The 108,996-nt window shown below is 60.0% G+C and carries 106 protein-coding genes and 1 tRNA gene; 47 read left to right on the top strand and 60 right to left on the bottom strand.

Translation table 11 applies throughout. The annotated features are described in order from the left end of the window. The 8 genes from hisD to AEAC466_RS40865 form a co-directional block, all read right to left on the bottom strand. Nucleotides 1-1,234 (bottom strand): histidinol dehydrogenase (gene hisD / locus AEAC466_RS40900; protein ID WP_023459765.1); only part of this gene is annotated, 1,234 nt, incomplete at its 3' end. A gap of 29 nt (nt 1,235-1,263) precedes the next feature. Then, on the bottom strand, nt 1,264-2,145 hold the full coding sequence (gene hisG / locus AEAC466_RS40895; RefSeq protein ID WP_023459764.1) for an ATP phosphoribosyltransferase: 882 nt from the start codon (nt 2,143-2,145) through the stop codon (nt 1,264-1,266). Continuing rightward, on the bottom strand, nt 2,142-2,447 hold the full coding sequence (locus AEAC466_RS40890; protein WP_023459763.1) for a YerC/YecD family TrpR-related protein: 306 nt from the start codon (nt 2,445-2,447) through the stop codon (nt 2,142-2,144). Before AEAC466_RS40890 ends, hisG begins: the two co-directional genes overlap by 4 nt. Before the next feature lie 79 nt (nt 2,448-2,526). Beyond that, complete coding sequence (locus tag AEAC466_RS40885) at nt 2,527-3,099, bottom strand: YcxB family protein (RefSeq protein ID WP_023459762.1); 573 nt, start codon at nt 3,097-3,099, stop codon at nt 2,527-2,529. 57 nt (nt 3,100-3,156) lie between these two features. Beyond that, entirely contained in the window at nt 3,157-4,395 is a 1,239-nt protein-coding gene (locus AEAC466_RS40880; protein ID WP_023459761.1) for an Hsp70 family protein, read from the bottom strand. A gap of 113 nt (nt 4,396-4,508) precedes the next feature. After that, entirely contained in the window at nt 4,509-5,210 is a 702-nt protein-coding gene (locus AEAC466_RS40875) for a TPM domain-containing protein (RefSeq protein WP_023459760.1), read from the bottom strand. A gap of 2 nt (nt 5,211-5,212) precedes the next feature. Further along, nucleotides 5,213-6,019 carry a TPM domain-containing protein gene (locus tag AEAC466_RS40870; RefSeq protein WP_023459759.1) on the bottom strand — a complete coding sequence of 269 codons (807 nt, stop codon included), beginning with the start codon at nt 6,017-6,019 and terminating at the stop codon, nt 5,213-5,215. A 27-nt stretch (nt 6,020-6,046) separates the two neighbouring features. Continuing rightward, complete coding sequence (locus AEAC466_RS40865) at nt 6,047-6,685, bottom strand: LemA family protein (protein WP_023459758.1); 639 nt, start codon at nt 6,683-6,685, stop codon at nt 6,047-6,049. Nucleotides 6,686-6,904: 219 nt separating this feature from the next. Between AEAC466_RS40865 and AEAC466_RS0122815 the strand changes: the two genes are divergently transcribed. Next, the gene (locus tag AEAC466_RS0122815) at nt 6,905-9,334 is read left to right on the top strand and encodes an SEL1-like repeat protein (protein WP_023459757.1); all 2,430 of its coding nucleotides are present in this window, start codon (nt 6,905-6,907) and stop codon (nt 9,332-9,334) included. A 16-nt stretch (nt 9,335-9,350) separates the two neighbouring features. On the opposite strand, the gene AEAC466_RS40860 is transcribed toward AEAC466_RS0122815, so the two are convergent. Next, a complete protein-coding gene (locus AEAC466_RS40860; RefSeq protein WP_031239437.1) occupies nt 9,351-9,812 on the bottom strand; it encodes a MarR family winged helix-turn-helix transcriptional regulator in 462 nt (153 codons plus the stop codon). A gap of 40 nt (nt 9,813-9,852) precedes the next feature. Here AEAC466_RS40860 and AEAC466_RS40855 point away from each other — a divergent pair, with 40 nt between their 5' ends. Continuing rightward, nucleotides 9,853-10,893 carry a hypothetical protein gene (locus AEAC466_RS40855; protein WP_023459755.1) on the top strand — a complete coding sequence of 347 codons (1,041 nt, stop codon included), beginning with the start codon at nt 9,853-9,855 and terminating at the stop codon, nt 10,891-10,893. Then, nucleotides 10,890-11,393, top strand: a complete 504-nt coding sequence (locus AEAC466_RS40850) for a CPBP family glutamic-type intramembrane protease (protein ID WP_023459754.1) — start codon at nt 10,890-10,892, stop codon at nt 11,391-11,393. The genes AEAC466_RS40855 and AEAC466_RS40850 overlap by 4 nt, the downstream gene beginning before the upstream one ends. On the opposite strand, the gene AEAC466_RS40845 is transcribed toward AEAC466_RS40850, so the two are convergent. From AEAC466_RS40845 to AEAC466_RS40835, 3 genes are all read right to left on the bottom strand, one after another. After that, nucleotides 11,394-11,903 (bottom strand): GNAT family N-acetyltransferase, encoded by a 510-nt coding sequence (locus AEAC466_RS40845; RefSeq protein ID WP_023459753.1) that lies wholly within the window; start codon nt 11,901-11,903, stop codon nt 11,394-11,396. A 275-nt stretch (nt 11,904-12,178) separates the two neighbouring features. Then, nucleotides 12,179-12,694, bottom strand: a complete 516-nt coding sequence (locus tag AEAC466_RS40840; RefSeq protein ID WP_023459752.1) for a GNAT family N-acetyltransferase — start codon at nt 12,692-12,694, stop codon at nt 12,179-12,181. A 117-nt stretch (nt 12,695-12,811) separates the two neighbouring features. Then, nucleotides 12,812-14,680, bottom strand: coding sequence for an alkaline phosphatase family protein (locus tag AEAC466_RS40835; RefSeq protein WP_023459751.1), 1,869 nt, complete (start codon nt 14,678-14,680; stop codon nt 12,812-12,814). Between the two features lie 220 nt (nt 14,681-14,900). Here AEAC466_RS40835 and AEAC466_RS43965 point away from each other — a divergent pair, with 220 nt between their 5' ends. Further along, nucleotides 14,901-15,797: a tetratricopeptide repeat protein gene (locus tag AEAC466_RS43965; protein ID WP_023459750.1), complete on the top strand. Its 897-nt coding sequence runs from the start codon at nt 14,901-14,903 to the stop codon at nt 15,795-15,797. A 57-nt stretch (nt 15,798-15,854) separates the two neighbouring features. Here the strand turns inward: AEAC466_RS43965 and ald are convergent, their stop codons facing one another. After that, nucleotides 15,855-16,952 carry an alanine dehydrogenase gene (gene ald / locus AEAC466_RS40830; RefSeq protein ID WP_023459749.1) on the bottom strand — a complete coding sequence of 366 codons (1,098 nt, stop codon included), beginning with the start codon at nt 16,950-16,952 and terminating at the stop codon, nt 15,855-15,857. A gap of 126 nt (nt 16,953-17,078) precedes the next feature. On the opposite strand from ald, the gene AEAC466_RS40825 reads away from it, so the two are divergent. Both AEAC466_RS40825 and AEAC466_RS40820 read left to right on the top strand, forming a co-directional pair. Next, nucleotides 17,079-17,543, top strand: a complete 465-nt coding sequence (locus AEAC466_RS40825) for an Lrp/AsnC family transcriptional regulator (RefSeq protein WP_023459748.1) — start codon at nt 17,079-17,081, stop codon at nt 17,541-17,543. A 120-nt stretch (nt 17,544-17,663) separates the two neighbouring features. Then, entirely contained in the window at nt 17,664-19,583 is a 1,920-nt protein-coding gene (locus AEAC466_RS40820; RefSeq protein ID WP_023459747.1) for a sialate O-acetylesterase, read from the top strand. 143 nt (nt 19,584-19,726) lie between these two features. Here AEAC466_RS40820 and AEAC466_RS40815 read toward each other — a convergent pair whose 3' ends face one another. Further along, entirely contained in the window at nt 19,727-19,921 is a 195-nt protein-coding gene (locus tag AEAC466_RS40815) for a DUF465 domain-containing protein (RefSeq protein WP_023459746.1), read from the bottom strand. 155 nt (nt 19,922-20,076) lie between these two features. Between AEAC466_RS40815 and AEAC466_RS40810 the strand changes: the two genes are divergently transcribed. The 3 genes from AEAC466_RS40810 (at nt 20,077) to AEAC466_RS44935 (ending at nt 21,648) form a co-directional block, all read left to right on the top strand. Next, entirely contained in the window at nt 20,077-20,667 is a 591-nt protein-coding gene (locus AEAC466_RS40810; protein ID WP_023459745.1) for a UbiX family flavin prenyltransferase, read from the top strand. Further along, nucleotides 20,664-21,149 carry a TIGR02444 family protein gene (locus AEAC466_RS0122805; RefSeq protein ID WP_023459744.1) on the top strand — a complete coding sequence of 162 codons (486 nt, stop codon included), beginning with the start codon at nt 20,664-20,666 and terminating at the stop codon, nt 21,147-21,149. Before AEAC466_RS40810 ends, AEAC466_RS0122805 begins: the two co-directional genes overlap by 4 nt. A 100-nt stretch (nt 21,150-21,249) precedes the next feature. Beyond that, the gene (locus tag AEAC466_RS44935) at nt 21,250-21,648 is read left to right on the top strand and encodes a YdcH family protein (RefSeq protein WP_023459743.1); all 399 of its coding nucleotides are present in this window, start codon (nt 21,250-21,252) and stop codon (nt 21,646-21,648) included. A gap of 99 nt (nt 21,649-21,747) precedes the next feature. Here AEAC466_RS44935 and nagA read toward each other — a convergent pair whose 3' ends face one another. The 8 genes from nagA to AEAC466_RS40770 all read right to left on the bottom strand — a co-directional run bounded on the left by nagA (nt 21,748) and on the right by AEAC466_RS40770 (nt 30,965). Beyond that, on the bottom strand, nt 21,748-22,893 hold the full coding sequence (gene nagA, locus AEAC466_RS40805; protein ID WP_023459742.1) for an N-acetylglucosamine-6-phosphate deacetylase: 1,146 nt from the start codon (nt 22,891-22,893) through the stop codon (nt 21,748-21,750). Further along, complete coding sequence (locus AEAC466_RS40800) at nt 22,890-23,948, bottom strand: SIS domain-containing protein (protein ID WP_023459741.1); 1,059 nt, start codon at nt 23,946-23,948, stop codon at nt 22,890-22,892. The genes nagA and AEAC466_RS40800 overlap by 4 nt, the downstream gene beginning before the upstream one ends. Nucleotides 23,949-23,978: 30 nt before the next feature. Further along, the gene (locus AEAC466_RS40795) at nt 23,979-24,719 is read right to left on the bottom strand and encodes a GntR family transcriptional regulator (RefSeq protein WP_031239429.1); all 741 of its coding nucleotides are present in this window, start codon (nt 24,717-24,719) and stop codon (nt 23,979-23,981) included. 53 nt (nt 24,720-24,772) lie between these two features. Beyond that, the gene (locus tag AEAC466_RS40790) at nt 24,773-25,534 is read right to left on the bottom strand and encodes a copper homeostasis protein CutC (RefSeq protein ID WP_023459739.1); all 762 of its coding nucleotides are present in this window, start codon (nt 25,532-25,534) and stop codon (nt 24,773-24,775) included. Further along, complete coding sequence (locus AEAC466_RS40785; protein WP_035430383.1) at nt 25,531-26,442, bottom strand: BadF/BadG/BcrA/BcrD ATPase family protein; 912 nt, start codon at nt 26,440-26,442, stop codon at nt 25,531-25,533. The genes AEAC466_RS40790 and AEAC466_RS40785 overlap by 4 nt, the downstream gene beginning before the upstream one ends. A gap of 54 nt (nt 26,443-26,496) precedes the next feature. Beyond that, on the bottom strand, nt 26,497-27,783 hold the full coding sequence (locus AEAC466_RS40780; RefSeq protein WP_023459737.1) for a sugar MFS transporter: 1,287 nt from the start codon (nt 27,781-27,783) through the stop codon (nt 26,497-26,499). A 381-nt stretch (nt 27,784-28,164) separates the two neighbouring features. Further along, nucleotides 28,165-29,871 (bottom strand): tetratricopeptide repeat-containing sulfotransferase family protein, encoded by a 1,707-nt coding sequence (locus AEAC466_RS40775; RefSeq protein WP_031239424.1) that lies wholly within the window; start codon nt 29,869-29,871, stop codon nt 28,165-28,167. 62 nt (nt 29,872-29,933) lie between these two features. Beyond that, nucleotides 29,934-30,965, bottom strand: coding sequence for a cupin-like domain-containing protein (locus AEAC466_RS40770; RefSeq protein ID WP_023459735.1), 1,032 nt, complete (start codon nt 30,963-30,965; stop codon nt 29,934-29,936). A gap of 177 nt (nt 30,966-31,142) precedes the next feature. On the opposite strand from AEAC466_RS40770, the gene AEAC466_RS40765 reads away from it, so the two are divergent. Next, a complete protein-coding gene (locus AEAC466_RS40765; RefSeq protein ID WP_023459734.1) occupies nt 31,143-31,955 on the top strand; it encodes a LytR/AlgR family response regulator transcription factor in 813 nt (270 codons plus the stop codon). On the opposite strand, the gene AEAC466_RS40760 is transcribed toward AEAC466_RS40765, so the two are convergent. From AEAC466_RS40760 to AEAC466_RS40745, 4 genes are all read right to left on the bottom strand, one after another. Further along, on the bottom strand, nt 31,943-34,273 hold the full coding sequence (locus AEAC466_RS40760; RefSeq protein WP_023459733.1) for a GH92 family glycosyl hydrolase: 2,331 nt from the start codon (nt 34,271-34,273) through the stop codon (nt 31,943-31,945). The genes AEAC466_RS40765 and AEAC466_RS40760 overlap by 13 nt on opposite strands. Before the next feature lie 29 nt (nt 34,274-34,302). Beyond that, nucleotides 34,303-35,727: a glycoside hydrolase family 125 protein gene (locus AEAC466_RS40755; RefSeq protein WP_023459732.1), complete on the bottom strand. Its 1,425-nt coding sequence runs from the start codon at nt 35,725-35,727 to the stop codon at nt 34,303-34,305. 106 nt (nt 35,728-35,833) lie between these two features. Next, entirely contained in the window at nt 35,834-38,953 is a 3,120-nt protein-coding gene (gene putA / locus AEAC466_RS40750; RefSeq protein WP_023459731.1) for a bifunctional proline dehydrogenase/L-glutamate gamma-semialdehyde dehydrogenase PutA, read from the bottom strand. 99 nt (nt 38,954-39,052) lie between these two features. Then, nucleotides 39,053-40,225: a TIGR03862 family flavoprotein gene (locus AEAC466_RS40745; RefSeq protein ID WP_031239416.1), complete on the bottom strand. Its 1,173-nt coding sequence runs from the start codon at nt 40,223-40,225 to the stop codon at nt 39,053-39,055. Between the two features lie 201 nt (nt 40,226-40,426). Between AEAC466_RS40745 and AEAC466_RS40740 the strand changes: the two genes are divergently transcribed. From AEAC466_RS40740 to AEAC466_RS40725, 4 genes are all read left to right on the top strand, one after another. Beyond that, the gene (locus AEAC466_RS40740; RefSeq protein WP_023459729.1) at nt 40,427-40,555 is read left to right on the top strand and encodes an entericidin A/B family lipoprotein; all 129 of its coding nucleotides are present in this window, start codon (nt 40,427-40,429) and stop codon (nt 40,553-40,555) included. A gap of 166 nt (nt 40,556-40,721) precedes the next feature. Next, complete coding sequence (locus AEAC466_RS40735) at nt 40,722-40,847, top strand: entericidin A/B family lipoprotein (protein ID WP_023459728.1); 126 nt, start codon at nt 40,722-40,724, stop codon at nt 40,845-40,847. Nucleotides 40,848-40,855: 8 nt separating this feature from the next. Then, complete coding sequence (locus AEAC466_RS40730) at nt 40,856-41,467, top strand: DUF1287 domain-containing protein (protein WP_023459727.1); 612 nt, start codon at nt 40,856-40,858, stop codon at nt 41,465-41,467. Beyond that, complete coding sequence (locus AEAC466_RS40725) at nt 41,457-42,110, top strand: hypothetical protein (RefSeq protein ID WP_023459726.1); 654 nt, start codon at nt 41,457-41,459, stop codon at nt 42,108-42,110. The genes AEAC466_RS40730 and AEAC466_RS40725 overlap by 11 nt, the downstream gene beginning before the upstream one ends. Here the strand turns inward: AEAC466_RS40725 and AEAC466_RS40720 are convergent. The 3 genes from AEAC466_RS40720 to AEAC466_RS40710 form a co-directional block, all read right to left on the bottom strand. Further along, nucleotides 42,072-43,100 (bottom strand): adenosine deaminase, encoded by a 1,029-nt coding sequence (locus AEAC466_RS40720; protein ID WP_023459725.1) that lies wholly within the window; start codon nt 43,098-43,100, stop codon nt 42,072-42,074. The two genes, AEAC466_RS40725 and AEAC466_RS40720, sit on opposite strands and share 39 nt — an antisense overlap. 160 nt (nt 43,101-43,260) lie before the next feature. After that, complete coding sequence (locus AEAC466_RS40715; RefSeq protein ID WP_023459724.1) at nt 43,261-44,844, bottom strand: MFS transporter; 1,584 nt, start codon at nt 44,842-44,844, stop codon at nt 43,261-43,263. Between the two features lie 114 nt (nt 44,845-44,958). Beyond that, nucleotides 44,959-45,840, bottom strand: coding sequence for a LysR family transcriptional regulator (locus tag AEAC466_RS40710; protein ID WP_023459723.1), 882 nt, complete (start codon nt 45,838-45,840; stop codon nt 44,959-44,961). 107 nt (nt 45,841-45,947) lie between these two features. Here AEAC466_RS40710 and AEAC466_RS40705 point away from each other — a divergent pair, with 107 nt between their 5' ends. Together AEAC466_RS40705 and AEAC466_RS40700 are read left to right on the top strand one after the other, a co-directional pair. Next, nucleotides 45,948-46,877: an NAD-dependent epimerase/dehydratase family protein gene (locus tag AEAC466_RS40705; RefSeq protein WP_023459722.1), complete on the top strand. Its 930-nt coding sequence runs from the start codon at nt 45,948-45,950 to the stop codon at nt 46,875-46,877. Nucleotides 46,878-46,929: 52 nt separating this feature from the next. Further along, nucleotides 46,930-47,688: a metallophosphoesterase family protein gene (locus AEAC466_RS40700; protein WP_023459721.1), complete on the top strand. Its 759-nt coding sequence runs from the start codon at nt 46,930-46,932 to the stop codon at nt 47,686-47,688. A 74-nt stretch (nt 47,689-47,762) separates the two neighbouring features. Here AEAC466_RS40700 and AEAC466_RS40695 read toward each other — a convergent pair whose 3' ends face one another. Then, nucleotides 47,763-48,482, bottom strand: a complete 720-nt coding sequence (locus AEAC466_RS40695) for an SDR family oxidoreductase (RefSeq protein ID WP_023459720.1) — start codon at nt 48,480-48,482, stop codon at nt 47,763-47,765. 157 nt (nt 48,483-48,639) lie between these two features. Between AEAC466_RS40695 and AEAC466_RS40690 the strand changes: the two genes are divergently transcribed. Continuing rightward, complete coding sequence (locus AEAC466_RS40690) at nt 48,640-49,224, top strand: TetR/AcrR family transcriptional regulator (RefSeq protein ID WP_023459719.1); 585 nt, start codon at nt 48,640-48,642, stop codon at nt 49,222-49,224. Between the two features lie 201 nt (nt 49,225-49,425). Further along, entirely contained in the window at nt 49,426-51,216 is a 1,791-nt protein-coding gene (locus AEAC466_RS40685) for a chloride channel protein (RefSeq protein WP_023459718.1), read from the top strand. A gap of 2 nt (nt 51,217-51,218) precedes the next feature. On the opposite strand, the gene AEAC466_RS40680 is transcribed toward AEAC466_RS40685, so the two are convergent. From AEAC466_RS40680 to AEAC466_RS40665, 5 genes are all read right to left on the bottom strand, one after another. Then, the gene (locus AEAC466_RS40680; protein WP_023459717.1) at nt 51,219-51,818 is read right to left on the bottom strand and encodes an SOS response-associated peptidase; all 600 of its coding nucleotides are present in this window, start codon (nt 51,816-51,818) and stop codon (nt 51,219-51,221) included. A 28-nt stretch (nt 51,819-51,846) separates the two neighbouring features. Next, nucleotides 51,847-52,584: a LuxR family transcriptional regulator gene (locus tag AEAC466_RS40675; protein ID WP_023459716.1), complete on the bottom strand. Its 738-nt coding sequence runs from the start codon at nt 52,582-52,584 to the stop codon at nt 51,847-51,849. A gap of 203 nt (nt 52,585-52,787) precedes the next feature. Further along, on the bottom strand, nt 52,788-53,039 hold the full coding sequence (locus AEAC466_RS44645) for a hypothetical protein (RefSeq protein WP_155913817.1): 252 nt from the start codon (nt 53,037-53,039) through the stop codon (nt 52,788-52,790). A 132-nt stretch (nt 53,040-53,171) separates the two neighbouring features. Next, entirely contained in the window at nt 53,172-53,951 is a 780-nt protein-coding gene (locus tag AEAC466_RS43960) for a LuxR family transcriptional regulator (RefSeq protein WP_023459714.1), read from the bottom strand. A gap of 46 nt (nt 53,952-53,997) precedes the next feature. Continuing rightward, a complete protein-coding gene (locus AEAC466_RS40665) occupies nt 53,998-55,344 on the bottom strand; it encodes a glycoside hydrolase family 27 protein (RefSeq protein ID WP_023459713.1) in 1,347 nt (448 codons plus the stop codon). A 230-nt stretch (nt 55,345-55,574) separates the two neighbouring features. On the opposite strand from AEAC466_RS40665, the gene AEAC466_RS40660 reads away from it, so the two are divergent. The 3 genes from AEAC466_RS40660 to AEAC466_RS40650 all read left to right on the top strand — a co-directional run bounded on the left by AEAC466_RS40660 (nt 55,575) and on the right by AEAC466_RS40650 (nt 58,059). Further along, nucleotides 55,575-56,108, top strand: a complete 534-nt coding sequence (locus AEAC466_RS40660) for a hypothetical protein (RefSeq protein WP_162148974.1) — start codon at nt 55,575-55,577, stop codon at nt 56,106-56,108. Between the two features lie 242 nt (nt 56,109-56,350). Then, nucleotides 56,351-57,475: a heavy metal-binding domain-containing protein gene (locus AEAC466_RS40655; protein WP_023459711.1), complete on the top strand. Its 1,125-nt coding sequence runs from the start codon at nt 56,351-56,353 to the stop codon at nt 57,473-57,475. A gap of 29 nt (nt 57,476-57,504) precedes the next feature. Continuing rightward, complete coding sequence (locus tag AEAC466_RS40650) at nt 57,505-58,059, top strand: uracil-DNA glycosylase family protein (RefSeq protein WP_235074343.1); 555 nt, start codon at nt 57,505-57,507, stop codon at nt 58,057-58,059. Here the strand turns inward: AEAC466_RS40650 and AEAC466_RS40645 are convergent. Beyond that, nucleotides 58,045-59,166 (bottom strand): NAD(P)H-dependent flavin oxidoreductase, encoded by a 1,122-nt coding sequence (locus AEAC466_RS40645; RefSeq protein ID WP_052025189.1) that lies wholly within the window; start codon nt 59,164-59,166, stop codon nt 58,045-58,047. The two genes, AEAC466_RS40650 and AEAC466_RS40645, sit on opposite strands and share 15 nt — an antisense overlap. A gap of 602 nt (nt 59,167-59,768) precedes the next feature. Here AEAC466_RS40645 and AEAC466_RS40640 point away from each other — a divergent pair. The 4 genes from AEAC466_RS40640 (at nt 59,769) to AEAC466_RS40625 (ending at nt 66,422) form a co-directional block, all read left to right on the top strand. Then, nucleotides 59,769-62,939: a TonB-dependent receptor gene (locus AEAC466_RS40640; protein ID WP_023459708.1), complete on the top strand. Its 3,171-nt coding sequence runs from the start codon at nt 59,769-59,771 to the stop codon at nt 62,937-62,939. A 197-nt stretch (nt 62,940-63,136) separates the two neighbouring features. Then, nucleotides 63,137-64,627: a tryptophan halogenase family protein gene (locus AEAC466_RS40635; RefSeq protein WP_023459707.1), complete on the top strand. Its 1,491-nt coding sequence runs from the start codon at nt 63,137-63,139 to the stop codon at nt 64,625-64,627. 3 nt (nt 64,628-64,630) lie between these two features. Further along, nucleotides 64,631-65,386 (top strand): SapC family protein, encoded by a 756-nt coding sequence (locus AEAC466_RS40630; RefSeq protein WP_235074342.1) that lies wholly within the window; start codon nt 64,631-64,633, stop codon nt 65,384-65,386. A 4-nt stretch (nt 65,387-65,390) separates the two neighbouring features. Beyond that, on the top strand, nt 65,391-66,422 hold the full coding sequence (locus AEAC466_RS40625) for a cupin-like domain-containing protein (RefSeq protein ID WP_023459705.1): 1,032 nt from the start codon (nt 65,391-65,393) through the stop codon (nt 66,420-66,422). A 50-nt stretch (nt 66,423-66,472) separates the two neighbouring features. Here the strand turns inward: AEAC466_RS40625 and AEAC466_RS40620 are convergent, their stop codons facing one another. Beyond that, the gene (locus AEAC466_RS40620; RefSeq protein ID WP_081714723.1) at nt 66,473-66,985 is read right to left on the bottom strand and encodes an MFS transporter; all 513 of its coding nucleotides are present in this window, start codon (nt 66,983-66,985) and stop codon (nt 66,473-66,475) included. Nucleotides 66,986-67,164: 179 nt separating this feature from the next. Between AEAC466_RS40620 and AEAC466_RS40615 the strand changes: the two genes are divergently transcribed. The 3 genes from AEAC466_RS40615 to AEAC466_RS40605 are packed head-to-tail and all read left to right on the top strand — an operon-like array spanning nt 67,165 to nt 68,504. Beyond that, nucleotides 67,165-67,479, top strand: coding sequence for an ArsR/SmtB family transcription factor (locus AEAC466_RS40615; RefSeq protein ID WP_023459703.1), 315 nt, complete (start codon nt 67,165-67,167; stop codon nt 67,477-67,479). Then, the gene (locus AEAC466_RS40610) at nt 67,476-67,835 is read left to right on the top strand and encodes an SRPBCC family protein (RefSeq protein WP_023459702.1); all 360 of its coding nucleotides are present in this window, start codon (nt 67,476-67,478) and stop codon (nt 67,833-67,835) included. Before AEAC466_RS40615 ends, AEAC466_RS40610 begins: the two co-directional genes overlap by 4 nt. Nucleotides 67,836-67,880: 45 nt before the next feature. Next, nucleotides 67,881-68,504 (top strand): ATP-dependent Clp protease proteolytic subunit, encoded by a 624-nt coding sequence (locus AEAC466_RS40605; protein WP_023459701.1) that lies wholly within the window; start codon nt 67,881-67,883, stop codon nt 68,502-68,504. A gap of 16 nt (nt 68,505-68,520) precedes the next feature. Here the strand turns inward: AEAC466_RS40605 and AEAC466_RS0122790 are convergent, their stop codons facing one another. Both AEAC466_RS0122790 and AEAC466_RS40600 read right to left on the bottom strand, forming a co-directional pair. Beyond that, a complete protein-coding gene (locus AEAC466_RS0122790; protein ID WP_031239404.1) occupies nt 68,521-68,787 on the bottom strand; it encodes a hypothetical protein in 267 nt (88 codons plus the stop codon). A gap of 163 nt (nt 68,788-68,950) precedes the next feature. Continuing rightward, on the bottom strand, nt 68,951-69,367 hold the full coding sequence (locus AEAC466_RS40600; protein WP_023459699.1) for a winged helix-turn-helix transcriptional regulator: 417 nt from the start codon (nt 69,365-69,367) through the stop codon (nt 68,951-68,953). A 79-nt stretch (nt 69,368-69,446) separates the two neighbouring features. Here AEAC466_RS40600 and AEAC466_RS40595 point away from each other — a divergent pair, with 79 nt between their 5' ends. Then, the gene (locus AEAC466_RS40595; protein ID WP_023459698.1) at nt 69,447-69,773 is read left to right on the top strand and encodes a nuclear transport factor 2 family protein; all 327 of its coding nucleotides are present in this window, start codon (nt 69,447-69,449) and stop codon (nt 69,771-69,773) included. A gap of 208 nt (nt 69,774-69,981) precedes the next feature. Here the strand turns inward: AEAC466_RS40595 and AEAC466_RS40590 are convergent, their stop codons facing one another. From AEAC466_RS40590 to AEAC466_RS40580, 3 genes are all read right to left on the bottom strand, one after another. Further along, nucleotides 69,982-70,491 (bottom strand): SRPBCC family protein, encoded by a 510-nt coding sequence (locus tag AEAC466_RS40590; protein WP_023459697.1) that lies wholly within the window; start codon nt 70,489-70,491, stop codon nt 69,982-69,984. Further along, entirely contained in the window at nt 70,488-70,832 is a 345-nt protein-coding gene (locus AEAC466_RS40585) for an ArsR/SmtB family transcription factor (protein WP_023459696.1), read from the bottom strand. The genes AEAC466_RS40590 and AEAC466_RS40585 overlap by 4 nt, the downstream gene beginning before the upstream one ends. A gap of 278 nt (nt 70,833-71,110) precedes the next feature. Further along, a tRNA-Ser gene (locus AEAC466_RS40580) sits at nt 71,111-71,200 on the bottom strand. Nucleotides 71,201-71,359: 159 nt separating this feature from the next. Between AEAC466_RS40580 and msrA the strand changes: the two genes are divergently transcribed. Both msrA and AEAC466_RS40570 read left to right on the top strand, forming a co-directional pair. Next, nucleotides 71,360-72,028 carry a peptide-methionine (S)-S-oxide reductase MsrA gene (msrA, locus tag AEAC466_RS40575; RefSeq protein WP_023459695.1) on the top strand — a complete coding sequence of 223 codons (669 nt, stop codon included), beginning with the start codon at nt 71,360-71,362 and terminating at the stop codon, nt 72,026-72,028. Nucleotides 72,029-72,151: 123 nt separating this feature from the next. Continuing rightward, nucleotides 72,152-72,547: a hypothetical protein gene (locus AEAC466_RS40570; protein ID WP_023459694.1), complete on the top strand. Its 396-nt coding sequence runs from the start codon at nt 72,152-72,154 to the stop codon at nt 72,545-72,547. Here AEAC466_RS40570 and AEAC466_RS40565 read toward each other — a convergent pair. Genes AEAC466_RS40565 through AEAC466_RS40555 form a run of 3 tightly spaced genes read right to left on the bottom strand, consistent with a single transcriptional unit; the run spans nt 72,504 to nt 74,886 of the window. Continuing rightward, nucleotides 72,504-73,322, bottom strand: a complete 819-nt coding sequence (locus tag AEAC466_RS40565) for an NAD(P)H-hydrate dehydratase (protein WP_023459693.1) — start codon at nt 73,320-73,322, stop codon at nt 72,504-72,506. The two genes, AEAC466_RS40570 and AEAC466_RS40565, sit on opposite strands and share 44 nt — an antisense overlap. Then, nucleotides 73,319-73,804, bottom strand: coding sequence for a hypothetical protein (locus tag AEAC466_RS40560; protein ID WP_023459692.1), 486 nt, complete (start codon nt 73,802-73,804; stop codon nt 73,319-73,321). Before AEAC466_RS40560 ends, AEAC466_RS40565 begins: the two co-directional genes overlap by 4 nt. A gap of 5 nt (nt 73,805-73,809) precedes the next feature. Continuing rightward, complete coding sequence (locus AEAC466_RS40555; protein ID WP_023459691.1) at nt 73,810-74,886, bottom strand: transporter substrate-binding domain-containing protein; 1,077 nt, start codon at nt 74,884-74,886, stop codon at nt 73,810-73,812. Between the two features lie 257 nt (nt 74,887-75,143). Between AEAC466_RS40555 and AEAC466_RS40550 the strand changes: the two genes are divergently transcribed. Then, on the top strand, nt 75,144-75,842 hold the full coding sequence (locus AEAC466_RS40550; RefSeq protein ID WP_035430367.1) for a fumarylacetoacetate hydrolase family protein: 699 nt from the start codon (nt 75,144-75,146) through the stop codon (nt 75,840-75,842). A gap of 123 nt (nt 75,843-75,965) precedes the next feature. Next, entirely contained in the window at nt 75,966-76,742 is a 777-nt protein-coding gene (locus AEAC466_RS40545) for a glycine zipper 2TM domain-containing protein (protein WP_023459689.1), read from the top strand. A 42-nt stretch (nt 76,743-76,784) separates the two neighbouring features. Here AEAC466_RS40545 and AEAC466_RS40540 read toward each other — a convergent pair whose 3' ends face one another. Continuing rightward, the gene (locus AEAC466_RS40540; RefSeq protein ID WP_155913813.1) at nt 76,785-76,937 is read right to left on the bottom strand and encodes a hypothetical protein; all 153 of its coding nucleotides are present in this window, start codon (nt 76,935-76,937) and stop codon (nt 76,785-76,787) included. A gap of 160 nt (nt 76,938-77,097) precedes the next feature. Between AEAC466_RS40540 and AEAC466_RS40535 the strand changes: the two genes are divergently transcribed. Beyond that, nucleotides 77,098-79,554 carry a hybrid sensor histidine kinase/response regulator gene (locus tag AEAC466_RS40535; RefSeq protein WP_023459687.1) on the top strand — a complete coding sequence of 819 codons (2,457 nt, stop codon included), beginning with the start codon at nt 77,098-77,100 and terminating at the stop codon, nt 79,552-79,554. A 20-nt stretch (nt 79,555-79,574) separates the two neighbouring features. Here AEAC466_RS40535 and AEAC466_RS40530 read toward each other — a convergent pair whose 3' ends face one another. Beyond that, nucleotides 79,575-81,137: a tetratricopeptide repeat protein gene (locus tag AEAC466_RS40530; protein ID WP_023459686.1), complete on the bottom strand. Its 1,563-nt coding sequence runs from the start codon at nt 81,135-81,137 to the stop codon at nt 79,575-79,577. A gap of 138 nt (nt 81,138-81,275) precedes the next feature. On the opposite strand from AEAC466_RS40530, the gene AEAC466_RS40525 reads away from it, so the two are divergent. After that, nucleotides 81,276-83,186 (top strand): S9 family peptidase, encoded by a 1,911-nt coding sequence (locus tag AEAC466_RS40525; RefSeq protein ID WP_031239393.1) that lies wholly within the window; start codon nt 81,276-81,278, stop codon nt 83,184-83,186. Here AEAC466_RS40525 and AEAC466_RS40520 read toward each other — a convergent pair whose 3' ends face one another. Continuing rightward, nucleotides 83,187-83,534, bottom strand: coding sequence for a hypothetical protein (locus tag AEAC466_RS40520; RefSeq protein WP_023459684.1), 348 nt, complete (start codon nt 83,532-83,534; stop codon nt 83,187-83,189). A 151-nt stretch (nt 83,535-83,685) separates the two neighbouring features. Between AEAC466_RS40520 and AEAC466_RS40515 the strand changes: the two genes are divergently transcribed. Then, on the top strand, nt 83,686-84,354 hold the full coding sequence (locus AEAC466_RS40515; protein WP_235074341.1) for a peptidylprolyl isomerase: 669 nt from the start codon (nt 83,686-83,688) through the stop codon (nt 84,352-84,354). 69 nt (nt 84,355-84,423) lie between these two features. Here the strand turns inward: AEAC466_RS40515 and AEAC466_RS40510 are convergent, their stop codons facing one another. Then, nucleotides 84,424-84,675 (bottom strand): hypothetical protein, encoded by a 252-nt coding sequence (locus AEAC466_RS40510; RefSeq protein ID WP_023459682.1) that lies wholly within the window; start codon nt 84,673-84,675, stop codon nt 84,424-84,426. 74 nt (nt 84,676-84,749) lie between these two features. Continuing rightward, a complete protein-coding gene (locus AEAC466_RS40505; RefSeq protein ID WP_023459681.1) occupies nt 84,750-84,953 on the bottom strand; it encodes a cold-shock protein in 204 nt (67 codons plus the stop codon). 609 nt (nt 84,954-85,562) lie between these two features. Between AEAC466_RS40505 and typA the strand changes: the two genes are divergently transcribed. The 3 genes from typA to AEAC466_RS40490 all read left to right on the top strand — a co-directional run bounded on the left by typA (nt 85,563) and on the right by AEAC466_RS40490 (nt 88,411). After that, nucleotides 85,563-87,398 carry a translational GTPase TypA gene (typA, locus tag AEAC466_RS40500; protein WP_023459680.1) on the top strand — a complete coding sequence of 612 codons (1,836 nt, stop codon included), beginning with the start codon at nt 85,563-85,565 and terminating at the stop codon, nt 87,396-87,398. Between the two features lie 144 nt (nt 87,399-87,542). Then, complete coding sequence (locus AEAC466_RS40495; RefSeq protein WP_023459679.1) at nt 87,543-87,941, top strand: hypothetical protein; 399 nt, start codon at nt 87,543-87,545, stop codon at nt 87,939-87,941. 32 nt (nt 87,942-87,973) lie between these two features. Then, on the top strand, nt 87,974-88,411 hold the full coding sequence (locus AEAC466_RS40490) for a hypothetical protein (protein ID WP_023459678.1): 438 nt from the start codon (nt 87,974-87,976) through the stop codon (nt 88,409-88,411). Here AEAC466_RS40490 and AEAC466_RS40485 read toward each other — a convergent pair. Next, entirely contained in the window at nt 88,398-88,961 is a 564-nt protein-coding gene (locus tag AEAC466_RS40485) for a hydrolase (RefSeq protein ID WP_023459677.1), read from the bottom strand. The genes AEAC466_RS40490 and AEAC466_RS40485 overlap by 14 nt on opposite strands. Nucleotides 88,962-88,971: 10 nt before the next feature. Beyond that, nucleotides 88,972-89,535: a superoxide dismutase[Cu-Zn] gene (sodC, locus tag AEAC466_RS40480; protein ID WP_023459676.1), complete on the bottom strand. Its 564-nt coding sequence runs from the start codon at nt 89,533-89,535 to the stop codon at nt 88,972-88,974. A gap of 202 nt (nt 89,536-89,737) precedes the next feature. On the opposite strand from sodC, the gene AEAC466_RS40475 reads away from it, so the two are divergent. The 6 genes from AEAC466_RS40475 (at nt 89,738) to AEAC466_RS40450 (ending at nt 99,234) form a co-directional block, all read left to right on the top strand. Beyond that, nucleotides 89,738-90,328: a class I SAM-dependent methyltransferase gene (locus AEAC466_RS40475; RefSeq protein ID WP_023459675.1), complete on the top strand. Its 591-nt coding sequence runs from the start codon at nt 89,738-89,740 to the stop codon at nt 90,326-90,328. 90 nt (nt 90,329-90,418) lie between these two features. Continuing rightward, the gene (locus AEAC466_RS40470) at nt 90,419-92,398 is read left to right on the top strand and encodes a DUF885 domain-containing protein (RefSeq protein ID WP_023459674.1); all 1,980 of its coding nucleotides are present in this window, start codon (nt 90,419-90,421) and stop codon (nt 92,396-92,398) included. 55 nt (nt 92,399-92,453) lie between these two features. Continuing rightward, nucleotides 92,454-94,265, top strand: coding sequence for a DUF885 domain-containing protein (locus tag AEAC466_RS40465; protein WP_031239392.1), 1,812 nt, complete (start codon nt 92,454-92,456; stop codon nt 94,263-94,265). A gap of 208 nt (nt 94,266-94,473) precedes the next feature. Then, nucleotides 94,474-95,559: a recombinase RecA gene (gene recA, locus AEAC466_RS40460; RefSeq protein ID WP_023459672.1), complete on the top strand. Its 1,086-nt coding sequence runs from the start codon at nt 94,474-94,476 to the stop codon at nt 95,557-95,559. Between the two features lie 193 nt (nt 95,560-95,752). Continuing rightward, nucleotides 95,753-98,389, top strand: coding sequence for an alanine--tRNA ligase (gene alaS, locus AEAC466_RS40455; RefSeq protein WP_031239391.1), 2,637 nt, complete (start codon nt 95,753-95,755; stop codon nt 98,387-98,389). A 59-nt stretch (nt 98,390-98,448) separates the two neighbouring features. Then, a complete protein-coding gene (locus AEAC466_RS40450; protein WP_023459670.1) occupies nt 98,449-99,234 on the top strand; it encodes a glucose 1-dehydrogenase in 786 nt (261 codons plus the stop codon). Between the two features lie 2 nt (nt 99,235-99,236). On the opposite strand, the gene AEAC466_RS40445 is transcribed toward AEAC466_RS40450, so the two are convergent. From AEAC466_RS40445 to AEAC466_RS40410, 8 genes are all read right to left on the bottom strand, one after another. Continuing rightward, a complete protein-coding gene (locus tag AEAC466_RS40445; protein ID WP_023459669.1) occupies nt 99,237-100,160 on the bottom strand; it encodes an AEC family transporter in 924 nt (307 codons plus the stop codon). A 130-nt stretch (nt 100,161-100,290) separates the two neighbouring features. After that, nucleotides 100,291-100,908, bottom strand: coding sequence for a DUF2939 domain-containing protein (locus AEAC466_RS40440; protein WP_162148973.1), 618 nt, complete (start codon nt 100,906-100,908; stop codon nt 100,291-100,293). A 123-nt stretch (nt 100,909-101,031) separates the two neighbouring features. After that, a complete protein-coding gene (locus AEAC466_RS40435) occupies nt 101,032-102,126 on the bottom strand; it encodes an SGNH/GDSL hydrolase family protein (protein WP_023459667.1) in 1,095 nt (364 codons plus the stop codon). 58 nt (nt 102,127-102,184) lie between these two features. After that, a complete protein-coding gene (locus AEAC466_RS40430) occupies nt 102,185-103,252 on the bottom strand; it encodes a zinc-binding metallopeptidase family protein (RefSeq protein WP_023459666.1) in 1,068 nt (355 codons plus the stop codon). Between the two features lie 101 nt (nt 103,253-103,353). Beyond that, a complete protein-coding gene (locus AEAC466_RS40425) occupies nt 103,354-104,472 on the bottom strand; it encodes an SGNH/GDSL hydrolase family protein (RefSeq protein WP_031239389.1) in 1,119 nt (372 codons plus the stop codon). Between the two features lie 68 nt (nt 104,473-104,540). After that, a complete protein-coding gene (locus AEAC466_RS40420; protein ID WP_023459664.1) occupies nt 104,541-105,755 on the bottom strand; it encodes an NADP-dependent isocitrate dehydrogenase in 1,215 nt (404 codons plus the stop codon). 141 nt (nt 105,756-105,896) lie between these two features. Next, the gene (locus AEAC466_RS40415; RefSeq protein ID WP_023459663.1) at nt 105,897-106,223 is read right to left on the bottom strand and encodes an ArsR/SmtB family transcription factor; all 327 of its coding nucleotides are present in this window, start codon (nt 106,221-106,223) and stop codon (nt 105,897-105,899) included. Then, nucleotides 106,220-106,684, bottom strand: a complete 465-nt coding sequence (locus AEAC466_RS40410) for an SRPBCC domain-containing protein (RefSeq protein ID WP_023459662.1) — start codon at nt 106,682-106,684, stop codon at nt 106,220-106,222. Before AEAC466_RS40410 ends, AEAC466_RS40415 begins: the two co-directional genes overlap by 4 nt. Before the next feature lie 128 nt (nt 106,685-106,812). Between AEAC466_RS40410 and AEAC466_RS40405 the strand changes: the two genes are divergently transcribed. Continuing rightward, on the top strand, nt 106,813-107,592 hold the full coding sequence (locus AEAC466_RS40405) for an RNA methyltransferase (RefSeq protein ID WP_023459661.1): 780 nt from the start codon (nt 106,813-106,815) through the stop codon (nt 107,590-107,592). Between the two features lie 74 nt (nt 107,593-107,666). Beyond that, complete coding sequence (locus tag AEAC466_RS40400; RefSeq protein WP_023459660.1) at nt 107,667-108,620, top strand: CPBP family intramembrane glutamic endopeptidase; 954 nt, start codon at nt 107,667-107,669, stop codon at nt 108,618-108,620. The last annotated feature ends 376 nt before the right edge of the window (nt 108,621-108,996 follow it).

The following is a 108,996-nucleotide window of genomic DNA, read 5'->3' as shown; positions in this document are numbered from 1 at the left end:
GGGCGGCGGCCGGGGCGATGGCGGCGGCGCCTTCGCGGGTGGCGCGCTGGACGACGAAGCTGGTGAGGAAGGAACGGACGGTGATGCCGTCCCAGGCGCGGGCGGCGCCGTCGGTCGGCAGGACGTGGCTGGGGCCCGCCGCATAGTCGCCGAAGGTTTCGGCGGCGTAGGTCCCGGCGAATATGGTGCCGGCGGCGGTCAACAAGGGGATGACGGCATCGACGTCGGCGACCTGGATGGCCAGGTGTTCCGGACCGTAGAGGTTCGACACCTCGGCGGCATCTTCCAGCGACGGGACAATGAACAGGCGCGCCTCTTCCAGGGATGCCTTGGCGATGGTGGCACGCGGCAGGCGTTCGACCTGGGCGGCCACCTCGGTGGCAATTTTCTGGGCAATGGCGGCGGACAGAGCAAGCAGGATCACCTGAGCGTCCTTGTCATGCTCGGCCTGGCTGAGCAGGTCGGCGGCGACCAGCTTGGCATTGGCGGTGTCGTCGGCGATGACCAGCAGTTCGGACGGTCCGGCGGGCATGTCGATGGCGGGACCGCCCGACAGTTCGGTGGCGTAGCGCTTGGCCTCGGCGACATAGGCGTTGCCGGGACCGTATAGCTTGTCGGCTGCCGGATAATCGCCCAGCACTCCGAAAGTCAGGGCGGCAATGGCGTGTGCCCCGCCGACGCGCCAGATCGAGCCGAGCCCTGAGGCGCCACCGGCAGCGAGCATCATCGGGTGAAGTGACCCGTCCTTGGCCGGGGGGGTGACGCAGATGCGGTTGGGCACACCGGCAACCAAGGCCGGCACAGCGGTCATGATAAGGGTCGAAAACAGGGGGGCCGTGCCGCCGGGCACATACAGGCCCGCCGTGGTGATCGGACGGTAAACCCGTTGGAGGCTGAGGCCGGGCTTGGGCGCGATCTGCGGTCCGGCCTGGGGCAGTTCGGCCTGTTGAAAGGCGCGGACATTTTCAACTGCCAGTTCCATAGCGGCCAGGTCTTCGGCGCTCAATTGCGCCCGTGCCGCGTCTACGGTTTTGGTGTCGAGCGTGATTTCGACCGGCGCGTGACCATCGAGCTTGACGGCCCAGTCGGAGACGGCGTCAAAGCCGCGCGCTGCCACATCATCGAAGATCGCCTTGACGGTATCGATCACGCGGGCGTCGCGCCGGTTTTCCGGCCGGGCCAGGGCGCGCTTGCGGTCCGCCGCGCTCAACTCTTTCCAGACAAAGGTTTTCATGTACGCACAGTTGCCCGTCAGGGCGTCCTTTATTTCATCATTTTTTCGATAGGCAGGACTAGGATCGCCGAAGCGCCCGCCGCCTTAAGCTTGTCCAGCGTGTCCCAGAAGACGTTTTCCTGACAGACCGCATGGACCGCCACCACATCTTCGCGTCCAGCCAGTTGCATGATGGTCGGCGCATCGGCGCCGGGGATCATCTGGATGATGTCGTCGAGGTGTACGCGCGGCGCATTCAGCATGACATATTTGGCGCCGGTCGATGCCGTTACTCCGTCGAAACGGCGCAGCAGCATGTCATAGGTGTGGGCCAGTTCGGCCGGCGGGGCGTGGGGCGCCTTGATCAGCACGGCTTCGGATTTCAGCACCAGATCGGTCGCCTTCATGCCGTTGGCTTCGAGCGTGGCACCTGTCGACACCAGGTCGCAGATGGCCTGGGCGATCTTCATGCGAGGGGCCACTTCGACTGCGCCGCGCATTTCAACGATTTCCGCCTGTACGCCATTGTCTTTCAGCCATTTGCCGAGGATGTTGGGGTAGGAGGTGGCGATCCGCTTGCCGTTCAGCCAGGACGGGCCGTCATAGGTCGCTTCGTTGGGCACGGCGATCTTCAGTGTGCATGAGCCGAAGCCTAAGCGCATCACGATCATCTCTTCCAGATCGCGATCCGGGAAATGTTCAGCCAGAACATTGTAGCCGACAATGCCCAACTCGGCCACGCCGTCGGCGACGAAGGTCGGGATGTCGTCGTCGCGCACACGCAACAGGTCGATCGGCTGGTTCTCGATCCGGTACAGCAATTCGTTGGCGCCCTTCATGACGCGCAGGCCCGCGCCGCCGATCAGTTCGAGCGAGCGGTCGGCCAGGCGGCCGGATTTTTGAACGGCGATACGGAGGCGGGGGTCGGTCATGTCTTGTCTTTCAATCTGTCCAGCACCAGCCGGTAGCCTTGATGCGGCATTTCCCGCAGGAAACGCGCGACGCGGGTGACGGTGGTGGTCGAAGCGCCGGTGCGTTCGGAAATGTCGCGGTAGGACAATTGGCCATCGTCGAGCAACCGCGCGACCTTGAACCGTTCGGCAAAGGCGCGCAGTTCCGACGGCGTGCACAGGTCGTCGAGAAAGGCCTTGACCTCCTCGATCGTTTCCAGCCCAAGCAGGGCCTGTGCCAGGACGTCGGAATCCTGCTTGCTGATTTTGCCGTCGATTGCCATCTGTTCTACCGTGGTAGTGTGTTATCGTGCTGATACATTAACACATGTGGCGATGCAAGGCGGATTTTCAAGTTTTTCGTCAGAAGACGCTTTTGGCGTCCATCCAGCGCGCCTTGGCGTAGGCCACGAAGGCCTGGCTGGCCTCGGGCGTGTCGAAGGCCTGTTTGGGCACAATCAGGGCGCTGTTCGGCCGAGTAAAGATCAGCAGCGTCTTGCGGGTTTCAACCAGGTCGAACACCTCTTTCCAGGTCAGGCCGCTTTCGGTTTCGCCGACCTGTTTGATGACGCGGGTGTCCGTCAAGCGCAGACGCTGCGCACGCTTCGGCCAGGGGCCGATCAGATAGTTGACGACCTGCCACGCCCAGACAACAATGGGCCCGACGAGGAAGACCATGATGGCGGCAAACAGGGCGCCGATAATGAGGCTTACGATAAACAGGATAATGTACAGAAAAGCGGAGACGACGTTGACAGACTGAAGGCCGGGTATATTGGCCCCGATGCCCAGCGCCAGCAGTAGGGTGACGATCCCGGTATAGATCAGGAAACGCCGGCGGGCAGTCTTGCCGAATCCGTTCTTTCTGAGCCAGGCGACGAAAAAGGCCGACTGGGCGCCAAACCCGATGCGATAGTCGTTCGTGCGTAAATCCATATCGTTTATGTGCGGCAGCGCCGAGCAACCGTCAATCGTCTTGGCCGCTGCTATGCTCTATGTCGAGCTATATCGTTCGCGCGCCGCCAGCCCCAGGCCGCTGGCCACCGAAGAGAAGCGGTCGCCATAGGTCATGCGCGCCTTCGGAAACGCGGCCTGCATGGCGGCTTCGAAGCCGGGCAGGGCGGTCGAACCGCCGGTCATGAATAGGGTCTGCACCGCGTCTGCCTCAAGACCGGCGCGTGTCGTCACCGTTTCCAGCGCCACGGCGACCACCTTTGACACGTCCTTTTCAACGCTGGCCGTCAAGGTGTCGCGGCTAATCTCAAGCCGCCAGTCAGGATCGATGGCGGTGAAGTCGGCAATAGTGGTTGCAGCATCGGACAAGGCGATCTTGGCCTTTTCGATGCGGTTGGCGATGTCGTGACCGGCCTGCTTTTCGATGACTTCCAGAAGGCGGCCCGTCTTTTCGCGCTCACCCGACAGATAATGAATCTGGCGCAGGGAGGTCATGGATTTTTGGGTATAGAGAAAATTGATCAGGTGCCAGGTCGCCAACTGGAAATAGGGCTGTGTCGGAAATTCCAGGCCGGTCTTGTACCTGCCGCGGAAACCCAGGTCGCGCATGGCGGTATCGAGGCTCAGGCGGGTATCGAAATCGGTGCCGCCGATATGCACGCCGGCATTGGCAAGGATTTCGCGTGTGCCCGGCCCGAGGCGCAGAACGGAAAAGTCCGAAGTGCCGCCGCCGATATCGACGACCAGAACGATATCTTCCCTTTTCAGGCCTTCGGCATAGTCGCGCGCCGCGGCCAGGGGTTCGAACTCAAACGATATGGTCTCGAACCCTTGCGCCTGCGCAATGCCGCGTAACTCGGCTTCGGCGCGGGCATCGGCATCCGGGTCGCCATCGACGAAGTGCACCGGGCGGCCCAGCACGACCTCGGTGATCGGGCTGCCGGCAAAGGCTTCGGCCCGGCGCTTCAGTTCGGCGATGTACAGGCCGATAATGGCGCGGAAGTCCTTGCGCCCCGATCCGATCTGCGTCGTTTCCTTGATCAGTGACGACCCGAGGATTGATTTCAACGCACGCATCAACCGGCCGTCATAGCCGTCGAGATATTGCGCGATGGCTTCGCGGCCAATGGTCACGGTTTCGGTTTCGAAGTTGAAGAAGACTGCCGACGGCAGGGTCACGGCTTCGCCTTCGATGGGGACCAGACGCAAATGCGCGCCATCGCCGACGCATACGGCGGAGTTGGACGTACCGAAATCGATACCGCAATAGAGAGACATAAGACTGCTTTCCGGGGAGGGGCGGCGTCTTTAACCGCCTTTGGCCGGTAACACCAGTGTTAAAACGCGTAAAATGAAGCCAAAAGAACCTGTCCGGTCGATAGCATCGCAGCCTAAATCTCGATCAGTACGTCCGGCAGTTCGTTGGGATTGTTTTCATCCGGCGGAAAATGAGCGGACAGGGCGGCGCCGCATTTTTCCACGGCGGCTTCGAAGGCCGTGGTCAGATCGCCCGAATGGATATGTTTCAGCAGCACGTCGATGGTTTCGTTCCAGACGGACGGATCGACCTTGCTGTATATACCCTGGTCGGCGATGACCTCGACGAAATGTTCCTCAAGCGCGCAGAAGATCATTACACCGGTCTGGCCGGTGGTGAGGTGAAGGCCGCGCGCATAGAATTGCTCCTTGGCCTTTTCGTGAGCGCGCCGGTGCTTGGTCGCCTTGGGCGTGAGCAGCAGCTTTAGCGGCGAAAACCGGATGATCGCATAGACAATCAGGAAGATGGCGACCTGGATCAGGCTATATATGGCCAGGGCCTGGACATGATTATAGTCCGACAGGACCGCATGTGAGGCTTCCCAGCCGGCGAGGGCGGAGGGCAGGTGCGCGGAAATCGTGTCTTCGATATCGATGCCGAACAGGGCCAGAATGAATGGGGTCACCAGCGCGATACCGAAACCCCAGGCCAGGGGCGTTTCGGCATAGTCGAGCGACTTTGCCTTGACCACGCAGGTGATTTCGCCGGAGGTGGTTTCTTCGGCACGCGCGATGGCCGCATTGATGCGTGAATGATCGATTTTCAGAGTGCCCATGCCTACCATCCTCCTGACGAACCGCCGCCGCCGAAACTGCCGCCGCCGCCACTGAAACCGCCTCCGCCGCCTCCGCCGGACCAACCGCCGCCACCGCCCCAGTCACCGCCGCCTCGACCGCCACCTCCCAGGAGGCTGCCGAGCAGGAACCAGGGCAGCCAGCCGCGCGAGAACATGACGATCAGGATAATGATGAAGATAATGACGGGCAGGGGAAAGCCCTTGCCCTCTTTCTTGACCTCGCTCTGAGCCGCCTGCGCCTTCTGGATGGCGACGCCGCGATCCTGCGACAGCTGGGCGATGATCTGGTCCGTGCCGGCGACGATACCGGCTTCGTAATTCCCCGCCTTGAATTGCGGCAGGATGGCGCGTTGGATGATGATTGACGACAGGGCATCGGTCATGACCGGCTCCAGGCCGTAGCCCACCTCAATCCGGACCTTGCGTTCATTCGGCGCGACAATCAGCAGAATGCCGTTGTCCTTATAGGTCTGGCCATTGCTGGCCTGAACCTTACCCGATTGGCCGATGGCCCAGTGACGCCCCAGCTGGTAACCGTAGTCAGAGATCTCATAGCCTTGCAGGTCGGGCACGGTGACGATGACGACCTGATCGGTGGTGGCGTCCTCCAGGCCTTTCAGCTTGGCCGTCAGATCTGCCTTGGTCGCTTCCGACAACAGATTGGCATCGTCGACGACGCGGCGATTGTTCAGGTCAGGAAAGGTCGGATCGGCGAAGGCCGAACTGACCCACAGGCTGGCCATAAGCACAGCCAGAGCCACCCAGAAGGGTTTGAAAAAACGGTTCATTCTGGATGGCCTTTGCCGGTGTCTGGCTTAGTTCGATGCCGGCGCAGGGGCGGCGGCGGCAGGCTTGGGCGTGTCGAAGCTGATGTCCGGCGCCTTGTCGCTGCCCGGAGCGGCGGTGAACAGTTCCATCGGCTTGCTGTCGCCATACATGGTCTTCGCCCAGATCACGCTCGGGAAGGTGCGCAGGCTGAGGTTATAGTCGGTGGCCGCATTGTTGTAATCGCGGCGCGCAATGACGATGCGGTTGTTCAGCCCTTCGATCTGGCTTTGCAGGGTCAGGAAGTTTTCATTGGCCTTCAAGTTGGGATAGGCTTCCTGAATGACCATCAGACGACCCAGGGCCGAGGACATGCCGTCCTGAGCCTGTTGGAACTGCTTGAACTTGGCCGGATCATTGATCGTCGAGGCGTCGACATTGACCGAGGTCGCCTTGGCACGGGCTTCGACGACAGCGGTCAGGGTGCTGTTTTCGTGCGACGCGGCGCCCTTGACGACGCTGACCAGTTGCCCGGTAAGATCGGTGCGGCTCTGATAGGCGTTCTGAACCTGGGCCCAGGCATTCTTGGCCTGTTCCTGCTTAGTCGGAATGTTGTTGACCCCGCAGGCGGCCAGGCTCAGCGCGGCGCCGAGGACGGCGATAAAACCGATAACGCGGGTGAATTTCATGTTGGGGAGCTCCCTTTGATGCCCATGCCATGCGGGGAGGCAGCCGAACGCGCCCCCTACGCTCTACACATGTAAGTGTTCATAGACCATTTTAAAGAGGGACAAAAGGGGTCTGTCTGGGGACAAATAGGCGTAAAAGCGTAAGGACAAGCGTCGCGGTGTCGGTTATGCTCACTCAGGGTCGGTAACGAGGGGCGTATGAGGGTTCAAGTTTTAAGCATGACGTGTGCGATCGCCCTGATCGCTGCTTCCGCATATGCCACACCATCCATGCATAAGGCGCCGACCTATGCCGAAATGCAGGCCTACCGCGCCCGCCCGTTAAAAGAGCTTCAGGCCCTGGCCGATGGCGGTGATAACGTCGCGGCCGATGCCCTTGGGCTGGCCTATCGCGACGGGATTGGCGTCGAAATCGATCTGGACCGGGCCCGGGCCATATTCGAAAAAGGCGTGGCAGCCGGCGATCCGGAGGCAATGACGGACCTGGCCGGCCTCTACTATGCCGGTCTGGGTGTACCAGTTGACTACGCGAAATTTATCGCCCTGAATCAGCAGGCCGCCGATCTGGGCTATAGCGATGGTTACCTGAATCTCGGCGACGCCTATCGTGACGGCAAGGCGGTGCCGCGCGATTACGCCAAGGCTATGGCCATGTACAAAAAGGCCCATAGCTTAAACGGTAGCCCCTATGCCTTGAGCGGCCTGGCGCGGCTCTATATGGACGGCTCCGGCGTCACGGCCGATGCTGCGCATGCCACGACCTTGTATCAGCAGGCGGCCGATGCCGGGTTCGCCCCCGCGCACACGGACATGGCGATCGTTTACGAATACGGCCTGACAGGCCAGAAGGACATGAAGCGGGCGCGGGCCGAATACGAAACGGCCGCTGCTATGGGTGAGCCCTATGCCATGTACTGGTTGGGCAAGGCCGCCATGGACGGGCGCGACGTTGCCGTCGATCAGGCAAAGGGCATCGACTGGGTGCGCAAGGCCGCAGACCGTGGCTTTGCGGAAGCGCGCAACGCATTGGGCGACGCCTATTTCAGTGGCTACGGCGTCAAGGAAGACCAGGCCGAAGCCTTTCTGTGGTATCACCGCGCCGCCTTACAAGGCTTTGCCGAGGCGCAGCGTAATCTCGGCCTGATGTATGCCGGCGGTCTGGGCGTCAAGCAGGATGCGGCGCAGGCCTTGGTATGGTTGAAACGCGGTGCGGAGCAGGGCGACGCTATCGCCCAGAACCGTGTTGGCCTGATCTATCATAACGGCTCGGGCGTTGCGGCCGATCTGCCAGAGGCGATGAAGTGGTATAGCCTGGCTGCCGATCAGGGTAACGGTGACGCGCAGTACAATCTGGCCCTGATATATGAAGAAGGGGGCAAGGGCGTCACGTCCGACCTGGCAAAGGCCTATACCCTGTATCGCAAGGCCGCCGACGGCGGTGATGTCGCCGCTCAGGTACGGGTCGGCAATATGCTGATGGACGGTGACGGCGTTAAGGCCGACGGCAAGCAGGCTCAGACCTATCTGCTCAATGCGGCGAAGCAAGGCAATGCCACGGCTGAAAACAGCTTGGGCTACATGTACCAGACGGGCCAGGGTGTCGCGGCCGATGGCGCCAAGGCGGTTGATTGGTACGAAAAAGCCGCTGCGCACGGCAACGCCACGGCCATGTACAATCTGGGTTACATCTATTTCTACGGCGCGCCGGTCGCACGCGACTACACCAAGGCAAAGACCTGGTTTGAAAAGGCCGCCGCCGCCGGTCAAGACGACGCCAACTATTATCTCGGCCTGATCTATTATGAGGGCGATGGCGTTGAGGTGAATTACGCCAAGGCTTTCCCATTATTCATGAAGGGCGCCGAACGGGGTGATTCGTGGTCGCAACACTATGTCGGTCAGTCCTACCTCAATGGTGATGGTGTTACCAAGGATGACAAGGCCGGCTTCGAGTGGGAGCAAAAGTCGGCGCAGCAGGGCAATAGTTGGGCGCAGAACCAACTGGGCTATATGTACCGTCATGGCCAGGGCGTGGAAAAGGACGACGCGAAGGGGGTGGACTGGTACCGCAAGGCCGCCGATCAGGGCCTGACTGACGCGCAGGAAAATATCGCCTATCTGTATCTCAACGGCGAAGGCGTGGAAAAAAACGAGGCCGAAGGCTTCAAATGGTACAGGCGGGCCGCCGATGCCGGCGCCGAAAGCGCCTTGACGCAGGTGGCCATCCTGTATCTGTCCGGGCGCGGCACAAAGCAGGACATCCCCGCCGGTCTGGACATACTTAAGCGCCAATCGGAAAAGAGTGCCGACGGGTTGGCGACACTTGGCCTTGTCTATCTCAATGGCGTTGGGGTGGATATCGACTTTGCCCAGGCGCTGCCCCTGTTGAGCCGCGCGGCTGCAGAAGGCGATGCCTACGGCCAGTACAAGCTGGGCACCATGTACGAATATGCCATGGGCGTGCGCCAGGATCGGGTCACGGCGCTGAAATGGTATCTGCTGGCGGCGGCGCAGAAGGACGAGGATGCGGCAGCGGCGGTGAAGGCGATCAAAAAGGACATGTCTCTGTTTGATGTCAGCAAGGCGCAAGGCCTGGCTAAGACATTCGCCGTCACACCGCATCAGAACAAGCTGGCGGCCGCGTCCTAGGTTTTAGTGAAGTCTGTTAGGTCCATGGCGCCTTAAGTTTGGCGGTTTCACCTTTCAGAACCGATATGGTGTCGCCCAGATAGCGTCCAATGACCTCAAGCTCGGCCGGCGTATATCCCTCTGCCATTTTCGTCATGGCAAGACTTAGCGATCCGTAGATCGGCCCAAGCTGGGCATCGATCTGTTCCGTCTGGCGGATATGGACCAGAAGGCTGCGGCGATCGTCCGGATTGGGTGTTCGTGCGGCGTATCCTGCCTTTTCCAGACGATCGACAATACCGGTGATCGCGCCAGTCGTCAGCCCCGTTGCGTGCGCCAACTGGCCGGGCGTTGCCACCGTCATGCCCCGCAATACCCCCAGGCAGCGGCTTTCGGCGGCGCTCATGCCCAAGGTGCGCGCCACGGTTTCATGAAACGTGATGACGGCGGTTGCCAATTCACGGCCCAAGGCCGACGCGCTTGAATGTATCTTAGGCATAAGATAATTATATATAAGATATTTCAGAAGGAAAGTCCTCATGTCACAAATAGACGATAAAAAATCGTGGGTTTATAAGGCCTTGCCCGCGATAACCCTGATGCTCATGGCACCCTTGATCGCAGAAGTGCTGCCTGGCGCGACGCGTGTAAGCTCGCTGTTCGTCTTTCCCATCGAGGTACTGATCTGGGGCAGTGGCACGGTTTTGATACGCTTCTTCGTGCGAAAATATCGGCTCGGTTGGCTGAACCTGGTTCTGCTGGCGACGGCGCTGTCGCTAGCCGAAGAATTGCTTATCCAGCAAACCTCCTTCGCCCCGCTGGCCATTCAGATGAACCACGCCGACTATGGCCGCCTGTTCGGCGTGAATACGGTCTATCTGGTCTGGGCTGTGATATATGAGGTCATCTTCGTCGTTTGCGCGCCGATTGCTCTGTGCGAAATGCTGTTCCCGTCACGCAAGGCGCAGGCATGGCTCAATGCCTGGGGTGTCGGTATCCTGATGGTCCTGTTCATCCCTGCCTCTTATGCCGCCTGGTTCGGCTGGAATGTGGCCTTCCGCGTCAATATCCAGCATCTGGCGCCCTATAGCCTGCCGCTGAGTTATGGCGTCATATCCGTCGCCCTCATTGTCGGACTGATCCTGACGGCTCTTGGCCCGACGCGCCGCCTGATCGCCACGCCGGCCAAGCCGTTGACGCCACCTCATCCCATTGCCTTGGCGATCATGAGCGTCCTGACCATAGGGGGCGTTTTTGCCCTGGAAATCCTGGCGTTCGGCGTCGGACCTGAGGTTCCGGTGGCCTTACCGTTGACCGGCGGTATCGCCCTGATCCTGGCCTTGTCCGTCTTCGTGCCGCGCTGGATGGCGTCGCCCCACTGGAGCCTGTGGCACAGCATCGCCATGATATACGGTGCCGTACTGAGCAATTTTATCTTCCTGTTCGCATCGTTCATCGGCGCCTCTGCCCTTGATCTGTACGGTAAGGTCGCTCTGGATAGTATCGGAACCGTGCTGATGCTGTGGCTGGCCGCATTCGCTCTGGCGCCGAACCGAAAAGCGCGCCAGAGTGAGGCATGATCCATCGTATCTTACGTTCGCTCACGACCTGGCCGGACCGGCGCGGATGGCTGAAATGTCTGGCCGTTTCGCTGGTGACGGCCCTGTCCGTCGCCGGGTTGGGAGTGGCGGGCGCCCTCATTCACTGGCAACCGCATGTGGACGGCTGGGGGCTTCGGTTGATCAGTGTGCTGTGCATCCCAGCGTTCAGCGAAGAGCTGGTTTTCCGAGGCGCTCTGGTGCCTGATGACAAGGACATACAGCAGCCGGTCATATGGATCGGAGCGGCGGTGGTCACGTTCATGCTCTGGCATGTCGTCGAGGCAACACTCCTGCTGCCCAATGCCAGGCTATTCCTGCAACCGGTTTTTCTGGTCTGCGCCGGCCTGCTCGGTCTGGGCTGTGCGATCATGCGCTATCGCACGGGCTCGCTATGGCCATCCGTTTTCCTGCACGCCGCGCTGGTGTGGATCTGGCAGACCTGGCTCGGCGGTCCCGATATCGCTCAGCTTATGCGCTGATCAGGCAGCCGCCATTTGAGGCTGGTGCAGGCTTTTCTGCATGACATAATCGGTCAGACCGCCGAAATCCGACGGAATTTCCCGGGCGATCTTGAAGCCGCTGCGCAGACAGAAATTGACAGCGCTTTCGTGTGTCTTGTGCACACAAATGACAAGGTCGTCGGCAGGCGCGAAATAGTCCTGGGCCGCCAAAACCAGCGCCTTGCCCAAGCCAAAACCACGGAAATCAGGCAGGACGGCCAACTTTGTCACCCATATGCGCGTGCCTTCAAGGTGGGCGCAGCAGAAACCGACATCGACACGACCGACACGCATGACGAAATAGACATGGCCGCGGTCCATGATGTCGTCTTCAAGCCGATCGCGGTTGAACATCTGACTCGCCAGTATTTCGAGCTGATCGGGAGCTATGCTGCTGCGGTAGACCTTGGGCCAGATCTGCATAGCCAACTCGTGCACAATATCCAGCTCAGAGGCGGCGATGGGACGGGTTTGGGGCGTGAGTGTCATGGCGGTACTCCATGGTTTCTGTGTGCGATGCGTCCTCAGATCGGTTTAATAGGCTCCGGAATTTTTGCGGAATTAGGGCGGATATGTAACCGTCCGGTCGAATTGCGACATTCACACCTTAACACAGAATATCTGCGCGGGTAAGTTGATAAATATACGATAACAGGCTTGTTACAGTGCTATTTTTCTCGCGCCGCGAGTATAGTTGATAACAGGTAAATATAAGGCAGTCCAAATATAGGCACTGGAGGTGTTGGTTGTTAAGGCTTTGTTAACTATTGTAGTCCGCGCTGCATGACATAGTCTGTGAAGATGTAGGGACCCATTTGCACCGGGACCTCGGCTTCGACTTTGAAACCGGAGCGCAGGTAGTAACTGATCGCCGGCGCATTATCCTTGTTGACATAGAGCGCCAGTTCTATCGCGGGCGCAGTTATCGCGTCCTCGACGGCGAAATGCTCAAGCGCTGTTTCCATCAGGGCCTTGCCGAGGCCCAGGCCACGAAATTCGTCGCGGACATAGAGCTTCTTAAGCCACAAACGTCCGCCTTCGCGGTAAGCCGAGGCGTAACCGACATCGGTTCGGTCGACGCGCACGATCCAGAAGGTGTGGCCGTCCTGAACCATTTCGCGTTCCAGGTTATCGGTTGCATACAGGACCGCCAGCATGGCGTCGACGCGGTCGGGGCCGATGATGTTACGGTAACATTTCGGCCAGATGACCAGCGCCAGTTCGCGAACGATTTCCAGTTCATCGACGTCGATCCGACGTATCCGGATAGTCCGGGCCATGTTCCGCTTCCTGCTTATAGTTCGTGTCTTTATCAGAGCACAGACTATGTTGCAGGTTTTGGAATTCGCCAAGAAAAAACTAACGGCGGAATTGAGGAGATGCTGGACGGACGATACCTACTTCTGCGTTTTCAGGCCCACCACGCGGCCCGGGTTCCCAGCCGCATCCAGATAAACTTCATCGCCGACGCTCTGGCTTTCCAGTACCGTAACAAAGCCATTGGCTGCGGGTTTTGAGCGTGTAACGTGCGCGACGGCTTCCGGCGCGCTTGACACAGGGGCGGTGCGCAACGCTTCACCTATCACGCGCCCGGTCAGTTTGCCTTTTGACGGCAGGTCAAAGCCTAGAATATGCGCCAAGGTAGGCGTGATGTCGGCATTGGACACCGGTGTGGTGTTGGCGAAGCCGGCCTTGAAATCGGGGCCGATGGCGGCCATGAAATTGCGGGTATTGGCGCGGGTGAAGCCGCCGTGGTTGCCTTGTCCCTGCTGCAAATTGCTGTCGGTGACCATGACCGAGCAGACTTCCGGGTTGCCCCAGCGCTTGACGCACGACGGCAGGGCATAATCGGCAAAGCTGACATATATGGCCGGTCGCGGTGTGCGGGCTTCGCCCTTGAGGCCGACGGCGCTCATCGGCAGGGTCCCCGGAATCTCGCCCAGTGCATCATCGACAAACAGGGCCGTGACATAATCCTGCTGCGTCAGGGCAGCGATGATCTTCGGCGCCAGATCCTTGGCCTTTGCCGGGTCAAGATAAAGCAGCTCCGAACCGCCCGAACCGAGCGCCAGGATGTCCGGGTTGGCCGGATCGGCGCCGATGGCGGCGGAATTGTGCGGATGTTCGCCCTTGGCGACAGTGATAGGCGTATTGTAGTTGTCGAACAGGGGCAGGTTGAGCGCATGCGCCAGATCGATAGCCAGGAACCCTTCGGGCAGGAAGCCCTTCACCGTGTCGTCGGGATAGGATTGGTGCGCCGCATATGAGGTTTTCGACTGCTTGCTGATGGTCGAAAATCCGTGGTCGGCGGTCACGAAGATGTCGGTGTTGTCGTAGACGCCGAGGGCCTTAAGCGTATCGATCAAGGCCTGGAGATTGTCAGAGGCATTGCGCACGGCCGCCAGTGAGGTCGGGCCGTTGATGCCGGGCGACAGGACGTTCAGGCTGTCACCCGTATTGTGTTGGGTGCCATCCGGATCGCGAGACCAGTAGACGAGAGCGAAGGGTTTTCCGGCCGCAGTAAAGCGCGGCAACAGCACCTTGGTCGTGACATTGACGAACCATTTCTGCTGATAGATGTTGGCGACCTGGACACCCGGCATGTTGTAGGCACCCGCTGACTGGTTCAGGCCGCGATCCGGCGCCATGGTTTCGACGCCGGCCGCCTTCATGGCATCGACGATGCTGGCATCCAGCGGCACGGCACGGCCCCTTTCGTAGTGTGTACCGGTGCTGTCATCGATGAAGATCGTGCTTTGCCCGTCGCTGGCGGCGATATCCTGAATGAGGACGGGGCCTTCCTTGCCGACGGCGGCTGTCTGGTATCCATGGGCGCGCGCCAATTGCAGCAGGGACATCTCGTTGAAATAGTTGCCGTCGTATAGCGAATTGGTTTCTTTCAGGATCAGGTCGCTTTCCATGAAATGGACCTTGCCAGGTTCGGCCTTGAGCGGAGGTAGGACCAGGGCATTGGACCATTCGCCGGTATCGCCGACCCCATGCCCGGTGGCGATGACCGACGCATTAACGGTGGTGACCGTGGGATAGACCGAATGGGAGTTTTGAAAATCGACCCCTTGCGTCTTCAGGGTAGCCAGCGTCGGCGCTGTTTCGGGATTGACGATGCCGTAGCGCAGGCCGTCGGCAACGAAAATGACAATGTTGCGGGGCGGTTTCGCCTCCTGCGCCTGGGCCGGTACAGAGGCCATGTACCCTAAGGCGGCCGCGCACATCAGTCGGGCAATATGATGAGAGGAACGGGACATGGCAGACTCCTGAACGCTTTGCCTGAATGCTTGATAGGCTTCGCTATGAGCCCGGAATACGACAGTTTGATGCAAAACCCGGCTGGACAGGCTTAAGGCAGCAAAAAAAATACGGCAAGGTGAAAGTGGCCCTATCCAGATTAGCCGGTTTGTCGAAACAGGATCATGGCCAGCGGAAAAAAAGATGCTAGAAAGAAAGCATCGATCCCGTGGAGCGTACATGAAGCGCATAGTTTTGAGCATTTTCGCGGCCGGCCTCGCGATGACCGGCGCCGCACACGCAGCCGATACGGTCGATCAGGCCATCGACATCTGCCGGGGCAAGGTCAATGACACGGCCACCAAGCCGGATGACAGCAACCCGAACACCATGTTTTGTCGTGGGTTCGTCGCGACCATTCGCGACCACGACAGCGCAAAGGCGCACACCTGGTTCCTGAAATCGGCTGAGGCCGGATATGCTGTCGGGCAATATTTCGTCGCCACCCAGTTCGAGCATGGCGATGGCGTCGATCAGGACATTCAGCAGGCGCTGGCCTGGCACCTGAAAGCCGCCGAGCAAGGCCTGGCGGAATCGCAGCATCAGTATGCGCACATCTACTTCTTCGGACGGTCGGCTCAAGGGGTTGCGCCGGACCCGGACAAGGCCTTGCCCTGGTTCCGCAAGGCGGCCGATCAGGGATATGCCGAGTCTCAGGCCTATCTTGGCCTGGCCTACGAACTGGGGACCGGCGTACCGCAAAGCTACACCCAGGCGCAGATCTGGTACCGGTTGGCGGCGGCTCAGGACAATGGCTTCGCCCTGGCGTCGCTGGGGGACATGTACCAGACGGGCCGTGGCGGCGAAAAGGATGAGGTCAAGGGTTTCGAGATGATCGAGAAGGCGGCGCGCATGAACATGCCGACCGCGCAGCTGGCCGTGGCCCATGATTATCGCGACGGCATAGGCGTCAAAAAGGACGCCGTTACGGCGTTCGTCTGGTTTGCCCTCTATAGCTATAACAAGGATGGCGAGCGTCCGGCGGACATGGACGCGTTGGAAAAGACGCTCACACCGGCGCAGGTTGCAGAAGCGACCACCCGCGCCCAGAGCCTGTGGACGGAAGTCAACAAGTGACATAGCCGCCGAAGCGGGGGAAACGCCGGCGGCTATGATGGCGGCCTGATCCGTGAATCAAGCCGCGAACGGCAGGTCGAGCGCGTCGGCCACCGCCTTGTAGGTAATCTGGCCATTGGCGATGTTCAGCCCGGCCTTGAGGTGCGGATCGGCGGCAAGGGCTGCGGATACGCCCATCTGCGCCATCTTGACCACGAAGGGCAGGGTGGCATTGTTGAGCGCCAGGGTGGAGGTCCGCGCCACCGCGCCCGGCATATTGGCCACGCAGTAGTGAACGATACCGTCAACAATATAGATCGGGTCCTGATGCGTCGTGGCGTGCGATGTTTCGAAGCATCCGCCCTGATCGATGGCAATGTCGACAAGCACGGCGCCGGGCTTCATGGTCTTCAGTTGCGCCTTCGACACCAGCTTGGGCGCCGCTGCGCCGGGGATCAGAACGGCACCGATAACCAGGTCGGCTTCCTTGATAGCGTCAGCCAGGGCAGCCTTCGACGAATAGGCCGTCTTTACCCGGCCGTGGAACAGATGGTCGATTTCGATCAGCTTATGCGGGTTTATGTCGAACAAGGTGACATCGGCCGACAGCCCAATTGCCATCTGGGCCGCATTGACGCCCGATACGCCGCCGCCGATGATGACGACCTTGGCGGGGGCAACGCCGGGGACGCCCCCCAGGAGAACGCCGCGGCCTCCGAAGGCCTTGTGCAGGTAGGTCGCACCGACATGGACCGAAATGCGGCCGGCGACTTCCGACATCGGACGAAGCAATGGCAGACCGCCTTGCGGTTCAGTGACCGTTTCATAGGCGATACAGGTGGCGCCAGACGCCATAAGGGCTTCCGCTTGCGGCTTGTCGGCGGCGAGATGCAGATAGGTGAACAGGGTCTGGGTCGGTTTCAGGCGCGCGCACTCCGCCAGTTGCGGCTCCTTCACCTTGACGATCAGATCGGCGATGTCGAAGGTTTCTTCGGCTGTCGCCAGAATAGTCGCGCCGGCGGCGGCATAGTCCGCATCGGAAAAACCGATGGCCGCACCTGCCTGGGCTTCGACGAAAACCTCATGTCCGAGGTGAGTCAGTTCCGCCACCGAATGGGGCACGAGGCCGACACGGTATTCGTGATTCTTGATTTCCTTGGGTACGCTGATCTTCATGGCCGGGCTCCGCTGTTTTTGATGTTATTAGTTTCGTTTGTTCCTTGATTATGATCCCATTACGCGCGTAAAGTTTGGAAATTTTGTAAGTTGATTTGGCAAGGTGTTGGAGATATTCTCAAAACCATGGCCAATCTCGATAAATTTTCCGACCTTGATTCTTTTGACCGCGAACTGATCAAGGTGCTTCGCAATGATGCCCGCGCCACCTCCGCCGATCTAGGCGAGGCGGTGGGTTTGTCCCCATCGGCGGCGCACCGCCGGGTCAAGATTCTGGAACAGAAGGGCGTGATCACCGGCTATCGCGCCGTCATCGCCGAAAATGTCCAGGGCAAGCAGGGTACGGTGTTCGTTCATGTTACCCTGACCGACCAGCGCCGCGAAACGTTTGAAAAGTTCGAAAAGGCCGCGCTGGCCTGCGCCGCCATCGAAGAATGCCACCTGATGTCGGGCGAAGCGGATTATCTGCTGAAAATCGTTCTGCGCGAAAGCCTGTCCTATGAAGACGTGCACCGCGACGTTCTGTCGATCATGCCCGGCGTCTCCAAACTGGCCTCGTCCTTTTCGATCCGTACGGTGAAAATGGGCTGACGCCTGCCTGTTGTCCGGCTTGCCTGTTCGTTCTCTGAAACGGCGAGGCGCGGTCTTGCGCAGGCAGGGTGCCGAAACGGTGGGAAGGTGCTAATCTTGCCAAAAAACAGGGAAGATTTCATGCGTCATATCCATTACCTGCCTATCCTCAGTCTTGTGTTCACCGCCGCTGCTGCTTCGGCGATGCCGGTGAAGCTGGACGACCTGTTCCAGGATCACATGGTCCTGCCGCGGCATCAGGCCCTCATTACCGGAACAGCCGGGCCAGGCGAAGCGATTACGGCGACCTTCAACACAGCGGTTGCAACGGCCCAGGCCGATGCCCATGGCCGGTTTCGCCTGACCCTGCCCGACGTCGCCGCCGGCCAGACCGGAACGCTCAGCGTCACCAGTCCGTCAGGTCGCCAGGATGTGAGCGACGCCATTACCGGGGATGTCTTCCTGTGTTCCGGCCAATCGAACATGCAGGTGCCGGTGACCCGCAGCCTGAATTACGACAATGTCATTGCCAATTCCGCCAACGACACGATCCGTAACGTCAATATCGCCGCTCGGACCGGCCTGGCGCCCGGTGATTATTTCCAGGCCCCCGTGAGTTGGAAGAAGGCTGGCCCAGCAACGACCGCCGATTTTTCTGCTACCTGCTATTACTTCGTCGCCGCGTTGCAGGAACGCGTGCATGTGCCCATTGGCATGGTGCATTCATCGCTCGGCGGATCGAATATTACCGCGTGGTTGGACGACGCCTCTTTGGCCCGATTTCCCAAGTACAGCGAAGACTTAGCCCTTCTCAAGATCGCCGCGAACGACCCGCATGCCGCCGGGGCGGCAATGGGCAAGCGCTTCGAAACCTGGTGGGCGTCCACCGGCGACAAGACAACGCCCTGGCTGGCGACGGATTTCGCCAAGTGGCCCAAGGTTCCCGACCTCACCTTGAACTGGGAACGGTGGAATGTCCCGGATCTGGCTGCCTATGATGGCGACGTCTGGTTCGCCACCCACGTGTCCCTCACGGCGGCGCAAGCGAAACAGGCGGCGGAACTGAACCTCGGGCACGTCGATGACATCGACTACACCTGGGTCAATGGTAAACCACAGGGCTACAGCGCCGGAAACGATCATCCTCATGGCTATGTCTTGCCGGCGGGCACGTTAAAAGCCGGCGATAATGTCATTGCCGTCAATGTCATCGATCTATGGAGTATGGGCGGTCTGTATGGCGATACGCCGCCCACCCTGAAAATCGCCGGTGAAACCGTGCCTTTGACGGATTGGCGTTACCATCTGGTCAGTGCGGCGCAAAAATATCCGCCTCGCGCCCCATGGGATGCCACGGGTGGGCTCAGCATCTTGCACAATGCCATGATCGCACCGATGGGGCCCTTTAGCTTTGCCGGCGCCATTTGGTATCAGGGCGAAACCAATGTCGGTGATCCGGACTACCAAGCACTGTTGACGGCGCTTATGGGCCAATGGCGGGGCCAGTTCGGCCCGGCCTTGCCAATAGCGGTGGTGCAACTGGCCAATTATGGCCTGCGTCCCTCTCAGCCCGTGGAGTCCAACTGGGCGCGTCTTCGTGAGGCGCAGCGTCTGGCGGTGCTTGCCGATCCTCATGCCACCCTGGCGACGGCGATCGATATCGGCGAATGGAGCGATATTCACCCGGCGAACAAGAACGAACTGGGCAAACGTCTGGCCCGCGCCATGGCGGTCAAGGCCTACGGCATGACTGGCCTGTCGGAATCGGGACCGCAGATCGCAGCCATCACCCGTGATGGTGATGCCCTGGTCCTGCGCTTCACGGGTCTGGAAGGCAGCTTCGTGGCCTATAGTTCGCGCCACCCCATAGGCTTTGAACTTTGCGGCGCGGACGGATGTCAGTTTGCCGAGGCGGACATCAAGGGCCGCGAGATCGTCCTGCATGACGCGGCCATGGCCACAAAGGTGCGTTTCTGCTGGGCAGATGCCCCGACATGCAACCTGTATGATGGCGAAAACGGCCTGCCGGCCTTGCCGTTCGAAATGTCCGTCAGACCATAAAGGGGCAGGCGGACAATAAAAAAGCCTCCGGGACCGCCTATTCCCGGAGGCTTTTCTGTGTGCGCCGCTCGAACCTGGCGCAGTCAGAAATTCTTCTGATTTAAGTCCCCCTAAGGCGGCGGGGGTATTTTAGACCGCCATCCTCACTGGATGGTTTCCAGTTCCTGTCGCTGGACCGTCTTGATGCGCTCAATTTCTTCCTTGAGCTTAAGTTTCTTTCGCTTCAGTTCCTTTAGGTATAGAGAGTCGACGGAGGGGCTACGCTCCTCCCGGGCGATGATGGATTTGAGGGATTGATGACGTTGGTCGAGTTCACGAACTCTCGCTTCAATGGTCATAAGGCAATGTCCTTCAGTATCTCTCTGTGCGGACCCCATTGTCCGTACCCAGACAGGGAACACCCGTGCGAGGCGAATGTAGAATCACAATCCGTTACATCTGATCACGGAAGTGAGAGAATTATAGTTTCACGCGCATTAAGCAGTTTTACCGCATGACAATTGATAAAAATAAAGCCAATCAACGCCTTATTGTCGCCATAAGCGGGGCGTCCGGAGCAATATATGGTATTGCCGCCCTGCGGGCACTGCGCAGCGCCGGCATTGAAACCCACCTGGTCGTGTCGAAAGCGGCGGCCCTGTCGTTGGGCGCGGAACTGGATATAACGCTTGCCGATGTGCACGCCTTGGCTGACGTCGTCTATAAGCCGGCCGATATCGGTGCCGCGATTGCGTCAGGGTCCTTTCGCACCCTGGGGATGCTGATTGCGCCCTGTTCGGTGAAGTCGATGAGTGAGATCGCCACCGGGGTCACGTCCTCCCTGATCAGCCGCGCCGCCGACGTCTGCCTGAAGGAACGTCGGCGCGTGGTTCTCATGGTGCGTGAAAGCCCGCTGCATCTGGGGCATTTGCGCACCATGGCGGCGCTGACGGAAATGGGCGCCATCATCGCGCCGCCCATGCCGGCCTTCTATACCCGGCCTGAGACGCTGGAGGAGATGGTCGAACAAACCGTGGCGCGGACACTGGCGCTCTTTGATGTCGATGTCCCGATGAAACGCTGGGGCGAGGATGTCGGCCTGTGACTGGGCTGTGGTCATGGGCGGTGGGCGTTTATGGTCGTGTCCCGGTGGCCGCCCTGTGTCTCGATCTCCAGGACGCGGACGGCCAGAATGTTCCTCTTCTGCTGTGGGCGGCCTGGCTAGGGCACGAAGGTATTGTCGCCGCTCCGGTTGCCGCGGACGCCGTGCTCATCACGAGGCAATGGTCGGATTCGGTGATCGTTCCGCTGCGACTCATGCGCCGCCGCCTGAAATCGGTCGTTTCAGAAGCGGATGAGGCGGTTCGATTGCCTCTGCGCGAGAAAATCAAGTCAGCGGAGCTGGAGGCCGAACGCGCCCTGATGCACCTGCTCGAACCGCTTTCCCTGACGGCTGGCGACGCAAAAACCGATACCAATCATACGATTAGCGACCTAATATCGGATAATTTGCTGGCGATCGCCGCCGCATGGTCGCAAAAAATGCCCTATCAAAAACTGCGCCTGCTCAGTCAGGCCCTTTCTTAGGGGCAAAAAATGAGGTATGATGCCTTAACACGGTGGGCCTTTGTGCCCGCCTTTTGTCCTTTAGCGTCAAACCTTTAGCCAGAGAGGATCGGGCATCTCCATGCACGACGACAGCAACATCCGGACACTACGCGGAAACGATAATCTGCATCTGGTCAAGGATGGCGAAGTGGCGAAGGGCGAAACCGAACGCCGTATCGGCCAGCGTATCGAAGGCGAACCGCATTTGGAACTGGTGCCCGACGAAGTGGTGGCCCAGCCGGATGACCTGGAACCGCGTGTCCGTGAGCTGCCGATCGACGGCAAGGTTGTCATCCTGCGCAATGAATGCGCGCTGCTCAAGCAGGAGCACAAGGATCTGGACGAGGCGATCAGCGCCTTGCAGCACACACGTCTGCCCGATCAGATTTTGCTGGCCCGCCTGAAGCGCAAGAAGCTTTACCTTCGCGACCAGATCGCCAAGATCGAAGACAAGATCAGGCCCGATATCATCGCCTAAAACCCGATATCATCGCCCAAAAAACGTCAGATGAAAAAAAAGCTCCGGGCATAGGTCCGGAGCTTTTTTTATATAAGGCAGTTGCTCGACAAAGGTGTGTCAGGCCGCAACCGTTTCGCTTTGGCTGGCGCCTATGAAGGTGCCTTTGATCTGCAGGTCCGCGTCGAGCCAGACGATGTCCGCGCGCTGGCCAATCGCCAACGTCCCGCGTGAGGCACCGAGCCCGAGGAAATGCGCCGGAGCGGTGGCGGCCATGATGGCGGCCTCCGGCAGGGTGCGGCCGATATGGCGGACCGTATTGCGCACTGCGGTGGTCATGTCGAGATCCGACCCGGCCAGCGTGCCGTCGGGACCAACGCAAACGCCGTCGCGCACGACGATCGTCTGGCCGTTCAGCACGAAGGTCTTGGTTGCCGATCCAACAGTCGGCATGGCGTCGGTGACCAGCATGAAACGGTCGATCGGACGCGCCCGCAGAGCGATCCGCATGGCGGCCCAGTCGACATGGTGGCCATCGGCGATCAGGCCGCAATAGCTGGTTTGATCTTCCAGGGCCGCGCCGACCACGCCGGGTGCGCGATGGGTGAGGGGGGACATGGCATTGAACAGGTGGGTGAAGCCTGTCATGCCCGCCTTCAAGGCATTGACCGTGGTCTCATAGGTGGCATTGGTATGGCCGGCGGCGATGATGACGCCGGCCTCTACCAATTCGGCTATGTCTTCCGGTGTGCAATTTTCAGGCGCCAGGGTGACCAGCGTCTTGCCGGCCTTCAGGCTTTTGAGCAGGGCCTTGCTGTCGGCGTCCAGCGTACGGAACATGTCCGGATTGTGGATGCCCTTGCGCTGCTTGGAAATGAAGGGCCCTTCGATATGGATGCCCAGTACGCCGGGCACGCCGGCTCGGACAGCGGCCTCGGTGGCGCGCATGGCGGCGTCGATGACCGACAGTTCGTCACTGATTAAGGTCGGCAGGAAACCGGTGGTGCCATAGGCGCGATGGGCAGCACCGATAGCGGCGATACCGTCGATGCTGGTGTCGTCGTTGAACAGAACGCCGCCGCCGCCATTGACCTGGGTGTCGATAAAGCCAGGCAACAGATAGCCGCCGTCGACATCTATATGCTGGCCACTGCCATTGCCATCACCGATGTGGGTAATGGTTTCGCCCTCGCAACTCAGATTGCCGCGAACGATGCCGCCCGGCGTGACGATCTGGGCGTTCAGGAAGGTAACAGAGGACGTCATACGGTTTTCGTGACCTTGTTCAGGTGGGGCGGACTGTCGGGATCAAGGCCGCGCGCCACGGACAGGCCATTGGCGAGACGGTAGAAGCTCTGGATCATCAGAATGGGTTCCAGCGCGGCATGGCTGGCCAGGGCGGGCAGGGCGATGGTGCCCGCGACGGCTTCGACATTGGCCAGCATGACCGAGGCGCCGCGCCCGGCAAATTCCTGTGCAACCTCGCGCACGCCGTCACCCGCAGCATCGGATGTCGCGAACGCCAGGACGGGGAAGCCGTCATTGACGATGGCCATCGGGCCGTGCTTGACCTCGGCCGACGAGAAGGCCTCGGCGTGCAGCGCGCAGGTTTCCTTGAGCTTCAGGGCCGCTTCCTGGGCGACGGCGAAGCCGTAGCCGCGACCGATAACGAACAGGTTATTGGCGTCCGACAGGGTCTTCACCGCAGACGTCCAGTCGAGCGCAAAGGCAGCCTTCAACTGCGCAGGCAGGGTCTTGAGCGCATCGAGAAGGGCTTCGTCTCCGGCCCAGCCCGCGGCAATGGCCGCCAGTCCGGCCAGTGAGGCGATGTAGGATTTGGTGGCGGCGACGGATTTTTCCGGACCGGCATACAGGGGCAGCAGGACATCGGCCATGGCCGCCAACGGAGAGGTCTCGTCATTGACCAGGGCGACGATGTAGGCCCCCGCCTTGCGGTGCGCCTCGACCGTGGCCAGAAGGTCAGGCGAGCGGCCCGACTGCGAAATGGCAATGCACAGCGAGTCCGCTGCGACGACGGGCGCGGCATAGATGGACGACACCGACATTGCGGCGGTTGAGGTCGGCACGCCGGTCAGGGTCTCGATCAGATATTTGCCGAAGGTGGCGGCGTGGTCGGAGGAGCCGCGCGCCACGGTGGTGACAGAGCGCGGCGGGTTGGCCTGAAGATGCGCCGACAGTCGCGCAAGGGCCGCGGCATTGGTGGTGAGAAAGCGTTCAACCGCGGCGCCGCCTTCGGCGGCTTCCGAGAACATGAGCGTTGTCTCGGCATCAATCAACGGTTTGGTGGCAAGCGAGGACATAAGACTTCCTTAGGGGAGGGGAGGTGGGGATCAGCTGATATCATTCAATTCGGCGACGACATCATAGGCATCTCCGCGATAATAGGACTGGGTGAATTCTGCGGCACGGCCATCCTGAAGAAAGCCGCGCCGTTCGATGAACAGGCCAGGATCGCCGGCCTTCACGCCCAGGCGTTCGGCCTGTTCAGGCAGGAAGGAGATGGCGCGCAGACGTTGCAAGGCGCGCACCGGGCGATGGCCGGTCTTTTCCAGCGCTTCATAGAGCGATGTGGTGACCGCCTCCGGTGAGGTCAGGCAGTATCCGGGGATAGTCGAATATTCGAGGGCCATTGTCGTGTTGTCGGCGAAACGGATCCGATGGAAACGATAGACCAGTGCGCCGGGTGACAGGCCGAGCGATAGGGATTCTTCCGGGGTAACGGCCCCGGCGGATTTCGAGACCCATTCCGAATGGGGCTTACGCCCGCGCGATATCATGTCTTCGGAAAAGGAACTGAGTTTGGAAAAACTCTTTTCGACGCGCGAGGCGACGAAGGTGCCTGCGCCGCGCCGGCGCATCACCAGCCCCTCGGATACCAGACCGTCAATCGCCTTGCGTACCGTGATGCGGGATACGTCGAAATCCTCGGCGAGATCGCGTTCGGGCGGTATGGCGTCGTTCTGGTGCAGATGGCGGTTCTGGATCGCTTCTCGCAGGACACGTTGTAGCTGGAGATACAGCGGCGCTGGATCATCCTTGCTCAGACGGCCGATGGTATCGGCAAACGACATATGGGCGGCTTTTGTAGGCGATTTGAGTTGGTCTGTCATTTCGGACTGGGCATTCATGCAGTGCCTCCCGACAGGAGGGATTTCAGGTGCGCCACGGCTTGGGCCGACGTGCCGCTCTGGCTGGCGTTAACATAGCCAAGGGCGGCGGCGCGATCCTGACGTAAGGGCAAAGGCTGGCTGCACGAGGCATGGACCGCAGGCACGCCAGACGCCAGAATGGCGCTGACATTTTCGGCGGTTATGCCCTTGCCGGCCAGGATTTCAATGCGGCCGTTCGCCTGTTTGACCAGTTGGCTCAAACCGGGCGCGCCGTCGGCGGCTGTGTTACCCCCACCAGATGTCAATATAGTGTCAATGCCGAGCGCGATGGCGAGTTCCAGTGCTTCGACAGCATCCGGCGCCAGATCGAAACTGCGATGCAGGCAGATCGACAAGTCGTGCGCTTTGGCATGACTAACCAGATCTTGTAGTAGCTCTGTGTCGAGGCGTCCGTCCGCCAGGTTGGCCCCCATAACCACGCCTTCCAACCCGCATCCGGCCACGGCGGAGATGTCGAGACGCATCAGATGACGTTCATCGATTGTGTAGGTGAAGTCCCCGGCGCGCGGTCGGATCATGACGCGTACCGGCACGTCCAGTTCGGCAGCCAGCGTCATCAGGCCTAGTGAAGGTGTTAACCCGCCCTCCGACAGTGCCGCGCATAATTCAATGCGATCGGCGCCGTTTTCAGAGGCCACACGCAGGTCGGCCGCGGTGTCAACTACGACTTCCAGCAGGACTGACCGCGTCAGGGTGCGGGACGTGTCGGCCATCATGCAACGACCTGTTCCGGGGTCAAGCCGTTGTTGATGCCATGCGCCATCAGCAATGCCCCCTCCATGGCGTCGTGTTCGGCTTCGGCCAGCAGGCTGCGCGCTTGCGGATTGATCCAGGGGGCCAAGATAGGGGCCATGCCGCCGACCAGGCAAACCCGGTCTGCGCCAACCGCGTGAAGGCGATTGATATAGCGCGCCAGATCGTCGGCCGATTTTTGCACGATGGACACAGCAACCGGATCGCCCTTGTCGGCAAAGGACATGACCATGGGGGCCAGGGTTCCGTAGTCGCGTGGCTTGGCGGTTGTGACCCAATGGACGATATCCGTCGGGTGGCCGCCGAAATGGGTGAGGATGGCGCGCCCGAAATCGCTTTGCGGCGCCAGTCCGTCATGCCCTTCCAGAGCGATACGAAGCGCCATACGTCCGAGATCGGCCGCCGAACCGTTGTCGCACACTTCAAAGCCCCATCCACCGATCTGGCGGCCCCGGCCCTGAACCCAGGCATAGGCGGCGCTGCCGGTGCCGGAAATCAGTATGCCGCCGTCACGCCCGGAAAAGGCGCCGAGACAGGCCGTATGGGCGTCGGATGACGCGTCGCAACGGCCGAACTGCGGCCCGGCCTTTATTGTATTCTCTGCGTCTTCGGCCGACGAAATGCCCGCCAGACCGAGTCCGATGCTGATGCGGTCCCAAACGCCGGCAGAGTGACCTGCCTGGACCAGTGTCTGGTCAAGCGCGCCAAGTATATTGGCCCACGCCAGGTTGAGACCCAGCCGGATATTGGCGGGTCCGCTTTCCGCTTCACCGAGCAGGACGCCTTCGGCATTGCGCAGGCGCACGCGGCATTTGGTACCGCCGCCATCGACACCGGCAAACAGCGACAGACGGGCATTTGATTGAGTCATAACAGGCAACATAACACAGTTCGCTGGAGCGGGATCGGGTGACGGCGCGTCTTTTCAGACGTCCGATGGCACGGGGCCGGTGACGGTTTTCTTACCTGCTGCCGTGGCGAACAGGCTGAAGAAGAGGATGTAGGCGTAACAGACGACCATGAGGCCCATGAAAACGAGTTGGAACGGATAGACTTCCTTAAGGTGCGCAAACAACTGAGGAATGACCGCACCGCCAGCAATGCCCATGACGAGCAGAGCGCCGCCGAATTCGGTCAGCTTGCCCAGGCCGCGTATGCCGAGCGGGAAGATGGCCGGCCACATCATCGCATTGGCGAAGCCGAGCAAGGCGACAAAGGCGACGGACACATATCCTTTGGTCAGGAAGGCCGCCAGCGTCAGGACGATGCCGAGTATGGCGGACAGGTTGAGGTATTTTTCCTGGCTGATGAAGCGAGGGATCGAGATCAGGCCGACGACATAGCCAACCAGCATGGCGACCAGGGTGCCCGACGTGAAGTATTTGGTCATTTCCAGCGGCAGACCAAAGCCATTGGCATAGGTCGTGATGGCGTCGCCAGCCATGACTTCGGCGCCGACATAGAAAAAGATGGCGAGGAAGCCGAAAAACATCTGGATGTAGGCGAACCGCGACCCCTTGCCAGAGTCGGGGTTGGAATCGTCGCCCAGGGCGGGCAGGGGCGAAAACCAGGTAAAGACGGCGAGTATAGCCATCAGGCCGGCCATCAACATGTAGGGGGTATGAATGCGGGCGGCAAAGGCGTTAAGGATGGCTTCCCTGGCGGCGGGATCTGTTGCCGCTTTGACGTCGGCTTCGAACTGACCCAGGCCATGCAGGATGAAGGTCCCTACTAGGATGGGCGCCAGAAAGCCAGCGAACTTGTTAAATATACCCATGACGGCGATGCGCTGTGCGCCCGATTCGATGGGGCCGAGAACAGAAATATAAGGGTTTGAGGCGGTCTGCAGCAGCGAGACGCCCGCACCAATGATGAAGAGGCTGGTCAGGGCGCCGGGAAAGATTCGCATGGTGGCGAACTGGCCGAACCCGGCCGCACCCAATCCCATAATAAACAGGCCCAGCGCCATGCCCCGTTTCAGGCCAGTGGCGCGCAGGATGAAGGCTGCCGGCAGGGCCAGAAAAAAGTAGGAGAGATAAAAGACCGAAGGCACCAGGAAGGCTTCGACGTCAGTCAGATTGAACGCCAGTTTGACAAAGGTAATCAGGGGGCCGTTCAGCCAGGTAACGAAACCAAAGATAAAGAAAAGCATACAGAAGAGGAGCACGGCCCCCCATGGCGTTTTCGACTTTGATGCGACGGCATCGGGCATAGCGTGTTTCCCCTATAATACCAATTTATGTAAGTGGTATGGCTTAACTAAATCCAAAAAGCAATCGATCTTAATGAAAGTCGGCAAAAAATTGCCAAAGGGGCCGTAACTGCACAAAATCGTATCATGACGCACTGGTGGATGGCCGATCAACGCGATATATTTGCAACCTCTCGGCCTGAGGTTGAGCCCAATTTTATATGTTTCGTGTCGTTCTCGTGCCTTTGCGAGCATTAAAACCACTGGAGTGCGGCATGTGGTGCGCTAATACTACGCCGTGGTATTTAAATGGTACTCTTTTGACTCTGTAACGTCTGGCCAGCGGCACCAAAGCATAGGTCGGGCCTCTCGGATAACCGTCTCAGCGTGGACACCCGGCAGTCAGGACACCGTATAGCCCAGTGCCTCGATGACGGGCCCGACCTGGGGCAGGAACGGCTTGAAAAAGCGTTCATAGGGCTTCCAGCGATTAATCGACCGGCTGTTGAGCGGTTTTGATATCCGGGTATAGGACGGAGTCGGCGTGTGGTGCGGGTACGTATGGAAACGCAGGGTTGCCTCATGAAAGCCTAATCCCGCCCGCCCGAGGACGCGCAGGGTGTACCCCTTCTGATCCGTGACGAATTCCTCGTATTTCAAGGTCAGGTCGGGGTGGCCCACAACGGCGTCATAGTGCGTGTTGAGATCGTGCGTCGCCACCATGTGCTCGATGATGGTCTCGATCTTGTAGCCGGCATTATAGCCATGGGTCAGGTTGTGCGACAGCATGGACAGGGCGACATCGAGCGGGTGACGAACCATGCGAATGATCTTCGCTTCAGGGAAGGCCAGGCGGATAAGCGGCCTATACACCTCGTTCAGCGGCATCTTGTCAGTGAAAAATAACGTGTCGCTTGTCAGGCCGTAGGATTCTGCCCGCCTAAGATAGTCGTCGCGCAGGGCGCTGGCGACGTGACGGTAATCAAAGGCCTGGGCTTGCGCCAGGCGCTGGGGAAAGGGCGTACCGCCGGGCAGCAGATCGTCGATCAGTGCGCGCCATTCATGCACGAACGGCAATTCGCCCCCCGCGCTGACGTCCGGATGGGCGTCGAGCATCTGTTCGATCAGGGTCGTACCGGAACGCGGAAACCCCAGGATAAAAATCGGTTGCGCCACATCTTCGCGGCGTCGCGCCTGTGGCAGACGCTGCATCGTCTCGGCGGTGAAAAAGCGCTTCATGGCTGCAAATTCCGCCGCCACATGCGGCGCATCGTAGCGGACGCCCATGTCATCCGCCAACCGCGCCTTGGCGGTGACGAAGCCATGCATGGCCTCTTCGTGGCGGCCCAGTTTATCGAGCAGGCGCGCGCGATCGAGCATGGCCGGGCCGGCCAGTGTGCCCCGGGATTCGATGAGCTCGAGCGCCTGTTTCGGCTGGTCGGCGTGGCTGAGATAAAGCGCGCGCAGCAGCGTGAAATCCTCGCCGGTCCGGCGGCCGAGGGCTTCTGCGCGCTCCAGCCATATGAAGGCGTCGGCCATGTCGCGCTTGGCCTCGAAGGCGCGCGAAATATGCGCCATGATTTGCGCCGACTCCGGTTGCAGCCGGTGCGCTTCCAGCAGAACGGGCAGGGCCTCCTCGATGCGGCCCTGGCTATACAGGATCAGGCCGAGATTGACGAAAATCTGCGGATGCGGACCGGCAAGGTCCAGGGCGCGGCGGTTGTGAAATTCGGCCGCCGGCAGATCGTCTTTCTCGCCCAGAATGACTGCCAGTTGCAGATGTGCCTGCGGATCGTCCGGCAGGTTGATGATGGCGTCGCGGGCGGCGGCTTCGGCGGCGGCGCGGTGCCCCTGATTGTGCAGCAGGAGCGTCAGGTCGTTGAGAGCCCAGGGCGAGGCAGGGTCGTATTGTATGGCCTGCCGCATCGTGGCCTCGGCACCGCGCTCATCGCCGCGCGCCGCCTGTATCACCGATTTCAGTTCCAGGGCATGCCCGTCGTCGGGGGCTTCGTTCAGCCGCATGCTGCATATGGAAAACGCACCTGAGACATCGCCGGCCTGAAACGCCTGTCGGCCTTTGAGCACAAGGGGATGCGGGGATGCGGTCAAGAGATCACTTCCAAACTTTTACTAGCGTGGAAGATGTGGCCGATTCTTGTCTTTCAACAAGCTTACCGTTTATCGGTAAGGGTTTGCATCACATAGGCCCGCAATTGCCTCTCAATTTCGGGTGTCATCGCGCCGAACAGGCCGCGGGCATGGGGCGGAATATGAGCCACGGACGGGTCGGGTTCGAAGAGATAGTGATCGAACAAGGTCCGCCAACGCAGGCGCTCTTCGTGCGGCAGATCGCGCAGCGTCATAAGCCCGTGCATCAGGGTTGTGAGCGGTGTTGTGCGTGCCAGGTAGGCGGGCCCCTCCCGCCACCAGAAGTTGATCATGGCGCCGAAGCTGTCCAGCGATTCAACATGGTGGAAATAGAGACTGGGGACGTATAGCACATCGCCCGGCGCGAGATCGGCAACCTCGGCGTGACGCATGGCGTCGCGGAACTTGGGAAACTGCGCGAAATCGGGCGCGTGGAAATCGACGAGGCTGGTCGGCTGTCCGGCCAGGGTGAGGTCGAGCGGTGTGATGTAGAGGTTCTCGATCTGGTCGGTAGGGAAAAGGGTAAACCGCCGCCGGCCGGCCACAACGCAGGCGAGGTTTTGCGGCAGGTCCCAATGGGCGGCGGTGCGTGTCCGATTGCCTATCCATAGCGAAACCATGCGCGGCCTGTCTTCCGGCATGAGGTCGAGCGTGTTTTCCGCGGCCACGTCCGGCATGATCTGCTGGACCGGCACCCCGCCGGCATAATGGCATGGCGCGGTGTCGTCCTCACGGTCGCGCAGCAGCAGATCGGCGATGGTGGCGAACGGCAACTGCCGTTGTTGGTGGTTGAAACCACGCAGGTCGTCGCTGAAGCTGTAGCGGCCGTCTATTTCCGGCCTGGCCGATAGCAGCATGACCTTGCGATCATTGGCGCGGGCTTTGAAATAGTCGCAGATGGCGTCAGGGCCTTTGGCGGCTTCCGCGACCGCCGGCCAATGACGGGCGGCACCTTTCAGGATGGCCGGACGCTGGACGGGGAGGATCGCGGTTTCGAACCGGTGGCGATCGACATTTTCAAAAACCGCCACCTTCGGCGCGTCATCCAGCCACATAAAATCCGTACTCCCTGTGGCTGTCTGGGTATCATTCGGTCCTTTTGGGGTCAAGGCGCGGCACCTTTTCGCATTCGCCGACGGCTCCACAATTGAACTGGAGGGAAACCTGACTTGCGGCTAATCTTAAGCTCAAGTGCGCCGCTTCTGACGGCGGCGCCGAAGGGGCGAATAGGGATGACCGGCAATCAATCGGGGGCAGATGGCGACCAAATAGGGACGAGGCGATTCATTCCCTGGTCTCTCTATGGCATCATCGCCCTGTTTCTGCTCATCGTCATACTGGTCAATATTTCGTCTCACATGATTGAGGACCCCAAAACGGCTTTGTGGGAGCCAGCCCTGTGGGAGATGTCCAGCTATGCCGCCATCATGCTGCTGACCCCGGCGCTCTATTTCAGCTATCACCGCTTCCATTGGCGACGTCTCGGCCTGCCGCGCTTCGTGCTGATCCAGGCGGGGGCCTGCCTTTTGTTTTCGCTCCTGCATATTGCCGCCATGGTCGCCATCCGGGAGTGCGGATACAGCCTGGTCCACCGGACCTATAACTTTGCGCAGGGGCATCTGGCGCTGGAGCTGATCTATGAAGGCCGCAAGGATGCGCTGACCTTTCTGGTGGTCATGGGCTTCTGCTGGGTCAATGAGCGGTTGACGCAACCTATGCCAGCCCTTTTGCCGGACCGCATTGAAATTCGCACCGACGGTCGAACCGTCTACGTGTCACCTGCTGAAATCGTCTATGCCGAGGCGGCGGGTAACTATGTCGAACTGCATCTGGCCTCAGCCCCGCCTCTATTGGTGCGCGATACGTTGGCGGCCTATGACAAGCGGTTGTCGCCCTACGGCTTTGCGCGTATCCACCGTTCGCGGTTGCTCAATCGCCGCCATATGCGCCAGGTGTCCAGCACGGGGTCGGGCGATCTGCGCATCACCTTGAACGACGGCCGTGAACTGGCTGGCAGCCGCCGGTTCCGCGATCAACTGTACTGAAACGACGGCGGCCGGTCGGTGGGGGCGTGGCCAAAGGCGAGATTGGGTGTATCCGACATGACAAAGCGCAGGACGCCGCCCTGCATCAGATCGGCATGGCCGATCCATGACCGCGTCTGCGGCACGCCGCGCCACGAAACGCTGTCGATATAGGGTTTGTCGTCACCGGCGCCATCCGCCAGGACAGTCAGTGACCGGCCGTTGCCCAGCGCGATATCCGCCTTCGGGAAGAGGGGGGAGCCGAATACATAGACGCCGCTGACCGGGTCGACCGGATAGAAACCCAGCGCCGACAGGATGTACCACGCGCTCATCTGGCCGCAGTCCTCATTTCCCGCCATGCCGTCCGGCCCGTCGCGATACTGGCTCCTCAGGATATCATGAATGCGGGCCTGGGTTTTATGGTGCGCCCCGGCATAGGCGTATAGATAGGCGATGTGGTGGCTGGGTTCATTACCATGCACATATTGGCCGATCATGCCGGTCATGTCGGGCGGCGCATCGGGGGGCAGGTCCGAAGAGGCGTTAAACAGGGCGTCCAGCTTCGCTTCGAACGCCGCGTCACCGCCGAACAGCTCTATATGGCCATAGAGGTCGTGCTGATTGAGGAAGGTGGCCTGCCACGCATTGCTTTCCGTATAGTCCCACCACCGTTTTGAATTATACCCCATGCTGCGCGGATCAAACGGCGTGGCCCATTGGCCATTGGTCAGGCGCGGGCGGCAGAATTGCGTCGCCTTGTCGAATACCTGACGGTAGGTGCGGGACCGTTCGCGCAGCAGGGCTGAGTCCATGTAGGCGCCGGCGGCCTGAGCCATATGGGCCATAGCCCAGTCGTCATAGGCGTATTCCAGCGTCTTCGACACCGACTCGCCTTCCAGGTCGCACGGGATGTAGCCCAGTGTGCGATAGGCATTGAGGCCGGGTGTGTTGCGGTCGAAGGCGAGCTTGCGATAGAGCGTCCAGGCGCGCTTGGCCACCGCCGATGTCCGATCGCCGAACAGGCCCTTATGCAGAGCCTCGGCGATCACCACCGCGGAATGCCAGCCGATCATGCAAAAGGTCTCTACGCCCTGCAATGGCCAGATGACCGGGCCCGCCGGGCTTTGCTCGCCCTGTTCGATCAGGTTTTCGGCGAACGCCATGGCGTGCTGGGGCGCGATAAGGGTCATGAGCGGATGCAGGGCGCGGTACGTGTCCCACAACGAATAGGTGCTGTAGTTGAAGCGGTCCGGTGGCAACTGGTGCACCTGCTTGTCCATGCCGCGATAGCGCCCGTCGGAATCGCTGAACAAGGTTGGGGCGAGGTGCGTGTGGTAGAGCGCGGTATAAAAAATCCGGCGCTTTTGCATGTCGTCTGTTTCGAGGCTTATGCAGCCGATGGCGCCGTCCCAGGCCGCGCGCGCCTCCGTCACCGTTTCATCGAAGCGGAAGCCCAGGCCATCCGAATCCAGATTGGCCAAGGCGCCGTCTATATCGACGGCCGACAGGGCGGCCTTGACCAACAATGGTCCGCTCAGGTCCTTGCCGAAATGCAGCGCGACCTTCAGCGATGTCCCGTCATAGGCGGTGGCGCCGGCTATTTCCGTTTCGTCCTTGTAGAAGGTCATCGAATCCGCGGGCTGCGACAGGCGCAGGGCAAAATGGATGACGCGCCCCTGCGCCCACTGGCGTACGACGCGCGACCCCACCAGCGTGTGTGCGTCGAGCAGCTTGATCGACGAGGAGATTAGCCGCGTGGCGCTGCCGTCGTAATTGCGAAAGCCGTGTGCCCAGTCGATCAGCAGGTGCGCGTCTCCGGCCGGAAAGGTGTAGCGGTGCAGGCCTGCCCGCGCTGAGGCTGTCAATTCCGCCTTTATGCCGGTTTCGGGAAGCACGATGCTGTAATAGCCGGGCATCGCCGTTTCCGCGTCATGACTCATGCGTGTACGATAGCTGCCCTGCGGATCGGCCAGCGTGCCAGGCTTGATGCGCACCTCGCCCAGCACCGGTACGACCAGCAGGTCCAGCATATCGCTGGCGCCGGTTCCGGACAGGTGGGAGTGCGAAAACCCCAGCAGGGTCTTGTCGTCGTAATAATAGCCCGAGCAGGCATCCCAGCGCGCATTATCTGTGTCGGGCGACAATTGGATCATGCCTAAGGGCACACTGGCACCGGGATAGACGTGACCGTGGCCGCCCGTGCCGATCATCGGATCGACAAACCGGATATTGCCTCCCGCCAGCGCAGTCGCGCCCTGGGCCGATGCCAGGCGAGGCAAACCCGCCGCCAGGCCAGACGCGGCGCCCGAAGCCAGTAATGAACGACGCGACAGCATAGGCTTCCCCCCAACACGCATACAGCACGCTACACGACGAGTTTAGGCTTGCGCCGCACGATGTCCAGCACCAGTTCGCCGAAAAGCGTATTGGCCCAGGCGAACCAGGGCCGCGTAAACTTGGCGGGATCGTCCTTGTCGAAGCTTTCGTGAATAAAGCCGGTGCCGGCGGTCGTCGTCTGGAGGGTTTTCAGGCTCTGGGCGATTTCAACCTCGTCATCGCTGGTCAGGGCCCGCATAATGATCGACATCGGCCAGATCATGTTCATGCCGATATGCGGCCCACCAATGCCTTCGCCTGCCGCGCCGACGAAGAAGTATGGATTGGCGTCGCTCCACACCGCCGCGCGGGTGGCTTGATACAGAGTGTCCTCTGTCTCGCACGCGCCCAGATAGGGCAGGCCGAGCAAGCCGGGCGTATTGGCGTCATCCATGAAGAGGGTGTTGCCAAAGCCATCCGCTTCATAGGCCCAGACAATGGTGCCGTCGGGCAGGCGGTGGCGGCCATATTGCGCCAGCGCCGTGCCGATTTCTTCAGCCAGGCCGGTGCATTCGGCGCGAAAGCCGCTATCAAATCCGAGTGGGCCGGCCATTTCGGCCAGATGCCTCAGCGACACGGCGGCAAACAGATTGGACGGAATCAGGAAGGGCAGAACGCAGGCATCGTCCGAAGGACGGAAACCCGAATGGATCAGCCCGACCTTTTTCGTCGGTGCGCCGTAGCCGTTCAGCGGCATCATTTCGGTGGAGGCGGTCGCATTGCGCAGGAACCGGTAAGGGCCGGGATCGGTCTTGCGCTGCTGAACCCGGAAGGTATGCACGACGGTGCGCATGGCGTGACGCCATTCGTCGTCGAACGGTACAGTATCGCCCGTTGCCTTCCAGTAGCCATGCGCCAGACGCACCGGATAGCACAGGCCGTCGAGCTCCCATTTTCGTTCGGCGACACCGGGCTTCATCTCGGTATCGTCCGATGCTGACCATTCCAGATTGGTCATGGCTGTCGGGTCGCGCATGAAGGCGTTGGCGTAGGGATCAAGCAGGATGCAGCGCGCCTGACGCCAAATCAGCCCGCGAAACAGGGTGGTCAGCGCCTTGTCCTTGGCGGCATAGGGCAGGTAGGGCCACACCTGGGCGGAGGAATCGCGCAGCCACATGGCATCGATATCGCCGGTGATGATGAAGGTATCGGGCTTTCCATTGACGACCGAGGTCGTGACGGTGGTGTCCAACGTATTGGGGAAGCAATTTTCGAACAGGTCGGCCAGCGACTTGTCCTTCAGCTTCTTCTTGGTCTGGGTAATGACCTGCTCGATGGCGGGGCTGGTAAAGCGGCGCTCGGCCAACGGCGGACGGCCGACTCTGGCAGCGGTCTGGGCGGGGGTTTGGGCTCGGGCTTGACCGGCCACGGCAATGGCGCCGAGCGTTAGCAAAAGTTCCCGCTTGTTGAGCATAATGCCGTCCCTTGTTTTTCCTGTTGCCGCATACTGGCAAAGGACGATCGGGGCGTAAAGCCTATGCCCGCCTAAGGTGTGGCGTGACGCGCGCGTGTAGCCGGAGCTATAAATTCAGCAGTGCTGGATCGCCCCCCTGGGCCGTAATATTTATGCTGATCGCCCGTTCCGAAGCGAAGCGCGTCAAAGCCAGCGGGCCGCCCGCCTTTGGACCCGTTCCGGACAGGCCTTCGCCGCCGAAGGGTTGGACCCCGACCACCGCGCCTATGACGGTACGGTTGACATAGACATTGCCTGCCGGGACGGCATGCATGATCTTTTCGGCAAAAGCCTCCAGGCGCGAATGTATGCCCAGGGTCAGGCCGTAACCGCGCCCGGCCAGAGCCTTCGTCATCTCATCCGGATTTTGCGAGTCGTAGCGGATGACATGCAAGATCGGTCCGAAGACTTCGCGTTCCAGCTCGGTGGGCGATGCCAGTTCCGCCAAGGTCGGCCCGAAGAAGTGCCCGTTCAGGCCCTCCGGCATCGGCGTGCGGTGCAGGATCTTGCCTTGGCTTTGCAGGGTTTCGAGATGAAGCTGGAGGATATCTTGGGCATCCGCATCGATCACCGGGCCGATGTCGGTGGTGAAGTCGGCAGGGTCGCCGATGGCCAGCATGTCCATGGCGCCTTTTAGCGTCTCGATATAGCTGTCGGCCAATTCGTGGGGCAGGAACAGCAGACGCAGGGCCGAACACCGCTGACCGGCTGATCCGAAGGCCGAGGCGATGACGTCGTCGACGACCTGTTCCTTGAGCGCGGTGGTATCAACAAACATGCCGTTCAGGCCGCCGGTTTCGGCGATGAAAGGCACGATCGGTCCCTCTTTTTGCGCCAGGGTCAGATTGATGCGCCGGGCGGTATCCGTACCGCCGGTAAAGGCGACGCCCGCTATGCCGGGATAGGCCACCAGCGCCGCACCGATTGTCGCGCCGTCGCCGGGCAGCAGGGCCAGAAGGTCGGGGTGCAGGCCCGCGCCGTAGAACAGCTTGACGGCCTTCTGGGCGATCAAGGGCGTCTGCTCGGCGGGTTTGGCCAGGACGGCATTGCCGGCGGCCAGGGCGGCCGCGATCTGGCCGGTGAAGATGGCCAGCGGGAAGTTCCACGGTGAGATGCACACGAAGACGCCACGACCGTGCAGGAGGTGGGCGTTGCGTTCGCCGACCGGGCCGGTCAGGGTGGTCGGCGCCGAAAACTGCTCGCGCGCCAGTTTGGCGTAATAGCGGCAAAAATCGGCGGCCTCGCGCACCTCGGCGATGGCGTCGGGCCAGGTTTTTCCGGCTTCGCGCACCATGACGGCGCACAGCTTGTCGTGCTTGCTTTCCAGCGCGTCGGCCATGGCCTCGAGAACCGTCGCGCGGCCGTCGCCCCCGGCGTCGTTCCACGCCGGTTGCGCCGCCTGGGCGCGCGCAAAGGCCTCCTTGATCATGACCGGGTCCGCTTCATGGACATCCCCGACGATGCGGGTGATGTCCGCCGGCGCGAAGATGTGCGCGGCATAGGTGGAATGCGGTTTGCCGCCGATAAGGGCGTTGGCGTCTTTGCGGTCGGCATCGAGCGCATGAACGGCGCGGGTCAGGCGGTCGCGAACCGCGGCGATGCTGACATCGGGGCCAAAGCTGTTCAGCCGGTCGCCATACAGGTCGCGCGGTAGCGGCAGCCGCGCATGGCGGTCGGGATGGGCGCGCACCTTGTCGACGGGATCGGAGATGACATCTTTCGGTTCGATCTTTTCATCCAGCAGGGCGTTGACGAAGGACGAATTGGCGCCGTTTTCCAGCAGGCGGCGAACCAGATACGGCAGCAGGTCTTCATGACCGCCGACCGGCGCATAGGCCCGCAAGGGAAAGGCCTCGAACTGTTCCGCGGCCTGGGCATAAAGCTGTTCGCCCATGCCATGCAGCCGCTGGAACTCGACCGTGACGCTGGCGGCATTGGCCATGCGGCGCACCGCCGCCAGCGAATGGGCGTTGTGGGTGGCGAACTGCGAATAGATGTGCGGCGCGGCGTCGATCAGGGCCTTGGCGCAGACCAGGTAGCTCAGATCGGTCGCCGCCTTGGTGGTATGGACGGGATAGTCCTCGCGGCCCATGACCTGGGCGCGCTTGATCTCCGTGTCCCAATAGGCGCCCTTGACCAGACGGACCATCAGGCGGCGGCCGCTTTTTTCTGCCAGCACGCGCAGGGCGGCGATCACGTCGGGGCAGCGCTTCTGATAGGCCTGGACCGCCAGTCCCAATCCCTTCCAGGCGCCCAGTTCCGGCTCATGGCACAGCCGGTCGAGTACTTTCAGCGACAGGGCCAGACGGTCGGTTTCTTCGGCATCCAGGGTAAAATTGATATTGGCGCGGGCGGCCAGGACAGCCAGCGGCTTGAGGCGCGGGTAGAGGTCCGCCATGACGTCATCTATCCGGGCGGCTTCGTAGCGCGAATAGAGGGCCGACAATTTGACCGAAATGCCGTGATCGGCTTCCGGTCCCCGGCTGGCCACCTTTGACAGGGCGACGATGGCGTCTTCGTAGGCCTTGGCGTAGCGGACCGCATCGGCTTCGGTACGCGCCCCTTCGCCCAGCATGTCGAATGAACAGAGATAGCCATCCTTTTTCGACCGCTTCAATGCCGCTTCGATGGTGCGGCCCAGAACGAACTGCTCGCCCATGATGCGGATGGCCTGGGCGACCGCCCGACGGGTAACGGGCTCGCCCAGCCGCGCCGCCAGGCCGGTAATATAGCCGCCGACATCCGACTTGGCCTTGTCCTCAACATCAATCATCTTGCCGGTCAGCATCAGGCCCCAGGTCGAGGCATTGACGAACCAGTTATCCGATTGGCCCAGATGCGAGGCCCAGTCGGCCGAGGCGATCTTTTCGGCGATCAACTGGTCCCGGGTCGCCTCATCCGGCGTGCGCAAAAGCGCTTCGGCCAGGCACATGAGCGCCAGGCCCTCGGCGGTGCCAAGCGAAAATTCCTTGAGGAAGCTTTCAACCACGCCCTGACGTTGGGCGGCCTTGCGTGTGGACCGCACCAGCGATTCGGCTTCAGCCCGCACCACGGCGCGCGTCTGGTCGTCAAGCGGATTGGCCTGAAGGAGGGCTGCGCATATCGCCGCGTCGCTTATATATTTATGGCTGTCGAGGCTATCCCAATCGAAGACATATGCGCGCAGGGCAGGGGCGGAATCCGGCATAGTAACCTCCTATTTTTGTTGCATTGGATACTACTGCAAGGCCTCGAAAGATAGACTATTTTTGGTGCAGGCTATCACGTTTGCACGATGACGCACGGGCTATTTGCGGCCTATCGCTTTCGCCGCCGCGACCCCCGTGGCGAAGCAGGCCTGAAGCAGATATCCGCCGGTCGGCGCCTCCCAGTCGAGCATTTCGCCGACGGCATAGACGCCGGGCAAAGCCTTCAATTCAAAGTCCGGCGTCAGGGCGTTGAAGCTGACGCCGCCGGCCGAGGAAATCGCACGGTCGAGCCCTTGCGCACCGGTCAGGCGCACGCTCACTGCCTTGATGTCGTCCGCCTTGACTTCGTGGACCAGAGCGATGGCGGCCGGGCCGAGATTGAGCGCCTTGCGCAGGCGGTTCGACTGGCTGTCTTTTGGTGAGGCGCGCTTGAGCTTGTTCACCACCTGTCCGGCGTCGAGATCCGGACGCAGGTCCACGACCAGGTCGGCGTAACCGGTCTTGGTGATTGCGTCACGCAGGGCGGCAGACAGGGCATAGACCGCGCCGCCTTCGACCCCGCCGCGCGTCAGCATGAGTTCGCCCTTGACCGTGCGGCCGGCGAATTGGGCGGCGATGTTCTTAAGCGGTTCGCCGGCAAAGCGGTCGGCGAACAGGGCGCTCCAGGCCGTCTGGAAACCGACATTGGCGGGCTGGAACGGCACGATCTCAACGCCGTTTGCGGCTAGCCCGTCCGCCCAGGTGCCATCACCGCCAAGCCGGGGCCAGCTTGCGCCGCCAAGCGCCAGTATCGTGGCTTTCGGGACGATGCGGATATCGTCATTGAATAAAAGCGCATCGCCATCCCAGCCGCGCCAGTCGTGACGGGTATGGAGGGTAACGCCCTGGCCTTCCAGCCGTTTCAGCCAGGCGCGCAACAGGGGCGAGGCCTTCATCGCCTTCGGGAATACGCGTCCGCTCGACCCGACGAAGGTGTCGGCGCCCAGGCCATCGGCCCAGGCGCGCAAAGCCCTGGCGTCGAAGGCCTCCAGTACGGGGCGCAAAACCTGCGCCCGCTTGCCATATCGGGTAACGAAGCGCTCGAAAGGCTCCGAATGCGTGAGGTTCAAGCCGCCGCGACCGGCCATCAGGAACTTGCGCGCCACCGACGGCATGCGGTCGTAAATCGCCACCTTGACGCCAGCCGCGCTAAGCGTTTCAGCCGCCATAAGGCCGGCGGGGCCGGCGCCAATGACCACAACCGTGTCTGGAACTATATGGGGTAGGGACATTTTACGAGATATGGCTGGAGAGAGATATGGTGCGCTCATAGCGTGGAATGGTCGGCAATGCCAATCTCGTCCGATGCCGCCATGATTATATCCGACATCACCACTCATCGAATCCTTATGCCGGAAGTGTGATCTTGCGACTCACGTGGCGATCTTGTCCACGCAATCTGAGAAAAAGGGACAGACCCCATGATAAGCCCGATGAAGCGCATTGCTATGATTTCCGTTATCGCCCTCCTGCCGATCCTCGCTGCCTGCCACACCGTTCAAGGTGCCGGCAAGGACGTTACCGCCGTTGGCAAGGGCATGGAAAGCGCCGCCAAGCAGTAAGACGCGAAGCGATCGCAAATCTATCTTCAGCCCATGGTGTAGGTGCGCCATGGGTTGTTTTATTGACTGTGCTTGGCGACGGTTTGCATGGTTGGTTCAATTCCCGTAAAATCGCCGCAATTGCGAGTCACGCTCGTAACACCAAACCTATCTGAGGACTATTATCATGAAGCGTATTGTTATTGTTTCCCTTCTCGCTCTGGCGCCCCTTTTGGCCGGGTGCCATACCATCCAGGGCGTCGGCAAGGACATCACCGCTGTCGGGCGCGGCCTGGAAAACACCACGCACTAAGACGTCTGATGAATCGCCGCGCGCTTTTGACGGGGTTGTCTGCTGTTGTCCTGACCGGACCGGCCCAGGCTAACCCTGTCGGCGCAGCGCCTTCCCGGCGTGATGCGTTTTTGGCGGCGGCGCATGAACAGACGCGTCGCTCCGTAACCTATGACGGCACCTATACCCGCATCCCTTACCCCATGGGGGATGTCGCCCCTGACAAGGGCGTGTGCACCGATGTGGTCATCCGCGCCTATCGCGCCATCGGCATAGACCTGCAACAGCGCGTCCACGAAGACATGGCTGCCCATTTCGCGCTGTATCCGCGCACCTGGGGGCTCAAGCAGCCGGACAGTAATATCGATCACCGCCGCGTCCCCAATTTGCGCGTTTTTCTGTCGCGGTTCGGCCAGGCCTTGCCGGTCACGACAGAGCCGGGCCATTACGCCGCCGGTGATCTGGTTACCTATCGCATACTGGGTAAGATGCCGCATATCGCCGTGGTCAGCGACCGCATGGCCCTTTTGGACCGGCGGCGTCCCTTGATCATCCACAATATCGGGTGGGGCCCCAAGGAAGAAGACAGCCTCTTCATGCTGGGCGCCGAGCTGACCGGGCATTACCGTTATGCCGTTTAGGCGTTTCGTCATCTGGGGCGTTGAACGTCTTCTGGAATGGCATCTGGCCATGCTGTGCCTGCTGGCCGTGCGGTTTCTGCTTCCGGTCCATGACGAAAGCTATGTCAGTCTCAATGCCTTCGTCGCGGGTGTGAGGGAAACCTGGCGCGCGGGAGTGGACGATGCCCGCTTCATGACCGATGCCTTCATGAACGGCGACCGGCTGCTGTATGGCTGGAAGACCTATGTTGCCACAGCCTATGTCATAGGCGTCCATATCTATCTGCAGAGCCTGTATCTTTTTACATCTCTGTTGGTGCGACGCGTCAGTGACGGTCGCGACACGCTGTTTTCCATCGCCGCCTTCCTAGTGAGTTTCGTTATCTTCTGCGCTCTGAATTTGCCCAGTCATGATGCGGGCAGCCTGCGCCTGGCCCTGTGTCTGTTGATCGGTGGGTTGGTTGTGGTCGGTCTGAGCGCCGAATTCGGTAAGGCTTTGAACGAAAAGCCAGTGCCGCCTCGCAACATGGCTTCGCGGTCAAAGTCTTCGCGGAGTCGGCCCGCAACAGCCTTTTCGATCGGCCAGCCCGAAGTTTCCGCTGTGCCCGAACGAGACGCCGGCTATTCAGTTTTCCGCCGCAAAGCGCTCTATTTCCGCGAGTAGCTCGGCCTTGCGGTCATCGCTGGCGAACGCGCCGGTAATGCCGTTGCGCGCCAGGGTCAGGCAGTCTTCGCGGCTGATCAGGCCGCGCCGCGTCAGGGCGCGGAAATTATCGTTCACATAGCCGCCGAAATAGGCCGGGTCGTCCGAATTGATCGTTGCGCGTAGCCCTTTTCGCAACATGTCAGGAATGGGATGGTCGTTGAGGTCCGTAACGACGCATAGCTTGTGATTGGATAACGGACACACCGTCAAGGTCAGGCCTTCGGCGGCGATGCGCGCCACCAGGGCCGGGTCTTCCAGTGAGCGGTTGCCGTGGTCGATGCGGTCAATATGCAGCACGTCCAGCGCCTCATAGATATATTCCGGCGGGCCTTCCTCGCCCGCATGGGCGCACAGTTTCAGGCCCAACTCGCGCGCGCGGGCGAAGACGCGGGCGAATTTCGCCGGCGGATGGCCGACCTCGGAACTGTCCAGACCAACGCCGGTCAGTCGGTCGAGATAGGGCTCGGCCACGGCCAGGCTTTCAAAAGCCGCCTCTTCGGACAGGTGGCGCAGGAAGCTGTGGATCAGAAGGACGCTGAGGCCGAGGGCTTTGGCGTCTTTCGCGGCGCGGCTCAGTCCCTCTATGACGTGGGCATAGGGCACACCGCGATCGGTGTGGGTCTGGGGATCGAAGAAGATTTCAGCATGGCGGACGTGGTCGGCGGCGGCGCGGCGGAAGTAGGCCATGGCCAGATCGTAGAAATCCGCCTCGGTGCGCAAAACGTCCGCGCCCTGATAATAGATGTCGAGGAAGTCCTGAAGGTTGGAGAAATCGTAGGCGGCCCGCAGGACTTCGACATTCGCATAGGGCAGGGTGATGCCGTTGCGCTGTGCCAGTTCGAACATGAGCTCAGGCTCCAGCGAACCCTCGATATGCAGGTGCAGTTCGGCCTTGGGCAGGCGGGAGACGAAGGCGTCAAGCGCTGAAATGGCGTGTGTGTCGGGCATGGGGGAAGGTCCTCTTGCGCCTATAGTCGGATCAAATGCCCCGGTTTGGCAAGCCCGCCAAGGCACTTTAATGTTGGCGTCTCGGCAATGTTGGCATCTCAGCGCGAACCGTAACAGCGTGCGCCCCGCACGCCGCCGCTGACGCGGCCTCTGAGCGCCCTTAGTGTTTTTCAAGGTCGCGCAGGTCCAGACCGCGCGTTTCTGTGCCGTAACGGATGAATAGGCCCAGCGCCAGGACGATCGGCACGATGATCATTCCGGCCGCGATACCGAGCGGCGGCACAAGGGCGGTAATGCTGAGAGTCTGGGCCAGGACGCCCCCGCCCTTGGTGCAGGCGGCGATCCAGCCGGTCGCCCGCCCGCGGATTTTCAGCGGATAGCTTTCCGAGGCATAGGGCAGCAAAATCGCCAGAATGCCGTTTGAGCCGATGATCAGCAGGGCGATGGGCAGGACCGGGCTACCGCCGACCTTACTTTCCAGCAGCAGCACCCAGATCAGCCCGGCCAGGGTGATCGTCACCATGGTGGTAAAGGCCCATTTGGTGCTCCACTGGCTGTAGATCCACGTGCAGACAAAAACGGTCGGGAAGGCGATCAGCGCCGATTCGGCCAACAGTTTCGATGACACCGCCATCGAATAGCCCTTGGCGACAAGGTCGTTGGGCAACCACAACAGCAGGCCGAAATTGATCAGGCCCCAGGCCAGGGCCGCTATGGTCAGGGCGGCCGTCTTACCGATCAGGCCCGGCGTCCACAGCTTTGGTTCGCGGCCATCGTGCCGGGCGTGGTGATGAGCGAAGGTATCGTCCGTGTCCTCTTCGTTTTCAGCCAGCCTGTGGCTGACCGTTCCGAAGCGCGCCATGATCCGCTGCGCCTCGTCATCGCGTCCGCGCGACAGCAGGAATTTGGCCGATTCGGGAATGAGTCCGCCCATCAGGATAAGGATCAGGCCCGTCGGCAGGTTTATCAGCCACAATATGCGCCAACTAAAGGTCGGGACCAGCAGGTAGGAAAAGCCGGATGCGGCGAAATAGCCGCCGACGGCGCCCAGTCCGCCGACCAGGACTAGCGCCCAGCCGCGATGGCGCGACGGCATGGTTTCAGCTAGCAGGGCGTAGGTGACGGGCAGCATGCCTCCCGCCCCGGCCCCCATCAGGAAGCACATGATTTCGTTCCACAGCAGGCTCGGCATGGCGCCGCAGATCGAGGTGCCGACAAACACCACAGCCGACAGCAGGATCGAGGCCTTGCGGCCGTAGATGTCGGCGATAATACCCCACAGGATCGAGCCGCAGACCGTGCCGATCAAGGCGAAGAAGGGCACCAGCGAGGCCTGGGCCTTAGTGACACCGTATTCCTTGATCAGTCCGGGCATGACAAAGCCGAGACTGGCGGGTTTCATGACATCGATGATAAGGGCGACGACCAGCACGACCATGAGCAAGGCATGGGCGGGGCCGAGTTTTGCGTCCTCTGGCGCGGCGACGGCGATGCGTGTGGCGGACCTGACCTGCTCGCCCACACCTACGGGAAGAAGGCCGTAGGCGGCGATGAATATGCCCGCGACGATCAGGAACATTCCAAACAGCATGCCGTTGTCCATTGGCATGCCGGCGAGGGCAAAGCCCATGTCCTTGCCCATCCAGAACATGGGCAGGTGCAGCAAGACGCCGATGGTGACGCACACGCAGCCGAGCCCAAAGGCCCAAACCCCGCGTCTGTCCAGAAATACCTTCGCGTCCATGTTCGCTCCCCGACTGTCCGTCTAGGGATACGCGAAAAAAGGCAAAAATAAAGCTTTAAATTCAGAGCGTTGCTTGTCTACGGTACTATGGGCATGTAGTGATGTTTCTACCTGTTAGGGTTTGAGGCGCGCCATCAGTGCCGTCGTCAGGAAATCGGCGACACGACGGATACGGGCATTGCTGCGCACCTCTTCGTGCATGACCAGCCAGACGGGCAGGGCCGGCAGCCGCATGCCGAGATGGAGCCGCTCCAGCTGTGGGCGCGCACCGGCCAGCAGGTCCTGCGCGAACCCTATGCCGGCACCGGCCAGCAGCAGGTGCCAGCAGACCATCTGGTCGTCGGTTCGCACAGGGAACTGATTGCGCGTCACGGCAAAGCCATGGGCCGCATATCCTTTGATAATGTCTTCCGCGCGATCGAAGCCAATAACATCATGCGTCAAAAGGTCGGTGAGCGTCTGCGGCCGGCCGCGTCGGTTCAGGTAGTCGGTGGTGGCATACAGACCAAGCGGCGTGTCGCCCAGCTTGCGCGCAATCAATGCGTTCTGTGTCGGATCGAACATGCGCAAGGCGATATCGGCATCCCGGCGCAACAGATTTTGCGCGGTATCGGAGGCAACCAGCTCGATCTGTATCAACGGTTCTGCCTGGCGTAGATCGGCGACAATCGGTGGCAGGATCAGATTGGACACCACGACCGAGGCCGTGATGCGCACCGTGCCGCGCAGGGTTTCTCCCTTGCCCTGGGCTTTCAGGGCCAGCGCCTCGGCCGCCTGTCCCATCAGGCGGGCATCATCGACCAGGGCAAGCGCCGCTTCCGTCGGCTCAAGCCCCCTGACTGAGCGATGGAACAGCGGGGTGCCGACGACCGATTCCAACTCTCGGATATGTCGGCTCAGCGTCGGTTGAGTCGTGCCTGTGGCGGTGGCAGCGGCCGATAGCGATCCATAGTCGACCGTGGCGAGAAAGGAGCGCAGCAATGTCCAGTCAATCATCGCGAGTCCATCTATTCAAATATGAATATTAAAGATCAAATTTATGGCAATTTATATGCGCAATCAACTAGAATAAAGTCATCCTGTCAATCAATGGAGATGGCAAGATGAAAACGGTTCTGGTTCTGGGCGCCAATGGCGGCGTCGGCAAGGCGGTGACTAAGGCCTTTCTCGGTGCAGGATGGCGGGTCCTCGGCCTGGTGCGCGCGGGTAAGACGGTGGCCGATGGGATCGTCCCCATATATGCCGACCTGTTCGATGCGGCGGCGGTCGTTCGCGAAGCAGGTCATGTCGATCTGGTCTTCAACGGCCTCAACGTGCCATATCCGGTATGGGACACGCAGGCCCTTGCGACCTACACGGCGGCGGCCGACATTTGCGAAGCGTTGAACGCCCGCCAGATCTACCCCGGCAGTGTTTATAATTTCGGCAGTCGTATGCCGCGCGCCCTGACACCCCAGACGCCGTTCGCGGCCGATACCCTGAAAGGCCGTATTCGCGTCTCTATCGAAGACCTGTTCCGGCAGCGCGCCGAAGCGGGCCGTCTGCGCACGATCCTGGTCCGGGCGGGCGATTTTTTTGGCGCCGGGGCGTCACAAAGCTGGATGAATGCCCTGGTGGCCAAGGAGCTTGGCCGGGGTAAGATCGTGACGCCGGGCAAGAAAAAGACGCTGCACGCCTGGGCCTATCTGCCCGACTTGGCGGCGGTTGTGGTGCGGCTGGCCGAAATCGAAGCCTCGCTCGGCGCCTATGAGGTCTTTCATTTCGAGAACCACAACGTCTCGGCCAGGGCACTCGCCGAAGCGGGGGAACTGGCTCTGGGGCGCAAGGTTTCGGTTAAACACATGCCCCGTTTCATGTTCTCGCTTATCGCCCTGTTCAACCCCTTCATGAAGGCAGCCCTGGAAATGCTTTACCTCTGGGACGTGCCGCATGGCTTGGTGGATTGCGGGGAGGGGGCGCAGAAAGGCCTCGCCCAGCTTATCGGGCCGCTACCGCGCACCCCTCTCGATCAGGCGATGAAGACCTTGTTATGACTTTTTTTCAGGTAGGATTTGAATTGTCAGGTGAGGCGTCTATATAGGCGACATGACCTCCCGGATTTCGCAACTGACCTACGCCATCGGCGATATCCACGGGTATGACGACCTGTTCGAAGCCATGCTCGATCGCATCCGCGCGGATGCCGAAGCCTTGGGCGAACGTCCGCGCATCGTCCTGCTCGGGGATTATGTCGATCGCGGGCCATCGTCGCGACAGGTGCTGGAACGGGTCCGGCTTTTGCAGTCGGCAGGGTGGTGCGACCTGATCGCACTGATGGGCAATCACGAAGACGCCCTGCTGCGCTTTCTCGAAGAGCCGGAGTTCGGCGAAACCTGGCGTGACTGGGGAGGTGCTGCGACGCTCGAATCCTATGGCGTCGCCATGCCGTTCATGGCGGGGTCAGAGGATATCTGGTCGCAGGTCAGCCGCGACTTCGCCGCCGCCTTCGATCCGGCACATCTGGCTATGCTACGGCAAATGCCGGCATCGTTTCAGGCGGATGACTATCTGTTCGTTCACGCCGGCGTGGACCCGGACCGACCGTTGGCCGAGCAGGACAGCGAAATCTTCATGTACATTCGCGGGCGGTTCCTGCGCGCCGAACAGTCCTGCGACTATGTCGTGGTCCACGGGCATTCGCCGCACAGGGAACCCGTCAATGCCCGGTGGCGCATCGGCATCGACACCGGGGTCTACTATACCGGCGTCCTGACGGCGATGCGGTTGCACGGTGAAACGCGAACCCTGCTTCAGGTCAGCCGGAATATGGACCATATCACACGACCGCCACCGGTTTTCTTCTGACACAAGTCAAAAGGCGGGACCCGGTCCCGCCTTTTTTACATAACCAATCTCTTTATACGCGTTTTGCGCAGAGCCTAACCTTCGCCGGCCAGGGCCGTGTCGAGTGTCTTGCCGTCGCTGGCCCACAACTGGCCGATATGCAGGGCGACCGGATCGGGGAAGATATAGGTTTGTCCTGCGGCAATGCCCTTGACGATTTCGCTGGCGCAATGCTCCGGAGAGGTCTTGTCCATCGGAATATCTTTGGCCAACTCGGTATCGATCGGCCCGGGGTATATGCCAAGCACCTGTATTCCAGACCCTTTCAACGTCGCGCGCAGGGTCTGTGTCAGGGATTGCAGCGCCGCCTTCGATGCCGAATACCCGGCCAGGCCGGGGGCTGAGGTCAGGCCGACCACGCTGATGACATTGGCAATCGTCCCTGACCCGCGGGCCGTGAAGGCCGGTGTAAAGGCGCGGATGATGCGTAAGGTGCCGTAATAGTTGACATTCATATCGCCGGCGATCAGTTCGATCGGGCTTTCGATGAAGTTTGCGAACACGGCCGTGCCGGCATTGTTGAGCAGAATATCGGTGTCGGGGGCCAGCTTTGCGGCGGCGTCGACCGAGGTCTGATCGGTTATGTCGAGTTGCAACGGCACGACACGGGCATCGCCGAAATCGGGCAGGGTGTCGGTACGACGGGCGCCGGCATAGATTTTCTTCACATCGGTTTTCAGTAGTTCGCGTACGGTGGCGGCGCCGATACCGCGATTGGCGCCGGAAACGAGAACGGTTTGATTGGCATAGGACATGGTGTGGCTCCTTGACTGCCGTCGGTAGCGGCGGCGCGTTTATGTAAACAGATCGGTTTACATCGCTGTAGGTAAACAGATCGGTTTACATTGTCAAGCACCTGTGCTATGAATTTTTTGGAGTTTGCACACTCGATACGATGCGATGAGGGACGTCATGGCTGACACGCGCGCCGCGCCGAACAAACGGCAGGAGATCATTGATCAGGCCTATCGGCGCTTCTATGACGGTGGCTTCCACGCGACGGGCATAGACACGGTCATGGCCGATACCGGCATTTCGAAGCGCACGCTTTACAAGTACTTTCCCAGCAAGGAAGACCTGATCGAAGCCGTGCTCGATCAATATGGCTGCGACACGGAATCGCAACTGTTCGCCCCGGCCATGGCGCGTAGCGACGATCCACGCCGCCAGATAGAGGCGGTATTCGACGTTCGCCGCGACCTCATGGCGCAAAAGGATTATCAGGGCTGCCTGGCCATGAAGGCCGGTCAGGAATATATCGGCAAACACGAAGGCATCGTCGCGCGCGGCAAGAGCGCCTCACTCTACGTGGAAGACAAGTTCATCGACCTGTGCCGGAGGGCGGGTCTCACGCGGCCGGAGGACACGGGGCGCCAGATAAATCTCCTGTTCCAGGGCACGGCGCTGACAGCCCAGATGCAGCGCGACCTCACCGTGTTCGATCTTGCCAAAAAGGCCTTGCACATCCTGTTCGCGGCCGCTGCGGCCGAGAACTGAGGCCAGAATTGGAAAGCAGAATTGGAAAGCAGAACTGAGTATGCGGCTATCGGATGGCTGACCATGGCGCTGGCGTAAGGGCTTGCGTGACTCCGAATCCTCGCGGTATTTTTGGACGGGACGAATAACGCGCCCGGGCGGCGAATTTCCTTCACAAGCCGGTAGTCTGCGCCTAAGCTTAGGGCAGAATCCGGAGCCGTCATGCAATTGCCGAACGCTCAACTGGGCGATGTCATCCTGGGAAAAGTCGTAAAGCGTCCGGTATTGCGCGGCGTTGCCATGATCAAGCGCTACCTGCAAGGGTCCGAGGTCTGGTTCATTGTCCTCGCGTCGGGCGTAGGGTTGGTGTCCGGTATCATGGCGGCCTTGCTTGGCCATTTCGCCCATGCCCTTCAGGCGCTGCTTTACGGTTTTTCCCCCGACCTGCGTCTCAGCGCCTTGCCGAAGATCGAGCCCTGGCATCTGGTCGCCCTGCCGATCGGCGGCGCGGTGCTGGGTGCCGTGCGGATAATCTTTCCACGCAGAACCCGCGCGCCTATCGATGTGGTCGAAGCCAATGCGCTGTACGGTGGTCGTATCCCATTGCGCGACAGCCTGATGGTGTCTTTCCAGACCTTCCTGTCGAACGGTTTCGGCGCTTCGGTCGGACTTGAAGCGGCCTATGCCCAGTTGGGCGGCGGCTTTGCTTCGAAGGTCGGTCAGTGGCTGGACCTCAAGCGGCAATCCCTGCGCACCCTGGTCGGCGCAGGCGCAGGGTCCGCCATCGGTGCAGCGTTCGGCGCGCCCCTGGCCGGCAGCTTCTACGCCTTTGAGCTGGTGCTGGGCGGCTATACGCCGGCCACCCTGGCGCCAGTCGCTGCGGCGTCGCTGATGGCCGTGCTGGCGGCGCAACTGATGAACATCGAGCCGTTCGTCATCGCGTCGACCGCCGGCCAGACGATCGAGATCGCCGGCTATCTTCTCTACGCCCTTCTGGGGGCGATCTGCGCGGGCGTCGGAATTGCCATTATCCGTCTGGTGGCCAGCGTCGAGGCGGTCGTGCGCAAACTGCCGGTTGGTGATGTCTGGCGCCCGCTTCTCGGCGGCTTCTTCCTTATACCTGTCGCTTGGGCCGCCCCGCAGGCCCTGAGTTCCGGTCATGGCGCCATGCATCTCTATATGGCTCAGCAGGCTTTGGTTGTTACCCTTTTGATCGTTTTCGCGCTCAAGCTCTGCGCTTCGGTTATATCTCTGGCCTTTGGCTTTCGCGGCGGTCTGTTCTTCGCCTCGCTGTTCCTGGGGTCATTGCTCGGTTCCGCCTTCGCCCAGATCGTCAACCAGATCTATCCGCCAGCCAATCTCGATATTCTCAACGCGTCTCTGGTTGGCATGGCAGCCCTGGCGGTCGCCGTTGTCGGCGGGCCGATGACCATGTCGCTCATGGTGCTCGAAGTCACCCACGACTTTAACCTGACTGCGGCCGTCGTCACGGCAGCCTTGTGTTCGAGCGCGATCATCCGCGAACGCTTTGGCTATTCTTTTTCGACCTGGCGCCTGCACCTGCGCGGCGAAACCGTGCGCAATGCCCGCGATATCGGTTGGGTCAAATCCCTGACTGCCGCCAATCTGATGCGCAAGACCCATACGATCCTGAACGAGAATACAAGCATCGCTGCCTTGCGTGAACAGGTGCCGCTCGGTGCAACCTCCCGCGTTCTGCTGGTCAATGATGATCACGAGTATCGTGGCATGGTGCCGACGGCGGAGGCGTGGATTGAGACACAGGACATGGTGACGCCACTCAGCGCCCTGGCCCGCCAAAGCGAGGTCTATGTTCGCCCGGATATGGATATTTCCGCCATCATGCGGGTATTTGAGCATTTCGGCGTCGATGACCTGGCCGTGGTCGACGAAAATCACAAACTTTTGGGCCTGTTGACGGAAAAATACGTCAACCGGCGCTACGTCGAAGAACTGGAACGATCCCAGCGGGAATTTTTCGGCGAGATGTAGCTTTACGCCGCCATGACCTGCAACGGCGCGGGCCGGGTCAGGTCCACGGGGCGGTTACGCAACCAATCCTCCCATTGTTCGGGATGCAGGACCACCGGTTCGCGGTCACGGATGGTGCGCATGTCGTCGCCGGCGTCCCTGGTAATAATGGCGAAGCTCCATATGTCGCCTTCGGCCAGGCTGGCGCAATCCCATACGCCGGCGAAGGCCAGGGGCTGGTTATCGCCGCGGGCGATGCGCCATTTTTCCCGCGCCGTTTTGGGCCCTGACCATTCATAGAAACAATGCGCGGGCACCAAAGCGTGACGGTAAAGCCAGGGCCCTTTGAACGCCGGCTTTTGCGCGATGGTGTCCAGGCGTGCATTGAAGGTGGTGCCCTTCCAGTCCTTCAGCGTCCCCCGGTACCAGTGCGGAATGAGACCGAACCGGGCAGGGATGATCTCCAGCTCCCAGGTTTCCGGGTTCTGGACCACTATTGGTGCGCCGACGGTCGGCGCGATGCGGGCGGTTTCGGCGCTTTCCATGTCGTCGGGGAGGGCGGTCATTCCCAGCGTATTCTTAAGGAAGCTGAGATAGAGCAGGGCTTCGAAATGGCCGCACATGGCATGTCCTTTACTCTGAACCGGGAAGTCACAGACTGATATGGCCGTTCGTTAATCCGACGACAACCGCCGTGACCCGATTGACGGCATTCAATTTGCGGAATACCGCGCGCATGTGCGTGTCCACGGTATTACGGCTGATGCTCAAAATCAGGCCGATCTCATCATCCGTCTTGCCGGCGGCGACCCATGTCAGGATTTCGCGCTCCTTCGGTGACAAGTGGGGCTGGGGTCGGTCCGGACGGCCGTTCATCCTTTTGAATACGGTGTAGAATTGGTGGCAAAGGGCGTTCAGCATGTCCAGATGCGGGCGTGTGGCGTAGCGCTGCTCCGAGGATGCCAAACCCACCCCCGCTATGGCCGAAGCAGCGCCGCGAATGGGGATGCCTACCCCGTTATTCAGGCCGGCCTCCTCGGCCAGGCGCATGAAACGGGTCTGTTTTGCGGTGTAGGTCGTTGTTTGTTCAAGGCTTTGCCAGGTAAACGGCCTATCGCGTATGATGCCGGCGCGCATGACGGGGTCGTAGACGGCGCAGTCATTTTCAGAGTAGTATTTCACCCAGTCTTCCGGATAGGAATGAAAAACGACGTGCCCACTCAGTTCGGGCGGCAATTCGGCGTCATGGCGAACGATAAATACGATCCGTTCATAGCCGTACTGGGCCAAACCCTTCCGCAGAAACCCGAACAACTCTTCTCCATCACGAGCATGAGCCGTATCCGTGACAAAATCCTCGAAGAGGTAGCGGTTGACCGAATCGAACATGCGCTGACATAACCAGAGTTGGATTGTGTGTTAGCATGTTACCGTTTGCCAGTCTTGTAATTAAACGCGCTATTCCGATATACGGAAAAGATACGCGAATTGTCCGCACATCGGGTCTCCCTCCCGAACGTGCGAACAATCCGTGCCCCCGCGCCCCCCGGCACATGTCCTGAAGAGATCAAATTCAGGACAGGTTGCAATCACTAATGCATGACGGTTTTTGTGCTGTGGTAATTCCGGTGCATCCGAGCGTCGAGCGCGGCATGCCGGGAGTCACAGTAGCGGGTCAGGAAACTGTCGAAGACGTCGTTAAGGCCGTCTGCCAGAAGCTGATCGCCGGTTTCCGCAGCAATTCCGCGCAAGGTGTCAAGCCGGCTCAAAACCTCCATCACGGCGTCGTCATGACTGCGCGTAGCGGTCAGAGTATCTGATTGTGCCTTGATTTTATCTGTCATATGCACCTCTGCCAGCCTTCACACAGCGGCACCAACCAAGCATATCGAAAGAAAACGCGCCATCACGAGAATTCGTGACCCCCGTCCGCAAGATGTGGAAAAGCGCTCGCGACGGCGTTTCAGGGACGAATTTCAGGGACGAATAACGCCTTCCGCGATGCCGCGCACCACGGCCGTCACGCGGCTATGGGCGCCCAGCCGGGCGAAAATTTGCCGCATATGGGTATCCACGGTGTTGCGACTGATGCATAGGATGTCGGCAATTTCCTGGTCGGTCTTGCCGGCAGCGACCCAACTCAGGATCTCGGCCTGCTTCGGCGTGATGCCCTGGCCCGGAGACTGGCCCTGAGACTGGCCCTGAGACTGGGGCTGAGACTGGGGCTGAGGGTGCGCATTCAGGCGCTTGTAGCTAAGGTAAAACTGGGCCGTCACGGCGGCGATCAGATCGGGATTGGCGTAGGTGGCATCGCGCCGCTCCGTTGAGGCAAGACCAAGACTGGCCACCAGTCCGCTACGGCCCCACATAGGTGTCGAGATGCCATTATGAAGTCCGCCAGACCTCGCCACGTCGTAGAGCCGGGTCTGAACCGGCTTGTAATCCGACCGCCTTTCGTGTGCTTCCCAGTCCAGGCTGGTCGTGCGGGTGCGAAGGGCAAGCATGATCGGGTCGTACCGATCACACGCATTTTCCTTGTAATAGGTCCGCAGCTCTTCCGGAAAATTATGCAGAACCCCGCGGCCATGGACGCGTTGCGGCAGGTCCGGATCATCTATGACCCAGAGGCTGATGCGATCGTAGCCATGCTGGGCTACGGCGCGTTTCAGCAGCGCGAACAATTCCTCATCCGCCGTCGCCCGATGGGTGTCGGTGACGAAATCCTCGAACTGATAGCGGTGGATGACATCGAACATTGGGCTACTCACGTTGCGTCAGCTTACTACAAAGCGCATCTGTCCGCTAGCTCAGCCGGTAAAGGACGGCGCCATGCGGCGGAACCGTAGCCGATACCCGGCCGTTGACGACACCCAGGTTCTGGTGGGTCCACAGGTCGCGTACGCGCGCCGAGGTTCGGCCTATACGCTTGAGGTCGAAGCCGATTTCGCTGGGGGCCGGGCCGTCAGACGTGTTGAACATGGCAAGGTAGTGGTCGCCATTGTTTGCCAGTGCTGTCCAGAAGTGGCAACCGTCAGCCAGGAAGTGCGGCTGGTTGCCACGGCTGTTCTGATTAACCGCCAACACTTCGTCATTGGTCAGCAGATCGAGCGTGGCGCCGTCGAGATGGCGCAGGTCGCCGCCCATGATCAGGGGCGAACGGGCAATGGACCATAGCGTCATAAGGGTCTTCTGTTCTGCGGGCGTGAATTTGCTGTCGCGTTGTCCCATAGCCAGTCGGCCGAGCGGAAGCATGTCGGCGTCTGGCCATGCCCCGGCCGTGCGATGCTCGTTCCAGTTTTCCAGACGTGTGAATTGGCTCAGGAGCAGCGGCCATTCGTCCCAGAAATCGTCGCTGATCCGCCACATCTGCGCATATTTTCGGACATGGTCGGCGCGCGGCACCGGTGTTTCCCCAGGTGACAGACTCAGGATCATAGGCCGGCCAGTCTTGACGATGGCGGCATGGGCGGCTTCGATTTCCGGCGCGTTCGCGTCGTAAGGTCGGCTCATATCGTCCATCTTGACGAAGTCGACGCCCCAAGATGCGTAGAGGGCGAACACGCTGTCATAATAGGCCTGAGCACCCGGTTTGGTCATGTCGACACCGTACATGTCCGGATTCCAGGTGCAGGTCCTGTGTGTATCGGCGATGTCGCGCGCGTGGACCTTCGTGCCCAATATCGGCAGGTTGCGTTCGACCGCCAGACGCGGAATTCCGCGCATGAGATGGATGCCGAATTTAAGTCCCAGGGCGTGAACCTGCGCGGCGATCTGGGTAAAGCCGCCCTTGGCCGCCGAGGGAAACCGGTTCGGCGCAGGCAGCAGGCGGCCGTAATCGTCCATGACGGGGACGGGCTTTTCAGCGTAGCCGTATCCTTTAGCCCCCGGTTCATACCACTGGATGTCGATGGTGAAAATATTGTACCCGTGCGGCAGCAGCTTTTCGGCCATGATATGGGCCGTTTCGAGCGCCTGCTCTTCATTGATTGTGGTCGCAAAACTATTCCAGCTATTCCAGCCCATCGGTGGCGTTGCCGCCAGTAATGGCGTCTTGGATGTCACTTTTTTCGGCGCTGCAACAGCAGCCGTAGCCAGCGGCAGGGCGGACAAACCGGCCAGCAGGCCGCGGCGGTCGGGCGTAAATGTCATAGTATCCTCCGGTAATAATTGTCTGAGTAATAACACGAAGGCATCCGAAATCCAGAGCAAAATGACCTTATGGAACTTTTACCCGGACCCGTGGGATTGGCATGATAACCTTACGGACGGGCGCGTAGAATAAGGCCACTAGATCGTGAAAAAATGACGTTTTTCAGTGCATTGGCGTGTCTGTCGGGGTGCATTTCAAAGACAACGCTGCCGCCGGGCGCGAAGGAGATATGATGCCAACTACCAAATCTTCGCAAATCGCCCAAGACGAAAGTGTAGCATCGCCCGGACAGGACGAGATCGATACTCAGAACACCCAAGCGGCGCCCGAGAGCGAGGACCGTTACGACGGGCACGGCCGCTATGACCGCCAAGACTACAATGACCGCCAGAACGGCTGGCAAGCGAATGGTCGCGCCGATAACCGCGATGACGATCGTTACAACAACGACTGGCAGGACGGCGGATGGCGAGAAACCGCCCAGGCCGTCGATGATCACCCCTGGCGGCCAAATGACGATTGGCGCAATGAGCAGCGTAACGGTAGCGAACGTGACCGCGATCGTGGGACTTTTGGCAATTCGCGTTTTTGTGACGACGATTATGGCTACGGTACGTCAAACGGGGAAAGCCGCGATTACGGTCAGTCCGATAATGCCGCTGGTAGTGATGGTGATAAGCAGGCTCGCCAGCCACGCGGATATACAGCTGAGTCGGAAAGAGACTACACTGATCGCAACCCGGCGCAGGAGCGCGATGCGTAACCGACATACGCGTATGACGTCGGCGCGTATGACGTCGGATTCTCCGTTTATCGGCGCTCTTCAAGCCCTCGCTGTAACATTTGAATCCTAATGGCGCGGCGGAAAGCGACGCGCCATTATGTAGGCCCGCAATCAGGGGCGACGATGGTCGGCATGACGGCAGATTGACCCTGAAGGCAGATTGACAAAGTTGGCGAAGAGGCGAAACGTCCGCGACAACGGATCATCAAAGGAGCGCCGCCATGGCCAAGGTCACGGGTTTGTCGGGTAACGAAATCTATTGCATGGCGCTGAAAGGCTACACGGCCGGCGAACTGGTCGTCGGCAACAGTGTCAATTCCATGGGGTTTCTGGGATCGCTTGGCGCTGGGCTGAACAATATCCTGGGCGGTGAGATTCCTCAGGTGACCGCCGCCATTCAGGATGGCCGTATGCACGCCTTCGCCCGGATGACCAAGGAGGCGCAAAACTATGGCGCCTCAGGCGTGGCTGGCGTCTCCGGTGATCTGCGCGCCTTTTCCGGCAATACTGAATTCCTCTTTGTCGGCTCCTGCGTCTTCGCCAAGACCGGCGGCGGCAAGTTCTTCACGACCGCCGGAAATGCCCAGGAACTCTATTGCCATATGGACGCCGGCTATACGCCGATCCAGCATGTCTTTGGTAACATCGCCTATTCGATGGGCATAGGCGGTAGCTTTATCGGCGCACTTAAGCAAATCGGCCGAGGCGAGATTTCGGAATATTCCGACGTTTTCAACAAGACCCGGCACAAGGCGCTGGATCGCATTGTTTCCGCCGCCAAGGCTGATGGCGCCAACGCCGTGCTCGGTATTCGCACCACCATCCTGCCCTGGATGGGAACGCATGAAATGGTCATGACCGGCACGGCGGCCAGCCACCCCCATCTCGACCCCGACCACGTCGTCACGTCTGACCTGACGGGTGAGGAGCTGTGGTCGATGGCGTCGCTTGGTTACGCGCCCATGAAGCTTCTGATGTCGACCTCCATCTATTCGTTGGGCCTGGTTGGCGGCATTTTTTCGGCCCTTAAAGCGTTCGCCAAGGGCGAGATCAGCGAACTGACCTCACTGGTCCACGACGCGCGCGAGCACGCGCTTGACCGCCTCAAGGCCGAGGCCGACTCCATTGGCGCCGAAGAGGTGGTCGGCGTAAAGACCTATATTATCGAAATCGGGCAGGGGTTAATTGAATTCATGGCGATTGGCACGGCTGTGCGCAAGGCGCCGGGCATGGCCACGGCCACCCAGATGATGCCGGCCCAGGCCATCGTTCATGACAAGGATACCTGGATGGATTCGGACATGGGCATGTCGCTGATGCGCCCGGCCGACAGCGCGGGCGCCTGACCCTCTTCGACGACATTGCCGCCTGCACGGTGTGCGCAACGCATCTGCCGCTCGGTCCCCGTCCAGTAGTACGCGCCGACCCGCGTGCGCGTATCCTGATCGTGGGCCAGGCGCCGGGAACCAAGGTCCATGTCTCGGGGACGCCATGGGACGATGCGTCCGGCAAACGGCTGCGCGATTGGCTGGGCGTAACACCGGATCAGTTCTACGATCCAACGCAATTCGCCATCGTGCCTATGGGCTTTTGCTATCCCGGGCGCGGACAGGGCGGGGATAACCCGCCGCGACCGGAATGCGCGCCCTTGTGGCATGATCGTGTGCTGGCCGAATTACCGAATATAAAACTGACCCTATTGATTGGCACCTATGCTCAGACGCGCTATCTTGGCGATCAGCGCAAATCCACGCTCGGCGATACGGTTTGCGCGTGGCGCGATTACGTAGCTGAGGGGTATCTGCCCTTGGTGCATCCCTCACCGCGCAACGGCATATGGTTGCGCAAGAATCCGTGGTTCGAAGCCGAGGTTGTGCCGTATTTAAGGGCGCATGTGGCGCGAGTCTTGGGTGGGTTAACGCCCGGCTGAAGGTGCAGAAGTCGAACCCGTCCTGCGGCATTCCTGAAGCTCGGACCACAGTGTTTCCACCAATCTGGCTGCGGGCATAGGACGAGCCAGCGGTGCGCCCTGACCTGCCCATTGGGCGCCGAAGCCGTATTCATTTTGCGCCTTGGCGGCCGCGTGCAAAGCTTTACCGGCGTCGTACGCGATGGGGTAGTCGGGCGCTATCCGGCCCCCAACCGTCCGCGCCAACGCGGTGAATCGGTTGGCAAGCGCTCGCGCGGGCCGTCCCGATATGAGTGCTGTCAGTGTGGTATGATAGCCGCCTGGTCCGAATAGGGCCATTCGGTAGGCTTCATCCGCTGCTGATTCGGGGCACGCGATGAAGGCGGTGCCGAGTTGCGCCGCCACAGCCCCGAGGTCGAGTACCGCCGCAATGCCTGCGCCATCCATTATACCGCCCGATGCAATGACCGGCAGGCGGGTTTCGCGAAGTAGCAGGCGGGTCAATGCCATGATACCCAGCGCGTCGTCGGGCTCAGCGGGGTCGAAGATGCCGCGATGGCCGCCGGCTTCGATCCCTTGCGCCACGATGACATCTATGCCTGCCGCCTCTATCGCGCGCGCTTCGGTCAGGCTGGTCGCGGAGGCCAGAAGCACAATTCCCCGCTCGCGCAGGGCGGCGATGGCATCGGCGGACGGCACACCGAAATGGAAGCTTATGACCGGCGGCGCGGTTTCCAGGAGCATGGCCAGCATGTCTGGGTCATCGGCAAAACTCTTGTAGATCGTCCGCAAGGCCTTTGGTGGTTCGGCTTCGAACGTTGCAAACAGGGGCGCAAGCCAATCCAGCCACGCGGCCTCCCGTGCCGGATCAGGTGTTGGGGTGTGGTGAACGAACAGGTTGACATTGAATGGCCTGTCGGTTCGCGATTTCAGTTCCGCGATCATAAGGCGCGCACCGTCCGCGTTTGTGGCGCCCACGGCGATCGAGCCTAAGGCGCCAGCGTTCGATACGGCGGCCGCCAACTCAGGCGTGGATACGCCCGCCATCGGGGCCTGGACCAACGGCACCGATAAACCAAGGCGATCTAGGAAGGAGGTTGGAGAATGGAGCGATGAAGTTCGAGGCATATTCATGACCTGTATCAGGTGAAGGTCGCCATGCCGGCAATTCAAGGCTTGGCAATCTAAAGATAGGGGGGACCTGTGTCTGGCGCCACTATCCGGCCGCGGAGACCGAAATTCTCCAAACAAAGCGGCCGACCACAAGCTTTGGATTGGCACGAAACCGTCACAGCTTGTGGCCTACGCGGCGAGGTTCCTTCCCGGAATTCTGTTTAACTCTATACATCGCACCGTCGTCCTTTGGTGGTGTCGGGCGTACGGTGAGTTGTGACCGGAATGCAACGCGCGCAACCAAAGTTTTACCGTTGACATTTTCTCGTCAAATTCCGCTGGATCGGACAACGTTGTCATGGTAGCGGTATCTTCAATTGATTTGAGAGGACGGGTCGCACGTGAGTTGCGCGCCACATTACCTCCGGTTGGGAAGTACGCTTATAAGGGGATTCAATCCCGAAATTACATAGAATTCCGGCGGATGCGGCGCGCTTATTGGCGATCTGTATCTGCCGGTGGATAGCTGTCACTTTAGTGCATCTGCGTTCGCAATCTGCGGGCAGGGCGGTGGAGAGCAGATGAGTGTTATAAAAAATCACGTTGGGAGAACTTACATGTCTAATTCTGTATCGCGTAAACCCGCCCGCAAACTGGTGCGTGCGGCGTTCTTGAGCGGCGTATCCACGCTGGCCTTGTGTACGCTGGCCGCGCCAGCCTTCGCCCAGGATGCCCCCGCAGCCGCGCCGGCCGCCGACGATTCGACCGTCGTTGTTGTCACGGGCCTCCGCGGTTCGCTGCAACGCTCGATGAATATCAAGAAGAACGCGGACGGCGTCGTTGATGGCATTTCGGCCGAAGACGTCGGCAAATATCCGGACACCAACCTGGCCGATTCGCTGCAACGCGTGACCGGCGTGTCTATCAACCGCGTTAACGGAGAAGGCCAACAAATCACGGTTCGCGGCTTCGGACCGGGTTACAACATGACGACGGTTGACGGTCGCATCATGCCGGCCAGCACCATCGGCGTTATCGGCGGCGGCCAAGGCGCCGACGGCAACCAGGGCAACACCCGCGCCTTCGATTTCAGCAATATCGCATCGGATGGTGTTTCGGCCGTTCAGGTCTACAAGACCGGCCGCGCGGATCTCAATTCCGGCGGTATCGGCGCCACCATCAATGTCGCTACCCTGCAGCCGCTCCTCCATTCGGGCCAGAAGGGCAGCTTCAACATCAAGGCGTTGAGCACGGACAATCCGGGTCTCGGGACGGTTCTCAAGAAAAAGAGCGTCACGCCTGAAATCTCCGGCGCCTATCAGTGGACCAATGACAGCAGCAATTTCGGCGTCGCCCTCTTTGGCTCCTATCAGGAAAAAACAGGCTCAACCCGTTCAGACACGGTCAATTCCTGGAATGTTCAAACCTATGCAAAATGGCTGACAACCGGCCAGGCGCCTACGGCGGCAAATATCACCAACGCACCGACCGACATGAATCAGTTGATCGCGGTGCCGACAGACAGCCGTCTGACCTATGCCGAAAATGAACAGAAGCGCTCCAATCTTGCCGTCACCATGCGCTGGAATCCGACAGAGGATCTGACCATCACGGCCAACAGCTTCTATACACATACAGAGCAACAAGAAGCCCGCTCCGAGCTCACCAACTGGTATTCGCGCAGCCCTTACAAGGCGATCACGTTTGACGGTAACCCGATCGTCAGTTCGGCCATTTCGGCCACCGACACGATCCCTACGGGTAAGGACCAGGGTTACGAAAACCAACTGCGTGCCGTGCAATCGACTATCAAGTCGACGGGCGTGAATGCGAAGTGGCATCCGACCGACAACTGGACCCTGACGGCCGATCTGTCGACGTCTGAATCCAGTTCGGGCGGCAACAACCCGGACGGATCATCTTCGGTAACTGTCAGTTCGGCCCAGACCTATGTCGCCTCCAACACCACCGTTTTTGGCAGCCTGGCGGCACCCGTTCAGCATGTCACGCTCGATCCGACCAAGTCGGTGACTGGCAAGCAGGACATCGCCTCGCTCGCTTCGGGCTACAGCAACCAGTACTTCTCAAAGCAAACGGACAAGATTCAGCAGGCGAAGTTTGACGCAACCTATTCGGTTGATGACAACAGCAGGCTGAGCTTCGGCCTTGACGCCTACAAGAATGTCAATGAATCGACCTTCAGCGGCTATCAGGCGCAGTTCGGCGATTGGGGCGGCCTTAACCCTGGCGATTTGCAGAAGTATGGCACGTCCGACATCAAGACCTTCTGCCTGGCTTGTCAGTTCAAATCGGTTGATCTGGATACGGCCAACGGAACGGCCTACCGTTATAACGCCGTGGACGCCTACGCGGGTCTGAAGGCATATTACGGCAGCGCCGGCTTCGCGAACGTCCTGCCTTCAGGCGGTGCCAAGGCAAACACGCCTAAGCTCAACGGCTTCAATCACAACGAAGTTGAAGAACAGGTCACCGCAGCCTATGCGCAGTTCTCCATGAAGGGCGAGTTCCTGGCCCGTCCCGTGAAGATTTTGGCGGGTGTGCGTTATGAAGACACCAAGGTAACGGTTACCGCCTATCAGAACATCCCCACCGGCCTGCGCTGGGACCAAAAGAATAACTTCTCTGTCATTCAGGGTTCTGACGTTCAGCCGTATAGTGTTAAGTCTCACTACAGCAACCTGTTGCCTAGCCTCGACATGGCTATGAACATTACGGACAGCTTCATCGGTCGTATGTCCTTCTCGGTGACCAATGCGCGTCCGCAATACAGCTCCATGTACGCAACGACCGGTGTTAACGCGCCAGGCGATGCCAGCTATAATGGCGGCATTTATACGGCCTCGTCCGGTAACCCGGCTCTGAAGCCGCTGGTCTCGGAAAACTTCGACGTCTCGGCGGAATGGTACTACGGTAAGAACAACTATGTATCGCTGGGCTACTATCGCAAGGCTGTGCAGAACTTCATTGGTAACGGTACGACCACGACCAACCTGTTCGGCATAACCGATCCGGCGTCCGGCCAGGCGGGCACGCGTTCCGGCGCAGCAGCTACCGCGCTTAAGGGCCTTGGTGCCGCCACCAACACCAATAACCTGTCTGCCATGACGATCCTGATCGATCAGGCCGGTGGGAATGTCGCCACGGCGATAGCTGAATGGAACGCCAAAACCGCTCCGGACGGACATGTGTCCGCCGACACGGATGCGCTTTCAGTCTACCTGTGGGGTAATCCGAACTGGAAGGTCGCCAGCAACAGCAGTGATCCTCTGGCGACGTTCACCTTGTCGCAACCGATCAATAACCACACGGCCAATATTGATGGTTTCGAGTTCGCTGTGCAGCACTTCTTTGGTGACACCGGCTTCGGTGTCGCGGCAAGCGCCACCACAGTCAATGGCGATGTGAGCCTGAATGACGCCGCCGATCCACTCGGCAGCAACCAGTTCGCGCTGGAAGGTCTCAGCAATACCTACAACATTACGGGTATCTACGAGAAGTACGGCTTCGAAGGTCGTATCGTCTATAACTGGCGCGACAAGTATCTGGCGCAGGCCAATGCATCGCAAAACGGCGGTCGTTATGTCGCGGCCTACGGCCAGTGGGATGCAACTCTGAACTATGAAATCAGGCCTAACCTCATGCTGACGTTCGAAGCTCTGAACATCAACAAGGGTCATGTCGTGCAATATATCCGCGTGCCGACCGATGTTGTCATGTATCAAGAACTCGATACCCGCTACGACGTGGGCCTTCGTTACAAGTTCTAAACCGGATACGGGTTTACCTTGATGGGAAGGCCGCATAACCATGCGGCCTTCCTTTTTATGCAGAGCGTTTTCCAAAAAGCGTGATGCACATTTCGGATGGAAAAAGCGCGTAGAAGCAAACACGTAGAGCGCCGATCTGATATAGTCAGATCGGCGCTCTACGTGCGGCGGGACACGCGAATAATCGAGGCAGGCAGATGAGTGCACAGGGTGTAAAAAAGGTCGTTATCGCCGGCGGCGGGACGGCAGGCTGGTGCGCGGCGGCGGCCCTGTCGCGTCTACTTGGTCCCGTGTTGGATATAACTCTGATTGAATCTGCCGATATCGGCATAATCGGTGTCGGTGAAGCCACGATTCCGACCGTACGCGCCTTCCACCACCTGCTCAGCGTGGACGAACAGGCGTTCATGCGTGAGACAGATGCGACCTTCAAACTGGGGATCGGGTTTGAAAATTGGGCGCGCGAGGGTGATCAGTATTTTCACTCCTTCGGCACCATCGGCAAATCGCCCTGGATGGGGCATTTCTACAATATCTGGCTTGAAGGCCGATCCAGGGGCATCGGCGGATCGCTCGATGATTACAGCCTGGAGACAAAGGCCGCAAAGGCTGGAAAATTCCAAATTCATAAGAACCTGCCGATCAATTATGCCTACCACTTCGATGCGGTGATGTATGGCAAATATCTGCGAAAGTTGAGCGAGTCCGGGGGCGTCAAGCGGCACGAAGGCGAGATTAAGAGCGTCCAGCAGCAGGCGGAAACGGGCTTCATAACCTCGGTCACCCTGGCGAGCGGAGAGGTAATATCGGGCGACCTATTTATTGATTGCACCGGCTTTCGCGGTCTCCTGATCGAAGAAACCCTGCATACGGGGTATGAGGACTGGACTCACTGGCTCCGCACCGATCGGGCGGTGGCCGTGCAAACCCAGCCCGCCGGCCCCCCATTGCCCTATACGAAATCCATTGCCCATGCCGACGGGTGGCGTTGGCGCATTCCGCTTCAAAGCCGTGTTGGAAATGGCCTGATCTATGCAAGTGCGCACCTGTCGGATGAAGATGCGGAGGCGCGCCTAATGGCAAGCCTGGATGCGCCGGCGGTAAATACGCCGCGACTGATTAAATACCGAACCGGCAGACGTAAGCAGATATGGAACAAGAATTGTGTAGCGGTGGGGCTGGCCAGCGGTTTCATTGAACCGCTTGAGTCCACGAGTATTCACTTGTTTCAGAAGTCTGTACTGGATCTCGTTCAGAACTTTCCGTTCTTCGGAATTAACGATACGCTGGTGGCGCACTATAACAGGTTGGCGCAGCAAGAGATTGAATATGCGCGTGATTTCGTCATTTTGCACTATAAGCTGACGGAGCGGAGCGATAGCGCGTTCTGGCGGGAAAACGCAGGCATGGATGTGCCCGACTCATTAAAAGAGCGGATCGAACTGTTCCAGGAGTCCGGTTTGGCCTTTCAGGGGCCGGGCGAATTGTTCCGCACGGACTCCTGGGCGCAGGTCATGCTCGGGCAAAGACTTGAGCCGAAGGGGTGGCATCGTCTGGGCGCGTTAATGAACGAGGGCGAACTGAATCAGGTTTTTGCCGGATTGAAGTCGACCATCGATGATACCGTGGCTAAAATGTTGCCTCAAGACGCTTTCCTGAAGCAATATTGCCCAACCGCTGTAGTGTAAGATATGCCATCCAACCCGCCCATGGACCTGCCTATTATGGAAAACAGCAAGCCCACGCTGCTTGATAATGTCGAACATCACGACCTGCGTCTCATTCCTGGTCACTCCGCCGCCTGGGGGGATGCGGTAAACCAGGTGCGCGTTTACCCGAACGAATTCGCCGAGGTCCAACGCGAATATCCCATCTTTTTCCGAAAGGACGCGCAAGGGAGCTTCTATGCTGTAGCCTTGCTCGGCTTCGACCGGGACGAGAACCTGTTCCTTGATGGCATGGGGTGGAATGCCCGTTATATTCCGGCGGAGCGGGGGCGCGGGCCCTTCCTGCTCGGTTTTCGCGAAGGCGCCCATGACGATACGCCGATGGTGCTTATAGATCCGCTGCATCCACGCCTCAGCCGAAATGAGGGCATTCCCCTGTTCCTGCCCCATGGCGGCAATGCCCCCCTCCTGGAACACCATATTCAGATTTTGCAGACGCTTCATAGCGGCCTGACCCTCAACGATGATGTTTTCGGCGCCTGGCTCGACGCTGGCCTTCTGGCGCCGGTCAAGGTCGACATACAGATTAACGATGACACGGGCTACGACATCCCCGACCTGTTCTCGATCAATGCCGAGGCGTTGGCAAAGCTGGATGGCGCGGTTTTGGCCGGGCTCAATGCGCGCGGCTACCTGGGATTGGCGTTCCAGGTGCTGACGTCACTGGCGAATGTCCAGCAACTGATCGCGCTCAAAAGCCGTAACCTGCAAGGGGCGTAACCGTATGTCGGGCGTCATCGCCAAAAGCCGCACGGTTACCGGTGTTGCGCCGGATCAGATCCCCTATGACGACCTTATGGCAGCGCAGGCGCCGGTCATCCTGAAGGGCGTTGCGCGGGATTGGCCATTGGTGCAGGCCGGACTCGTTTCGGCTCAGGCCGCCATGGACTACCTCAAGGGCTTCTATCAGGGGCGGCCGGTGACGCTTTTTGTCGCCGAGCCCGAAGTGGGCGGGCGTTTCTTTTATAATGACGAGGTTACCGGTCTCAATTTTCAGGGCGGTCAAGCCGACCTCAGCGTCGCCCTGGATCAGATAAGCAGCCATCTCGACACTCCGAATCCGCCATCCTTCTATATCGGCTCGACCGATCTTGATATGTTCCTGCCGGGAATAAGGTCGCATGATGAACTGGTTCTCAACCACCCGATGTTTACCGCCAATCCGCCGCTGGCCAGCATCTGGATAGGCAATCGCACAACGGCCACGGCGCATTACGATATGTCGCATAATCTGGCGGTGTGCGTAGCCGGGCGGCGGAGATTTACGCTGTTTCCGCCGGATCAGGTCCACAATCTCTATCCGGGGCCGCTTGAGCCGACGCCGGGCGGGCAGGTGCTCAGCATGGTCGATTTCAATGCGCCCGATTTCGATCGCTATCCGCGGTTCCGTGACGCGTTGGCGGCGGGGCAGGTGGCTGAGCTGGAACCGGGGGATGTGCTGTTTTATCCCGCAATGTGGTGGCACCATGTTGAGGCGCTCGATCCCTTCAATATCTTGATCAATTACTGGTGGAATACGTCGCCGGCGTTCATGGATACGCCCCAGACCACCTTGTTGCACGCCATGTTGTCGCTTCGTGACCGACCGGCGCCGGAAAAGGCCGCTTGGCGGGACCTGTTCGACTATTACATTTTCGGCCCTGCCGAAACCGCCGGCGCGCATCTGCCCGAAGCGGCGCGCGGCAATCTGGGGCCGATGGACGAAATGAAAGCGCGTCGCCTGCGCGCCATGCTTCTCAAACGCCTGAACCGGTAGCAGGGCCCAACCTTTATCGGATAAAGGTTGGGCTGCGTCCGTATGTACCGTCAAAACGGACGTTTGGTCCCAACGATATGTGCAAACGTAGCCCCGACGGCGATGAGCGTCAGTCCGCCAGCCAGCAGGAAGGTCAGGCGCATTCCTGAGGCGATGGCCAAGGCCGATGCGTGAGCAAAGTCTTGCGTCCCCGCGCCAAAGGCAAAGATCATGCCCATCAAGGAGGCCCCGGCAATCAGGCCGATATTGCGTGACAGGCTGAGCCAGCCTGAAACCGTGCCGCGCCGTTCCTTGGCGACGTTGGCCAGCGCGGCGGTGTTGTTAGCGGCCTGGAACAGTTGGTAGCCGGGCGTCAGCACGATAATCGAGATTAGGTAGCCGGCCAGACCGATTATATTCGGCAGAAGCGCCAGCATGAACGCGCCAGAGGTCAGGAGGATGAGGCCCAAACCGAGCGTCCGGCCGCTGCCCCATGCATCGACCAGCCGCCCGGACAGAACGCCGCTGAAAATGGAAATCGCGGGCCCGACCGCCATGTCGCCGATTGCCCGGCCCCCTCGCATATGGAATGCCCAACCTTCCGGCGGTTGTTGGATGTGGCGGGCGGACGCGGTGGAAAGCGCGGAAAAACGGCAAAGCCGAAAAAAGTCATCCGCTCCGCATGACGCTGCGAAGACAGGAATCCATCGACGCACCCGTTTTGAGGCTTGTGAATCAGATAAGTGTATGCTTATGTGTCGTCATGATAGAGAACGCCATATTCAAGGCTTTGGCTGATCCCACCCGCTGCGCGATCTTCGAGAAGCTGGCGACCGGCAGCATGAATGCCAGCGCTTTGCGCGAGGGTATGACCATCAGCCAGCCCGCCATGTCCCAGCACCTCTCGGTTCTAAAGAGCGCGAAGCTGGTGCGGGAAGAAAGACAGGGGCGGTTTGTAAACTATGAGGTCGATCCGGAAGGTTTGGCACTCATAGCCGGATGGTTGGCGAAGTATCGCGCCTATTGGCCCGCGCGCATCGATGCCCTCAAAGCCTTGTTGAAGGAAATGGATCAATGACCGACAGTAAGACAGACGATCAGGGCAAAAGCATTGAGCTTGAGTATGACATCGACGAGCCACCGCATAAGGTCTGGCGCGCGATCAGCATTGCGGAGTTTCGAGAGCGCTGGCTGTCGAAAGAGGCATTGGCCGACCCGGAACCCGCTTCTCTCACGCCGGGGCAAGAGGTGCGCTACAGGATGCGCGAAAGCACCCCTCCGTTCCTGGAAAGCGTAGTTACCTTTCGCCTTTTGCCCAATGCCGCCGGTGGAACCCGTCTATGGATCATTCACGAGCTCACGGACGTAGGGTTCAATCGGATGAGCGGTGCCGGGGCAAACGCGAATAGCTTGCCCCTCTTGCTCGCCGCCTGACGCGGCTAGCTTCCCCTCTAAATTCTGGAAGACAGGAGTTCGCCGATGCGCGAAGCGATGCAACTCGTCCCCATGGTCGTAGAACAATCAAGCAGAGGAGAGCGATCCTTTGACATATACTCTCGTCTTCTTCGCGAAAGGATCATCTTTCTCAATGGGGAAGTGAACGACAGCGTGTCTGCGCTTGTCTGTGCGCAGTTGTTGTTCCTTGAAGCGGAAAACCCCAGGAAACCAATCAACCTCTACATCAATTCCCCAGGCGGCATGGTGACGAGCGGCCTCGCCATGTATGATACCATGCGTTACATCCGCGCGCCTGTGCATACCCTCTGCATGGGGACAGCCCGCTCTATGGGATCGTTCCTGTTGATGGCCGGAGAACCGGGCCAGCGGGCGACGCTCCCGAATGCGAGCATCCTTGTCCATCAGCCGTCCGGTGGCTTTCAGGGACAGGCCTCTGACATGCTCATCCATGCCGAAGAGATCCGGCGCACCAAGCACCGGATGACGCGCCTCTATGCCGAGCATTGCGCGCGGACTTACGAGGAATTTGAGCGCGCGATGGATCGGGACCGCTTCATGACCGCAGAGGAAGCGTTGGAATGGGGTCTGGTTGATCGCATCCTGGACGTCCATGAGGAGAAGCAGACTGCAAAGGCAGGCGCCTAGCTCGAATTAGAACGGTTCAGTCTCGCCGGAGATGCTTTAAGGCGACGTAGCCGCCAACCGGTCTGTCATTGCGGTCATAGACTGTGACGTCTGCATCTCTCGCGATATGGGGGGCGATGTGATTTTCCAGCCACCACTCAACTGTTTTATCTTCGTTGCAAGCCCGCTGATAGCGATAGGAGGTGACATGCGCTGCCCCTGCCAGGTCAATCGATATCTTGATGCGGTCCACCTCACGCACCTGCCCAATGAATTTTGCGACTGTAACTTTTTCGTCAGCCATATGCCCCTCCTGGTTGATTATTGGAAGGTATACGGATGAGGCGTTTTGGCAAGAGCCCAAAAGCCACATCAATCGCGTTGTTACTGGCTGAGGCTTTTGTTGAACCGTGACGCACGGACCCACGTCTATGCTATGGTACTCCACGTCGCACCATTTCCTGATATCAGTCTGCGGAGGAGCGGCTTTCGTGTGCGCCGTCTGTCCCGCTAAGTGCGTCTCTCTGGGCTGCCCAAGTCAACAGCGCGTCGAGCGCCGGACACAAGGCCTGTCCCCACTCGGTAAGGGCATATTCGACTTTCGGCGGCACCTGGTGATGGATGGTTCGAATGACGATGCCGTCCTGCTCCATCTGCCGCAGTTGCTGGATGAGCATCTTCTGTGACACCCCGGGAATGGCCCGTTCCAGATCCGAAAAGCGCAAAATCCTTCCGCCGAACAGATGGAAGAGAATGATCAATTTCCATCGCCCTTCGAGCAGCTTTAGCGCCTGCTCGACGCCCTCGGCCGCCGTTTCGCGGGTGTAGCCGGATGAAGGCTTACCTTCGGGTGAGTACCTTACTTTTTTGTGCGTTCTTGTCATTTTCGGAGTTTACGACCAACTACGTCGTCATGCAACGCCGTCAGCGTGATGGCGCCACAAACCACGAAAGGGAAACCTGATGTCTGTCGATTTGCCTGCTTCCATAGCCGCCTATTTCACCGCCGACAGGACGGAGCGCGCAGCCGTTGCCGACTGTTTCACCCAAACTGCCATTGTTAAGGACGAGGGCAAGACCCATTCGGGGCGCGAGGCCATCCGTCGCTGGAAGACGGAATCTGCAAGCAAATACACCTATGTCAGCGAACCCTTCGCCGTGGCGCGAGCAGGAGAGCGGACGATTGTGACCAGTCGCGTCACCGGAAATTTCCCCGGCAGCCCGATCGACCTGCGCTACGCCTTCACCTTGGATGGGGACAAGATCGCGGCACTGGAGATCACGCTGTGAGCTTTGATCTCAACCTGCAGGGCTGACGTGCGCTGGTCATGGGCGCCTCATTATGAAGGCGGCAAGGCCATCGTCATGCAAGGATTGGGCGGCATTCCATTCGGCCGACCCGCGAGGTCGCTGGCCTCATCGCGTTCCTTGCCTCACCGCGCGAGCGCGAGATTACCGGGACGGAATATGTCATCAACGGGGGAACCGTGCCCACCGCCTAGTCTTGGGCGAACCGCGCATCGAGCTTCGTCAACTGGCTTGTGAAGCCGTCGATAGACATCTTCGTCCAGTGCGGATCTAGGTGGGGCTGCAAGGCGATGACCATGCGCGTTTTGTCGCCAACTTTTAGAAACTGGACGTCAATAACGCTATCGTATGGCTCGGTGCCTGCTACAAAGTCGATCACCTGAACCAGGCGGAGCCGTTGGTTGGGTACAAACTCTCCGTACGAGCCCTTGATGCTTGTAGAGGTCGGCTGCCCCATGCTCTTCATCGCTGCTATCATCTGAGGGCTGTCGGCGATCATCGCATAGGCGAGGACACCCCCCTCTCGTGCCTCAAGGGTCTGGACCTCAACCCGAAAACCAACAGGGCCCCACCAGGATTCGAATCCTTCCTTTGTCGTCCAGAGTGCCCACAAATCCTCGATCGGCGCAGAATAGGTGCGCTCGATAACGACAATAGCCTGGGGCCTTGCGCTCGTTTCTGGCGGCGGTGAAGATGTCATTGGTCTGTTTCCTCTTTATGGATGGGTGGGGAGGTTCGCCGCACAAGCGCAGCGTCGAAGCGATCAAGACGCGCCTCCCAGAGGTTTCGGTAGGTGTCTAACCAGGCCTCAAGTTCGCGGAATGGCTCAGGGCGAAGGGCGTAAAGGCGGCGCTGGCCGTCGGGCCGGACCGACACGAAGCCTGACCGTTGCAGCACCCCAAGGTGTCTCGATACGCCGGATTGGTGAATGCCCGCTTGTTTGACGATATCATTGACCGGCTGCTCACCGGCGCGCAGCGCTTCCACGATGCGGCGGCGAGACGGATCAGCCAGGATTTCGAAATTTGATAATTGCGCCATGACGCATATGCATATTGGTGCATATTTAAATCGTCAAGTGTAAACTCACGGCCAAGAGTGCCGCTCTGTATTTCCATTCTATTTGTGAAATGAAATAATTATATAAAATCAAATAATTAAGTGATTTTAGTGAAGGCGGAGAGGGCTTGGCTGCGCTGCGCTCCGCCGAAACCGTCGCTGCGCCTGGCTTTCGAACCCCACATTTTTGTAAGTACCGAGCGAATCTGAAGCGCCGGATCGCCATTAAAAAAGGCCCCCTTGCGGGAGCCTCTTTTTAATGGCGGACAGAGAGGGATTCGAACCCTCGGTACGCTTGCACGTACACACGCTTTCCAAGCGTGCGCGATCGACCACTCCGCCATCTGTCCATCCATCAAGGCCGCGCCCGGTCAAGGCGCGCGGAAGGCGGCCTTTATACCCATGCCGGACGAATGAGCAAGCCCGGATTGCCTCTTACACCCGCTTTTTTTGTAACTATATTGAACGCCGACGCGTATATTCCTCGCAATCGAGAAGGAAAGTTCCCCATGTTCGGCCTAAAATCCCAAATGGTCACCCGTTCAAACGCCCTCAGCGGGCGCAGCGAGGCGATCCCTACCGAAGACACCCACTTCGTTCTTCACACCCCGATCAAGGGGCCATATCCCGCCGGATCGGAAACCGTGGTCTTCGCCATGGGCTGTTTTTGGGGTGTCGAGCGCAAGTTCTGGGAGCAGGACGGCGTCTTTACCACGGCGGCCGGCTATATCGGCGGCTACACGCCCAATCCGACCTATAAGGAGGTCTGCACCGGCCAGACGGGCCATACCGAAGGCGTTCTGGTTGTCTACGACCCGCAAAAGATCAGCTTCGCCCAGCTTTTGAAACTGTTCTGGGAAAGCCACGATCCGACGCAAGGCTACCGTCAGGGCAACGACGTCGGCACGCAATACCGGTCGAGCATCTACACCACGACCCAGGCGCAATACGACGCCGCCATCGCCAGCAAGGCCGAGTTCCAGAAGGCGCTGACCGCCGTGGGCAAGGGCGCCATCACCTCGGACATCTTTCCGCCGGCGCCTGACGGCGAATCGGCGGGGGCCATAGCGACCGAAACGCCCTTCTATTTCGCCGAAGGATATCATCAAGGCTATTTGGCCAAGAACCCGGATGGCTATTGCGGCCTGAAGGGCACGGGCGCGGTCTGCGCCATCTGATTCGGCGACTGAGACTGAAAATGCCGTGCGCTCCGATCGGGCGCACGGCATTTGTGTAACCGGGCGCCAGTGAACCGAACTGTCTGAAAGCGCGTAACTACTGCATGGCTTGCGGAGTTCATCATGCCCTTTAAAACTGTATCCGCCTTGACGGGGGTGGTGTGCCTGATACTCGCCGGTGTCTGGCTGATCCTGCCGCAATGGATACTGACCCACTGGCAGGTGGGCTACGACTATGGCGATGGTCTGGTGTCGCGGCGCATGGCCTGCCTGTTCGTCGCCTTTGGGGTTATCCTGCTCAGCATCCGCAAGGTCGATGTGCGCGAAGCGCAACGGGCGGTCAGCAACGGCGTCATAGTGGCTTGTCTGTCCCTGATCGCGCTTGGACTCTATGAATGGCTCAGCGGTCATGTCGGTGACGGCATATGGTTCGCCATGGCGCTTGAGGCCGTCATTTGCCTAGGCTTTTTGACGGTCAGAGCCCCAGCCCGCGCAACACGGCCGGTATCTGTTCGCTAAGGTCTTCCGAAATCAATCCGGGCCCGAACAGGCGCGCCGCCTCGGCATGAATCCAGGCGGCGGCGCACGCGGCTTCGAACACCGGCATACCCTGCGCCATCAGCCCGCCCGCAATACCGGCCAGCACGTCGCCCGATCCGGCGGTTGCCAGGGTGGCGGGGGCAGCGCGATTGACGACGATGCGGCCGTCCGGCGCGGCAATGACCGTATCCGACCCTTTCAACAGGACCACCGCGCCACTGGTTTGCGCAGCGGCCAGGGCGGCGTCTTCCCGATTTTGCACCGCGCCGAACAGTCGGGCGAATTCTCCGCCATGCGGCGTCAGCAATGTGGGCGCGCGAATTACGCCAAACAACTCTTCGGGCCGCGCCTTGAAAACCGTCAGAGCATCCGCATCCAGAACGCAGGGTTTTCCGGCAGTCACGGCCGCCAGGACGCAAGCCCGGGTGCGGTCAGTCACACCCGCCGCCGGCCCCAGGATAACGCTCGATATACGTGGGTCCGACAACATGTCGGCGAAGACATCCGCGTCCTTGGTCGGGCGAGTCATCACGGCTTCAAGTGCGGTGGCGTAGACGATCAGGCTGGCCGGATCGCAGGCCACGGACACCAGGCCCGCCCCGATACGCAGGGCGGCGCGGGCTGCCAGCCGTGACGCGCCTGTGCTGGCCACCGGGCCGCCCAGAACCACCGCGTGGCCACGATCATACTTGCTGCCGGCGCTCGATGGGCGGGGCAGGGCGCTTAGCCACAGATCAGGTGCGTTATCGGTCATAGGAAGGGGAGTGTCCTTTCCAGGGTCGGCGTGTCAACCCGGCTGTAACGCGGGGGCAAACCGGCGCGCAGCCGCATCCAGTCCTCCATCATCGCCGCCTGTTGTTCATAACCGTACCCCGTATAGGCGCGCCCGTCGATCCGGTAGTGGTAGCGGCCGCGTTCCCGCAGGATATATTTCCATAAGGTCAGGCCGGTTTCATATTGCCAGACGTGGACCAGTTCGTGAGCCAGCAGGCTGATACGTATCGGATCGGCGCCGAAATCGGGCAGCAACCCCGGCCAGAAAATGTTTCGTCCCCGCACCACGATTTGTGTCCCGCGGCCCGCCAGCCGAGCAAGATGCGATACCCAGTGATGTCGGTCTATCAGGCGCACCTCGGCCACAGGCACGGCCTGGGCCAGCCCGTCGGGCAGGGCAGACACTTCGGCGGCGGTAAGCCCCCTTATAGAATCCTCGCGGTGTGAATCCGTGGCGGTCATCAGGCCTATTTCTTGCCGAACCACTTATCCGTCAGGCGGTCATAGGTCCCGTCCTCACGGATCGACAACAAGGTCTGATCGACGGGGCGGCGCAAATCGCTGCCGTTATGGAAGACGAAGCCATAGTCTTCGCTGTGAAAGATCGGACCGACGACGTTGACCGTGCCTGATCCCTCATGCGCGGCAATATATTGCAAAACGGGGGCATCATAGACGACGGCATCGACCTGTTTCGCCCGCAGCGCCTGATAGGCGGCAGCGGCGTCACGGAAGGCCAGGATGCGCACGCCATTGCTTTTGAGGTAGTCCTCCGACGTACTGGCGGTGACGGTGGCGACCGTCTTGCCGACCAGATCGTTCGGACCGTTGATTTCGCTTTTGAACTGCTGGACGGTCAGTGTGGCGGTCAGGGTCGCCGTGTAGAAGGCGACGAATACCACGCTGGTAAACATCCACAGCACGGCGACGACTCGTGAAATCCAGTGACGCGGCATGGAATCGGCCTGAGTGGCGAGCGTGCCCATGCCCCAGAAAAAGGCCTGGAAAATGCCGGGGAAATAGGACTTTGACGGGATCATGCCTTCTGGATGATGCCGTTCCGCCAGCCAGATGATATGGGCGGGGATAATGGTCAACAGGCAGGCAATGCCCAACCAGACCAGTATGGCCGGTGAGAATAGCAGGTGCAGGAGGCTCTCAAGCGCCGTCGATTCCGGTCCCGGACGCGTGCTGCGCACCAGAATCTGGAAGCCGCCGTTGAGGATGGGCTGGGAAAAATCGAAACGCTGGTCGCGGTCTGCGGTAATGGACACGGCGCCGACGCCGACATCCGCCTCCTTGCGGGAAACAGCCGTCAACTGGCCTTCGACGTCCGGTTGGGTGGTGTAGGTGCTGTGCCAGTGGCGGCGCTTAGCGATCTCGTTCCACAGATCAATGCTAAAGCCCGAAAACTGGCCATTCTGTTGCTCGACAAAAGGCGGCAGCACGCGCACGCTGACATGGACGGTCCTGTCCTGGGCGTGAGAGAGAGAAGGCGACAGCAATAAAGCTATCGCGACAAACAAGGCTGAAAACGCCCGCATTCATTTCACCGTCCGTATGATACCAAGCCTTCACGACACAAAGTCTGGGGTTGCTCAATGTCAGCCATATCGCGATCCCAGACCACTGATCGAATCTGGATATTCGATCATCGGGCCTTATAAACTTATGCAAAGCCGTTGCCCATAGGAACGCATCCGTGTCACGATGATGTCGGACCCGTTCAAGGGCCGCATCACCCCTGTTTAGGCACGTTTTGACCGCAAAGTGCGCTGTACCGTTCTGAAAGGCTTTCGTCGTGACACCCCTATTTGAGCCGCAACCGCCCGTAATGATTCTGACGACGCGCGGTGACGCCTTTCCAGTGCGCAGGGTGTTCTGCATCGGGCGCAACTATGCCGCTCACGCCATTGAGATGGGCAGCAATCCGGAGCGCGAGCCGCCGTTCTTTTTTACCAAATGGGCGGAAACGGTCGTGCCGTCGGGGAGCACAATCGCCTATCCGCCGGAAACGCAGAATTACCAGTTCGAAGCGGAGCTGGTCGTGGCGATTGGCAAAGCTGGGCGCAATATCGCCGCCGAAGACGCCGCATCCCACATCTATGGCTACGCCACCGGGCTCGACATGACGCGGCGCGACCTGCAATTTGCCGCGCGCGACAAGGGCCGCCCATGGGATATCGGCAAGAATGTCGAACAGGCGGCACCTGTCGGATTGATCCACCCCATCGCTGACACGGGCCCCCTGGATCACGGGGCGATTACCTTGACTCTGAACGGCGAACGCAAACAATCGGGCGACCTGTCCGACATGATCTGGTCGGTCGGGGAAATCATCGCCTTCCTGTCGCGATATTATCGCCTGGAGCCCGGAGACCTGATCTATACCGGTACGCCGTCCGGCGTCGGGCCGGTAACGCCAGGCGACCGTATCGTCGTCGCCATCGACGGTCTTAGCGACACGGTGATTATGGTGGGGGCACCTGCTGCCGACTAAAGGCCAAAAATTAAAGGATTGTGGCCCTTCGGATTTCCCTAAAATAGCCCTTATTGCAAACTTATATGGTTGGGTGCAGCCTGTTTGCTGCTTGTACACCCGCGCTCACAAGGAGACGCCATTATGATTAATCTGAGGAAACTGACGGTCCCGTCGCTGCTTGCACTGGCGACCGTGTCGCTGGGCCTGCCGATGGCGGCCCACGCCCAATACGACACCCGCGCCTATGACGGGTACTGCTACACGCGCAAGTCCGACGCCGGCACCAATGGCGCTGTTTTGGGCGCGGTCATCGGCGGTCTGGCCGGCAGCCAGGTGTCGAAGCACGAACGCGGCCTAGGGACGGTCGGCGGCGCCGTTATCGGCGGTGTGATCGGCAACCAGGTCGGCAAGTCGTCGGTCAAGTGCTACAACGGCGCCTATTATGCTTATCGTCCGGGCCGCTATTATTCGCCGCCGCCCGCGCCGGAAGGCTATGACATTATCTATTTCCGCGACCGTCCGCAGACCGGCTATTACGACAACGTCTATTACGATCCGCCCAGCCAGCAGGCCTACAATAACGGCCGCTCGTACAGCGACGACAGCGATTACCAGTCCCAGCCTTACAATAGCTCTCAACCCTATCGCAGCTATAGCGACAATTCGTCGAGCCAGTATTCGTCCTCGACCTATCAAGGTTCGTCCTATGGCACCTCGCGTCCGCGCAGTGCTCAGGAAGGCTGGCGCGACGATCAAGGCCAATGGCATGACGGTCGGCCGCGCAATGTCGGCTGGCAGGATGACGCCGGCCGGTGGCATGTCGGTCAGGTCGTAGCTTACGGTTGGCGTGATCGCAACGGTGGCTGGCACGAGGAATCGAACAGCTATCAGAGCAGCAATTACAGCTCCGGCAACTAACCCAACAGAAAGCCCGGGAGGTGGCGACGCGCCGCCTCCCGGTCAAACCTTGTCCTCTGCCGTGCCGATCTGTGAAGGCCGAATGAGGAGAATTTGCGGAGAGGCGGCGGCCATGGGCTGCTGGATGCCCCAGTTAATCTGGTGCTGCGCGGCGGTGGCACGCTGAACGCAGCTCGCCGTCTGCAATAGCATCATAAATCGGGCTGTTCCTAACGGCCAAAATAGGTGGAAAAGGCCGCTTTGCGCAGATTTCCACATTGCCTCTTTATGGCAGTCACCGCGATTTTTGCCCTCAAATATCCTGCGCCTCCTCTTTGAACGCGGGATAAACACGCGTTTCCGGTTGAGGGGTGGCATGTCATCTGAAGTATCCAACCTGTTTCCGTCGAGCCACGGTATGATGGCGGAAAAGGTGCGCCGGTTCGATTGGGGCACCACCTCGCTGGGGCCCATTGAACGCTGGCCGGCCTCTTTGCGCATCGTCGTCGATCTCATGCTGTCGTCGGCCTTCCCGAAATGTCTGTTCTGGGGGCCGGATCTGATAGCCATCTATAACGACGCCTACCATCCGTTGACGGGCAACAAACCGGATTCGCTGGGCGAACCCTATCGCGTCACCTGGGCCGAGGTGTGGCAGGACATGCTGCCTATTATCGACAAGGCCTGGGCCGGCGAGGCGACCTTTATCGAAGACCACATGATACCGGTGGCGCGCTATGGCGTGCCGGAGGAAGCCTACTTCACCTTCTGTTACTCACCGGTTCGCGATGAAACCGGTGCCGTGGTCGGCATCATGGATACTGTGGTGGAGACTACCAGCAAGGTAACGACCGAGAAAAATCTGAAGTCCGAGCGTGAAGCGCTCATGCGGTTGTTCGAACAGGCGCCGACCTTCATGACGGTCTTGCGCGGGCCGGATCATGTGTTCGAATACGCCAATTCGCCATATCTCAGCCTGGTGGGCAACCGCGACATCATCGGCAAGCCGCTTGCCATGGCTCTGCCCGAAGTTGTCGAGCAAGGGTTCGTCGACCTGCTGCATACGGTGTACAAGACCGGAGAGGCCTTCACCGCCTATGCGGCGCCCGTCAGTCTGATCCAGCCGGACGGCACGGTCGAGGAACGCTTCCTTGATTTTGTTTATCAGCCTATTCGCGACGCCGACGGCACGGTCAGCGCGATCTTTGTCGAAGGCGCCGACGTTACGCCACGCCATTTGGCAGAACAGGCCTTGCAGGACCGCGACGACCGGCTGCGGGAACTGAACGAAAGCCTGGAACGTCAGGTCGCTGACCGGAGCGCCGAACTCGACCGTATTTTCCGTAAGTCCCGCGATGTACAGATCGTGGTGGGTTTGGACGGCGTCTTTTTGAATGTATCGCCCGCCTGGGAAACCATACTGGGCCGCAAGCCATCAGAAGCCATCGGGCGTCACTTCAGCGAATTCATTTGGCCAGAAGACGCCGCGCACAGCCAGGCCAACCTGGATCAGGCCATCATGCGCGGCGACCTGACCGATTATGAAACCCGCTACACCCACGCCGATGGTTCGCCGCGCTGGATTTCCTGGCGAACCACGACGGAAGGCGACCGTATCTACGCCTATGGTCGCGACGTCACGCACGAAAAAAGACAGGCAGAAGCGCTGCAACATACCGAGGAGCAGTTGCGGCAGGCGCAGAAGATGGAGGCGGTGGGCCAGTTGACAGGGGGCATCGCCCACGACTTCAATAACATGCTGGCCGTCATCATGGGGTCGATGGACCTGCTGGGCCGGCGCATAGGCGACGGCGATCCACGCGCCAAACGGTTCGTCGATGCCGCTTTGGAAGCGGCCAAGCGCGCCGCTAACCTGACTCAGCGGTTATTGGCCTTCTCGCGCCAGCAGCCACTGCGGCCGGAATCGATTAACGTCAATGCCCTGGTCGCCAACATGTCCGACCTGCTGCGTCATTCACTGGGGGCCGATATCCGCCTGGAAACGGTTCTGACGGGCGGACCGTGGCAGACCCATGCCGATCCGAACCAGCTTGAGAACGTCATCCTGAACCTCGGCGTCAATGCACGTGACGCCATGCCGGACGGCGGGCGCCTGACGATCGAGACGCAGAATGCCCATCTCGACGACCGCTATGTCGCCGCTCATATCGGTGTTCCGGCCGGGCAATATGTGCTGATCGCCATTACCGACACGGGGGAGGGGATGACCCAGGACGTCCTGGCCAAGGCCTTCGATCCGTTCTTCACCACCAAGGCGGTGGGGAAGGGCACGGGCCTGGGGCTGAGTCAGGTCTATGGCTTCGTCAAGCAATCCGGCGGTCACGTAAAAATCTATTCCGAGCCTGGGGAAGGGACGACCGTAAAGATTTACCTGCCGCGCACCCTGGGCAAGGATGTCGAAGCCGAGGAGGACGTCACCAATGCCACCGCGCTGATGGGGGAGAACCGCGAGGTAATATTGGTGGTCGATGACGAGCCCGCTGTACGCCAACTGAGCGTCGATGCCCTGACCGAGTTGGGCTATCGCGTACTGGAAGCCGAAGGGGCGGCATCGGCGCTGGCGCTGATCAACCTGCATCCGGAAATCGCGCTTCTGTTCACCGATATTGTCATGCCGGAAGCCAATGGCCGAAAACTGTCCGATGCCGCCCGGTTGATCCGGCCTGACCTTAAGGTGCTTTACACGACCGGCTACACCCGCAACGCGGTTGTACACAACGGTGTGGTCGATGCCGGCGTCGAGTTGATCGGCAAGCCGTTCAGCATCGATCAGCTGGCCGCCAAGGTCCGCGAGATGCTCGACCGCGTATAGCTCTTGAGCGATAAAAGGCCCTAATTACCCGATGAATAGGTCGGCCAGCTCAGGATGAGCCCATATTTATCGACCGCGGCCTGGACATCGGGCCGACTGCGTACGGTATTGAAAAGCGCACGGTACTTTACCTCCAGGGCGGTCGGGTTCGGCGCCGGCAGATAGGTTTGCAGGTCGATCAACGCGCCGTTTCGCGTCTTGGGATCGTCGAGTTGCGCGATGACCAGCTTCGCCAGGCCGTCTGCGTCCCCGACGCACAAAAGCGCCGAACGCAGAGGACCGTAGCCGTCCTTGGCGTGATCGCGCATGTAACCGAGCGACGTCGCCAGATTTGCCTGATCGCCCAATTGCTGGTAGGCGCAGACCCGAACCTCTTCGGCGGCCATCAGACCGTAAGGACTGGCATCGTCTCCCTTGGTAATGCCGGCAACAGCCGCAATCGCCTCCTTGGGGCGCCCTCTTTGATAATAGAGGTCGCCGAGATTGACCGACTGGCTGACGGTGTCGCCGGCCTTTATGCCTTCGTCACGCGCCTGGATTTGCGCCGTCAGGGCATCTTCGCTCCGGCCCAGATAGTTCAGCAGGAAACTGCGCAACATGATCACCCACTGGAGTTGATCATCTGTGTCGGAGAAAGCCGGCTTGTCCTTCGGGGCGGCGGCCATCTTCGCCAGGGCGTCGTCGAGAATAGCCAGGGCCTCTTTCCACTGTCCGGTATTTTTCAGCGCTGACGCCAGGGACAGGACACTTTCCAGTTCCGCCGGATGCGCGGCCACGCGCGTGCGTGCATCCGCGATTTCCTTGTCCTGAGCGGCCTTGTAGCGGGCGGCGGCCTGGCTGACGTCGACAAAGCGCTGGTATCTCTTGTCGACATAGATCGGCATCAGCGAGTCAGGATAGGTCAGGCTGGCCAAGATATCCTTCGCGCCGGCCTCGTTGCCGGTTTCGACATAGACTTCGAACAGACTGCTCCATAGGCCTTCGTCCGTGCCTGGACCGCTATCGGCCTTGTAATCAATCTTTCGCAGGCCTTCGAGTATGGCCAGGCGTTTGGCCGTGCCGTCGGGCAGGTCCTTCGCCTTGCGCAGGGCGCTGAATATCGCTGACGAACTGAGATTGAGCGCTGCCTTGGGATAGTCGGCGATCAGGCGGCTGACAGCATCGACCATTTCGGCGTCCTTCTCCTGTCTCCAGGACAGGCCGACCACCATGAACCAATAGTCGGAATCGCGCAGATCGGGCGCCATTTCGCCGGCCTTTATGAGGGCGTCGTAAGCCGGGGCCGGATTGTTAAGCTCTCGCTCGCACACGGCCAGCATATAGTAGGTCCAGTAACGGAAGTCCGGCTTCATGCTGCCGAACGCCGGGCTTTCGATGATGCGCATGAGGTCGCCCTTGGCGCCAATCGTATCCTCGGACTGCCCTTCGTTTATCGCCTGGCGCAACAGGACTTGCAAACGCGCCTGCTCCGATGCGCTGACCTGTGTGGCCGGCGGCTTTAGCCGCGAAGAGACCGTGTCGGCGTGCGCGCATGGCGAAACGGCAAGCAGAAGTGCGGCCGCGGCGATGGTGTACTGTTTCATGATGGTTCCCCCCAGTCCCGTAATCCCTCAGTCCGGTAATCTATGATGGCGGTCCCGGTTTGTCATCCGTTTTTGCCGTTGACACGCGAAGGGGAAAGTCATCACTTGAAACTATCTTTCCCTATTGATGAGTTTGCCGTGAGCCTGATCGCCTTTTTCGCCGCCGTCGCCCTGTCCCAGGCCGTCCCGGCCACCGACCCGATCCTCCACCGTTATGATGGCCTGGCCTTGTCGCCGGACGGTGCGCGAATTGTCACCATCGATTCTCGCATGCCGGTAGGCAAGCCTAGCGCACCGCATGGTATCCTCACGCTCCGCAATGCTGCGGGTAAGGTCACGGGCGAAGCAGACCCGTGCACCACCTGTCGCTATAGCGATCCGGCCTGGTCGCCGGACGGCAGCCAGATCGCTTTTCTCGCGGCGGACGGCAAGGCGGGTACGGCAACGCTCTACGTCCTTAAGGACGGTCAGCCCCGCATCGTGACCACTCTAAAAGGCGTGGCCGCCAAGCCGCGTTGGTCGCCGGACGGCAGCACCATCGCTCTTCTGGCGGTGGAAAATGCCCGCAAGCAGGTTGGCGCCACACAGGCCGGTGCCGCCCGGGTCGGCGAAATCGGCGCGGCCACCGCGACGGATGAGCAGCGCATCGCCACCGTGCCCGCCGCCGGCGGCACGCTCAGCTTCGTGTCACCAGACGACACGTGGGTCTACGAATATAACTGGACGCCGGACGGCAAGGGTTTTGTCGCCACCGCTGCCAAGGGGGATGGCGATAACAACTGGTGGACCGCAAAGCTGGAATATTTCGGCCCCGGCACGGAGCGTGTCATTGCTGCGCCGAAGACCCAGATCAACATGCCACGCGTATCGCCGGATGGAGCCAGCGTCCTCTATATCGGCGGCTTGATGAGCGACTTCGGTTCAATCGGTGGGGATGTCTATACTGTGCCCCTGACCGGAGGTGAGCCGCGCAACCTGACGCCGGACTATCCTGCAACCTTTACCGGCCTGACGGTTACGCGGGGCGGTGTCATGGCGACGGTGACACAGGGCGGTGAAACAGGTATCGCCCGCATCGACCCGGTCAGGGGCGGAGTCAGCCAGGTCTCGGTATCGGCGGTTGGCACCATGGCCGGTGACGGCCGCGTTGCTTTTGATGCAGCGGGCAAGACCGCTGCCGCCGTTGTTGAAAGCTTTACGAAGGCCCCGGCCATCCATATCGGCAAACCTGGCGCTCTGAAGGCCGTCACCACCGACAACGATGCGCTCAGCGTACCCTTCACCGCCCAAAACGTCACCTGGCGCAATGATGGCTTCAACGTTCAGGGCTGGCTGCTCACGCCCGCTGGTCTGGACCCAGCGAAAAAGCACCCGATGATCACCATCATCCATGGTGGTCCATCGGCGGCGGTGACGCCACGCTTTTCCAGTTCCGGCACGGCTTATGACTTGCTAAAGGCGGGGTATCTGGTCTTCCAGCCCAATCCGCGCGGGTCCTACGGCCAGGGCGAAGCCTTCGTTCTATCCAATCGCCGGGATTTTGGCGGCGGCGACCTGCGCGATATCCTGGCCGGTATCGACGCGGTCGAAAAGCTCGCGCCGGTCGATGACGCGCGCCTCGGCGTCACGGGCGGATCCTATGGTGGCTTCATGACCATGTGGACCGTTACGCAGACGAATCGTTTCAAGGCCGGGGCGGCAGGCGCCGGTATCGCCAACTGGATCAGCTATTACGGTCAGAACGGCATCGATCAGTGGATGATCCCCTTCTTCGGGGCGTCGGCCTATGATGATCCGGCCATATACGACAAGCTGTCGCCGATCCGCTACATCAAGAACGCCAAGACACCGACCTTTGTCTATGTCGGCGAACGCGACATCGAAACCCCGGCGGCGCAATCGCTGGAGTTCTGGCACGGGCTGAAGGCGCAGGGTGTAGATACCACGCTCATGATATACGAAGGCGAGGGGCACTCTATTCGCAAACCGGAAAATAGCGCCGACCTGGCTAAACGAATTGTCGCCTGGTTCGATAAGTATCTGAAATAATCAGAGATCGAAGGTGCGGGTATCCGGGACGTGGGGGCTTGGCACCGCACTGCCCGTGCTGGGTTGTGCGTCGTCGCGCGCACCTTCGTCCGGCGCGTCTGGCGGGGTTTCGCCCGCGTCGATGAGGTCCTCCGCCGTAGCGTCGTCGGCGTTTCCGGCCGGTCCGGCGGGTGCGGTATCGAGCGCCGCGCGCGTGGCCTTCAACGTTTCGGCGTCGGAGAGCGGCTTTTCCCCGTTACTGGTGTTTAGCGTTTTTTCGTCCGTGCCTTCGGGCGGAAAGGGATCGGGCTGGTTCGTCCTTTGCTCGGTTTCGGCATGTTCAGCGGTTTGGGCGGTGGTCATGTTCATAGGATTCTCCTCTTTCCGCCAATCTAGGACAGGGCCGATAAGTCCGGTGTGCGATACGCCGTGACAGGCGTAAGAAAATGATGTGCGAAACCGGTTGCCAAGCGGACCAAAATTTCGATACTTCGCGCAGGCATATGCAAGGAGTTCAGGCGTGTCCGATACCTCACACAACAAACGCACCTTTATGGCGGCCGGTCTGGCCTTGACGGTCCTGCCGCTGGCGGTGACGGCCTGTTCCAAGCCCGCGCCGAAAAAGACCGAAGTCGTTGCACCGCCTCCACCCCCGCCGCCTCCACCGCCGGCCGATACGGTGACGGTCAGCCTGCAAACCACAAAGGGGGAAATCGTCCTCTTGCTCGAACAAAAGAAGGCGCCGATTACGGTCGCTAACTTCCTGCATTATGTCGATACGCACAAATTCGATGGCGCCACCTTCTGGCGCTCGCTGAAAGACGGCAATACCGGCTTCATCCAGGCCGGGGCATCGGGTCTGACCTATCCGCCGATCAAGCATGAATCGACCAAGGAAACCGGCCTTAGCCATACGGACGGTGTTATTTCCATGTCGCGGTTCGCCCCCAATACGGCGACCAATGAGTTCACCATCATGGTCGGCGACAATACCTATCTCGACGCAGGCCCCAAGGCATCGGACAAGGAAAAGCTGGGTTATGCCGCCTTTGGTCATGTCGTCAAAGGCATGGATGTGGTCAAGGAAATCTGGAAGGGCCGCATCGACAAGCACACCCGCGAAGGCGGCTGGGCCGGTCAGATGTTGGCCGAGCCCGTGATCATTACCAAGGCTCAGCGGGTCGGGTAGGGATAGCGGCTATCGCCCATCGATGCGGGATTTGCTCGACGCGGGATTTACTCACTGCGTCGCCGCAATCTAAGAGAGGCTTACCTCAGCCGCGCCGCCGCCAGAGAAGATTTGATGCATTTCGCGGCGCACCGTGTCGCGCGCCTCTGTCCGTGACAGGAATATGCCCCAAAACCGCATATTGCGGAAGACTTCCCAGCTGTCGCCGCGCGGCGCGATCGAAAACCGCACAGGCACGTTTGCATTCGCCAGGTCCGGTTCGCCGTAGGTCGGCCACAGGTCATCCCAGCGTGAGGCGGCGTGCAGGGTTATACGGGGCATTCGGTTCCTTTTTGAAGAGTCATGAAGACGCCCGGCGTCGTAACGCCGGGCGTCTGTCGCAATATTGTTCGATATCAGATTGTTTTGAGATCGACCGCGGAGTCGCGGCCGCGCTCATTGGCAACCTGGAAGGACAGCTTGTCGCCTTCGTTCAGGCCGCGCATTCCGGCCTTTTCGAGGGCGGTGGCATGAACGAAGACATCAGCGCCGCCCTCATCCGGCTGAATAAAGCCGAAGCCCTTGCTGGCGTTGAACCATTTAACTGTACCGTTGGCCATGGTGGCCTCCTTGCGCACATTCGTGCAGTAACGTCGCGCAAAATTGCACGCCGAGTCCGAAAGTAGCGATGCTTGGAAGAGGCCGGTTAAGGCGAGCAGACAAGTCAGGGTCTGATTTCGAATAAATACAATATCCCATCAATGATAAAGTGCTGCAAGGTAAATGTGTAATTGATGGCAATTTACTTATTAGGTGCAAATTCAATTGCGAATATGTATGTTTTAAATAGGTTATTGTGCAATAATACTTTGATTTGGCGCCCGCGAACGGCCAGGCGTCCGTGCACACCCCAAGCGGACACTGAAGATCAATTCTGGGTCTGCTGGACCTGTAGATTCAGGACCTGGAGGGGCCGAGCAGGCATTTTTAGTGATAAGTGCCCTGCGGCCATAATGCCGGCGTGTTTCGCATACGCAAAAATAATCCACCGCCCGCTATGGCCTTTTGAGCGGGATTCGGTTATAGAGCGCGCAAATCCAGACTATCAAACCCTTCCCCGGCCTCTCTCCAAGCGCCTTCTGATCGAAGTGCACCGCACTTTTCGGACCAGAAACGCGGCCCAGAATGAGAGGCTTTTGCGCGTTTTGCACCGTGTTAAAAGGCCCTATATGAACCTGCGTAATATCGCCATTATCGCCCACGTCGACCATGGTAAGACCACTCTCGTCGACCAACTGCTCGCCCAGTCCGGCGTCTTCCGCGCCAACGAGGCGACGGTTGAGCGCGCCATGGATTCGAACGACCAGGAACGCGAGCGCGGCATCACCATTCTCGCCAAGTGTACCTCCGTGCTCTGGCACGGCAAGGCCGGCGAAACCCGTATCAACATCATCGACACGCCGGGCCACGCCGACTTCGGCGGTGAGGTCGAGCGTATCCTCGGCATGGTCGATGGCTGCGTCATCCTGATCGATGCCGAAGAAGGCGTCATGCCGCAAACCAAGTTCGTGCTCGGCAAGGCGCTGAAGCTGGGCCTGCGTCCGATCCTGTGCATCAACAAGGTCGACCGTCCGCACGCCGATCCCGACCGCGTCCACAACGAAGCCTTTGACCTGTTCGCCGCCATGGGCGCGACGGACGAACAACTGGACTTCCCGCACATCTACGCATCGGGCAAGAACGGTTGGGCGACGCTGGACATGAACCAGCCGAACGACACCCTGGCGCCGCTGTTCGACCTCATCGTCGATCACGTGCCGGCGCCGAAGGTCGTCGACAACAAGGACAAGCCGTTCCAGATGCTGGCCGTCCTGATCGAATCCGATCCGTTCCTTGGCCGCCTGCTGACCGGTCGCATCGAGTCCGGCAAGGCTGTCCCCGGCCTGGCCATCAAGGGCCTGGACCGCGACGGCAAGGAAATCGAGCGCGGTCGTATCACCAAGGTGCTTGCCTTCCGCGGCCTGAAGCGCCAGCCGGTTGACGAAGGCGCCGAAGCCGGTGACATCTGCGCGATCGCCGGCCTGTCCAAGGCGACGGTTGCCGATACGCTGTGCGACATGTCGCTGGTTGAGGCCTTGCCGGCGCAACCGATCGATCCGCCGACCATCTCCATGACCGTTTCGGTCAATGACAGTCCGCTGGCCGGCCGTGAAGGCACGAAGGTGCAGTCGCGTATCATCCGCGAACGCCTGCTGAAGGAAGCGGAATCGAACGTCGCGATCCGCGTCACCGAAACCGATGAGAAGGATGCCTTCGAAGTCGCCGGCCGTGGCGAACTGCAACTGGGCGTGCTGATCGAAAACATGCGCCGCGAAGGTTTCGAAGTCGCAATTTCGCGTCCGCGCGTCGTCTTCAAGACCGACCCGGAAACCGGCGAAAAGATGGAGCCGATTGAAGACGTCATGATCGACGTCGACGAAGAGTTCACCGGTGTGGTCATCGAAAAGCTGTCGGCCCGCAAGGCCGAGCTGAAGGACATGGGCCCGTCGGGCGCCGGCAAGACGCGTATCACGCTGAAGTCGCCGTCACGTTCGCTGATCGGTTATCAAGGCGAGTTCCTGACGGATACCCGTGGCTCCGGCGTGCTGAACCGCGTGTTCTCGCACTACGAAAGCTACAAGGGCGTCATCGACCAGAACCGCAAGGGCGTGCTGGTGTCCAATGGTGACGGCGAAACCTCCGCCTTCGCTCTTTGGAAGCTGGAAGAACGCGGCACCATGTTTGTGGGCGGCAACGAAAAGACCTATATGGGCATGATCATCGGTGAGAATTCGCGTCTCGACGATCTCGATGTCAACCCGATGAAGACCAAGCAATTGACCAACATCCGCGCCTCGGGCACCGACGAAGCCATTCGTTTGACGCCGCCGCGCCGGCCGACGCTGGAGCAGGCCATCGCCTATATCGAAGACGATGAACTGGTCGAAGTGACGCCGAAGTCGATCCGTCTGCGCAAGAAGGAACTGAACCCGTCGTTCCGCAAGAAGCGCGTTAAGGCCGACTAATCGATCTTGAAAACGGCCCCGGAAACGGGGCCGTTTTTTTATGCCTCAGCATAGCACGACACCTTTTTTGTTTTCTTTTTGTTCCGCTCTTGACTTTTATCCACAGTGAGAACAAATTAAGAACATCTCATGAGGATGTTCCAAATGCTGGATATGAAAGCCTGGTCCTGCCCGCCGCAAGTAAAAGATCTGCCGCGCGACACCAAGATCGAAATGACCTGCCGAAGCTGCAAGCGCCAATGGGGCGAAAGCGTGCAAAACCTTGTCGAGGCGCACCGATTGGGCGTCGAATTCATCGACCTGCTGGAATGGAAGTATCGTTGCACTGACCCTACCTGTGGCGGCATGGTCCATGTGGCGGTAAATGGCGAAACGCCCGTAGCGCCCCAGGTGCAGCCGCGCGCCACCATGCTGGGGCGGGTACGCGCAGTGGAACGCATGGCCTATCCGGTTAAGGCCGTGGTCAAGTCGCGTATACCCGCGCCTGTGGCCGTTCCGGCGGGCCGTAGCCAGCTCGACTTGCCGCTTTTACTTCCGCATTGAGTCTTTAGGGGGCATGTTTTTAAGCTGGCTGTATGAAAGCCCCCATTCTTAAGCCTGATGCCCGCCGCCCAAACAAACCCCGCCCAAACAAACCCCGACGGTCCGCCGCCCGATGGCGGCTGGTCGCAGCCGTGATATTCACCGCTGTTCCGGGCATTGCCTTACCGACATTTGTCCACCATCTGTACGCCGTCCGACCGACCGTTACCGACGTGCGTGCAGGCTTCGTTAATCCGCATTTTCACCACGGGGTCGCCTATTACTTCGCCCATACGGACGAAACGCTGATACGCGCCCTATCGTTTTGGCTGCTCGCCGGCGTGCTCCTGCTTATGTTCGCCGCCGGTCAGATGATGCGTCGCCGTTTGATACAGTGGCTTAAGCCACCGGCACCAGAGGCTGTTCTGGAAAATTCAACCGAAGTACCGCCCGAATCGTCATCTGAATCGTCGCCAGCTAGCCCAGCTTAAGATTGGCAGACGTCGTCACCCGGGCTATGCGCGGGAACACATATTTGAACGACAGGGTTTGAGCGTCTTCCGATACAGTTGTGCAAGCGTCTTCGACGATGACCAGCTCGTAGCCGCGCTCCCAGGCATCACGCGCCGTTGATTCCACGCCATAATTGGTGGCAATGCCCGCCAATACCACGGTGTCTATGCCCCGCCGCCGCAAGTGCAGATCAAGCGGCGTACCGTAAAAGGCGCCCCAATTGCGCTTATGGATGATGATGTCGCCGTCCGCATACAGCCCATCCGCGAAATCGCTGTAGTCTTTTGGGGCGCCCCCATCCGGGCGCGGCGCAGGGGAATCCACGGGCTGGCGCAGGGCGTCGGCCCAATCGGCAGCGAAGCCGACATGAACCAGCACAACGGTCGCACCTGCCTGACGAAAGCGGTCCGCCAATCCCTTGGCGACGGTGACGACCTGTTCCCCGGAATAAGGCCGCCGGTCGCCGCCTATAATGCCCTTTTGCAGGTCAATCAGCACTAGGGCGGTGGTGTTGGCGTTTAACTGCATATCGGTTGCCTTACTGGATCACCGCGCAGGCAACGCGAACGCCAGCACCGCCGATTGGCTGGGTGGTATAGTCGTCGGGCAGGGCATGGATGACCACGGATGATCCGTCGGCGTCCATCAAGGCGGGGCGTGAATCACCGCCTTTGGCCGTAACGAGGGTGGAATACAGTTCGGCGGTCGCCACCCCGTCCGCCCCGGCATAGATATTGGTCAGATCGCCCGCGTCGTTGCCGTCCTTGTTAAGTAGGCCGTGAGTCACGGGCGTGGCGCTGTGAACATGGCCGCCCGCCGAAGCGAACTTGTCGTCGCTGCAAGAGCCTTTTTCGTGAAAGTGAACGGCATGCCATCCCGGAGTCAGGCCCTTGGCCTCCACTCGCAGGATGATGCCGTTGGGGGCGGGTTTGATGGTTATGGTGCCTCGGTCAGAGCCGTCGGGCCCCGCGAGCTTTCCGCTGAGTGTATCCGAGGCAGCAACTGGCGCAGGTTTTGCGGTGTCCTGAGCCAGAGCCGGATAGGATAGGGCGGGGATGGCGGCGGCCGAAACCAGGGTAAAGGCGAGGGCGATAGCGCGCATGACGGGCTCTTTCTTTCCGGAAAATGACAATTGAGAATCATTCGTAAACACAAATAATGGCGCCTAAGCGGCTGAATTATAAAGAACCGATAAAATTTCCATCGGCTGGTAAGCGCGGCCGTCCGTCATTTTCTTTGACTATGCCCGTCACTATTATAGGCTCTGCGCCGGCGGATCGCCCAATCGGCATCCCGGGGGCATTATGGGCGCGACAGAATTTATTGACACCGTCATTTCGCGCATCGCATCTGCCTTGAACGGCCGCGCAAAACGCAGCGAAGACATACAGGCCCTGCCGGATCGCCGATTGCTGCGGGATGTGTATCTGCCCGCTTTTGGCCGGGACGGTGGCCGCATCCTGTGGGTGGGGTGCCGCCGCTATACGTCAGGCTACTATAAGATCATGGAAAGTCAGGGCGCCGAGGTATGGACGACCGAGCTCGAGCCGCGCCTGAAACGGTGGGGGCGCCACAACCGTCATCGGACGGGTGACATCTGCCTGGCCGATAAGCTGTTCGCAGACATGCGTTTCGACGCGGTGATCTGTAATGGCGTGCTGGGCTATGGCGTGGATTCGGATGCGCAGCAGGTCCAGGCGCTGGAAGCCATGGCGCGCATCATAAAACCGGGCGGCCGTTTGCTGGTCGGGTGGAACACGGACAAGATCGCCGACCCCATAGCCGCCGGCTTTACGGCGCCCTGGTTCGCGCCGGAACCCTTTGCCGGTCGGGCGGCGCGCGTAACCTTCGCCGATGTCACCCATGTCTATGATACCTTCGTTCGTCTTGGGTAAGATTACAAACAATTCAACGGTCCCCCCGTTGCAGGCGTGACGCGTTCGTCCTAGGCTCCGCCTTCACAAAAACGATAAAGTAGGTTGGTGATGATCGATCGTCGATTTCTGGTTGGCGCGTTAGGGGCTTTGCTCGGCCTAAGCGCGACAGATGCTTTGGCCGCCAGGAAGAAAAAGGTGGCAGCGAAATCATCCGGTAAAAAGTCCACCAAGGCGACAAAAAAAGGCAAGGCCACCAGCAAGAAGGGCCGCAAGGGCAAGCCAGAGCCAAAAAGGGCGCCGCCAAAGCCTGTAGAACCGGCACCGCCGCCTGCGCCGGATGTAACGCCGCCTGAACTTGCCGCGGCTCTCAAATCCGCGTTCGATGCCATATTGCGCGACATGTTGATGGCATCGCCGGCCCTGGCCACCTCGGCAGGGCTGGATACGGGCGAATACGCGGTGTTGAAATCGCGTCTCGACGATCGTTCCGATGCGGCCAAGTCCGCTAACATCACGCGTTTGAAACGGTCGGTAGATCGCCTCAATGCCATAAACCGCAACGACTTGGCCGCCGTGGATCGCGTCAATTACGATACTGTCCTATGGGACATGACCAATCAGCTGGCCCTGGCGCGCAATTTCAGTTTCGGTGACAATGGCCTGTTCAGCGGCGGGTTTCCCAACCCTTATGTCATCAGCCAGTTATCCGGCGCATGGCAATTTATTCCCGATTTCCTCGACAGCCAGCACACGATAGAAAAGGCGGCGGACGCCCAGGCCTATCTGGCGCGCCTGTCGGCCTTTGCCGTCGCGCTCGATCAGGAAACCGTGCGCGTCAAGGCGGATTTCGCGCGCGGCGTCGTACCGCCCGATTTCATCCTGACCAAGACCATTAAGGCGTTGACCGCGCTGCGTGATACGGATCCCGCGGCATCAGGCCTGATTAATTCCCTTGTTACCCGCACGGCGGCCAAGGCAATCGCCGGCGATTGGCAGGCCCAGGCCACGGCGATTGTCACGGGGCCGCTGAAAGACGCGCTCGGCCGCCAGATAGACGCCTTGACCGCGCAGCAGGCCGTGGCGCGTCATGACGCCGGTGTGCTGAATCTGAGCAATGGCGACGCCTATTATGCCCAGTGCGTGAAGCTGAATACGTCCAGCGGCCTCACGCCTAAGGACATCCATCGCCTGGGCCTGCAAAAGGTGACGGAGATCACCGCTGAGCTGGAAAGCCGCTTCCGGACCATGGGGCGGACGCAAGGCACCGTCGCCGATCGCATGAAGGCGATGTATAAAGACCCGCAATACCTCTACAGCAATGACGATGCCGGTAAGGCGAAGCTTCTCGACGATCTGAACGCTCGGGTGAGAGCGGTTCAGGCCCGGTTGCCGCAATGGTTTGGCGTGTTGCCGCGCACCCAGGTTCAGATCAAGCGGGTGCCGGTGTCCATCGAAGCCGGGGCACCCGGCGGATATTACAGCCCCGGCTCGATCGATGGATCGCGGCCCGGCATGTACTACATCAATCTGCGCGATATTTCCGAGCTGCCGAGCTGGACCCTGCCGACCCTGACCTATCACGAGTCCATTCCGGGTCATCACCTCCAGGGCACGATCCAGCAGGAAACCCAAGGATTGCCGATGTTGCGCAAGCTGTCTAGCTTCAACGCCTATGTCGAAGGCTGGGCGCTCTATGCCGAACAACTGGCCGGCGAAATGGGACTGTACGACAGCGATCCGGCGGGCCGCATCGGCTATCTGCATGATGCGCTCTTCCGGGCGGTGCGCTTGGTGGTCGACACGGGTATGCACGACATGGGCTGGAGCCGCGAGCAGGCCATCACCTACATGGTCGACACGGCTGGCAAGGCGCCAGGCGAGGCCGCCGCCGAAATCGAGCGATATTGCGTTTGGCCCGGTCAGGCCCTGGGCTACATGGTGGGCAAGCTCGAATGGCTTAAGCTGCGTGATGCCGCCCGCGCAAAGCCCGGTTTCGATATCAAGCGCTTCCACGACATCGGCCTGTTATGCGGGGCCGTGCCGCTGGACGTCCTGGACGATGTTTATAAGGCCGCTGGCCTGATTTGAATGTGACCTATACCTGCGCGTTCGGACATGCCGGCGCGTAAGAGGAGAGACTATGATGATGAACCGCCGGAACATGCTCGCAGGCGCCACGGCGCTGACCGCCATTGCCGCCACCTCGGCCTGCTCGACCAAGCCGAAGACCGACTTGCCAGCCAAGCTCAATGCCACGTTTCAGTCGATGTACGACGAAACGGTGGCCAATTCACCGATGCTGGCCACGTCGCTCGGGCTCGACAAGGGCAAGCTGGCGGGGCTTAAATCCAAGCTTGATCCTGCGACCCCGGAAGAGCGCGCCCGTCTGACGGCCTATTACGAAAAATCGGCTGCGGCGTTGAAGGCCATCGACCGCACCAAGCTTACCGGCATGGACCGGATCAATTATGACGCCGTCCTGTGGGATACCGAAACGACGCTGGAAGGCTACAAGTCCAGCAAGTTCGGTGATGGCGGCACCTATTGGGGGCCCTATCCAATCACGCAATTGACCGGTCAGTACCAGTATGTTCCGGACTTCCTCGACAGCCAGCACAGCATCGAAACCAAGGACGACGCCGACGCATACCTGTCGCGTCTCAGTCAGTACGCGACGGTGCTGGACCAGGAAACCACCCGCTTCAACGACAGCATCGCTGCGGGCATTGTGCCGCCGGACTTTGCCCTGCAAAAGGCGATCCGCCAGATGCAGAGCCAGGCCGGCGCCAAGGCCGATGTGTCGCCGCTGGTGCAATCACTGGCGCGCCGGACCAAGGAAAAAGGCATAGCCGGCGACTGGACCGCGACGGCGACCAAGACCTATCAGGACGCGGTCGTTCCGGCCCTGTCGCGTCAGATCGAGGCCCTAAAAGCGGCGCTGCCCAAGGCAACCCATGATGCCGGGGTTTGGCACGTGCCGAACGGCGACGCGCGCTATGCCTTTGGGGTCAAGGCCAATACCTCCACCAATATGACGCCGGATGAAATCCACCAGATCGGCCTGGACAAGGTCAAGGAGATCGACGCCGAACTGGAAAAGATTATGCAGGCCCACGGCATGACCAAGGGGACGACGGGTGAGCGCATGGCGGCCATGACCAAGGACCCGCAATTCATCTATCCCAATACCGATGCGGGCAAGGACAAGCTCCTAGCCGATCTCAACAAACAGATCGATGTCGTTTTCGCCAAGCTGCCGCAATATTTCGGCGTCCTGCCGAAGTCGAAGGTCACTGTCAAACGCGTGCCCAAGGCCACGGAACTCGGTGCGCCCGGCGGGTATTACCAGGGGGCCTCGCTCGACGGATCTCGCCCCGGCGCCTATTACATCAATCTGCGTGACACGGCCGAAGTGCCGTCATGGACCTTGCCGACGCTCACCTATCATGAGGCGATCCCGGGCCACCACATGCAAATTTCGATTCAGCAGGAAAACAAGAACCTGCCTGAACTGCGCAAGATTTCGGGCTTCAACGCCTATATCGAAGGCTGGGCGCTCTATGCCGAACAACTGGCCGGCACCGATATGGACATGTATGCCAATGACCCGTTCGGCCACATCGGCTATCTGCATGACGCCATGTTCCGCGCCTGCCGGCTGGTCGTCGATACGGGTATGCACCACAAGAAATGGTCGCGTGAACAGGCCATGGATTTCATGAAGACCTATACGGGCGATCTCAACGAGACCGAGATCGAACGCTATGCCGTATGGCCGGGCCAGGCGCTGGGCTATATGGTCGGCAAGATCCAGTGGTTGAAATTGCGCGAGGCGGCCAAAACGAAGGCGGCAGCCAGTTTCGACATCAAAAAATTCCACGATACCGGCCTGTTGTGCGGCGCCGTACCGCTGGCGGTTCTGGAACAGGTCTATCAGGACGCCGGCCTGATTTGAGGCGAGCACCGAGGTATGCATGCTTGCCGCCACCGGCTGCGGCGGCGGGCAGCATACCTGTAGCCCTCTGAATCTATTATCGTTTCAAAATTGTTCTCATGGCGCGAAGAGAACATATTGCGAACGTGGAACAAATGGGGTACAAGAAATTCTCACGACGAAAGAAACAAACCCCAGCCGGGGAATCGTGACATAGAAGGGTTTGGTTATGTCATCTCAAGCGGTGTTGAAATTGGTAGGTAAAAACGAAGGTGAAAAGCAGCGCGCTCTGGAAGCGGCGCTGGCGCAGATAGATCGTGCGTTCGGCAAGGGCTCGGTCATGAAGCTCGGCGCGAACGGCAAGGTCCAGGAGATCGAATCGATTTCCACGGGCTCGCTCGGTCTCGACATGGCGCTCGGTATCGGTGGTTTGCCCAAGGGCCGCGTCATTGAAATCTACGGTCCGGAATCGTCAGGCAAGACGACCCTGGCCCTGCACACGGTTGCGGAAATCCAGAAGCAGGGGGGTACGGCGGCCTTTGTCGACGCCGAACACGCGCTTGATCCCACCTATGCGCAGAAGCTGGGCGTTAATCTGGACGATCTTTTGGTATCGCAGCCCGATAACGGTGAACAGGCCCTCGAAATTACCGATACCTTGGTTCGCTCCGGCGCTGTCGATATCGTCGTCATCGACTCTGTCGCGGCTCTGACGCCCCGTGCCGAAATCGAAGGTGATATGGGCGATAGCCTGCCGGGTCTTCAGGCGCGTCTGATGTCGCAGGCTTTGCGCAAGCTGACCGGCTCGATCTCCAAGTCCAAGTGCATCGTTATCTTCATCAACCAGATTCGCATGAAGATCGGGGTCATGTACGGCTCCCCTGAAACGACGACGGGCGGCAATGCCCTGAAATTCTACGCTTCGGTCCGTCTCGATATCCGCCGCACCGGCGCTATCAAGGTGCGCGATGAAAACATCGGCAACAGCGTCAAGGTCAAGGTGGTCAAGAACAAGATCGCGCCGCCTTTCCGTGAAGTTGAATTCGATATCCTGTTTGGTCAAGGCATTTCCAAGATTGGCGAAATCATTGATCTCGGCGTCAAGGCCGGCATCGTTGAAAAGTCGGGGTCCTGGTATTCTTACAATTCGACCCGCATCGGTCAGGGACGTGACAATGCTCGTGATTTCCTTAAGGCCAATCCCGACATGGCCAAGGAAATCGAGAACGGCATCCGCAAGAAGTCCGACACCTTGTCGGAAGAATTGCTGGGCGTACCGGAACCGGATGCCAACGAAGGCGATGAGTCGCTGTAGGATTTGATGGCGCGGTCCAAACCCATGCTGCCGCACCACTGGTGAAGAAGACGCTCTGAGAAGGGCGTCTTTTTTGCCATGTGTGCCTGGTATTCGCCAAAAAGATAGCCTTAGCCGCGCAAAGGTCTTTGCGCTCGCGAATAAGCCCCTCTATATACAAGCCCTTATTTCTTACCCCGAACCGAAGCAGACCATGCCGTCCTTAAACCAGATACGTCAGACCTTCCTCGATTACTTTGCCCGCCAGGGTCACGAGGTCGTCTCGTCCTCGTCGCTCGTGCCGCATAACGATCCGACCCTGATGTTCACCAATGCGGGTATGGTCCAGTTCAAAAACGTATTCACCGGTGCGGAAACGCGGCCCTATAACCGCGCGACGACATCGCAAAAATGCGTCCGCGCCGGCGGCAAGCATAACGACCTGGATAATGTCGGCTATACTGCGCGCCACCATACGTTCTTCGAAATGCTCGGCAACTTTTCGTTCGGCAACTATTTCAAGGCCGAAGCGATCGAGTTTGCCTGGAAGCTGATCACCGAAGACTACGGTATCGACAAGAATCGCCTGATGGCGACGGTCTATATTGACGACGATGAAGCCTTTGACCTGTGGAAGAAGATCGCTGGCCTGCCGGAATCGAAGATCGCCCGTATTGCCGGATCGGATAATTTCTGGTCGATGGGCGACACCGGTCCCTGCGGTCCGTGTACGGAAATCTTCTACGACCACGGCGATCACATCTGGGGCGGACCTCCGGGTACACCGGAAGAAGACGGCGACCGTTTCGTCGAAATCTGGAACCTCGTCTTCATGCAATTCGACCAGCAGGCCGATGGCGCCCGCGTCGCCCTGCCGAAGCCGTCGATCGATACTGGCATGGGCCTGGAACGCGTCGCCGCCGTGCTTCAGGGTGTGCACAACAACTACGATATCGACCTGTTCAAGACATTGATCGCAGCGTCGGAAGAGGCCACCGGCGTCAAGGCCGAAGGCGACACTCTGCCGTCTCACCGGGTGATCGCCGATCACCTGCGGTCGTCGTCCTTCCTGATCGCCGATGGGGTCACGCCGTCGAATGAAGGGCGGGGCTATGTCCTGCGCCGCATCATGCGCCGCGCCATGCGCCACGCCTATCTGCTGGGGGCGCAAGAGCCGCTTCTGCACCGCCTGGCGCCGACCCTGGTCGCCGAAATGGGCGGCCATTACGGCGAACTGAAGCGGGCGGAAGCCTCCATCATCGACACTCTGCGCCAAGAGGAAGAACGTTTCCGCCGTACGCTCGGTCGCGGCATGACCCTGCTCGACGACGCGACGCGCGATCTGAAGGACGGCGATGTCATGAGCGGCGAAACCGCCTTCAAGCTCTACGACACCTACGGCTTCCCGCTCGACCTGACCCAGGACGCCATTCGCGCCAAGGGGCTAAGCGTCGATCTGAACGCCTTCGAAGATGCGATGGAAAAGCAGAAGGAAATGGGCCGCAAGAATTGGGCCGGTTCGGGTGAAAAGGCCCAGGCCGCCGAATGGTTCAGCCTGAAAGACAAGGCCGGCGCCTCCGAATTCGTCGGCTACGACACGCTGTCCACCCAAGCCCCCGTTCAGTTGCTGGTGCTTGACGGCGAAAGCGTCACTGAGGCTCTGTCCGGCGATACTGTTGAAGTCGTTGTTGGTAAGACTCCCTTCTATCCGGAAGGCGGCGGTCAGGCCGGCGATACGGGGGAAATCGTGTGGCAGACCGGCAAGGGACGGGTGCTCGACACCTACCGCCAGGCGGGCGACCTGATCGTGCACCGTGTGGAAATCACCGAAGGCACTCTCAAGACCGGCCAAGCCGTTGACCTGAAGGTTGACGCTGCAAAACGTCAAACAACCCGGTCCAATCACTCGGCCGCCCACCTGGTCCACGCTGCCCTTAAGCATGTGCTTGGGCCCCATGTTGCGCAAAAAGGTCAGCTTGTCGATGCCGACCGCATGCGCTTCGATTTCAGCCACGGTGCGCCGCTGAGCGACGACGAATTGGCGCGTATCGAAGCCGAGGTCAATGCCGTCATTCTGCAAAACCAGGCGGCCGCCACAAAGTTGATGTCGCCGGAAGACGCTATTGCCGCCGGTGCGGTGGCCTTGTTCGGCGAAAAATATGGCGAAGAAGTGCGTGTCCTGGCCCTGGGCCATGCCTTGAACGGCGAAGGCGACTATTCGGTCGAACTCTGCGGCGGCACCCATGTCGGACGCACGGGCGATATCGCCCTGTTCAAGATTATATCCGAAACCGGCGTTGCCGCGGGCATCCGCCGTATCGAGGCACTGACCGGCGAGGCGGCGCGTCAATATCTGCTCGGCCAGGCAGGCGTCGCCACGGCGTTGGCCGATCAGTTCAAGGTGCCGGTCAATCAGGTCGAGGCGCGCGTCGAAGCCCTGATCGCCGAGCGCAAGCGTCTGGAACGCGAACTGTCCGAAGCCAAGCGTGCCCTGGCCGTCGGCGGTGGCGGCGCGGCCTCGGGGCCACTGGAAATCAACGGCACCAAGGTCATAGCCCGGGTGCTCGACGGGGTTGGCGGTAAGGACCTGCGTCCTTTGGCCGAAGACTTCAAGAAATCGATTGGCAGCGGCATCGTCGCTCTGGTGGGTAAGCTCGATGGCAAGGCGGCTGTTACAGTGGCAGTGACGCCGGACCTGACCGGTAAATATAACGCGGCGGAATTGGCCAAGGCGGCGGTCATCGCCATGGGCGGCCAGGGCGCGGGCGGTAAGGCCGACTTCGCCCAGGGCGGCGCGCCGGACGACAGCCAGGCTGACGCCGGTATAGAAGCGGTCAAGGCGTTGATTTAAAGCCTGCATCGCCGTCAGGAAGATGATACCCTGCCTGGGAACAGGCAGGGTATTTTCATATGAACAGATTGGCGGGCAAGGTGACCCTGGTGACGGGGGCAGCCAGCGGTATCGGTGCCGCCATTGCGGAAGCCTTCGCCGCCGAGGGCGCGGTCGTCGTCATCAGCGATGTCAATGGCGAAAAAGGCGCGGCAACCGCTGAGCGGCTGGGGCAAAGTGTCTTCTTCCTGCGCCACGATGTGACGCGTGAGGCGGAATGGGAGGCGGTGATGTCGGCCATTGTGGCGCATCATGGCGGGCTGGATGTTCTGGTCAATAATGCCGGGGTTATGGGCACGGAAGGTGGTCAGCTCCACAATCCGGAGCAGACGACGCTCGACGAATGGCGCCGCGTGATGACAATCAATCTCGATAGTGTGTTCCTGGGGTGCAAGCATGCGATCCGCACCATGCGGCTTACCGGGCGTAAAGGCTCCATTATCAACATGTCGAGTCGATCCGGCCTGGTCGGCGTGCCGCATACGGCCGCCTATGCCGCCAGCAAGGCCGCTATCCGCAACCACAGCAAATCCGTAGCCTTGTACTGCGCCGAACAAAATCTTGGCATTCGCTGCAATTCGCTCTATCCGGCCTCGATCCGCACGCAAATGTGGGACGCGATGATCGACGATGGTGACGACGAAAAAGCCCTGCTGGCGGGCATGCCGCTGCACCGTTTCGGGCGTCCGGAAGAGGTGGCCGCCGTCGCTATTCTCCTGGCATCGGACGAAGCCACCTATATTACCGGATCTGAATTCAACATCGATGGCGGCATATTGGCGGGTACGGCGACTTCGCCCAAATAGGTTCAGCCGTGGGTGAGCACGAGCGCCAGAGCGGACAGGGTGAACAGGCTGATCAGGGTGGATTGGGCCACTGTCTTGGCGGCACCATGAAACCACAGGCCGTACATCTTGGTCTGGATAAAGACGCTGACGGCGGTCGGCGTGGCGCTTAAAAAGACGCAAACCTTGAAGGTCATTGGATCTGCCTTTAGCCCCCACAGAACAAGGGCCACACAGGCAGGGGCCAGCAAAATTTTGCCGGCGATGGCGATAATGCTCGTGGCGTCGGGCCGCACCAGATCGGCCGCCGGCATCAGGGCCAGCATCCCGCCGAGTGTGACCAGGGCGACGGGAGGTCCAGACTTACCGAGGATATCAAGAGCGCCTTCAACGGCTGGCGGAAAGTGCAGGCCGGTCAGCATAAGGAGGACGCCGACCAAGGCGCCGATCACAGTTGGATTGCGTCCCGTATGGAGCAGGGCATCCCTGAACGTCTTCCCCGAAGCCTTGGCCAGTCCGGCGCAACCTAAGCTGAACAGGATCAGAAAGTCTACCGCGACAACCAGCGCGCCGGTGTGGGCGACGTCCGGTCCGAACAGATTGATGGTGATGGGAATGCCCAAAAAGGCGGAATTGTTGATGAAGGCGGCCATGCCTGCGGCGATCGACTCATCCGCGCGCCCCTTGAACACGCGGGTGAGGGCGATGACGATGGCGGCGGTGGCAATCATGGCGCCGGCATAGGCCGCGAGCGTGCCGGCCAGCGCCGGGGAAAAGTGGGGTAATCGCGCGAAACTGACCATGAGCCAGCACGGAAATGCCAGCCAGTAAAAATAGGCCGACAGGCCATCCAGTCCGTGCGCCGTCAATCGCTTGAAACGGACCAGCAAGACGCCTAATGCGATAAAGCCGAAAAAGATGATGACGCGGCCCAGCGTATCTAACATTAAGGCGCTTTCCGAACGTGTGACGCGCTTTCGGGCTAACGGCGCGTGAAAACAAAAACCGAGCGTGTGCTCTTCGACCTCAGGTCAGATCGAATACCCGCTATGGCCTTACGACCTGTCGCCTTCGGGTTCAAGCCGCAGGCTTGTCTTTCATGGCTTCGCTTTCGACGGTAGGCAGGCCTATGTGGACCAGCTGCCAATGGGTCAGTCCATGGCGTTCGAAGGTGAACGTCGTCGTGCCGTGCATCTCGTCCGTCACGGTCAGTCGGGCGCGTTCCAGGCTGAAGAAGGCTGTCTTGGGCGAAGGCGGTTTACCGTCATACCGCGTTGGTTCGAAACGGTTCGCGTCCTTGGCGACCCCGTAGGTAAGGCCGAGTATGGCCTTGGGCGTCAGGTAGGTATTGACGTCTATGACCGGCTTGGGCGGCGCCTTGGGATTGGGGTTGGTCAGGTCGTTGAATAGATTGCCGACGGAATCGGCGACGGACTTGAACGCGTTGCCGGTCGCGCCGACGGGATCGTTAAGCGCCGAAGGGGCCGGCGCCGCCAGGCCTTTGTCGCCGGCATCGAGTTGCGCCTTCAGGCTGACGCGGACCGTGTTGAAATCGATCAGCTTGGCTAGGGCATCGATGTCCTGGCTCTCGCATGAGGATCGCACATCATAAAAGGAAATGATCGGCGCAGCATAAAACAGGCCCGCAGCCCCGGCGACGATCAAAACCAGTATTAAGCTCAGAACTCTCGACACAGTCCACGCACCCCTCGAAACCAGTGTTAACCATGATTAACACGCCAAATCGGGATTGTCGCCCCTGTCACCGCGCTAAAACGCCGACTGTGTCACATGCGCCGCGTAACCACGACGTCTGGTCTATTTTCCTTGCCAGACCTGAGGATGGGCTTCGAAATATTTGATATAAAAATCGGCCACGCGCGCGTCGGCCCGGGTGGACGGATGGCCATTGCAACCGATGGCGTCGAGTTCGGGGAGGCTGACCCGGTCAATTTTCGTGTCGCCGGCGGCCTTCAATGCAGCGAAGACGTCGTCCGTGCCGCCGATATAGCCTTCCTGGCGTTCTTGCGGCGTGGCCAGGACGATCCAGGCATCTGGATTTCGGGCCCGGACCTTCTTGACGAAGGCGGTGTAGGTTTTCACGTAATCGGCACGCAGATTGGCGGCGTTTTGCCACGGTTCATCGGGCCGAACGTCGGTGGAAAAATCATTGCCGCCGATGCCGATCACGACAACCTGGGGGTGCCAGTCGAGTTGGCGGACCGGGGTTGGGTCGTCGAAAATGGCCCGCTCGTACAACATCGGCATCCGGTATTTCGGGTGTTCGCGGCCATCATAGTTGCGCACCATGCCCAGGCCGGAAAAGGCGTTGATCTGGTAATCGGCATTGAAGTGTTTGGCGGTGACAGGACCGAAGCCTTGCTGAGCGTCCGTAGTTTCAAAAATCTGCTCAGTCGTACACTGGGAAAAGGCCGAGGTATTGCCGTAGCCGACCGTTAGAGAGTCGCCGATGAATTCGATCTGGCGGGGCCGGGGACGGCTGGGACTTGCCGAGGGTTGGGCCATGAAGCCCTGAAACTGACCGGTGGCATACTGTGTTTCGGATCGTTTTTCGACACGAACCGTGTGCGGGCCGCGGCCGGTTGCCTGGATGGTTATGGTTGTGTGACCAGGCCGGTCGAGGACCATCAGGGGCTTTTCGCCGATCAGCACGTTAAACATGTTGGCGTCGTCGTTGAAAAGCAGATTGACATAGGGGCTGTCGAACCGCGCTTCGAAATAGACACCTGGCCATTGGTAGCTATACCCCATCTTTTCCTTGCGCACCCGCCCGCCGACGTGAACAGGCAGGAAGCTGATGGGTGCAGCGCTGATGCTGTCGACAACCTTATCGGCGGCCCAGGCGGGCGTGGCCAGCAGCACTGCTGCCGTCAGGACGATGGATTTGAACATGATGGGGCTCCCTGCCGCGTTTGCGCGATCTAAGGCCGCGTGGCGGTAAAAGACAAGGCTATATTTGCCGTGTCACAAGGCCATGGACATAGGCAAGCTTCTGCGTGATCACGGGCGTCAGGATGAAGGGGTAGAGGTCGCGTTCACCCATGCTGTGGTGGATGCTGTTGAGGGCGACACTGAGCGGAATCCACACTTCGGATATACGCGCGAAATCCAGGACTGAATACGGATCGAAGCTGGCATGAGCGGCCATGATGTCATGCGCACTGGGGGCCAGCGCGATGCCGAACATATGGGCGGTTTCCAGCGAATCGACGATATGCAGTACGTGCGCGAAACATTCGGCGAAGTCTTCCCACGGATGGGTGGTGGCGTAATAGCTGATATAGCGGTCACCCCAGCCACGAGGCGGGCCTGCCTGATAGTGATGGTCGAGCGCCTGTTGGTAGTCGACGCTTTCATCACCGAAGATCGCGCGGAAGCTGTCGATCTTGCCCGCGTCGCGGACCAGCTTGTTCCAGATGAAATGGCCGGTTTCGTGGCGGAAATGCCCGAGCAGCGTGCGATAGGGCTCGTTCATCATGGCGCGTTGCTGTTCGCGGGTCGGGTCGTCGGCCTCGGCCGTGCGAATGACGATATGACCTTCGTCATGGCCGATCAGGACCGGATTGCATGTGCCGTCGGGCAGGATCTCATCGTCCTTCAGATCGAACAGCAGGCCGCCTTCAGGGTCTTCTTTCCGGCTAGGCCGGGGCAGATCCCAGCGCAGGAAGGAGTAGAACAGGTGACGCTGGGCGTCGGAAATGGCGCGCCAGCGACGCAGGCCGTCCTCGGTATTGGCGTTGGGCACCAGCCCGTTGTAACGGCAGGCCTGGCAGAATTCTTCCGGGCTGTCATCGCGAACCAGCCAGTTGCAAATGTCTTGGGCGGCGTTGGGACAAAAGCGGTAAACGAATTGCTGCTGATCGACGCGGCGCCACTTGTCCGGCTGCTTGGCGTCGGGTTGAACCGCCATCAGGCTGATATCTTCGCAAACGAAGCCCAGCCGGAAGCCGCAGTTGATACAGGACCGGTTCTCGAAATAGACCGGATTGCCGCAATTGTCGCAGCGGAAAAGTCGCATTTTTGCCCCATCGTCAATCAGAATTAGGCGCGGACCTTAGCCCGCGCGCCGATAAGAAATCGATGCGGTGGCGACGACATAAGATGCGACTGCCGATACGTTCAGGGGTGTGGCCAGAGATCGGCGTGTCCCTCAATATAACCGATCAGGCTATCGGCCACGCTGCGATCGTCTGCCACGTCCGGGTGCCAGTCGCAGCCGCCGAACCCCAGGCCGTTCATCGGTATAAAATCGATGCGGCTTTCTCCCGCAGCCTTGAGCAGGGCCACAACCTTTTTGACTTCGGACTGGATTTCGCCATTGGCCTGGTCCGTCGCCATCAAGATGAAGTAGGCGCCCGGATTAGCTGCGCGCAGGTCCTGGACAAACTCGACATAGGTTTTTTCGTAGTCGGCGTGCAATTCTTCGCGCGTTGTCCAGATTTCACCGCCATGCAGGGGCGTGGTGAAGTCGTTTGTGCCCAATCCGATGACGATGATCTGGGGCTTCCAGTCATCTTTGGTGGCCGAAGCCGACACGCTGGCGGACGGGCCGGTGAGGTTGATCGCGTTGAGATAGGCCTGTGGCAGGTGCAATCCGCTGGCGCCGTTATAGTTGCGCACAACGCCGCGCCCGCTTATGGCATTGATACGATATTCCGCCTTGAAATGCTTGGCGGTCAACGGGCCAAAGGCGAGTTGCGTATTGGTGGTGGCCCAGACCTGTTCGCCGGGGCAAGTCCGCGACGTCGACATATTGCCGTAGCCGACCGTGTAGGAATCACCGATGAATTCGATCTGGCGTTGGGATGCTTCCGGTGCGGGGAGGACGTCGGCGGGGTCGGAAACGAAGAAGCCGGTAAATTGCGCTGCCGTCGAAGCGGATTCGGTCAGCTTCTCGACACGGATGGTGTGGTCGCCAGGCTTGAGCGGTCCAAGCTGTATGTCGCCTTCACCGGGACGGTTGGCTGTGTCGATTTGGCGTCCGTCGACATAGATGGCCAGCTTATTGACCGAATCGTTGAGGCGCATGTGAACCTCGGTCCCTTTGAACCGGGCCTCGAAATAGGTGCCGGGCCATTGATGGGTGTAGCCCAACGCCGGATCGTCGCCGACCGGCACGACGCGGCCACCTATATGCAAAGGCAGCACCGTTCCAGCGGGTACGCCAGCGTGGGCAGCCGGCGAAAGCGCGCTGCCGGCCAGCATCACACCCATTAAAAAAGCCGTTCCCAGACGCATCGGTCATCCCCCTAAAGTTCCAACCTCGCATCCGAAAACGGCTTATTATGACAAGAACGTCTGTTGGCTTATGCCGCCAGCGCCTTGTTGAGGTTCTCGCTGATCTTGTCGAGGAAACCTTCAGTCGTCAACCAACCTTGTGTCGGACCGACCAGCAGAGCCAGGTCCTTGGTCATGAAGCCGGCTTCGACCGTGTCGACGCAGACCTTTTCCAGGGTTTCGGCAAAGCGGTTCAGCTCGGCATTGTCATCCAGCTTGGCGCGGTGCTTGAGGCCTTGCGTCCAGGCAAAGATCGACGCCATGGAGTTGGTCGACGTGGCTTCGCCCTTCTGGTGCTGGCGGTAGTGGCGGGTAACGGTGCCGTGGGCTGCCTCGGCTTCCATGATCTTGCCGTCGGGGGTGACCAGTGCGGAGGTCATCAGGCCGAGCGAGCCATAGCCCTGGGCGACGGTATCCGATTGGACGTCGCCGTCATAGTTCTTACAGGCCCAGACGAAACCGCCGGACCATTTCAGCGCCGAAGCGACCATGTCGTCGATCAGGCGGTGTTCGTAGGTCAGGCCCAGTTCCTTGTACTTCGCTGCATATTCCGCCTCGAAGATTTCCTGGAAGATATCCTTGAAGCGGCCGTCATAGGCTTTCAGGATAGTGTTCTTGGTCGACAGGTAGACCGGATAATGGCGAGCGATGCCGTATTCGAACGACGCCCGGGCGAAATCGCGGATCGACTCGTCGAGGTTATACATACCCATGGCGACGCCGGCACCGGGGAACTGGAACACTTCGTATTCCTGCACCTTGCCGTCTTCGCCTTCGAACTTCATGGTCAGCTTGCCGGGGCCGGGGACCAGGAAGTCGGTGGCCTTATACTGATCGCCGAACGCATGGCGACCGACGACGATCGGTTGGGTCCAGCCCGGAACCAGGCGCGGGACGTTCTTGCAGATGATCGGTTCGCGGAACACGACACCGCCCAGAATATTGCGGATGGTGCCGTTAGGCGACTTCCACATCTTCTTCAGGCCGAATTCCTTCACGCGGGCCTCGTCCGGGGTGATGGTGGCGCACTTGACGCCGACGCCGCACGCCTTGATGGCTTCGGCCGCATCCACCGTGACCTTGTCGTCGGTGGCGTCACGGTGTTCCATGCCGAGGTCGAAATATTGCAGGTTGATATCGAGATAAGGATAAATCAGCTTGTCCTTGATCAACTGCCAGATGATCCGGGTCATTTCATCGCCGTCGATATCGACGATCGGGTTCGCTACTTTAATCTTCGCCATGAAGGGCTTCCTCTGTCGGAATCTGAGCTTATGGAGGAAGGCGCACAGGGCCAGACCTCGAAGCTAACGGCGCCTGCTATAGCGGAAAAGGTGGCGGGCGCAAATAGCACAAATTCACCGATCAGGCGTAAGTCGCTCCTCTCAAAACGTATGGTCATCATCCAGTATCTCGCCCAAGCGGTCCAGATGCTGTTCCCAGCGCGACCTACGGGCCTTCAGCCAGCCCTCAAGGATGTCAAAACCGCTCCGCGTCAGGGCGCATGTGCGCACGCGCCCTGTCTTTTGCGTCACGACCAGTTCGGCGGCCTCGAGTATGGCCAGATGCTGCCCCACAGCGGTGAGGCTCATGTCATAGGGCGCCGCCAGGGCAGATACGGACAGGGCGTGATCGGTCAAGCGTTCGACCATGTCACGGCGTGTCGAATCGGCCAGCGCCTGAAAGACACGGGCCGCTGTCGGTTCGGTCAAATTGTCTCTCCCAGGCGGTCGAGCAGGTGACGCCATCCATCCTGGCGCATCTGAGGTCCGTCGGCATTCTCGAAGAAGGCGCCCTGGTGCGTGCAGGTCAGGCGCGTGCCGTCGCCGGCGGCTTCGAATTCGAAACTGACCAGCGAGCCGGAAAACGGCGTACCGTTCATCATCATGTTCGAGCCCATGACGATCCGCCGGTCGGCGACAATATCGAGGTAAAGCGCCTGGCTCGACAAAACCGCCCCCGGAAAAGGCGTATTGTCACCCATAATGGAGCGAAGATGTTCCTGCCCGCCTATGCGGAAATCGCTTTCGAACATCGCGCCGGGTTGCGGATGACCCGGTGCGAACCAGCGGGCCTTGGTGGCCGGATCGGCGAAGGCGGCAAAGACCTTTGCGACCGCGTGAGGATAGGTCTTCTCAATAACGAAGGTGTGGTGAACAATCGGCGATGTCATGTGGGCTGTCTTTCTAACAGTGAAGTTGTGGCTTCACTATTGCTCCGAGTGATGAAATAGTCAAGTTAAAACTTGATCATTGTCGCGGCCCTTTTCACCGCCGCGGCAGTTCTCTATAAGCCGCTGCCATGACTGACACCTCTCACCTTCCCTGCATTATTCTTGATCGCCCCCAGATGGCGGAAAACATCGGCGCCGTGGCCCGCGTCATGGGCAATTTTGGACTGACCGAATTGCGCCTGGTCGCGCCGCGCGATGGTTGGCCGCAGGAAAAGGCCTGGACCATGGCGGCCGGCGCGCACTGGCCACTGGATGATGCCAAGATGTACGATACCGTGGAAGCCGCGACCGCCGACCTGCATACGGTTTACGCCACGACGGCGCGCAACCGTGAAATCGTCCTGCCCGTCATTACGCCACGCGACTGCGCCGACGACGCCATGACGCGGATGCAGTCGGGCCTCAAAACGGGCCTTCTATTCGGCGCCGAACGGGCGGGGCTGGAAACCCAGGACCTCGTCCATGCCCATTATATCGTCACCATCCCGGTCGATCCGCGCTTCCAGTCGCTGAACCTGGCGCAGGCGGTGAACATCGTCGCCTATGAATGGCGGTTGCAGGTGATGGCGGCGCCTAAGGCGGATTTTACCCGCAATCAGGACCCGCCGGCCGAGATGAAGCATCTGGTCGGGCTGTACGAGCATCTCGAAGCGGAATTGGACACATCAGGTTTCTTCTTTCCGGAAGCCAAGCGTCCGTCGATGATCCGCAATCTGCGCGCACCGCTTAACCGCGCCGCCTTGACCGAGCAGGAGGTCCGCACCTGGCGCGGCGTGGTGACGGCCTTGACGAAGGGCAGGGGGCGCGTTCTGGCGCGCCTGGCGAAAGAAAAAGGCGAGGACGAATAGGCGTGGGCGCGCTTTTAATTGTCTGTTAGGTCTCTGTATGAAAACGTCCGCCGTCGTTAACAGAGGGGGCTCCCATGGCCGGATTTGAACTCTATGCGCCGCGCAAGGCGAGCCATCGCCGGACATGGACCTGGGCGATAATCGTTCTGACGGTTATCATGACCTTCGCCAGCCAGATTGCGGCGCTTTTGCCCTATATCATCAAGACGGCCATGGCGGTTCAGGCCAACCCGGCCCTTGGCAAAGGAGTGCCGCCGCCCGAAATCGATCCGCTGGCGCTTTTCTTCATGACCGCGCCTGTGATTGGCATGATCCTGCTATGGGTATGGCTCTTTGAACGGCGCGGTCCGGCAACCATCGGCTTCAACGGTAAGGCCTTCCTGCGCGTGGCGCGGGGTTACCTGATCGGCGCGGGCTTTCTCGCCTTTGTCGTCTGTAGTCTGTGGGCGTTGGGTGTTTACGAGGTCGAAAAGCCGGGTGTCCTTATGGCGCCAAGCCTGGCGGGCCTGATGCCAATACTGGGCTATGCCGTTGCATTCCTGATACAGGGATCGTCCGAGGAAACCGCCATGCGCGGCTGGCTGATGGGCACGGTCTCGTCACGGCTAGGGATCATATGGGCCGTTATCATAAACTCGATCGTCTTTGGCGCTATGCACCTGCTCAACGTCAAGCCGTCGCCGGAGATGTTCGCCGGCTGCGCCAATGTCGCTCTCTTCGGCATCTTCATCAGCCTGTATGCAGTGAAGGAGCGCTCCATCTGGGGCGTCTGCGGGTGGCATGGTGCGTGGAACTGGCTGCTGGGTGTAGGCTTCGGGCTGGAAGTCAGTGGTATTAATCTCAAAGTGGCGCCCTTGGTTGTCGATCTGAAGGACGCCCCGAATGCGGCATGGTGGTTGTCTGGCGGCAAGTGGGGGCCGGAAGCCAGCATCCTGACGACGGCTGTCCTGGCGGCGGGGATTGCATGGCTGATCTGGAAGGGCGCATTGAAGCAAATGGACGGCCAGCCTGTCGAAAAGGCGTCATGAAGCCCTATGTGGGGATAAACGCCGTTATATGAAAAGGGGCGTTGACTCTCACAGGGCGGCCCCTTAGAAGCCGCTCTCCCGACGCGGAACACGCCGACGGCGACGACGGAAAGCTTAAGGGTCTTAAGCGGACTGACGTCCCGGACAGCGAATTTCGAACAGGGATCAGTTACTTTTACGATGAAAATCGCCGTAAGGCGGGTGTCGTCAATAAGCTAACCGATAACCCGGTTGTCTTTATTTATTTTTGATAAATAGGTTGACTGGTTGAATTAAGCGGTTATATACGCCGCTCCGCTGTTTGGGCCTTATGGTTTTGGTGGCGGTTGTGTTTAAGAAAAACTTTTTTAAAAAGAATTGCTTGACACAGAAAATT

The sequence above is a fragment of the Asticcacaulis sp. AC466 genome, assembly GCF_000495815.1.
Classification (GTDB): domain Bacteria; phylum Pseudomonadota; class Alphaproteobacteria; order Caulobacterales; family Caulobacteraceae; genus Asticcacaulis.
Note: the sequence above shows the minus strand (reverse complement) of the source record. Positions and strands in the feature narration are given on the sequence as shown.

What these genes read in the sequence shown, in the direction of transcription:
- AEAC466_RS40620 (WP_081714723.1), bottom strand. Translation starts at nt 66,985, where the DNA reads ATGCGAGGGGGCCGGGCAATCGGCGACATGGCGGTCGGGCCCGCGATT.
- AEAC466_RS40585 (WP_023459696.1), bottom strand. Translation starts at nt 70,832, where the DNA reads ATGGCGCAATTATCAAATTTCGAAATCCTGGCTGATCCGTCTCGCCGC.
- AEAC466_RS40400 (WP_023459660.1), top strand. Translation starts at nt 107,667, where the DNA reads ATGGCCGGATTTGAACTCTATGCGCCGCGCAAGGCGAGCCATCGCCGG.
- AEAC466_RS40590 (WP_023459697.1), bottom strand. Translation starts at nt 70,491, where the DNA reads ATGACATCTTCACCGCCGCCAGAAACGAGCGCAAGGCCCCAGGCTATT.
- AEAC466_RS40495 (WP_023459679.1), top strand. Translation starts at nt 87,543, where the DNA reads ATGCTGGATATGAAAGCCTGGTCCTGCCCGCCGCAAGTAAAAGATCTG.
- AEAC466_RS40795 (WP_031239429.1), bottom strand. Translation starts at nt 24,719, where the DNA reads ATGTCGTTTGCCGATACCATCGGCCGTCTGAGCAAGGATGATCCAGCG.
- AEAC466_RS40825 (WP_023459748.1), top strand. Translation starts at nt 17,079, where the DNA reads ATGGCCAATCTCGATAAATTTTCCGACCTTGATTCTTTTGACCGCGAA.
- AEAC466_RS40570 (WP_023459694.1), top strand. Translation starts at nt 72,152, where the DNA reads ATGCCCTTTAAAACTGTATCCGCCTTGACGGGGGTGGTGTGCCTGATA.
- AEAC466_RS40875 (WP_023459760.1), bottom strand. Translation starts at nt 5,210, where the DNA reads ATGGGCACTCTGAAAATCGATCATTCACGCATCAATGCGGCCATCGCG.
- AEAC466_RS40520 (WP_023459684.1), bottom strand. Translation starts at nt 83,534, where the DNA reads ATGAACATGACCACCGCCCAAACCGCTGAACATGCCGAAACCGAGCAA.
- AEAC466_RS40695 (WP_023459720.1), bottom strand. Translation starts at nt 48,482, where the DNA reads ATGTCCTATGCCAATCAAACCGTTCTCGTTTCCGGCGCCAATCGCGGT.
- AEAC466_RS40475 (WP_023459675.1), top strand. Translation starts at nt 89,738, where the DNA reads ATGGGCGCGACAGAATTTATTGACACCGTCATTTCGCGCATCGCATCT.
- AEAC466_RS40645 (WP_052025189.1), bottom strand. Translation starts at nt 59,166, where the DNA reads ATGCCTCGAACTTCATCGCTCCATTCTCCAACCTCCTTCCTAGATCGC.
- AEAC466_RS40530 (WP_023459686.1), bottom strand. Translation starts at nt 81,137, where the DNA reads ATGAAACAGTACACCATCGCCGCGGCCGCACTTCTGCTTGCCGTTTCG.
- AEAC466_RS40615 (WP_023459703.1), top strand. Translation starts at nt 67,165, where the DNA reads ATGATAGAGAACGCCATATTCAAGGCTTTGGCTGATCCCACCCGCTGC.
- AEAC466_RS40840 (WP_023459752.1), bottom strand. Translation starts at nt 12,694, where the DNA reads ATGGCCCGGACTATCCGGATACGTCGGATCGACGTCGATGAACTGGAA.
- AEAC466_RS40595 (WP_023459698.1), top strand. Translation starts at nt 69,447, where the DNA reads ATGTCTGTCGATTTGCCTGCTTCCATAGCCGCCTATTTCACCGCCGAC.
- AEAC466_RS40625 (WP_023459705.1), top strand. Translation starts at nt 65,391, where the DNA reads ATGTCGGGCGTCATCGCCAAAAGCCGCACGGTTACCGGTGTTGCGCCG.
- AEAC466_RS40845 (WP_023459753.1), bottom strand. Translation starts at nt 11,903, where the DNA reads ATGACACTCACGCCCCAAACCCGTCCCATCGCCGCCTCTGAGCTGGAT.
- hisG (WP_023459764.1), bottom strand. Translation starts at nt 2,145, where the DNA reads ATGACCGACCCCCGCCTCCGTATCGCCGTTCAAAAATCCGGCCGCCTG.
- AEAC466_RS40445 (WP_023459669.1), bottom strand. Translation starts at nt 100,160, where the DNA reads ATGTTAGATACGCTGGGCCGCGTCATCATCTTTTTCGGCTTTATCGCA.
- AEAC466_RS40630 (WP_235074342.1), top strand. Translation starts at nt 64,631, where the DNA reads ATGCCATCCAACCCGCCCATGGACCTGCCTATTATGGAAAACAGCAAG.
- AEAC466_RS40640 (WP_023459708.1), top strand. Translation starts at nt 59,769, where the DNA reads ATGTCTAATTCTGTATCGCGTAAACCCGCCCGCAAACTGGTGCGTGCG.
- AEAC466_RS40560 (WP_023459692.1), bottom strand. Translation starts at nt 73,804, where the DNA reads ATGACCGCCACGGATTCACACCGCGAGGATTCTATAAGGGGGCTTACC.
- recA (WP_023459672.1), top strand. Translation starts at nt 94,474, where the DNA reads ATGTCATCTCAAGCGGTGTTGAAATTGGTAGGTAAAAACGAAGGTGAA.
- AEAC466_RS40820 (WP_023459747.1), top strand. Translation starts at nt 17,664, where the DNA reads ATGCGTCATATCCATTACCTGCCTATCCTCAGTCTTGTGTTCACCGCC.
- ald (WP_023459749.1), bottom strand. Translation starts at nt 16,952, where the DNA reads ATGAAGATCAGCGTACCCAAGGAAATCAAGAATCACGAATACCGTGTC.
- AEAC466_RS40855 (WP_023459755.1), top strand. Translation starts at nt 9,853, where the DNA reads ATGTCACAAATAGACGATAAAAAATCGTGGGTTTATAAGGCCTTGCCC.
- AEAC466_RS40555 (WP_023459691.1), bottom strand. Translation starts at nt 74,886, where the DNA reads ATGCGGGCGTTTTCAGCCTTGTTTGTCGCGATAGCTTTATTGCTGTCG.
- AEAC466_RS40700 (WP_023459721.1), top strand. Translation starts at nt 46,930, where the DNA reads ATGACCTCCCGGATTTCGCAACTGACCTACGCCATCGGCGATATCCAC.
- AEAC466_RS44935 (WP_023459743.1), top strand. Translation starts at nt 21,250, where the DNA reads ATGCACGACGACAGCAACATCCGGACACTACGCGGAAACGATAATCTG.
- AEAC466_RS40610 (WP_023459702.1), top strand. Translation starts at nt 67,476, where the DNA reads ATGACCGACAGTAAGACAGACGATCAGGGCAAAAGCATTGAGCTTGAG.
- AEAC466_RS40860 (WP_031239437.1), bottom strand. Translation starts at nt 9,812, where the DNA reads ATGCCTAAGATACATTCAAGCGCGTCGGCCTTGGGCCGTGAATTGGCA.
- AEAC466_RS40715 (WP_023459724.1), bottom strand. Translation starts at nt 44,844, where the DNA reads ATGGACGCGAAGGTATTTCTGGACAGACGCGGGGTTTGGGCCTTTGGG.
- AEAC466_RS40720 (WP_023459725.1), bottom strand. Translation starts at nt 43,100, where the DNA reads ATGCCCGACACACACGCCATTTCAGCGCTTGACGCCTTCGTCTCCCGC.
- AEAC466_RS40545 (WP_023459689.1), top strand. Translation starts at nt 75,966, where the DNA reads ATGATTAATCTGAGGAAACTGACGGTCCCGTCGCTGCTTGCACTGGCG.
- putA (WP_023459731.1), bottom strand. Translation starts at nt 38,953, where the DNA reads ATGCCGGATTCCGCCCCTGCCCTGCGCGCATATGTCTTCGATTGGGAT.
- AEAC466_RS40785 (WP_035430383.1), bottom strand. Translation starts at nt 26,442, where the DNA reads ATGACTCAATCAAATGCCCGTCTGTCGCTGTTTGCCGGTGTCGATGGC.
- AEAC466_RS40485 (WP_023459677.1), bottom strand. Translation starts at nt 88,961, where the DNA reads ATGCAGTTAAACGCCAACACCACCGCCCTAGTGCTGATTGACCTGCAA.
- AEAC466_RS40885 (WP_023459762.1), bottom strand. Translation starts at nt 3,099, where the DNA reads ATGGATTTACGCACGAACGACTATCGCATCGGGTTTGGCGCCCAGTCG.
- AEAC466_RS40690 (WP_023459719.1), top strand. Translation starts at nt 48,640, where the DNA reads ATGGCTGACACGCGCGCCGCGCCGAACAAACGGCAGGAGATCATTGAT.
- AEAC466_RS40635 (WP_023459707.1), top strand. Translation starts at nt 63,137, where the DNA reads ATGAGTGCACAGGGTGTAAAAAAGGTCGTTATCGCCGGCGGCGGGACG.
- AEAC466_RS40505 (WP_023459681.1), bottom strand. Translation starts at nt 84,953, where the DNA reads ATGGCCAACGGTACAGTTAAATGGTTCAACGCCAGCAAGGGCTTCGGC.
- AEAC466_RS40420 (WP_023459664.1), bottom strand. Translation starts at nt 105,755, where the DNA reads ATGGCGAAGATTAAAGTAGCGAACCCGATCGTCGATATCGACGGCGAT.
- AEAC466_RS0122815 (WP_023459757.1), top strand. Translation starts at nt 6,905, where the DNA reads ATGACGTGTGCGATCGCCCTGATCGCTGCTTCCGCATATGCCACACCA.
- AEAC466_RS40835 (WP_023459751.1), bottom strand. Translation starts at nt 14,680, where the DNA reads ATGTCCCGTTCCTCTCATCATATTGCCCGACTGATGTGCGCGGCCGCC.
- AEAC466_RS40770 (WP_023459735.1), bottom strand. Translation starts at nt 30,965, where the DNA reads ATGTGGCTGGATGACGCGCCGAAGGTGGCGGTTTTTGAAAATGTCGAT.
- AEAC466_RS43960 (WP_023459714.1), bottom strand. Translation starts at nt 53,951, where the DNA reads ATGTTCGATGTCATCCACCGCTATCAGTTCGAGGATTTCGTCACCGAC.
- sodC (WP_023459676.1), bottom strand. Translation starts at nt 89,535, where the DNA reads ATGCGCGCTATCGCCCTCGCCTTTACCCTGGTTTCGGCCGCCGCCATC.
- AEAC466_RS40410 (WP_023459662.1), bottom strand. Translation starts at nt 106,684, where the DNA reads ATGACATCGCCGATTGTTCACCACACCTTCGTTATTGAGAAGACCTAT.
- nagA (WP_023459742.1), bottom strand. Translation starts at nt 22,893, where the DNA reads ATGACGTCCTCTGTTACCTTCCTGAACGCCCAGATCGTCACGCCGGGC.
- AEAC466_RS40565 (WP_023459693.1), bottom strand. Translation starts at nt 73,322, where the DNA reads ATGACCGATAACGCACCTGATCTGTGGCTAAGCGCCCTGCCCCGCCCA.
- AEAC466_RS40870 (WP_023459759.1), bottom strand. Translation starts at nt 6,019, where the DNA reads ATGAACCGTTTTTTCAAACCCTTCTGGGTGGCTCTGGCTGTGCTTATG.
- AEAC466_RS40680 (WP_023459717.1), bottom strand. Translation starts at nt 51,818, where the DNA reads ATGTGCGGCCATTTCGAAGCCCTGCTCTATCTCAGCTTCCTTAAGAAT.
- AEAC466_RS40430 (WP_023459666.1), bottom strand. Translation starts at nt 103,252, where the DNA reads ATGCGACTTTTCCGCTGCGACAATTGCGGCAATCCGGTCTATTTCGAG.
- typA (WP_023459680.1), top strand. Translation starts at nt 85,563, where the DNA reads ATGAACCTGCGTAATATCGCCATTATCGCCCACGTCGACCATGGTAAG.
- AEAC466_RS40815 (WP_023459746.1), bottom strand. Translation starts at nt 19,921, where the DNA reads ATGACCATTGAAGCGAGAGTTCGTGAACTCGACCAACGTCATCAATCC.
- AEAC466_RS40730 (WP_023459727.1), top strand. Translation starts at nt 40,856, where the DNA reads ATGAATCGCCGCGCGCTTTTGACGGGGTTGTCTGCTGTTGTCCTGACC.
- msrA (WP_023459695.1), top strand. Translation starts at nt 71,360, where the DNA reads ATGTTCGGCCTAAAATCCCAAATGGTCACCCGTTCAAACGCCCTCAGC.
- AEAC466_RS40425 (WP_031239389.1), bottom strand. Translation starts at nt 104,472, where the DNA reads ATGCGTCTGGGAACGGCTTTTTTAATGGGTGTGATGCTGGCCGGCAGC.
- AEAC466_RS40850 (WP_023459754.1), top strand. Translation starts at nt 10,890, where the DNA reads ATGATCCATCGTATCTTACGTTCGCTCACGACCTGGCCGGACCGGCGC.
- AEAC466_RS40745 (WP_031239416.1), bottom strand. Translation starts at nt 40,225, where the DNA reads ATGTCCCTACCCCATATAGTTCCAGACACGGTTGTGGTCATTGGCGCC.
- AEAC466_RS40605 (WP_023459701.1), top strand. Translation starts at nt 67,881, where the DNA reads ATGCGCGAAGCGATGCAACTCGTCCCCATGGTCGTAGAACAATCAAGC.
- AEAC466_RS40600 (WP_023459699.1), bottom strand. Translation starts at nt 69,367, where the DNA reads ATGACAAGAACGCACAAAAAAGTAAGGTACTCACCCGAAGGTAAGCCT.
- AEAC466_RS40435 (WP_023459667.1), bottom strand. Translation starts at nt 102,126, where the DNA reads ATGTTCAAATCCATCGTCCTGACGGCAGCAGTGCTGCTGGCCACGCCC.
- AEAC466_RS40765 (WP_023459734.1), top strand. Translation starts at nt 31,143, where the DNA reads ATGACCGGCAATCAATCGGGGGCAGATGGCGACCAAATAGGGACGAGG.
- AEAC466_RS40675 (WP_023459716.1), bottom strand. Translation starts at nt 52,584, where the DNA reads ATGTTCGATTCGGTCAACCGCTACCTCTTCGAGGATTTTGTCACGGAT.
- AEAC466_RS40865 (WP_023459758.1), bottom strand. Translation starts at nt 6,685, where the DNA reads ATGAAATTCACCCGCGTTATCGGTTTTATCGCCGTCCTCGGCGCCGCG.
- AEAC466_RS40740 (WP_023459729.1), top strand. Translation starts at nt 40,427, where the DNA reads ATGAAGCGCATTGCTATGATTTCCGTTATCGCCCTCCTGCCGATCCTC.
- AEAC466_RS40535 (WP_023459687.1), top strand. Translation starts at nt 77,098, where the DNA reads ATGTCATCTGAAGTATCCAACCTGTTTCCGTCGAGCCACGGTATGATG.
- AEAC466_RS40800 (WP_023459741.1), bottom strand. Translation starts at nt 23,948, where the DNA reads ATGTCCTCGCTTGCCACCAAACCGTTGATTGATGCCGAGACAACGCTC.
- AEAC466_RS40880 (WP_023459761.1), bottom strand. Translation starts at nt 4,395, where the DNA reads ATGTCTCTCTATTGCGGTATCGATTTCGGTACGTCCAACTCCGCCGTA.
- AEAC466_RS40405 (WP_023459661.1), top strand. Translation starts at nt 106,813, where the DNA reads ATGACTGACACCTCTCACCTTCCCTGCATTATTCTTGATCGCCCCCAG.
- AEAC466_RS44645 (WP_155913817.1), bottom strand. Translation starts at nt 53,039, where the DNA reads ATGACAGATAAAATCAAGGCACAATCAGATACTCTGACCGCTACGCGC.
- AEAC466_RS40685 (WP_023459718.1), top strand. Translation starts at nt 49,426, where the DNA reads ATGCAATTGCCGAACGCTCAACTGGGCGATGTCATCCTGGGAAAAGTC.
- AEAC466_RS40510 (WP_023459682.1), bottom strand. Translation starts at nt 84,675, where the DNA reads ATGCCCCGTATAACCCTGCACGCCGCCTCACGCTGGGATGACCTGTGG.
- AEAC466_RS40760 (WP_023459733.1), bottom strand. Translation starts at nt 34,273, where the DNA reads ATGCTGTCGCGTCGTTCATTACTGGCTTCGGGCGCCGCGTCTGGCCTG.
- AEAC466_RS40705 (WP_023459722.1), top strand. Translation starts at nt 45,948, where the DNA reads ATGAAAACGGTTCTGGTTCTGGGCGCCAATGGCGGCGTCGGCAAGGCG.
- alaS (WP_031239391.1), top strand. Translation starts at nt 95,753, where the DNA reads ATGCCGTCCTTAAACCAGATACGTCAGACCTTCCTCGATTACTTTGCC.
- AEAC466_RS43965 (WP_023459750.1), top strand. Translation starts at nt 14,901, where the DNA reads ATGAAGCGCATAGTTTTGAGCATTTTCGCGGCCGGCCTCGCGATGACC.
- AEAC466_RS40470 (WP_023459674.1), top strand. Translation starts at nt 90,419, where the DNA reads ATGATCGATCGTCGATTTCTGGTTGGCGCGTTAGGGGCTTTGCTCGGC.
- AEAC466_RS40665 (WP_023459713.1), bottom strand. Translation starts at nt 55,344, where the DNA reads ATGACATTTACGCCCGACCGCCGCGGCCTGCTGGCCGGTTTGTCCGCC.
- AEAC466_RS40490 (WP_023459678.1), top strand. Translation starts at nt 87,974, where the DNA reads ATGAAAGCCCCCATTCTTAAGCCTGATGCCCGCCGCCCAAACAAACCC.
- AEAC466_RS40810 (WP_023459745.1), top strand. Translation starts at nt 20,077, where the DNA reads ATGACAATTGATAAAAATAAAGCCAATCAACGCCTTATTGTCGCCATA.
- AEAC466_RS40655 (WP_023459711.1), top strand. Translation starts at nt 56,351, where the DNA reads ATGGCCAAGGTCACGGGTTTGTCGGGTAACGAAATCTATTGCATGGCG.
- AEAC466_RS40725 (WP_023459726.1), top strand. Translation starts at nt 41,457, where the DNA reads ATGCCGTTTAGGCGTTTCGTCATCTGGGGCGTTGAACGTCTTCTGGAA.
- AEAC466_RS40540 (WP_155913813.1), bottom strand. Translation starts at nt 76,937, where the DNA reads ATGATGCTATTGCAGACGGCGAGCTGCGTTCAGCGTGCCACCGCCGCG.
- AEAC466_RS40735 (WP_023459728.1), top strand. Translation starts at nt 40,722, where the DNA reads ATGAAGCGTATTGTTATTGTTTCCCTTCTCGCTCTGGCGCCCCTTTTG.
- AEAC466_RS40780 (WP_023459737.1), bottom strand. Translation starts at nt 27,783, where the DNA reads ATGCCCGATGCCGTCGCATCAAAGTCGAAAACGCCATGGGGGGCCGTG.
- AEAC466_RS0122790 (WP_031239404.1), bottom strand. Translation starts at nt 68,787, where the DNA reads ATGGCTGACGAAAAAGTTACAGTCGCAAAATTCATTGGGCAGGTGCGT.
- AEAC466_RS40660 (WP_162148974.1), top strand. Translation starts at nt 55,575, where the DNA reads ATGATGCCAACTACCAAATCTTCGCAAATCGCCCAAGACGAAAGTGTA.
- AEAC466_RS40755 (WP_023459732.1), bottom strand. Translation starts at nt 35,727, where the DNA reads ATGCTCAACAAGCGGGAACTTTTGCTAACGCTCGGCGCCATTGCCGTG.
- AEAC466_RS40450 (WP_023459670.1), top strand. Translation starts at nt 98,449, where the DNA reads ATGAACAGATTGGCGGGCAAGGTGACCCTGGTGACGGGGGCAGCCAGC.
- AEAC466_RS40890 (WP_023459763.1), bottom strand. Translation starts at nt 2,447, where the DNA reads ATGGCAATCGACGGCAAAATCAGCAAGCAGGATTCCGACGTCCTGGCA.
- AEAC466_RS40710 (WP_023459723.1), bottom strand. Translation starts at nt 45,840, where the DNA reads ATGATTGACTGGACATTGCTGCGCTCCTTTCTCGCCACGGTCGACTAT.
- AEAC466_RS40465 (WP_031239392.1), top strand. Translation starts at nt 92,454, where the DNA reads ATGATGAACCGCCGGAACATGCTCGCAGGCGCCACGGCGCTGACCGCC.
- AEAC466_RS40790 (WP_023459739.1), bottom strand. Translation starts at nt 25,534, where the DNA reads ATGATGGCCGACACGTCCCGCACCCTGACGCGGTCAGTCCTGCTGGAA.